General features: G+C 60.5%; 114 protein-coding genes, 1 tRNA gene and 1 pseudogene (1 of these 116 running past the window's edge). 62 read left to right on the forward strand and 54 right to left on the reverse strand.

The window, feature by feature from the left end:
• Positions 1-105 precede the first annotated feature (105 nt).
• Entirely contained in the window at positions 106-1665 is a 1560-nt protein-coding gene (gene dnaA / locus PR017_RS00005; protein ID WP_111216947.1) for a chromosomal replication initiator protein DnaA, read from the forward strand.
• 117 nt (positions 1666-1782) lie between these two features.
• Here dnaA and PR017_RS00010 read toward each other — a convergent pair whose 3' ends face one another.
• From PR017_RS00010 to rph, 5 genes are all read right to left on the reverse strand, one after another.
• Positions 1783-2286 (reverse strand): cysteine hydrolase family protein, encoded by a 504-nt coding sequence (locus PR017_RS00010; protein ID WP_111216393.1) that lies wholly within the window; start codon positions 2284-2286, stop codon positions 1783-1785.
• 162 nt (positions 2287-2448) lie between these two features.
• A complete protein-coding gene (gene hemW / locus PR017_RS00015; RefSeq protein ID WP_111216949.1) occupies positions 2449-3648 on the reverse strand; it encodes a radical SAM family heme chaperone HemW in 1200 nt (399 codons plus the stop codon).
• A gap of 15 nt (positions 3649-3663) precedes the next feature.
• Positions 3664-4308, reverse strand: coding sequence for an RdgB/HAM1 family non-canonical purine NTP pyrophosphatase (gene rdgB, locus PR017_RS00020; RefSeq protein WP_111216395.1), 645 nt, complete (start codon positions 4306-4308; stop codon positions 3664-3666).
• 12 nt (positions 4309-4320) lie between these two features.
• Positions 4321-4734, reverse strand: a complete 414-nt coding sequence (locus PR017_RS00025) for a VOC family protein (RefSeq protein WP_111216397.1) — start codon at positions 4732-4734, stop codon at positions 4321-4323.
• A 16-nt stretch (positions 4735-4750) separates the two neighbouring features.
• A complete protein-coding gene (gene rph, locus PR017_RS00030) occupies positions 4751-5467 on the reverse strand; it encodes a ribonuclease PH (protein ID WP_111216399.1) in 717 nt (238 codons plus the stop codon).
• Between the two features lie 164 nt (positions 5468-5631).
• Between rph and hrcA the strand changes: the two genes are divergently transcribed.
• Both hrcA and grpE read left to right on the forward strand, forming a co-directional pair.
• Positions 5632-6720, forward strand: a complete 1089-nt coding sequence (gene hrcA, locus PR017_RS00035) for a heat-inducible transcriptional repressor HrcA (RefSeq protein WP_111216401.1) — start codon at positions 5632-5634, stop codon at positions 6718-6720.
• Between the two features lie 125 nt (positions 6721-6845).
• Positions 6846-7481, forward strand: a complete 636-nt coding sequence (gene grpE, locus PR017_RS00040) for a nucleotide exchange factor GrpE (RefSeq protein ID WP_111216403.1) — start codon at positions 6846-6848, stop codon at positions 7479-7481.
• 270 nt (positions 7482-7751) lie between these two features.
• On the opposite strand, the gene ptsN is transcribed toward grpE, so the two are convergent.
• The 6 genes from ptsN to PR017_RS00070 all read right to left on the reverse strand — a co-directional run bounded on the left by ptsN (position 7752) and on the right by PR017_RS00070 (position 12976).
• Complete coding sequence (gene ptsN, locus PR017_RS00045) at positions 7752-8216, reverse strand: PTS IIA-like nitrogen regulatory protein PtsN (RefSeq protein WP_111216405.1); 465 nt, start codon at positions 8214-8216, stop codon at positions 7752-7754.
• Positions 8217-8283: 67 nt separating this feature from the next.
• Positions 8284-8859, reverse strand: a complete 576-nt coding sequence (gene hpf, locus PR017_RS00050) for a ribosome hibernation-promoting factor, HPF/YfiA family (RefSeq protein ID WP_111216407.1) — start codon at positions 8857-8859, stop codon at positions 8284-8286.
• A gap of 243 nt (positions 8860-9102) precedes the next feature.
• Complete coding sequence (rpoN, locus tag PR017_RS00055; protein ID WP_111216409.1) at positions 9103-10665, reverse strand: RNA polymerase factor sigma-54; 1563 nt, start codon at positions 10663-10665, stop codon at positions 9103-9105.
• Positions 10666-10822: 157 nt separating this feature from the next.
• Positions 10823-11617, reverse strand: coding sequence for an LPS export ABC transporter ATP-binding protein (gene lptB / locus PR017_RS00060; protein WP_111216411.1), 795 nt, complete (start codon positions 11615-11617; stop codon positions 10823-10825).
• A 28-nt stretch (positions 11618-11645) separates the two neighbouring features.
• A complete protein-coding gene (locus tag PR017_RS00065) occupies positions 11646-12299 on the reverse strand; it encodes an LptA/OstA family protein (RefSeq protein WP_111216413.1) in 654 nt (217 codons plus the stop codon).
• A gap of 14 nt (positions 12300-12313) precedes the next feature.
• Positions 12314-12976 (reverse strand): LPS export ABC transporter periplasmic protein LptC, encoded by a 663-nt coding sequence (locus tag PR017_RS00070; protein ID WP_111216415.1) that lies wholly within the window; start codon positions 12974-12976, stop codon positions 12314-12316.
• 233 nt (positions 12977-13209) lie between these two features.
• Here PR017_RS00070 and sppA point away from each other — a divergent pair, with 233 nt between their 5' ends.
• From sppA to PR017_RS00085, 3 genes are all read left to right on the forward strand, one after another.
• Positions 13210-14166, forward strand: a complete 957-nt coding sequence (sppA, locus tag PR017_RS00075; RefSeq protein ID WP_111216417.1) for a signal peptide peptidase SppA — start codon at positions 13210-13212, stop codon at positions 14164-14166.
• 25 nt (positions 14167-14191) lie between these two features.
• Positions 14192-14497, forward strand: coding sequence for an integration host factor subunit beta (locus PR017_RS00080; RefSeq protein WP_111216419.1), 306 nt, complete (start codon positions 14192-14194; stop codon positions 14495-14497).
• A 141-nt stretch (positions 14498-14638) separates the two neighbouring features.
• Positions 14639-14971, forward strand: a complete 333-nt coding sequence (locus PR017_RS00085) for a LapA family protein (RefSeq protein ID WP_111216421.1) — start codon at positions 14639-14641, stop codon at positions 14969-14971.
• Position 14972: 1 nt separating this feature from the next.
• Here the strand turns inward: PR017_RS00085 and PR017_RS00090 are convergent, their stop codons facing one another.
• On the reverse strand, positions 14973-15380 hold the full coding sequence (locus PR017_RS00090) for a GNAT family N-acetyltransferase (RefSeq protein WP_111216423.1): 408 nt from the start codon (positions 15378-15380) through the stop codon (positions 14973-14975).
• 78 nt (positions 15381-15458) lie between these two features.
• Complete coding sequence (locus PR017_RS00095; protein ID WP_111216425.1) at positions 15459-15911, reverse strand: SRPBCC family protein; 453 nt, start codon at positions 15909-15911, stop codon at positions 15459-15461.
• A gap of 111 nt (positions 15912-16022) precedes the next feature.
• Between PR017_RS00095 and PR017_RS00100 the strand changes: the two genes are divergently transcribed.
• The 10 genes from PR017_RS00100 to murJ all read left to right on the forward strand — a co-directional run bounded on the left by PR017_RS00100 (position 16023) and on the right by murJ (position 30706).
• Positions 16023-17186, forward strand: a complete 1164-nt coding sequence (locus PR017_RS00100) for a class I SAM-dependent methyltransferase (protein ID WP_111216951.1) — start codon at positions 16023-16025, stop codon at positions 17184-17186.
• Positions 17183-18043 (forward strand): TrmH family RNA methyltransferase, encoded by an 861-nt coding sequence (locus PR017_RS00105; protein WP_111216427.1) that lies wholly within the window; start codon positions 17183-17185, stop codon positions 18041-18043. The genes PR017_RS00100 and PR017_RS00105 overlap by 4 nt, the downstream gene beginning before the upstream one ends.
• Complete coding sequence (gene lspA, locus PR017_RS00110; RefSeq protein WP_111216429.1) at positions 18040-18552, forward strand: signal peptidase II; 513 nt, start codon at positions 18040-18042, stop codon at positions 18550-18552. Before PR017_RS00105 ends, lspA begins: the two co-directional genes overlap by 4 nt.
• Positions 18553-18607: 55 nt before the next feature.
• Complete coding sequence (locus PR017_RS00115) at positions 18608-20899, forward strand: hybrid sensor histidine kinase/response regulator (RefSeq protein WP_111216431.1); 2292 nt, start codon at positions 18608-18610, stop codon at positions 20897-20899.
• Positions 20900-21020: 121 nt separating this feature from the next.
• Complete coding sequence (olsB, locus tag PR017_RS00120) at positions 21021-21899, forward strand: l-ornithine N(alpha)-acyltransferase (RefSeq protein WP_111216433.1); 879 nt, start codon at positions 21021-21023, stop codon at positions 21897-21899.
• A gap of 136 nt (positions 21900-22035) precedes the next feature.
• A complete protein-coding gene (locus tag PR017_RS00125) occupies positions 22036-22917 on the forward strand; it encodes an alpha/beta fold hydrolase (protein WP_111216436.1) in 882 nt (293 codons plus the stop codon).
• A 206-nt stretch (positions 22918-23123) separates the two neighbouring features.
• Positions 23124-25781 (forward strand): DNA mismatch repair protein MutS, encoded by a 2658-nt coding sequence (gene mutS / locus PR017_RS00130; protein ID WP_111216953.1) that lies wholly within the window; start codon positions 23124-23126, stop codon positions 25779-25781.
• Positions 25782-25802: 21 nt separating this feature from the next.
• On the forward strand, positions 25803-26105 hold the full coding sequence (locus PR017_RS00135; RefSeq protein ID WP_111216438.1) for a hypothetical protein: 303 nt from the start codon (positions 25803-25805) through the stop codon (positions 26103-26105).
• A 117-nt stretch (positions 26106-26222) separates the two neighbouring features.
• On the forward strand, positions 26223-29120 hold the full coding sequence (locus PR017_RS00140; protein ID WP_111216440.1) for a [protein-PII] uridylyltransferase: 2898 nt from the start codon (positions 26223-26225) through the stop codon (positions 29118-29120).
• Positions 29117-30706: a murein biosynthesis integral membrane protein MurJ gene (murJ, locus tag PR017_RS00145; protein WP_111216442.1), complete on the forward strand. Its 1590-nt coding sequence runs from the start codon at positions 29117-29119 to the stop codon at positions 30704-30706. Before PR017_RS00140 ends, murJ begins: the two co-directional genes overlap by 4 nt.
• On the opposite strand, the gene PR017_RS00150 is transcribed toward murJ, so the two are convergent.
• Positions 30696-31388 (reverse strand): TetR/AcrR family transcriptional regulator, encoded by a 693-nt coding sequence (locus PR017_RS00150; protein WP_111216444.1) that lies wholly within the window; start codon positions 31386-31388, stop codon positions 30696-30698. The genes murJ and PR017_RS00150 overlap by 11 nt on opposite strands.
• Positions 31389-31490: 102 nt before the next feature.
• On the opposite strand from PR017_RS00150, the gene PR017_RS00155 reads away from it, so the two are divergent.
• The gene (locus tag PR017_RS00155) at positions 31491-32876 is read left to right on the forward strand and encodes a cytochrome P450 (protein WP_425070008.1); all 1386 of its coding nucleotides are present in this window, start codon (positions 31491-31493) and stop codon (positions 32874-32876) included.
• Between the two features lie 405 nt (positions 32877-33281).
• The gene (locus tag PR017_RS00160) at positions 33282-34151 is read left to right on the forward strand and encodes an aldo/keto reductase family oxidoreductase (RefSeq protein ID WP_111216447.1); all 870 of its coding nucleotides are present in this window, start codon (positions 33282-33284) and stop codon (positions 34149-34151) included.
• A 38-nt stretch (positions 34152-34189) separates the two neighbouring features.
• Here PR017_RS00160 and PR017_RS00165 read toward each other — a convergent pair whose 3' ends face one another.
• Positions 34190-34690 (reverse strand): GNAT family N-acetyltransferase, encoded by a 501-nt coding sequence (locus tag PR017_RS00165; protein WP_111216449.1) that lies wholly within the window; start codon positions 34688-34690, stop codon positions 34190-34192.
• A gap of 139 nt (positions 34691-34829) precedes the next feature.
• Here PR017_RS00165 and PR017_RS00170 point away from each other — a divergent pair, with 139 nt between their 5' ends.
• The 16 genes from PR017_RS00170 to trmB all read left to right on the forward strand — a co-directional run bounded on the left by PR017_RS00170 (position 34830) and on the right by trmB (position 48856).
• Complete coding sequence (locus PR017_RS00170; protein WP_111216451.1) at positions 34830-35225, forward strand: VOC family protein; 396 nt, start codon at positions 34830-34832, stop codon at positions 35223-35225.
• A 99-nt stretch (positions 35226-35324) separates the two neighbouring features.
• The gene (trpS, locus tag PR017_RS00175; RefSeq protein WP_111216452.1) at positions 35325-36389 is read left to right on the forward strand and encodes a tryptophan--tRNA ligase; all 1065 of its coding nucleotides are present in this window, start codon (positions 35325-35327) and stop codon (positions 36387-36389) included.
• Positions 36390-36477: 88 nt separating this feature from the next.
• Positions 36478-36969 (forward strand): universal stress protein, encoded by a 492-nt coding sequence (locus PR017_RS00180; protein ID WP_111216455.1) that lies wholly within the window; start codon positions 36478-36480, stop codon positions 36967-36969.
• Between the two features lie 115 nt (positions 36970-37084).
• Positions 37085-37651: a NifU family protein gene (locus PR017_RS00185; RefSeq protein WP_111216957.1), complete on the forward strand. Its 567-nt coding sequence runs from the start codon at positions 37085-37087 to the stop codon at positions 37649-37651.
• Between the two features lie 24 nt (positions 37652-37675).
• Positions 37676-38344 carry a tRNA (adenosine(37)-N6)-threonylcarbamoyltransferase complex dimerization subunit type 1 TsaB gene (gene tsaB, locus PR017_RS00190; RefSeq protein ID WP_111216457.1) on the forward strand — a complete coding sequence of 223 codons (669 nt, stop codon included), beginning with the start codon at positions 37676-37678 and terminating at the stop codon, positions 38342-38344.
• Between the two features lie 3 nt (positions 38345-38347).
• On the forward strand, positions 38348-38836 hold the full coding sequence (locus PR017_RS00195) for a GNAT family N-acetyltransferase (protein ID WP_111216458.1): 489 nt from the start codon (positions 38348-38350) through the stop codon (positions 38834-38836).
• Positions 38837-38874: 38 nt separating this feature from the next.
• Positions 38875-39303, forward strand: coding sequence for a Fur family transcriptional regulator (locus PR017_RS00200; protein WP_111216460.1), 429 nt, complete (start codon positions 38875-38877; stop codon positions 39301-39303).
• A 125-nt stretch (positions 39304-39428) separates the two neighbouring features.
• Entirely contained in the window at positions 39429-40226 is a 798-nt protein-coding gene (gene olsA, locus PR017_RS00205; protein WP_111216462.1) for a lyso-ornithine lipid O-acyltransferase, read from the forward strand.
• A 49-nt stretch (positions 40227-40275) separates the two neighbouring features.
• Positions 40276-41667, forward strand: a complete 1392-nt coding sequence (gene miaB / locus PR017_RS00210; RefSeq protein ID WP_111216464.1) for a tRNA (N6-isopentenyl adenosine(37)-C2)-methylthiotransferase MiaB — start codon at positions 40276-40278, stop codon at positions 41665-41667.
• A 29-nt stretch (positions 41668-41696) separates the two neighbouring features.
• Positions 41697-42752: a PhoH family protein gene (locus PR017_RS00215; RefSeq protein WP_111216466.1), complete on the forward strand. Its 1056-nt coding sequence runs from the start codon at positions 41697-41699 to the stop codon at positions 42750-42752.
• 15 nt (positions 42753-42767) lie between these two features.
• The gene (ybeY, locus tag PR017_RS00220) at positions 42768-43274 is read left to right on the forward strand and encodes an rRNA maturation RNase YbeY (RefSeq protein ID WP_111216468.1); all 507 of its coding nucleotides are present in this window, start codon (positions 42768-42770) and stop codon (positions 43272-43274) included.
• A gap of 8 nt (positions 43275-43282) precedes the next feature.
• The gene (locus PR017_RS00225; RefSeq protein ID WP_111216470.1) at positions 43283-44458 is read left to right on the forward strand and encodes a hemolysin family protein; all 1176 of its coding nucleotides are present in this window, start codon (positions 43283-43285) and stop codon (positions 44456-44458) included.
• Positions 44459-44551: 93 nt separating this feature from the next.
• The gene (gene lnt / locus PR017_RS00230; protein ID WP_111216472.1) at positions 44552-46153 is read left to right on the forward strand and encodes an apolipoprotein N-acyltransferase; all 1602 of its coding nucleotides are present in this window, start codon (positions 44552-44554) and stop codon (positions 46151-46153) included.
• Between the two features lie 158 nt (positions 46154-46311).
• Positions 46312-46731 (forward strand): helix-turn-helix domain-containing protein, encoded by a 420-nt coding sequence (locus tag PR017_RS00235; RefSeq protein ID WP_111216473.1) that lies wholly within the window; start codon positions 46312-46314, stop codon positions 46729-46731.
• 179 nt (positions 46732-46910) lie between these two features.
• Positions 46911-48149: a methionine adenosyltransferase gene (gene metK / locus PR017_RS00240; protein ID WP_111216475.1), complete on the forward strand. Its 1239-nt coding sequence runs from the start codon at positions 46911-46913 to the stop codon at positions 48147-48149.
• A gap of 5 nt (positions 48150-48154) precedes the next feature.
• Positions 48155-48856, forward strand: a complete 702-nt coding sequence (trmB, locus tag PR017_RS00245) for a tRNA (guanine(46)-N(7))-methyltransferase TrmB (RefSeq protein ID WP_111216477.1) — start codon at positions 48155-48157, stop codon at positions 48854-48856.
• A 102-nt stretch (positions 48857-48958) separates the two neighbouring features.
• Here the strand turns inward: trmB and PR017_RS00250 are convergent, their stop codons facing one another.
• On the reverse strand, positions 48959-49336 hold the full coding sequence (locus PR017_RS00250) for a VOC family protein (protein ID WP_111216479.1): 378 nt from the start codon (positions 49334-49336) through the stop codon (positions 48959-48961).
• A gap of 182 nt (positions 49337-49518) precedes the next feature.
• On the opposite strand from PR017_RS00250, the gene PR017_RS00255 reads away from it, so the two are divergent.
• Positions 49519-49917: a winged helix-turn-helix transcriptional regulator gene (locus tag PR017_RS00255; protein ID WP_111216481.1), complete on the forward strand. Its 399-nt coding sequence runs from the start codon at positions 49519-49521 to the stop codon at positions 49915-49917.
• 145 nt (positions 49918-50062) lie between these two features.
• Here the strand turns inward: PR017_RS00255 and PR017_RS00260 are convergent, their stop codons facing one another.
• Positions 50063-50320, reverse strand: a complete 258-nt coding sequence (locus PR017_RS00260) for a BQ00720 family protein (protein ID WP_111216483.1) — start codon at positions 50318-50320, stop codon at positions 50063-50065.
• A 49-nt stretch (positions 50321-50369) separates the two neighbouring features.
• A complete protein-coding gene (locus PR017_RS00265; RefSeq protein ID WP_111216485.1) occupies positions 50370-50801 on the reverse strand; it encodes an Hsp20 family protein in 432 nt (143 codons plus the stop codon).
• Between the two features lie 234 nt (positions 50802-51035).
• Here PR017_RS00265 and PR017_RS00270 point away from each other — a divergent pair, with 234 nt between their 5' ends.
• Positions 51036-51980: a nucleoside hydrolase gene (locus tag PR017_RS00270; RefSeq protein WP_111216486.1), complete on the forward strand. Its 945-nt coding sequence runs from the start codon at positions 51036-51038 to the stop codon at positions 51978-51980.
• Between the two features lie 138 nt (positions 51981-52118).
• On the opposite strand, the gene PR017_RS00275 is transcribed toward PR017_RS00270, so the two are convergent.
• Positions 52119-53018 carry a ribokinase gene (locus PR017_RS00275; RefSeq protein ID WP_111216488.1) on the reverse strand — a complete coding sequence of 300 codons (900 nt, stop codon included), beginning with the start codon at positions 53016-53018 and terminating at the stop codon, positions 52119-52121.
• A gap of 47 nt (positions 53019-53065) precedes the next feature.
• Positions 53066-54259: a DNA recombination protein RmuC gene (locus PR017_RS00280; protein WP_111216490.1), complete on the reverse strand. Its 1194-nt coding sequence runs from the start codon at positions 54257-54259 to the stop codon at positions 53066-53068.
• Positions 54260-54466: 207 nt separating this feature from the next.
• Here PR017_RS00280 and PR017_RS00285 point away from each other — a divergent pair, with 207 nt between their 5' ends.
• From PR017_RS00285 to truA, 8 genes and pseudogenes are all read left to right on the forward strand, one after another.
• Positions 54467-55972 carry a globin-coupled sensor protein gene (locus tag PR017_RS00285; protein ID WP_111216492.1) on the forward strand — a complete coding sequence of 502 codons (1506 nt, stop codon included), beginning with the start codon at positions 54467-54469 and terminating at the stop codon, positions 55970-55972.
• 87 nt (positions 55973-56059) lie between these two features.
• Entirely contained in the window at positions 56060-56575 is a 516-nt protein-coding gene (gene def / locus PR017_RS00290) for a peptide deformylase (protein WP_111216494.1), read from the forward strand.
• Between the two features lie 97 nt (positions 56576-56672).
• Positions 56673-56915 carry a plasmid stabilization protein gene (locus PR017_RS00295; RefSeq protein WP_240538826.1) on the forward strand — a complete coding sequence of 81 codons (243 nt, stop codon included), beginning with the start codon at positions 56673-56675 and terminating at the stop codon, positions 56913-56915.
• The gene (locus PR017_RS00300; protein ID WP_111216498.1) at positions 56912-57331 is read left to right on the forward strand and encodes a type II toxin-antitoxin system VapC family toxin; all 420 of its coding nucleotides are present in this window, start codon (positions 56912-56914) and stop codon (positions 57329-57331) included. The genes PR017_RS00295 and PR017_RS00300 overlap by 4 nt, the downstream gene beginning before the upstream one ends.
• A 74-nt stretch (positions 57332-57405) precedes the next feature.
• A complete protein-coding gene (locus tag PR017_RS00305) occupies positions 57406-58176 on the forward strand; it encodes a hypothetical protein (protein ID WP_111216959.1) in 771 nt (256 codons plus the stop codon).
• A 31-nt stretch (positions 58177-58207) separates the two neighbouring features.
• Positions 58208-58336, forward strand: a pseudogene (locus tag PR017_RS28390) (type II toxin-antitoxin system VapC family toxin); the annotation flags it as partial.
• 21 nt (positions 58337-58357) lie between these two features.
• On the forward strand, positions 58358-59296 hold the full coding sequence (gene fmt, locus PR017_RS00310) for a methionyl-tRNA formyltransferase (RefSeq protein WP_111216500.1): 939 nt from the start codon (positions 58358-58360) through the stop codon (positions 59294-59296).
• On the forward strand, positions 59296-60099 hold the full coding sequence (gene truA, locus PR017_RS00315) for a tRNA pseudouridine(38-40) synthase TruA (RefSeq protein ID WP_111216502.1): 804 nt from the start codon (positions 59296-59298) through the stop codon (positions 60097-60099). The genes fmt and truA overlap by 1 nt, the downstream gene beginning before the upstream one ends.
• Positions 60100-60102: 3 nt before the next feature.
• Here truA and PR017_RS00320 read toward each other — a convergent pair whose 3' ends face one another.
• From PR017_RS00320 to dapD, 3 genes are all read right to left on the reverse strand, one after another.
• On the reverse strand, positions 60103-60705 hold the full coding sequence (locus tag PR017_RS00320; protein WP_111216504.1) for a hypothetical protein: 603 nt from the start codon (positions 60703-60705) through the stop codon (positions 60103-60105).
• Complete coding sequence (gene dapE / locus PR017_RS00325; RefSeq protein ID WP_111216506.1) at positions 60692-61885, reverse strand: succinyl-diaminopimelate desuccinylase; 1194 nt, start codon at positions 61883-61885, stop codon at positions 60692-60694. The genes PR017_RS00320 and dapE overlap by 14 nt, the downstream gene beginning before the upstream one ends.
• Before the next feature lie 132 nt (positions 61886-62017).
• Positions 62018-62875 carry a 2,3,4,5-tetrahydropyridine-2,6-dicarboxylate N-succinyltransferase gene (gene dapD, locus PR017_RS00330; protein WP_111216508.1) on the reverse strand — a complete coding sequence of 286 codons (858 nt, stop codon included), beginning with the start codon at positions 62873-62875 and terminating at the stop codon, positions 62018-62020.
• A 220-nt stretch (positions 62876-63095) separates the two neighbouring features.
• On the opposite strand from dapD, the gene PR017_RS00335 reads away from it, so the two are divergent.
• The gene (locus PR017_RS00335) at positions 63096-63956 is read left to right on the forward strand and encodes an LOG family protein (protein WP_111216960.1); all 861 of its coding nucleotides are present in this window, start codon (positions 63096-63098) and stop codon (positions 63954-63956) included.
• Between the two features lie 321 nt (positions 63957-64277).
• On the opposite strand, the gene PR017_RS00340 is transcribed toward PR017_RS00335, so the two are convergent.
• The 4 genes from PR017_RS00340 to argB all read right to left on the reverse strand — a co-directional run bounded on the left by PR017_RS00340 (position 64278) and on the right by argB (position 67694).
• Positions 64278-65120, reverse strand: coding sequence for an aminoglycoside phosphotransferase family protein (locus PR017_RS00340; protein ID WP_161959279.1), 843 nt, complete (start codon positions 65118-65120; stop codon positions 64278-64280).
• Between the two features lie 204 nt (positions 65121-65324).
• The gene (locus PR017_RS00345) at positions 65325-65936 is read right to left on the reverse strand and encodes an EF-hand domain-containing protein (RefSeq protein ID WP_111216512.1); all 612 of its coding nucleotides are present in this window, start codon (positions 65934-65936) and stop codon (positions 65325-65327) included.
• A 114-nt stretch (positions 65937-66050) separates the two neighbouring features.
• The gene (locus tag PR017_RS00350) at positions 66051-66755 is read right to left on the reverse strand and encodes a pyrimidine 5'-nucleotidase (protein ID WP_111216962.1); all 705 of its coding nucleotides are present in this window, start codon (positions 66753-66755) and stop codon (positions 66051-66053) included.
• 51 nt (positions 66756-66806) lie between these two features.
• On the reverse strand, positions 66807-67694 hold the full coding sequence (gene argB, locus PR017_RS00355) for an acetylglutamate kinase (protein WP_111216514.1): 888 nt from the start codon (positions 67692-67694) through the stop codon (positions 66807-66809).
• Positions 67695-67879: 185 nt separating this feature from the next.
• Here argB and PR017_RS00360 point away from each other — a divergent pair, with 185 nt between their 5' ends.
• The 3 genes from PR017_RS00360 to PR017_RS00370 all read left to right on the forward strand — a co-directional run bounded on the left by PR017_RS00360 (position 67880) and on the right by PR017_RS00370 (position 69904).
• The gene (locus PR017_RS00360) at positions 67880-68419 is read left to right on the forward strand and encodes a sigma-70 family RNA polymerase sigma factor (RefSeq protein ID WP_111216516.1); all 540 of its coding nucleotides are present in this window, start codon (positions 67880-67882) and stop codon (positions 68417-68419) included.
• A complete protein-coding gene (locus tag PR017_RS00365) occupies positions 68416-69138 on the forward strand; it encodes an anti-sigma factor (RefSeq protein WP_111216518.1) in 723 nt (240 codons plus the stop codon). The genes PR017_RS00360 and PR017_RS00365 overlap by 4 nt, the downstream gene beginning before the upstream one ends.
• Before the next feature lie 208 nt (positions 69139-69346).
• Positions 69347-69904: a fasciclin domain-containing protein gene (locus tag PR017_RS00370; RefSeq protein WP_111216520.1), complete on the forward strand. Its 558-nt coding sequence runs from the start codon at positions 69347-69349 to the stop codon at positions 69902-69904.
• Between the two features lie 78 nt (positions 69905-69982).
• Here PR017_RS00370 and yihA read toward each other — a convergent pair whose 3' ends face one another.
• From yihA to rpmH, 4 genes are all read right to left on the reverse strand, one after another.
• A complete protein-coding gene (gene yihA, locus PR017_RS00375; RefSeq protein WP_111216522.1) occupies positions 69983-70642 on the reverse strand; it encodes a ribosome biogenesis GTP-binding protein YihA/YsxC in 660 nt (219 codons plus the stop codon).
• Positions 70643-70770: 128 nt separating this feature from the next.
• Positions 70771-72582 (reverse strand): membrane protein insertase YidC, encoded by a 1812-nt coding sequence (gene yidC, locus PR017_RS00380; RefSeq protein WP_111216524.1) that lies wholly within the window; start codon positions 72580-72582, stop codon positions 70771-70773.
• Positions 72582-72974 (reverse strand): ribonuclease P protein component, encoded by a 393-nt coding sequence (gene rnpA / locus PR017_RS00385; RefSeq protein ID WP_111216526.1) that lies wholly within the window; start codon positions 72972-72974, stop codon positions 72582-72584. The genes yidC and rnpA overlap by 1 nt, the downstream gene beginning before the upstream one ends.
• Before the next feature lie 33 nt (positions 72975-73007).
• Positions 73008-73142: a 50S ribosomal protein L34 gene (rpmH, locus tag PR017_RS00390; protein WP_111216528.1), complete on the reverse strand. Its 135-nt coding sequence runs from the start codon at positions 73140-73142 to the stop codon at positions 73008-73010.
• Positions 73143-73588: 446 nt separating this feature from the next.
• Between rpmH and PR017_RS00395 the strand changes: the two genes are divergently transcribed.
• From PR017_RS00395 to PR017_RS00410, 4 genes are all read left to right on the forward strand, one after another.
• On the forward strand, positions 73589-75601 hold the full coding sequence (locus PR017_RS00395) for a methyl-accepting chemotaxis protein (RefSeq protein ID WP_111216530.1): 2013 nt from the start codon (positions 73589-73591) through the stop codon (positions 75599-75601).
• A gap of 208 nt (positions 75602-75809) precedes the next feature.
• A complete protein-coding gene (locus PR017_RS00400) occupies positions 75810-77279 on the forward strand; it encodes a sensor histidine kinase (protein WP_240538848.1) in 1470 nt (489 codons plus the stop codon).
• A 122-nt stretch (positions 77280-77401) separates the two neighbouring features.
• Positions 77402-77478, forward strand: a tRNA-Arg gene (locus PR017_RS00405).
• 255 nt (positions 77479-77733) lie between these two features.
• Positions 77734-78024: a hypothetical protein gene (locus PR017_RS00410; RefSeq protein WP_111216534.1), complete on the forward strand. Its 291-nt coding sequence runs from the start codon at positions 77734-77736 to the stop codon at positions 78022-78024.
• A gap of 140 nt (positions 78025-78164) precedes the next feature.
• On the opposite strand, the gene PR017_RS00415 is transcribed toward PR017_RS00410, so the two are convergent.
• The 4 genes from PR017_RS00415 to PR017_RS00430 form a co-directional block, all read right to left on the reverse strand.
• The gene (locus PR017_RS00415) at positions 78165-78683 is read right to left on the reverse strand and encodes a DUF992 domain-containing protein (RefSeq protein WP_111216535.1); all 519 of its coding nucleotides are present in this window, start codon (positions 78681-78683) and stop codon (positions 78165-78167) included.
• Positions 78684-78989: 306 nt separating this feature from the next.
• Complete coding sequence (locus PR017_RS00420) at positions 78990-79697, reverse strand: hypothetical protein (RefSeq protein WP_111216536.1); 708 nt, start codon at positions 79695-79697, stop codon at positions 78990-78992.
• Positions 79698-79911: 214 nt separating this feature from the next.
• Entirely contained in the window at positions 79912-80244 is a 333-nt protein-coding gene (locus PR017_RS00425) for a chaperone modulator CbpM (RefSeq protein ID WP_111216538.1), read from the reverse strand.
• A gap of 3 nt (positions 80245-80247) precedes the next feature.
• The gene (locus PR017_RS00430) at positions 80248-81162 is read right to left on the reverse strand and encodes a DnaJ C-terminal domain-containing protein (protein ID WP_111216540.1); all 915 of its coding nucleotides are present in this window, start codon (positions 81160-81162) and stop codon (positions 80248-80250) included.
• Between the two features lie 388 nt (positions 81163-81550).
• On the opposite strand from PR017_RS00430, the gene PR017_RS00435 reads away from it, so the two are divergent.
• Positions 81551-82429: an aldo/keto reductase gene (locus PR017_RS00435; protein WP_111216542.1), complete on the forward strand. Its 879-nt coding sequence runs from the start codon at positions 81551-81553 to the stop codon at positions 82427-82429.
• A gap of 412 nt (positions 82430-82841) precedes the next feature.
• Here the strand turns inward: PR017_RS00435 and PR017_RS00440 are convergent, their stop codons facing one another.
• Positions 82842-83225 carry a hypothetical protein gene (locus PR017_RS00440; protein ID WP_111216544.1) on the reverse strand — a complete coding sequence of 128 codons (384 nt, stop codon included), beginning with the start codon at positions 83223-83225 and terminating at the stop codon, positions 82842-82844.
• A 223-nt stretch (positions 83226-83448) separates the two neighbouring features.
• Between PR017_RS00440 and PR017_RS00445 the strand changes: the two genes are divergently transcribed.
• Genes PR017_RS00445 through PR017_RS00455 form a run of 3 tightly spaced genes read left to right on the forward strand, consistent with a single transcriptional unit; the run spans position 83449 to position 86484 of the window.
• Positions 83449-84699, forward strand: coding sequence for an NAD(P)/FAD-dependent oxidoreductase (locus PR017_RS00445; protein WP_111216545.1), 1251 nt, complete (start codon positions 83449-83451; stop codon positions 84697-84699).
• 10 nt (positions 84700-84709) lie between these two features.
• A complete protein-coding gene (locus PR017_RS00450; protein WP_111216547.1) occupies positions 84710-85420 on the forward strand; it encodes an SDR family oxidoreductase in 711 nt (236 codons plus the stop codon).
• Positions 85421-85434: 14 nt separating this feature from the next.
• Positions 85435-86484: a 4-hydroxyproline epimerase gene (locus tag PR017_RS00455; protein ID WP_111216548.1), complete on the forward strand. Its 1050-nt coding sequence runs from the start codon at positions 85435-85437 to the stop codon at positions 86482-86484.
• A 60-nt stretch (positions 86485-86544) separates the two neighbouring features.
• On the opposite strand, the gene PR017_RS00460 is transcribed toward PR017_RS00455, so the two are convergent.
• Positions 86545-87471 (reverse strand): carbohydrate kinase family protein, encoded by a 927-nt coding sequence (locus PR017_RS00460; RefSeq protein ID WP_111216550.1) that lies wholly within the window; start codon positions 87469-87471, stop codon positions 86545-86547.
• A 78-nt stretch (positions 87472-87549) separates the two neighbouring features.
• Positions 87550-88248, reverse strand: a complete 699-nt coding sequence (locus PR017_RS00465; RefSeq protein WP_111216552.1) for an orotate phosphoribosyltransferase — start codon at positions 88246-88248, stop codon at positions 87550-87552.
• 357 nt (positions 88249-88605) lie between these two features.
• Here PR017_RS00465 and PR017_RS00470 point away from each other — a divergent pair, with 357 nt between their 5' ends.
• Positions 88606-89508: a GGDEF domain-containing protein gene (locus tag PR017_RS00470; RefSeq protein ID WP_111216554.1), complete on the forward strand. Its 903-nt coding sequence runs from the start codon at positions 88606-88608 to the stop codon at positions 89506-89508.
• Here the strand turns inward: PR017_RS00470 and PR017_RS00475 are convergent.
• The 6 genes from PR017_RS00475 to PR017_RS00500 form a co-directional block, all read right to left on the reverse strand.
• The gene (locus PR017_RS00475) at positions 89498-90694 is read right to left on the reverse strand and encodes a GGDEF domain-containing protein (RefSeq protein ID WP_111216556.1); all 1197 of its coding nucleotides are present in this window, start codon (positions 90692-90694) and stop codon (positions 89498-89500) included. The genes PR017_RS00470 and PR017_RS00475 overlap by 11 nt on opposite strands.
• Before the next feature lie 133 nt (positions 90695-90827).
• Complete coding sequence (gene pyrC, locus PR017_RS00480; RefSeq protein ID WP_111216557.1) at positions 90828-91877, reverse strand: dihydroorotase; 1050 nt, start codon at positions 91875-91877, stop codon at positions 90828-90830.
• Between the two features lie 97 nt (positions 91878-91974).
• Positions 91975-92601, reverse strand: coding sequence for a nucleoside triphosphate hydrolase (locus PR017_RS00485; protein ID WP_111216559.1), 627 nt, complete (start codon positions 92599-92601; stop codon positions 91975-91977).
• Positions 92598-93380 carry an ATP-binding cassette domain-containing protein gene (locus PR017_RS00490; RefSeq protein ID WP_111216561.1) on the reverse strand — a complete coding sequence of 261 codons (783 nt, stop codon included), beginning with the start codon at positions 93378-93380 and terminating at the stop codon, positions 92598-92600. The genes PR017_RS00485 and PR017_RS00490 overlap by 4 nt, the downstream gene beginning before the upstream one ends.
• A 1-nt stretch (position 93381) precedes the next feature.
• Positions 93382-94446: an ABC transporter permease gene (locus PR017_RS00495; RefSeq protein WP_111216563.1), complete on the reverse strand. Its 1065-nt coding sequence runs from the start codon at positions 94444-94446 to the stop codon at positions 93382-93384.
• Positions 94447-94589: 143 nt separating this feature from the next.
• Positions 94590-95615, reverse strand: coding sequence for a sugar ABC transporter substrate-binding protein (locus PR017_RS00500; protein ID WP_111216565.1), 1026 nt, complete (start codon positions 95613-95615; stop codon positions 94590-94592).
• Positions 95616-95847: 232 nt separating this feature from the next.
• On the opposite strand from PR017_RS00500, the gene PR017_RS00505 reads away from it, so the two are divergent.
• On the forward strand, positions 95848-97095 hold the full coding sequence (locus PR017_RS00505; protein ID WP_111216567.1) for an ROK family transcriptional regulator: 1248 nt from the start codon (positions 95848-95850) through the stop codon (positions 97093-97095).
• Positions 97079-97510, forward strand: a complete 432-nt coding sequence (locus tag PR017_RS00510) for an RbsD/FucU family protein (protein WP_111216568.1) — start codon at positions 97079-97081, stop codon at positions 97508-97510. Before PR017_RS00505 ends, PR017_RS00510 begins: the two co-directional genes overlap by 17 nt.
• A gap of 9 nt (positions 97511-97519) precedes the next feature.
• Here the strand turns inward: PR017_RS00510 and PR017_RS00515 are convergent, their stop codons facing one another.
• The 8 genes from PR017_RS00515 to osmF all read right to left on the reverse strand — a co-directional run bounded on the left by PR017_RS00515 (position 97520) and on the right by osmF (position 106145).
• A complete protein-coding gene (locus PR017_RS00515) occupies positions 97520-97912 on the reverse strand; it encodes a VOC family protein (RefSeq protein ID WP_111216570.1) in 393 nt (130 codons plus the stop codon).
• Positions 97909-99537 carry a glucose-6-phosphate isomerase gene (gene pgi / locus PR017_RS00520; RefSeq protein WP_111216572.1) on the reverse strand — a complete coding sequence of 543 codons (1629 nt, stop codon included), beginning with the start codon at positions 99535-99537 and terminating at the stop codon, positions 97909-97911. The genes PR017_RS00515 and pgi overlap by 4 nt, the downstream gene beginning before the upstream one ends.
• A gap of 420 nt (positions 99538-99957) precedes the next feature.
• Positions 99958-101652 (reverse strand): long-chain-fatty-acid--CoA ligase, encoded by a 1695-nt coding sequence (locus PR017_RS00525; protein ID WP_111216574.1) that lies wholly within the window; start codon positions 101650-101652, stop codon positions 99958-99960.
• A 193-nt stretch (positions 101653-101845) separates the two neighbouring features.
• On the reverse strand, positions 101846-102241 hold the full coding sequence (locus PR017_RS00530; protein ID WP_111216576.1) for a VOC family protein: 396 nt from the start codon (positions 102239-102241) through the stop codon (positions 101846-101848).
• A 45-nt stretch (positions 102242-102286) separates the two neighbouring features.
• Positions 102287-103036, reverse strand: coding sequence for an ABC transporter permease (locus PR017_RS00535; RefSeq protein ID WP_111216578.1), 750 nt, complete (start codon positions 103034-103036; stop codon positions 102287-102289).
• Complete coding sequence (locus PR017_RS00540) at positions 103033-103971, reverse strand: ABC transporter ATP-binding protein (protein ID WP_111216964.1); 939 nt, start codon at positions 103969-103971, stop codon at positions 103033-103035. The genes PR017_RS00535 and PR017_RS00540 overlap by 4 nt, the downstream gene beginning before the upstream one ends.
• Before the next feature lie 26 nt (positions 103972-103997).
• Positions 103998-105164, reverse strand: a complete 1167-nt coding sequence (locus tag PR017_RS00545; protein WP_111216580.1) for an ABC transporter permease — start codon at positions 105162-105164, stop codon at positions 103998-104000.
• Between the two features lie 72 nt (positions 105165-105236).
• Positions 105237-106145 (reverse strand): glycine betaine ABC transporter substrate-binding protein OsmF, encoded by a 909-nt coding sequence (gene osmF / locus PR017_RS00550; protein ID WP_111216582.1) that lies wholly within the window; start codon positions 106143-106145, stop codon positions 105237-105239.
• A gap of 429 nt (positions 106146-106574) precedes the next feature.
• Between osmF and PR017_RS00555 the strand changes: the two genes are divergently transcribed.
• Positions 106575-106934, forward strand: coding sequence for a hypothetical protein (locus PR017_RS00555; protein WP_240538827.1), 360 nt, complete (start codon positions 106575-106577; stop codon positions 106932-106934).
• A gap of 81 nt (positions 106935-107015) precedes the next feature.
• On the opposite strand, the gene ppk2 is transcribed toward PR017_RS00555, so the two are convergent.
• Positions 107016-107927, reverse strand: a complete 912-nt coding sequence (gene ppk2, locus PR017_RS00560; protein WP_111216584.1) for a polyphosphate kinase 2 — start codon at positions 107925-107927, stop codon at positions 107016-107018.
• A 188-nt stretch (positions 107928-108115) separates the two neighbouring features.
• On the opposite strand from ppk2, the gene PR017_RS00565 reads away from it, so the two are divergent.
• Both PR017_RS00565 and PR017_RS00570 read left to right on the forward strand, forming a co-directional pair.
• Positions 108116-109708, forward strand: a complete 1593-nt coding sequence (locus PR017_RS00565) for an inorganic phosphate transporter (protein WP_425070033.1) — start codon at positions 108116-108118, stop codon at positions 109706-109708.
• Positions 109709-110008: 300 nt separating this feature from the next.
• On the forward strand, positions 110009-111205 hold the full coding sequence (locus PR017_RS00570) for a hypothetical protein (RefSeq protein WP_111216588.1): 1197 nt from the start codon (positions 110009-110011) through the stop codon (positions 111203-111205).
• Positions 111206-111248: 43 nt separating this feature from the next.
• Here the strand turns inward: PR017_RS00570 and PR017_RS00575 are convergent, their stop codons facing one another.
• A protein-coding gene (locus PR017_RS00575) for a hypothetical protein (RefSeq protein ID WP_111216590.1) crosses the window boundary here: on the reverse strand, positions 111249-111791 show its 3' portion. It continues 42 nt past the right edge of the window; the window shows 543 of its 585 coding nt (coding positions 43-585); the start codon falls outside the window, past its right edge — the gene reads right to left on this strand; its stop codon occupies positions 111249-111251.

Here is a 111791-nt window from a genome sequence, read left to right on the forward strand (position 1 = left end):
ATGCGCGACGCGATGGCTCAGTGCGAGCCGGACCCCGCCATCATGCGAGATAATATCGGGCGGCGTTCCTTCGCCCGACATGACGAGATTCTGGAAGGCGGCGAAATGCAGATGAATACGATGACTACCGGTGCACTGGCGAAAAGCGGCGACGGTGCGCAGCAGGCGTTGAGCTCGGTTTGCCTTGAAGTGGCGGGAGACAAAGCAGACATGAAGCATAGTGTACTGTTCGAGCGTGTGAGCGCACGTTTGAAGGCGCAGGTCGGTGCCGACGTTTATGCCAGCTGGTTTGCCCGTCTCAAGCTGCATTCGGTGTCGAAGAGCGTCGTTCGACTGACGGTACCGACCACGTTTCTGAAGTCATGGATCAACAACCGCTACCTGGATATGATCACAAGCCTGTTCCAGGCTGAAGATGCCGAAATTCTGAAGGTCGAAATTCTTGTCCGTACCGCCCAGCGGCATGGCACCAAGGCCCCTGCGGCTGACGAGCAGGTCGTCGTGCCCGATATGGGCGCCGTGGCTCCTATGCGCCGCCAGACCGCCCAGGCGGCAGGTCAGGCCGTCGCCCAGGCTGTCAATGCTGCAGGCGCTGCCCGCACGCCGAGCTTCGGCACACCGCTCTTTGGTTCGCCGCTGGATCCTCGCTACACGTTCGACACCTTTGTCGAAGGAGGTTCAAACCGTATCGCGCTGGCCGCAGCCGAAACCATCGCGGAAGCCGGCGCCGGTGCCGTGCGCTTCAACCCGCTGTTCCTGCATTCGAGCGTCGGTCTCGGCAAGACCCACATGCTGCAGGCGATCGCCAACGCTGCGGTGCGCAATCCGCGCGCCCTCCGGGTTGTTTACCTGACGGCGGAATACTTCATGTGGCGCTTTGCCACCGCGATCCGCGACAATGATGCGTTGACCCTCAAGGAGTCGCTGCGCAATATCGACCTTCTGATCATCGACGACATGCAGTTTCTGCAGGGAAAGATGATTCAGCACGAATTCTGCCATCTTCTGAATATGCTTCTCGACAGCGCCAAGCAGGTTGTCGTTGCCGCCGACCGCGCTCCCTGGGAACTGGAATCGCTCGATCCCCGCGTCCGCTCGCGCCTGCAGGGCGGCGTTGCCATCGAATTGGAAGCTCCGGATTACGAGATGCGCCTCGAGATCCTCAATCGGCGTCTTGCTGCCGCCCAGGTCGAAGATCCGTCGCTTGAAATCCCGGCAGAACTTTTGTCGCACGTTGCCCGCAGCGTCACCGCCAGCGGCCGCGAGTTGGAAGGCGCCTTCAACCAGCTGGTTTTCCGCCGCTCCTTCGAGCCGAACCTGACTGTCGAGCGCGTCGATGAACTTCTTGCTCACCTGGTGGGCTCCGGCGAGCCGCGTCGTGTGCGCATCGAAGACATCCAGCGCGTTGTCGCCCGTCATTACAATGTCTCGCGCCAGGAGTTGGTCTCCAACCGTCGCACCCGCGTCATCGTCAAGCCGCGCCAGATCGCCATGTATCTGGCTAAGACCCTGACACCTCGTTCATTCCCGGAAATCGGCCGTCGCTTCGGTGGACGCGATCACACGACCGTGCTGCACGCCGTGCGCAAGATCGAGGAGCTGATCTCCGGCGATACCAAGCTGTCGCACGAGATCGAGCTGCTGAAGCGCCTGATCAACGAATAATCATCTACGCGGTATGAATCGAAACGGCCGGCGAAAGCCGGCCGTTCTGTTGTCAGATAAGCTGTTGCGGCATCTCACGAAGCGGACATCCTGGACATTGCCAAGCGTTCGCTATCATCATTTCCAAACGTCCGCGGCGACCAGCACCGGAAGTTTTGAACCGAGCGCATTGAGCGCGATACGGTGAACGGTTTCGGTGGGCGCCGTGCAGAGATCACCGATCACCTTCACCACTATTCCGTCTGCAGCCCTCGACATCGCAGTGAAGACGACACAGTTCTGCGTCATCATTCCGCAGATCAGTAGCTCATCAGTGCCGTTGAGATGTCCGGCGAGGTCGGTATCCTGAAAGGCGTCTGCACTGCTTTTGATGACGACGGGCGCATTGTCTGCAGCCTTCAGGACATTGTCGCGAATGGCTGTTCCCGCTCCGTCCTTTGCAAAGAGACCGGTGCTCGCCGCCGAAATGTGCTGGACCAGCACCACATTGTCGCCGGCAGCTCTGGCTTTCGCTATCGCCGAGAGGATGTGGCTCTCGGTTTCGTCCGCTTGCCACAGGGGCAGGGCACCTCCCGAAAAATAGTCCTTTTGAATGTCGATGACGAGAAGGGTGCGGTTCATCCTGGAATTCCTTGCAGGTCTGGAGACATTCCTCGGGGATACCAGACGTTTCAGCAGCCCTGATAGCGCAGGCGTGTAGCGTTCGTGTCAAGGAGTGGAGAGGCGGGTATCGACCAATCGGGGCGAAGGGTTTTCTTCTCCCGATTGGTCGTGGTTACCCCCTCAACACGCCAGATCGGCAACCACGGAATCAAGAATCAGCATGCCCGCCGGCGTGCAGCGCAGGCGAGAATTGCCGATGCGCTCGATAAAGCCGTGTTCGAGCAGGAACTCTTCACGCTTCGGATCGGGATCGCGGCCGGAAAAATGCCGCCAGCGAACGAGGTCGATGCCTTCCTTCAGCCTCAGCCCCATCAGCAGCAGTTCATCGGCCTGCTCGTCGTAGCCGAGCATCTCCTGCTCGAGGATGCCGTGGCCGTCGCGCTCGACCATGTCGAGCCAGCTTTCAGGCTTGCGCTCGGTCGCCGTCGCCAGCTTGTCGCGGCCTTGTGTAAGCCGCCCGTGGGCGCCGGGGCCTATGCCCGCATAGTCGCCATAGCGCCAGTAGGTGAGATTATGGCGGCTTTCGGCGCCGGGACGGGCATGGTTGGATACCTCGTAGGCCGGCATCCCCTCACGCTCGGTGATCTCCTGCGTCGCCTCGTAGAGCAGCGCCGACTGGTCACCATCCGGCACTACCAGCTTGCCGGCCTTGTGCAGGCCAAAAAACGGCGTGCCTTCCTCGATCGTCAGCTGGTAGAGTGACAGGTGATCGACGGCGTAGGACATCGCCTGTTTCAGTTCCCGCTCCCATTCCTCAACCGTCTGGTCAGGACGAGCGTAGATGAGGTCGAACGACATGCGTGGAAAGATGTCCCTCGCGAGCCCGATGGCCTTCAGCGCATTCTCGGTGTTGTGCAACCGGCCGAGAAATTTGAGGTCACGGTCGTTCAGCGCCTGTACACCGAGCGACACACGGTTAACACCGGCCGCCCGATAGCCGCGAAACCGTTCTGCCTCGACACTGGACGGATTGGCTTCGAGCGTGATTTCGATCCCATCCGGCACGTGCCAATGGGTGGCGATGCCGTCGAGAATGGCGCCGACCGTTTCCGGCGTCATCAGCGATGGCGTGCCGCCGCCGAGAAAGATGCTGGTGACCGTCTTCGCGCCGCTGAGCTGGCGCATCGATGCCATTTCTTTGAGAAAGGCGGCCGTAAAGCGCGGCTGGTCGACCGCTTGGTGGCGGACATGGCTGTTGAAGTCGCAATAGGGGCATTTGGCGGCACAGAACGGCCAATGCACGTAGACACCAAAACCGGGCTCGCCGGTATCGGGCAGGAGAGGGGCGCCACGCAAATGCGCGCTATGCGAATCGACAATGTTCACCGGACGATCCTACGCTGCCAGCCCGGTTTCGACAAAGCGCTTGAAGGCGCGTGCCCGGTGCGACAGCGCTTCCGGGTCGCCGGGCTTCCAGCCGTGCTTTTCCTGCGCCGTCATTTCGCCGAATGTCGCGTCATAGCCTGATGGCTGGAAGATCGGGTCGTAGCCGAAGCCGGCCTCGCCACGCGGCGGCCAGACGATGGTGCCCTCGACTTCGCCGCGGAAAAGCTCGGTGTGTCCATCCGGCCAGGCGAGGCAAAGGACGCTGACGAAATGCGCGCTGCGCTTGTCCGTCGTCGTTGCGCCAACCTTCTGCAGTGCCGTCTCGACTTTCTGCATTGCCATCGCAAAATCGCGGCTGCCGTCGGCAGTTTCAGCCCAGTTGGCGGTGTAGACGCCGGGATCGCCGCCGAGGGCATCGATCACCAAGCCGCTGTCGTCGGAAAGCGCCGGAAGGCCGGAGGTCTTGGCCGATGCCAGAGCCTTGATGCGGGCATTTTCCTCAAATGTCGTGCCGGTTTCGTCGGGTTCGATGAAGCCAAGTTCGGCAGCGGATTTGGCAACAAACCCCATCGGGCCGATCAGGTCGGCGATTTCGCGGATCTTGCCGGCATTATGGCTGGCAACGACGATGGTCTTTGTTTCGAGCTTGCGCATGCACTATTCCTGTCAGATCGCCCAGAGGCCGGGTTCGGCGCATTCCAGACTGTTGCCCGCGGGGTCGCGGAAGTAAATCGACCGCGCTCCGTTCGGCCAGAGAAAATCGGCTTCGATGGCGACGCCAGCGGATGTCAGGCTTTGCACCATCCCGTCAAGCTGGTCGGCAGCGACGCGAAAGCAGGCATGTCCGCTTCCTGCTGTCCCGTGCGATGGCACCGGCAAGGCCCCCGCCGGCGCAGGCTTTACCGTTTCCGCGCGATTGAAGATCAAAAGCACGCCGGGTCCGCAGCGAAAGAAGACATGCCGATCACCCTGACGCGTAATCCTGGGCAATCCCAGGATCGTCCCGTAAAAGCTATCCGCCTCGTCGAGATCGTCGACGTAGAGCGCCGTTTCGAGAATGCCGTCAATGGCAACGGGCATCTAGTATCTCCGTCGATCAGCCGATTGCCTGCTTTTGCATGGCGACGAGCTCGGTGCAGCCATTCTTGGCGAGGCCGAGCAGCGTCAGGAATTCTTCTTCCGAGAACGGTTTGCCTTCGGCCGTCCCCTGGATCTCGACGATGCCGCCAGAGCCGGTCATGACGAAGTTGGCGTCCGTCTCAGCCGATGAGTCCTCGAGATAGTCGAGGTCGATCACTGGCTGGCTGGCGAAGATGCCGCAGGAAATGGCAGCGACGTGATCCTTGAGGACCCGGTCGAGCTTGATCATGCTGCGGCCTTCCATCCACTTGAGACAGTCGTGCAGCGCGATCCAGGCGCCGGTGATCGACGCGGTGCGGGTCCCGCCATCCGCCTGGATGACATCGCAGTCGAGGCTGATCTGGCGTTCGCCGAGGGCCTGCAGGTCCACCACGGCACGCAGCGAACGGCCGATAAGACGCTGGATTTCCTGCGTGCGACCGCTCTGCTTGCCGCTGGCGGCCTCGCGCTTCATACGTTCGCCGGTGGCGCGGGGCAGCATGCCGTATTCGGCGGTCACCCAGCCCTTACCGCTGTTGCGCAGCCATGGCGGGGTCTTTTCTTCAAGACTTGCCGTCACCAGAACATGGGTATCGCCGAACTTGACCAGGCACGAGCCTTCGGCGTGCTTGGAGAAGTTGCGCTCGAACGAGACCTTGCGCATCTGGTCGGTTTTTCTGCCTGAAGGCCGCATGTCATACTCCTGATGATGTTGCACCGCTTCTACGATTGACGGCCCGCTTTTGCAAAGAAAAAGCGGCCTGTCGCAGGCGGCCGCAGACGATGGCATTTTCCTTTGTCATTGCGGGATGAGCGGCTATACTTGCCAAGGATCAATCGCAGGGGCACCACGGCGAAATGGGATTTTTGACATCGTCGATTTCGGACGCCGTTTCGGCACTCGACGAACGGTCGAAGGAAGTTTTTCGTCGCATCGTCGAAAGCTACCTCGAATATGGCGAACCGCTCGGTTCGCGCAGCCTGTCGAAGCTGCTCCCGATTTCGCTCTCGCCAGCCTCCATCCGCAACGTGATGAGCGATCTCGAAGAGCTCGGCCTTATCTATTCGCCGCATATTAGCGCCGGCAGGCTGCCCACCCAGATCGGCCTGCGCTTCTTCGTCGATGGGTTCATGCAGGTCGGCGATCTCTCGGCCGAAGACCGCGCAACGATCGACCGGCAGATCCGCGGCAGCAACCGCGACCAGCCGATGCAGTCGGTAATGTCGGGAGCCAGCCAAATGCTCTCGGGCATTTCGCGCGGTGCCGGTATCGTCATCACCAACAAGAGCGATCCGGTCCTGAAGCATGTCGAATTCATCCGCCTGGAGCCGACCAAGGCGCTGGCCGTGCTGGTCGGCGACCACGATCAGGTGGAAAACCGGATCATCGAGCTACCCGCCGGCATCACGTCGTCGCAGCTGACTGAGGCGGCCAATTTTCTGAACGCCCATATGACCGGCCAGACGCTGCCGACGTTGCGCAAGCAGCTGCAGACCCTGAAGAACGACGTGCGCCACGAACTCGACGTGCTCTCGCAGGATCTGGTCGAGCGTGGCATTGCTGTCTGGTCCGGCGACGACGACGCCAGCAAGCCTGGACAGCTGATCGTCCGCGGCCGTGCCAATCTGCTGGATGGCCTTGCCGATGCGGCAGATCTCGACCGGCTGCGCATGCTCTTCGATGATCTTGAAAAGAAGGACAGCCTGATCGAACTGCTCGATCTGGCTGAAACCGGCCCCGGCGTGCGCATTTTCATCGGTTCTGAAAACAAGCTGTTTTCCCTGTCAGGCTCGTCGCTGATCGTTGCGCCGTACCGCGACGGCGACGATAAGATCGTTGGTGCCGTCGGCGTCATCGGCCCGACGCGGCTGAACTACGCCAAGATCGTGCCGATGGTCGATTATACCGCCCAGCTGATTTCACGCCTGTCGCGCAACGGATTGTAGCGGCTCCGCATTCAATCGTGGCGATTGCCGGCAAATCGCCGCTTCTTCATCGGCAAGCCTTGATTTTTCGAAGTCAAACCTCGATATCGGGCACATCCTAGAGACCACGTAATTCGGAGACCGTCATGATCGTCGACACGACCAATGATACACACGACGCAACGCCCAACGAGAACCTCGAAGAGTTCGCGCCAGATGTGGACGATGCTGCCGAGGCAGCGCCGTCGGAGCCGGATCCCGTCGAGGTCCTGAAGACCGAAAATGCCGAGCTTCGCGACCGCTATTTGCGGCTTGCTGCGGAGATGGACAACTTGCGTCGTCGCACCGAGCGGGAAGTCAAGGATGCCAAGTCCTATTCCGTCGCCGGCTTTGCGCGCGATATGCTGGCCGTATCGGACAACTTGCGCCGAGCTATCGATGCAATCCCGGCTGACGTCCGCGAAAATGCCGATGCGGGCCTGTCGACGCTGATCGAAGGCGTCGAGATGACCGAACGCTCTATGCTGTCCACCCTGGAGCGCCATGGCGTCCGCAAGCTCGAGCCGGTCGGCCAGAAGTTCGATCCGAATTTCCATCAGGCAATGTTTGAGATCCCCAACACGGAAGTTCCGAACAACACTGTCGTGCAGGTCGTACAGGATGGCTACAGCATCGGCGAACGCATCTTGCGTCCGGCAATGGTAGGCGTCGCCAAGGGCGGCCCTAAGGCCGTAGATGTGGAAGTCGGCGCCAACAGCCCGTTCGACGAAAAAGACGCCTGATTTTTCAGCAGCCGGATTTCAATGAAAATTGGCTGCTGCACCGTCATTCTCATCCTCGCCCTCGCGGCGGGGGTCCACAACGCCGCTTAGACGGCGCGTGATCCCTTGCTCATCGCAGCGCTCTATAACCGCGCAGGTGCACTGTTGCCGATGCCCTGCGGCAAGCGGAGGAGTGAGGTTGGGATGCCTGTACAGAGATGAATTTCAGCCGTAGCGATTGGCGCGAGCCTTTGGTTCAGGCCCGTCCGTTTCTGCGCGGCAACCGAAACTTCACGCCGCGTTAGAGGCCTGTTCCTCGTTGAGGAACGCGTAGATCGCCGAGGCTGATTCGGTGGCCCTGAGCTTGGCGACGAGATCCTGGTCTCGCAGCACGCGGGCGATGCGCGAAAGCGCCTTCAGGTGATCGGCGCCGGCACCCTCGGGTGCAAGCAGCAGGAAGACGAGATCGACCGGCTGGTCGTCCAGCGCTTCGAAGTCGACGGCTGAATCCAGCCGCGCGAAGACGCCGGTGATGGTCTTGACGCTTGGCAGCTTGCCGTGCGGAATGGCAATGCCATTGCCCACGCCCGTTGAACCGAGACGTTCACGCTGCAAGATTACTTCGAAGATATCCCGTTCCGACAGTCCCGTCAGTTTGGCGGCCTTGGCCGCCATTTCCTGAAGCAACTGTTTCTTGGAATTTGCCTTCAAGGCAGGGATGATCGCATCTTGCTGCAGCAAATCTGCCAAAGCCATTCTTTTTTCCTCGTGTGCCGGGATGCTCTCGAAGAGCGGCGGCGGAACCGCCGCTCTTCGTGCTGTCTCAGCCCTTGATGCTGGCTGCGTCTATCCAGCCGATGTTGCCGTCATGACGACGATAGACGATGTTCAGTTCCTTGCCCGTGCTCCGAAACATCAGCACCGGTTCGTCAGTCATGTCGAGCGCCATAACGGCAGACGCAACCGACATCGTCTTCAATTGTTTCGAGCTCTCGGCGATGATTGCAGGCGCAAAATCCTCGGCGACCTCATGGTCTTCATCCGGCATGCCATCCATCACGGTATAAGCGACTTCACCAAAAGCATCGTCCGCCGGATTGGTGGCGTGGTGATCCTTCAAGCGGCGCTTGTAGCGACGCAGGCGCTTCTCGATCCGCTGCTGTGCTGCATCGAAGGCCAATTGCGGATCCATCGCTTCGCCGGCCGCGTGCAGGATGACGCCGCTGTCGAGATGAAGCTTGCAATCCGCCGCGAAGCGCGAGCTGGACTTTTGCACCGTGACCTGCCCCGAATACCCTCCGTCGAAGTATTTGGTGACTGCCATGTCGATCTGGTCTTCAATCCGCTGCCGGAAGGATTCGCCGATTTCCATATGTTTACCGGATACACGCACACTCATGGAGTTTCCCTTTTTGTAGTGGTTGCGCCTGCCAGCTTACGCCAAGCGTCCTTCTCATCCAAGCACTTCGCACGAACTTTGACAAAAAGCCTGGGTCGCCGACATGCGCTGAAAAGCGAGATTCCTGTGTGTGATGATGCCTTGCACCGATTGCGGCGGGCTTCTAGCGCTGCCGCATGGAAGAGTCAACAGGCTCGCCGCGAACCCTGGCAGAAGCACATCTACAGATTGAAATCATCGACTCTAAAAGCCCGCAACCCTGGCCAGTGCACGCTTTTCGCGGCGACGCTGAACGGAGGAGGGGATGTTCATCGCCTCCCGGTATTTTGCCACCGTACGCCGTGCCAGCTCAACGCCATTCTTCTTGAGGTTGTCGACGATGTCGTCGTCCGACAGTACGCTGTCGGGAGCCTCCTGGACAATCAACTGCCGGATGCGATGACGCACGGCCTCCGCAGAATGACTGTCGCCGCCTTCCACGGCGCTGATCGAGACGGTGAAGAAATATTTCAGCTCGAACAGCCCGCGCGGTGTCAGCATGTACTTGTTGGAGGTGACGCGGCTCACCGTCGATTCGTGCATCTTGATGGCGTCTGCAACAGTCTTGAGGTTGAGCGGCCGCAACTGGCTGACACCATTCACCAGAAATGCGTCCTGCTGCCGGACGATTTCTTTCGCGACCTTCATGATCGTCTTGGCGCGCTGGTCGAGGCTGCGCGTCAGCCAGTTTGCCGTCTGCAGGCATTCGGACAGGAAGGAGTAGTCGTCACCGGTCTTCGATATCTTGGCGAAGTAGGACTGGTTGACCAGCACTCGCGGCAGGGTGTCGGGATTGAGCTCGACCTGCCAGCTCCCGTCCTGGGCCCCACGGACGACGATGTCGGGCGTGATGGCTTCAGACATGCCCGTCTCGAAGCTGCTGCCAGGCTTCGGATTAAGCTGGCGGATCTCGCCCATCATGTCGAGAAGATCTTCCTCGTCCACGCCGCAGAGCCGCTTCAGCGTCGCAAAGTCGCGGCGGCCGAGGAGCTCCAGATGCTGCAGGAGCTGAGCCATGGCCGGATCCAGCCGGTCCTTCTGGCGAAGCTGTATCGCCAGGCATTCCGAAAGCGACCGTGCAAAGACGCCGGGCGGGTCGAGGGTCTGCAGGCAGGCAAGCACGCGCTCAACCTCCGCGCATGCGGTTCCCACACGCGCAGCCGTCTCGGCAACTTCACCGCGGAAATAGCCGGCATCGTCCAGTTGATCGACCAGATGCTCGGAAAGCATCCGGTCGGCGCTGGCTGGCAAAGCGAAAGGTATCTGCTGGTTGAGATGGTCGCGGAGCGAAATCTGGCCAGCGACGAAGTCGTCGAGATCGTAGCGTTCGGCGGCCTCGGTGTTGCCGGGCATCGATTTCCACTGGCTGACAAGCTCGGGCGCGTCCAGGCGCTGCGGCTGTCCGTCGTTGGGAAAGACATTGCTGAAATTGCTGTCGAGCTCGTCGTTCAGCCGCTCGGCATGGCCGGTGTTGCTGCTCTCGTACCAGTCGCTTGCAAGCTCGCCAGAGTTCCGCTCGGGGCCATCTTCACTGCGGCCATCTTCAGAAACGCCACGTGCCTCTTCTTCAGGCTCGCGGCTGTTGCCGCTGCCCAATTCGCCGTCATTCGATGAAAATTCGAGCAGCGGATTCTTTTCGACTTCCAGTGCGATGAACTGGTTGAGCTCCAGATGTGTCATCTGGAGCAGCTGAATTGATTGCATCAGCTGCGGCGTCATGACCAGGCTTTGGCTCTGGCGCAGGAAAAGATTGGCGGATAAGGCCATGACGGACGCAAAACTCCCCTTCAATCCCTCCTGGAAAATGCTGAGAGCGCTTAAAAACGGTCAGCCTTTTCCAACTGGCCCAAAAATTGCTTTTTTATTGGGTTTGGTCAAGGGCATGTCGGGGGGCAGAGGTTATTTTCTGTGCCAGAATAATCTATCAGAGGCTGAAATTGTCGCCAAGGTAGAGCCGGCGAACCTCGGGATTATTAACGATATCGTGGGCTCGTCCATGCGTCAGCACTTCTCCCGCGTGGATGATGTAGGCGCGGTCGATAAGTCCCAGCGTTTCGCGGACGTTATGGTCGGTGATCAGGACGCCGATGCCGCGCGCCGTTAGATGGTGCACCAGGTTCTGGATGTCCGAAACGGAGATTGGATCGACGCCTGCGAAAGGCTCGTCGAGCAGCATAAACGTCGGGTCGGTGGCGACAGCGCGGGCAATTTCCAGGCGCCTGCGTTCACCCCCGGAAAGGGCTATGGCCGGCATGGTGCGCAGGTTGCGAATGTGGAATTCCTCGAGCAGGTCGTCGAGCTTGCTTTCGCGCTCATCCTTGCTCTTGATATGGACTTCAAGCACCGCGCGGATGTTTTCCTCGACGCTCAGGCCGCGAAAAATCGAGGCTTCCTGCGGCAGATAGCCGACGCCGAGCCGCGAGCGGCGGTACATCGGCATCGTTGTCACATCGTTGCCGTCGATTTCGATGGTACCTTCATCGACCGGAACCAGTCCGGTGATCATGTAGAAACAGGTTGTCTTGCCGGCCCCGTTCGGGCCGAGCAGGCCAACAGCCTCTCCGCGCCGGACGACGAGCGATACGCCATTGACGACACGCCGCGTCCGGTATGTCTTGGTCAGTCCGCGGGCTATCAGCGTACCCTGATAGCGGACCTTGTCGCCGGCAGGAGGTTGCATCGAAGCGGACGGCTCGGAAGTGCCGAAGTTAGTGGTCATGTCTGGCGCTGTCACTTAAAGGTCGCGATCAGTTCGTCTTGGCAGCGGCTGGCTGCTTTGACTTCGGATCGAGCTGGATCTGCACGCGGCCGCCGCAGCTGTCGAGCTGGGCTTCGCCGGTGTCCATGTGAACTGTCAGCATGCAGCCCGTGAACACATTGGGACCGTCGGTCAGGATAACCTTGTCGCCCTTGAGGACGGCGAGCTGGGCTGCCATGTCGAACGAACCGTTATCGGCAGTAGCCGTCTGGGTGCCTGAGGTCAGGTAAACCTTCTCGGACACCAGGATGTGGTCGATATCGGTGTCTCCGGAAACGACAGAGTTGCCTGCAGCTGGCTTCTTCGTTTCGGCAACGGGTGCTGCCTTGCCGTTGGCATCCGGCTGCGGCTTCTTCTTGTAGAAGACGATCATCTTCCCGGCCTTCATCGTCGTCGTACCCTGGACGACGTTGACCTTGCCTGTGAATACGGCGTTGCTTTCCGAATCATGGATTTCCAGCTTGTCGCTTTCGATCTGGATCGGTTGGTCCTTGTTGAGATTAAGGCCAGTCATCTTGGTAGTGGTCGACTGCTGGGCGCTGGCGCCTACCGCTGTCATCAAAGCGAAAATGCCGATCGCGCCGGCCAGAGCGGCTTGACGGAGACCAGAGTTGGAAAAGTGCATGCGACAATCGTTTGTCATGGTCCGCCCGGCGGTTAGCTGCCCGTATTGTGGATGGTGGAAGCATCGATGTGCATTTTCACCTGTCCGTCGAATTCGATTACATTTCCCTTATCCGTCATCTTGAGCGACTGTGCAACAATTGACGCGAGGCCTTTGAAGATTGCGACGGGCTGTTGCGTAACGAGCGATCCACCTTTGATATCGAGGAAGGCGCCTTTGAATTCCGCACGTAGGCCGTTGTCGAGCGTCACGGTAAAGGGCTCCGTCAGCCTCATGGTATCTGCAGCTCGGTCGAAGTCTCCACTAAGGGCGGTGACATGGGCGACGCCGTCACTAACCGGCATGGCTGCCTTGATGTTCTTCAGCGTTATCATGTTCGGGTTCTTGATGTCCTGCAGCGCTTTTTCGGCAAGCATCGAGTAATTGATACCGTCGGCATTGCGCCCGGCGATTGCCGGTCTCTGCATGACGATCTTGCCGTCCTCGATGGATGCGCCCTGGATCGAGATGTTTTCCGGCAGGTAGGCGCGCACCACCGAGACGGTGACGAAAATCAGCGAGATGATGACGGCTGCGATCGGCAGCAGAATTTTCAAGCGGCGGACGCGTCCGGAGTTCACCACTGCGGCATCGTAAGCGCGCAGTTCGGGTGTCGCTGGGCGGCCCGGGCCGGTTGATTCGGCAGTGTTTGACATCGGCGGTCCGTCTCTCTGGTTCCGGCAGCGCGGTTTGTGCAGCGCACACACGGGCTCGCAATCACATTTCGCACGCTTGCATTAGCTTGCCAATACGCATTTTTTTCGGCAACAAAAGGCGTTGGGTTCAAACGACGACAGACATCTGTCCGTTGACCATATGCTGCTGTAAGTTAACAACGCCGCGTTTTCGGCGGTGATCTGGTTATTGTCATAAAAGGAAATAGGACCTCATGGAGAGTTCTGCAATTGCGGATCGTCGACAATTACGCCGCAAGTTAAGCTTCTGGCGCATTGTTGCAGTCCTCCTGCTGATTGGTGTCGGCTTTGCATTCTATCGTTTCGCCGGTGGCGAACTCGGTGCCGGCCGCAAGCCGCAGATCGCGCGCGTCGCAATTGCCGGTGTGATCCAGGATGACAAGGAACTGCTGGAGCGCCTGAAGACGATCGAGGACGACAACCAGGTCAAGGCGCTGATCGTATCGATTTCATCGCCGGGTGGGACCACTTATGGCGGTGAGCGCATCTTCAAGGCTATCCGCGCGGTGGCTGCCAAGAAGCCGGTCGTGTCCGATATCCGGACGATGGCCGCCTCGGCCGGCTACCTCGTCGCCGCTGCCGGAGATACCATCGTTGCCGGCGATACCTCGATCACCGGCTCGATCGGCGTGCTCCTCCAGTATCCGCAGGTCAAGGATCTGCTCGACAAACTCGGCGTCTCCATGGAGGCGATCAAGTCGTCACCGATGAAGGCCGAGCCTTCGCCATTTCATCCGCCGAGCGACGAAGCCAAGGCCATGATCAACAATATGGTGATGGACAGCTATGGCTGGTTCGTCGATCTCGTTGCGGATCGCCGTAAATTGCCGCGCGATCAGGTCCTGAAACTGGCCGATGGCAGCATCTTTACCGGCCGCCAGGCCTTGGCAAACAAGCTGGTAGACAGTCTCGGCGGCGACGATGACATCCGAGCCTACCTCGAAACGCGAAAGGTCGGCAAGGACCTGCCTGTCTTCGATTGGGATGCGCCACGTCGCACATCGCCATTCTTCCTGCCCGGCGCTGCGGCCGATATCATCACATTGCTCGGTTATGGCGATTTTGTTAAGGGTGATGGCGCGCAGAAGCTGTTGTCCGAGAAGTTGTTTCTTGACGGCCTGCTTTCTGTTTGGCAGGGTGATGCGCATTGATAAATCAATGATTTAGGGGGCCACCGTGATCAAATCGGAATTGGTGCAGATCGTTGCGGCGCGAAATCCGCATCTTTATCACCGTGACGTCGAGAATATCGTCAATGCGGTCCTCGACGAGATCACGGATGCCCTGGCTGGCGGTAACCGGGTCGAGCTGCGCGGTTTCGGTGCTTTTTCGGTTAAAAACCGCCCTTCGCGCTCCGGTCGCAACCCGCGCACCGGCGATACTGTCTTCGTCGAGGAGAAATGGGTACCGTTCTTCAAGACAGGTAAAGAGCTCCGCGAGCGCCTCAATCCTGACAGCCATGACGAAGACGACGACAGCTGAGACCGCTATCCAAGCCGTTGCCTCTTGAAGTTGCCCCAATCGTTCTTATCCTGTCGCCGGGAAGAAGATCAACGTTCGAGGGCAATGTGGTGCCCGCCTGCGGTAGCGCTTGATTGCCTGACTTCGACAAGGAGACTGTGAATGGCAAAGAAGATCGTCAACCTGCTTGTGCTGCTGCCCATCGGCATCATCCTCATCATCTTCTGCGTCGCCAACCGGGAGCTTGTGACGATGGCGTTCAATCCGTTCCGCCCCGAAGATCAAGTCCTGTCTCTCAGCGCACCGTTGTTCGTGTTCCTTTTCGTGACGCTGATCCTCGGCATGGTTATTGGGTCGGCTGCGACTTGGTTCACGCAGGGGCGGTACCGTAAGCGTGCCCGCACGGAAGCCCGCGAGGCTGTCCGCTGGCAGGCCGAGGCCGACCGTCATCGCAATCGCGCCGAACAGATCGCCGGCCATCTGCCGGCAAAGTGAATTACAAATTCCAGTCTGTAACCGGCCTGAACACCATGTCGTTGTAGTCGCCCTCGGCGGATGTCCCGAGGCCGGTCACGACAAACCCTCTTTGCTCGTAGAATCTCCGCGCAGCCTTGTTCTTCACCAGGCATTTCAGGCGGTAACGTCGCCGTGGCCATCCGGGCAATGCCTGCAGCAAGGCCGTTCCCGCTCCGGCGCCCTGCCATCCCGCGCTGATGTAGAGCATGTGGATGAACGCGTCCGCATTTAGAATAGCGATAAACCCTGCAATCGTCCCACCGGCATCCTCGCAGACGAAAATGCTTTCGCCCTTCGAGTGAGTGGCAAAGTCTTCGAGGAGGAAGCGGGCGGGATCGACCCAGGTAAATGTCGCGCGCCGAGCCTTCAGGTAGATGTCTGAAAGCATCGGCTGATCGCCATCGACCGCCGGTCGGATATTCCATTGTCCTGTCGTCAAGCGGGTGCCTTGGGATAGAGCCTGTCTTTAAGCTTCGATCTTGCCATTGATTGCAGCGTTGAAGTCATCGAAGAACTGCTGGGCCAGCTTCTTGGCGCTGGAATCGATCAGTCGCGAGCCCATATTGGCGATCCGCCCGCCGATCTCGCCGCGCGCTGTATAGTGCAGGATCGTCTCTGCGCCGTCTGCCTCGAGCACCACGTCAGCGCCACCCTTGGCAAAGCCGGCGATACCGCCCCTGCCTTCGCCCTCGATGGTGTAGCTGTCAGGTGCATTGATGTTGGAGAGCTTAACATCCCCATGAAACGAGGCGGACAGCGGGCCGATGCGGAATTTGATCAGGGCGACAAACTCCGTCGGCGACACCCGCTCGAAGCTTTCACAGCGTGGAATGCATTGCTTGATGATCTCTGGGTCGTTGAGCGCGGCCCACACGGCATCTCGTGATGCGGTAATTCGCACTTCGCCGGTCATGTCCATCGTTCATCTCCCTGTATGCCTGCACTTCGGCCGACAATTGCAGATCGGAAAGCGCTTTGCCAAGAGCCGCCCAGATGCTATTTGCACGCCGACGTCAATATCGAGACAACAATGGTGAAACAAAAGGAACGCCGGCCGGGACAAAGGTCGAGCGCTGGCCCGGGTGGCAAAGCCCCGCGCGCGGACGCCCCGAGCGGCCGCGCCAAGCCCTATGCCAAACCTGCGCGCGACACGAGGCCGGTGCGCGACGAGCGTCCCCGCGAGGCGACACCCCGTGCGGAAGCCGCGCGCAGTGAGCGCATTGCCGAAACCCAAGGTGGACCCGCCGCTGCCGAGCGTCCCTTGCTGGTGCGCAGCGGCGAGCGACCGCCAGAACGCGTGCCGATCATCCTCGAATCCTCTGGCGCTGGAGATTTTCATCTCATCGACATGGGCAATGGGCTGAAGCTCGAGCAATACGGCCCCTACCGGATTGTTCGCCCCGAAGCTCAGGCCCTATGGCCGCCGACTTTGCCTGCTTCGGTCTGGGAGAATGCCGATGCCATCTTTACCGGTGATACGGAAGAAGACGGCATGGGACGCTGGCGCTTTCCCCGCGCAGCGCTCGGCGAAACATGGCCGCTGCAACTGCTCGACGTCGATTTCCATGGCCGCTTCACATCGTTCCGCCATGTCGGAGTCTTCCCCGAGCAGATCGTTCACTGGGAATGGATGAAACAGAAGATCGAGGCTTCGAAACGGCCGCTGAAGGTGCTGAACCTTTTCGGCTACACCGGCGTTGCCTCGCTGGTGGCAGCCCGGGCCGGTGCCGAGGTCACCCATGTCGATGCCTCCAAGAAGGCGATCGGCTGGGGTCGCGATAACCAGGCTCTTGGTCATATGGAGAAGCTGCCGATCCGGTGGATCTGCGAGGATGCCATGAAGTTCATCCTGCGCGAGGAACGGCGCGGCAATACCTACGATATCATCCTGACCGATCCACCAAAATTTGGCCGCGGCCCGAACGGCGAAGTCTGGCACCTGTTCGAGCATCTGCCGATGATGCTGGATATCTGCCGGCAAATCCTGTCGCCCGACGCCCTCGGCCTCGTGCTGACCGCCTACTCGATCCGCGCCAGCTTCTACTCGATTCATGAACTGATGCGCGAAACCATGCGCGGTGCCACTGGTGTCGTCGAATCCGGCGAACTAGTCATCCGCGAGACCGGCCTCGACGGCAAGCAGCCGGGCAGGGCACTGTCCACTTCTCTTTTCAGCCGCTGGGTGCCGCAATGAACGACGATTTTCGCGACGCAGGCGCGCGCCGGGTCGGTCAGGTCAAGGAAGTGACCTCCCTTGCCAATCCCATCATCAAGGACATTAAGGCGCTGACCGACAAGAAGGCGCGCCAGGAAACCGGCACCTTCATGGCCGAAGGCCTGAAGCTGGTAATTGACGCCATCGAACTCGGCTGGACCATCCGCACGCTGGTCTACGCGAAGGCTGCCAAGGGCAAGCCGCTTGTCGACAAGATGGCAGCCCGCACGGTGGCCTCCGGCGGGCTCGTGCTTGAGGTCAACGAGAAGGTGCTGTCCAGCATCACCCGACGCGACAATCCGCAAATGGTCGTTGGCATCTTCGATCAGCGCTGGCGGGCACTGAAGGACATCCGGCCTAAGGCGGGCGAGACCTATGTGGCGCTCGACCGCGTCCGCGATCCCGGCAACCTCGGCACTATCATCAGGACAGCCGATGCTGCCGGCGCCGCCGGCGTTATCCTTGTCGGCGAGACCACCGACCCGTTCTCGCTGGAAACTGTCCGCGCGACCATGGGATCGGTGTTCGCCGTGCCCGTCACCCATTCGACGGTCGACGAGTTTCTCGCCTGGAAGAAGAATGCAGGCGTTTCCGTCGTCGCCACCCATCTGGCCGGCGCCGTCGACTACCGCACCATCGATTACAAGAAGAAGCCGGTCGTGTTGCTGATGGGCAACGAGCAGTCCGGCCTGCCGGAAGCTCTTGCCACCCAGGCGGACGCCTTGGCGCGGATTCCTCAACAGGGACGTGCCGATTCTCTCAACCTTGCGGTGGCGACAGCCGTGATGCTGTTTGAGGCCCGCCGACATGTCCTGACGCTCAGCGAGGCAAGATGACCGAAGTCACCTCCACCGCACCGCAGCGGCACGCACTGTTCTCTAGGCCGCTGCCGATCCTGATCTTCATCGTCATCGCCGTCGTACTCGACCAGGCGATCAAGATCGCCGTCGACCATTACCTGCCGCTGCAGCAGGCGGTCCCCGTCATTCCGATGCTGGATCTCTATCGCACCTACAATCTCGGCGTCGCCTTCTCCATGCTTTCGGGCCTGGACGGCTGGCTGATCGTCGGCATGCGGTTGATCATCGTGGTCTTCGTGCTCTATCTTTGGCGCCATGCCGCCAAAGATCGCTGGCTTGCCCATCTCGGTTTCGCACTGATCATCTCGGGCGCGCTTGGTAATCTGGTCGACCGTTTTCTCTATGGCCACGTCATCGACTACATCCTGTTCCACACCGAAACGTGGTCCTTCGCCGTCTTCAACCTGGCCGACAGTTTTATTACGGTTGGCGCCGGGGCAGTAATTCTCGATGAACTGCTGCTTCCGAAAAAGCCCAAAACCTAAAATTTGAAAGGTTTCCGGAAGGCGTTGAGAACGGTGGTCATGGTAATTCGATACCATGAACACACCGGCAGATCTCCAGAAACGTCTGTCTTCGGCCTTCGGGCAAGCCCTGGGCGAACCGCCGGGTAACCCTGACGTGACGCCGGCGGACGACACCGGATCCACTGTTCCCGACCCATCACTCTCCTCAAGCCGTTTCGGGCGCCTATGGCTCGGCGGCGCCGGGATTGTCGCCGGCGGTCTGTTGCTTGCTGCAGGCTATGTGGCAGGCGCGACAGCCCTGGCAGGTGTCGTCGTTATCTTTGGTGTCGCCGTCCTGTCCGCCGCCGTCATCAGCCGGTCTAACCGGTCGACCGCCAAGTCAACACCGCTGGCGTCAGCTGAACCGCACGCAAGCTCAACGGCTCCTCTCGACCCGCCTGCACCGGGCCTGAATTTCTCGTCGGATATCCACGACGCCCTCGGTGATATCGCCGTCACGCGCGGTTTGAACCGGCGCATTCTCCACGCCAATGCGACGTTCCGGCTGGTGACGGGCAAGGCGCGGCCCGAAGGCATGACCTGCGACGAGATCGGTATCGCCTTCCGACCGGACGACCGACCCGACCACTACGATGTGGAGATCGCCACGCCGCAGGGGCAGCGCATCTATTCCTGGCGCGATGTGATGATGCGCGATCCCGCCTCCGGCCAGTTGCGCATCGAGAGCGTTGCCCGCGACATTACCGACCAGCGCCTTGCCACCCGCGAACGCGAACAGGCCCGCCTGAAGGCTGAGCATGAGAGCGCGGCAAAATCCCAGCTCCTCGCCACCGTCAGCCATGAAATCCGCACGCCACTGTCGGGAATCATGGGCATGAGCCACCTGATCGGCCAGACGGGATTGACCCCTGCGCAGGAAAGCTACCTGGATGGAATACGTCAATCCGGCCAGGCGCTGGTCCAGCTGGTTGAGGACCTGCTGGATTTTTCCACGCTCGAGAGTGGCCGTTTCCAGATTCATCCGCGCGCCGAATCACTGCGCCGGCTGATCGAGAGTGTCGTCGAGATGCTGGCCCACCGTGCCCACGAGAAGGGCATCGAGATCGGCGCGACCGTTCATTCTGACATTCCCGAGTTGATGAGCTTTGACCCCGCGCGGTTGCGCCAGGTTTTGTTCAACGTCATCGGCAATGCGGTCAAATTTACCCAGAGAGGCGGCGTATTGGTGCGCGCGGCCTACGACGACGGAGACTTGGTCATTACAGTTCAAGACAGCGGCCCGGGCATGACGCCCGAAGAACAAGCCCGCGTTTTCGGCGCCTTCGAGCAGGCCGGCGACGCTTCGGAAAAGAGCGGCGGCACGGGCCTCGGCTTGACTATTTCCGCCCGCATCGTCGAGGAATTCGGCGGCAGGATGTCGGTCGTCAGCGAAAGAGGCGTCGGTAGCCAGTTCATCGTGCGGTTCCCGGTCGAGCTGCCCGCCGACCAGCGCAGTCGGAACCATCGTGCCACGATGCTGAAATCCTCCCGCGTGCTGCTGATTGCGCCGGACGGTCCCGCCGCCACGGCCACAGCAGAGACCATCCGCATGCTTGGCGGCACCTGCCGGCTGATCGAGGCCGGCGATGCCGGGAATTTCGCGCTGGATACGCTGATGGAGGCTGAGGGCCCGCCAACAGATGTCATCGTCGACAATCGCATGGCGCCGCATTTTCTCTCGCAGTTTGCCGATCGTCTCGGCGTCATTGCGCCCGGCCTGCGCCGCATTTTCCTGGTGACGCCGGAGCAGCGCAACGCAGAGGAATTCGACATGTTTGATGCTTGGCTTATCAGGCCGTTGCGCGAGCAGTCGCTTATCGACGTCCTGCGCGGCCGGATGCGCGGTATGGAACGACGCGATGCCATCAATGACAACCAGCCCGGTTTCATGACCTTGCCCGAGCTGCCGGAGGGTACCGGAATTTCCATCGTGCTGGCGGAGGACGATCCGGTCAACGCCATGCTTGTGCGCGCCGTACTCACCAAGGCGGGGCACGCCGTCGATGTCGTGCAGGATGTCGAGAGCCTGCTTGACCGAGCTTGGCATGCCGGCCACAGTCGCCCCGACATCATCGTCACAGACCTGTCCATGCCCGGTGGCGACGGAGTAGAGATGCTGGGACGGCTGCGAGCCCACGAGCGCCGGCAGGGGTTGCCGCCAGTGCCCGTCATCGTCCTCACAGCCGATAGCCGCGATGAAACCCGCCGCGCCGCGCTTTTGAACGGTGCCAGCATCGTGCTTGCCAAGCCCGCCGATCCGCAGCGGCTGATCCAGGAGGTCGAGACGCTGGCGGCAATGACGGTCGACTTCGCACGACAGTCGTAAAGCTGCCAATTAGCGCTTCCGATGGTGCTTCGTCGCCTTGCATTTGGCGACGCAGCATGTCACTTTCTTGTCGCAAGAATTTGCTTTATGGCGATCAAACAACCCAAAGTCGGGAAACGCCATGTCCATCGAAATGTTAAATCGCGAAGTTCAGGGCGACACTGTTCAAAATATCAAAAAAACGAGCGCCCCAGTGACTGGGGACGTGTTCGGCCGAATCGGCAATCTGGAAACGCGCCTTGCCCGTAACGAGCGCGAAATCGACGCTGCCCAAGCGGTGCGCTATCGCGTATTCGTCGAGGAGATGCACGCCCAGTTGCCAGCCGAGGCGATGCGCATGAAGCGCGACATCGATAGCTGGGATACAATCTGCGATCATCTGCTGGTTCTCGATCATTCCATCGAAGGCGATACCGAGGACCAGATCGTCGGCACGTACCGGCTGTTGCGCCAGGAAGTCGCCATGGCCCACGGTGGTTTCTACTCCGCTTCGGAATTTGCCACCGATGCCCTGATTGCCCGTCATCCGGACAAGCAGTTCATGGAACTCGGTCGCTCCTGCGTGCTGCCGGCCTATCGCACCAAGCGGATCGTCGAGCTTTTGTGGCAGGGCAACTGGGCCTATGCGCTTAAACACGGTATGGGCGCCATGTTCGGCTGCGCTTCCTTCCCCGGCATCCGGCCGGAAGAGCATGCGCTGGCTTTGTCTTTCCTCTACCACAACGTGCGTGCCCAAGGTGAATGGGCGGCAGACGCGCTTCCCTCGCTCGCCCGCACAATGGACCTGATGCCGGCCGAGGCGATCAATGCCCGCAAAGCGCTGATGGCGATGCCGCCGCTGATCAAGGGATATCTTCGCCTCGGTGCGATGGTGGGCACGCAGGCCGTGGTCGATCATGCCTTCAATACCACCGATGTACTGATCGTGCTGCCGATCGCCAGCATTTCCGATCGCTATGTAAACCACTACGGCGCGCAGGCGGATCGCTTCCTGAGCTAGGCGGCCGCCCGGCGCTTCTGTCCGTCTTCAGGAAATCATCACCTTGATAGGTGCTACATCTTGCCTTGGTGGCCAGGGATCCTAAACTCAACGCAATCGTGAATTGTCGCGGTGAAGGGGAGGGGTCGCAAGCGCCATGAGAACTGTAGTTGCCGGCGTTTTGGACATCGCCTACTACGAAACCGGCCGCGTCGACGGAGCGCCCGTCATACTTCTCCACGGATTTCCCTACGACGCCCATGCATATGAGGCTGTCGCCGAGCGGCTGGCGGCAGCCGGAAAGCGCTGTATCGTACCTTTTTTGCGCGGCTATGGCGCTACCCGCTTTCTCGATCCGGACACGCCGCGCTCAGGCGAACAGGCAGCGCTCGGCGCCGATCTGCTTGCCTTGATGGATGCGCTGTCGATCCCTTCGGCAGTTCTCGCGGGCTATGACTGGGGCGGTCGCGCAGCTTGCGTCGTCGCAGCGCTCTGGCCGGACCGGGTGCGGGGACTGGTCAGCGGCGGTGCCGGATACAACATCCAGAACATCGCCAGATCCGTGGAACCGAACACGCCCGAGGCAGAATACCGTTTCTGGTATCAGTATTACTTTCACAGCGAACGCGGCAGGATTGGACTGGCAGCCGACCGGCGAGGTCTCTGCCGGCTGCTTTGGCGCCTGTGGTCGCCGACATGGTCCTTCGACGAGGAGACGTTCGCCCGCAGCGCTTCCGCCTTCGACAATCCCGATTTTGTCGCCACCGTGATCCATTCCTATCGACACCGTTTCGGCCTCGTTGCGGGCGATCCCGCCTATGCGGAGATCGAGCGGTATCTGGCGGCCCAACCGACCATCGCGACGCCCACCATCGTCCTGCAAGGCGGCGACGATGGGGTAGACCCTCCGAGCCCGGCAGACGCGGCCCATCTTCATTTCACCGGGCCTTACGAGCGATTGGTCGTGCCCGGCGCCGGCCACAACCTCCCGCAGGAGGCGCCTGAGGCTTTCGCGGACGCAGTGCTGGCGGTCGGCTGAGTGCTCTGGGCTGCAAACCGGAAACGTCCTGTGGGCGATCCTTGGTGGCGTCCCGATTGCTGTTGTCTTGTCCGCCTCTGCGCGGATAGGGTGCCGGCTTGTTTTGGGACAGAAAAATTACAGTGAACGAACGCATCGCACCCAGGATCGAGCCTTACTCGGCAACCGAGCTTGCCACTGACGCAAGCCGCGCGTCGGCAACGCCGATGATGGAGCAGTACATAGAGATTAAGGCGAACAATCCCGGTTCGCTGCTGTTCTATCGCATGGGCGATTTCTATGAGTTGTTCTTCGAGGATGCCGTCGAGGCATCGCGCGCGCTGGGCATCACGCTCACGAAACGCGGCCAGCATATGGGGCAGGATATCCCGATGTGCGGCGTCCCGGTTCACGCCTCGGACGATTACCTGCAGAAGCTGATCTCGTTGGGCTTCCGCGTCGCCGTCTGCGAGCAGATAGAAGACCCGGCCGAAGCAAAGAAGCGCGGTGGCAAATCCGTCGTCAGGCGCGATGTCGTGCGGTTGGTGACGCCAGGCACGATCACCGAGGAAAAGCTGCTTTCGCCGTCCGAATCCAATTATCTGATGGCACTCACCCGCATCCGTGGCGGCAGCGAGCCGCAGCTGGCGCTCGCCTGGATCGACATCTCGACCGGCATTTTCCGGCTGGCCGAAACCGATCAGTCGCGGCTGCTCTCCGACATCATCCGTATCGAGCCGCGTGAACTCATCCTGCCAGACACGATGTTTCACGATCCGGAGCTCAAGCCCGTGTTCGATGTGCTTGGGCGCGTGGCGGTGCCACAGCCATCGGTGCTGTTCGACAGCGCCAGTGCTGAAGGACGTATTACCCGCTATTTCGGCGTCGCGACGCTCGACGGGTTTGGCAGCTTCACCCGCGCCGAGCTTGCCGCTGCTGCTGCAGCCGTTGCATATGTCGAAAAAACCCAGATCGCCGAGCGTCCGCCTCTCGGCCGGCCGGAGCGCGAAAGCGGCGCCTCGACGCTGTTCATCGATCCCGCCACCCGCGCCAATCTGGAGCTGGTGCGGACCCAGTCGGGAGACCGCAACGGCACGCTGCTGAAAGCCGTCGATCGCACCGTGACCGGCGGCGGTGCGCGATTGCTGGCCGAACGGCTGATGTCGCCGCTGACAGATCCGGCGCGTATCAATGCCCGGCTCGATTCGATAGGCTTCCTGCTCGAGGAGCCCTCCCTCTGCAGCGATCTGCGGTCAGCCTTGAAGCACGTGCCGGATATGCCCCGCGCCCTCTCGCGACTGGCGCTCGACCGCGGCGGACCACGCGACCTGTTTGCGATTGCCAGGGGGCTGGGCTCGGCTTTCGCGATTGCCGAGATGCTGGGCGCAGCGCTGCTGCCGGGCGAACTCGACGATGCCGTTGCCGGACTGAAGACGCTGCCGAGAGAGCTCGAAGCGCTGCTCACCGGCACGCTCGCCGATGAGCTGCCGCTGCTGAAGCGTGATGGCGGCTTTCTGCGACAGGGTGCCGATGCCGATCTCGATGCGGTCCGGGCCCTGCGCGATCAGTCGCGCCGGGTGATCGCCGGGCTGCAGCTGCAATATGCCGAGGAAACCGGCATCAAGTCACTGAAGATCAAGCACAACAATGTGCTCGGCTATTTCATCGAAGTCACAGCCGGGAGTGCCGGCCCGATGATCGATACGCCAGAGGCCAAGGGTCGCTTCATCCATCGCCAGTCGATGGCGAATGCCATGCGATTCACGACGCCGGAACTGGCCGATCTAGAAAGTCGCATCGCCAATGCCGGCGGCCAGGCGCTGGCGATCGAACTGAAAGCTTTCGACGAAATGGTGGCAGCCGTCGTTCGCAAGGCCGAGGCGATCAAGGCAGGTGCCCGGGCGCTCGCTGTCATCGATGTCGCCGCCGGCCTGGCGTTGCTGGCCGAAGAGCAGGCATACTGCCGGCCAACAGTGGACGATTCGAAAATGTTTGCCATTGGCGGCGGTCGCCATCCGGTGGTCGAGCAAGCCCTGCGTCGCCAGTCGGCTGGCCCCTTCGTTGCCAATAACTGTGATCTTTCACCCCGCGACGGAGGGCGGGACGGCGCCATCTGGCTGCTGACCGGCCCGAACATGGGCGGTAAGTCGACCTTCCTGCGCCAGAATGCGTTGATTGCCATCCTCGCCCAGATGGGCTGTTTCGTGCCGGCCTCGTCGGCCCATATCGGCATCGTCGACCGCTTGTTTTCGCGCGTCGGTGCATCTGACGATCTTGCCCGCGGGCGCTCGACCTTCATGGTCGAAATGGTCGAGACAGCGGCCATCCTCAACCAGGCCAGCGACCGTTCGCTGGTCATCCTGGACGAAATCGGCCGTGGAACTGCGACCTTCGACGGCCTGTCGATCGCCTGGGCGGCTGTCGAGCACCTGCATGAAGCGAATCGTTGCCGGGGCCTGTTTGCCACGCATTTCCACGAATTGACCGCACTGTCGGAAAAACTCGGGCGTCTGGCCAACGCCACGATGCGGGTCAGGGAGTGGGATGGCGAGGTTATCTTCCTCCACGAGGTCGGGCCGGGTGCCGCCGATCGCTCCTACGGAATCCAGGTGGCGCGATTGGCCGGCCTTCCGGCTTCCGTCGTTGAACGCGCCCGCGATGTCCTGACGAGGCTGGAGGACGCCGACCGCAAGAACCCGGCATCTTCGCTGATCGACGACCTGCCGCTGTTCCAGGTGGCTGTTCGCCGCGACGAGGCGGCCCGGGCACGGGGAACGTCCAAGGTCGAAGAGGCATTGAAGGCCATCGACCTTGATGACCTGACGCCGCGCGCGGCGCTTGACGCGCTCTACGAATTGAAGAAGAAGCTCAGTGAGGCCGGCTGAAGTCGGAAACGGGATCGCGTCATGCATATCGAAAAACTGCTCACCGAAGTTCGAAATCTATCCGACCGTTTCGTCATGCCCGAAGCGCGACCGAAGCCGGAAGCGCCCATCGAGTGGCATTCCGCCCGTGGCCTGCTCGACATCGTGCTTGCCTGCGGCCGCATCTCGGATATTTCCACGCGCATCTCGGCTGCCGGTTATTGGGAGTGCGACCGCGAACTTCTCGCACAGATCGGTGCGCAGTCTCGGCAGATCCTCTATCATATCAATGACATGAAGGCGATCGAGGCGAAGAATATCGCCGAAGGCCGCGGTGAAGCCTAGACGGGACATCAGGTGTGCACGGATTCTACCCGCGACCGGCTTCGTCAACCTTCGTCAAATATAAACACTCTGGTTTTTATGATGCCTGTCATCGGCGGGTCAGAAGGGCTATAGCGCATGGCGACGAAGAGTGAGGCGCTCCAGCAGAGGATGGCCGACAACGAGAAGCATCTCGGCCGGCGCAGGATGGCTGTCATCGATTATCCCGGCATTCTGGACGTGACCGCTGTCAGAGCCGAATGCGACGCCGTCATTGCCGCCCACAAGGGCACCCGGATAGACTTGCGCAACGCGCTGCTGCCGCCTCTGAAAAAGGCAAGCCAAGAGGCACGCGAGCGCGCCCGGTTACGGCTGTTCGCCCATGGCAGCGGACTTGATTGCGCACACGAGATTTCCTGGCTGCAGGACCAGCTGATCACAATCCTCTATGATGTCGCGGTCACGCAGGTCTACCCCGGCCAGAAGGACAAGTTTGCCGTCGCAGCGGTTGGTGGCTATGGTCGCGACACGCTGGCGCCGGGATCCGATATCGACCTGCTGTTCCTGTTTCAGCCAAAGCCGGAGGACGACACCCACAAGGCAGTCGAGTTCGTACTTTACGTTCTCTGGGACATGGGCTTCAAGGTCGGTCACGCCACTCGCACTATCGAAGAGTGCATCCGCCTGTCGAAGTCGGACATGACGATCCGCACCGCCATTCTCGAAACCCGCTTCATCTGCGGTTATCGGCCTCTGGCGACCGAGCTCGAGGGGCGCTTCGACAAGGAAATCGTCATCGGCACCGGGCCGGAATTCGTTGCCGCCAAATTGGCGGAGCGCGACGAGCGTCATCGCAAGGCCGGCGATACCCGCTATCTGGTCGAACCCAACGTCAAGGAAGGCAAAGGCGGTCTGCGCGACCTGCACACGCTGTTCTGGATTTCGAAGTACTATTATCACGTCCGCAACACGATCGAACTCGTCAAGCTTGGCGTACTCTCGAAGAGCGAATACCGGCTGTTCGAAAAGGCCGACGATTTTCTCTGGGCGGTGCGCTGCCACATGCATTTCCTCACCAACAAGGCTGAGGAGCGGCTGTCATTCGACATCCAGCGCGAAATCGCCGAGGCGCTCGGCTACCACGCCCGTCCCGGTCTTTCGGCCGTCGAACGTTTCATGAAGCACTATTTCCTGGTGACCAAGGATGTCGGCGACCTCACGCGTATCCTCTGCGCCGCTCTGGAGGACGAGCAGGCAAAGGCGACCCCGGGGCTGTCCGGCGTGCTCAGCCGCTTCACCCACCGCTCGCGCAAGATCGCCGGCTCTATCGAGTTCGTCGAGGATCGGGGCCGCATCGCGCTTGCCAATCCCGATGTTTTCAAGCGTGATCCTGTCAGCCTGATCCGACTGTTCCATGTCGCTGACATCAACAACCTGGAATTCCACCCCGATGCGCTGAAGCTGGTGACGCGCTCGCTGTCGCTGATCGATATCCGGCTGCGCGAGGACGAAGAAGCCAACCGGCTGTTCCTGTCGATCCTGACCTCGCCCCGTGATCCGGCGCTGATCCTGCGCCGGATGAACGAGGCCGGCGTGCTCGGCCGCTTCATTCCCGAGTTCGGCAAGATCGTCGCGATGATGCAGTTCAGCATGTATCACCACTACACGGTCGACGAGCACCTGATCCGCGCCGTCGCCATCCTGTCGGAGATCGACAAGGGCAAGGCCGAGGAAATTCATCCGCTGGTCAACAAGCTGATGCCCCACGTGGAGGATCGCGAGGCCCTCTATGTCGCCGTGCTGCTGCACGATGTCGCCAAGGGTCGGCTCGAGGATCACTCGATCGCCGGCGCAAGGGTCGCCCGCAAACTGGCGGCGCGCTTCGGCCTGTCGCCAAAGCAGACCGAACTTGTCGTCTGGCTTATCGAGGAACATCTGACGATGTCGATGGTCGCCCAGACCCGCGACCTCAACGACCGCAAGACGATCATCGATTTTGCCGACCGTGTGCAATCGCTCGAGCGGTTGAAGATGCTGGTCATCCTGACCGTCTGCGACATCCGCGCCGTTGGCCCCGGGGTCTGGAACGGCTGGAAGGGCCAGCTGCTACGTACGCTCTACTACGAGACAGAGCTGCTCCTGGCTGGCGGCTTTTCGGAAGTGTCGCGAAACGAACGCGCCAAATACGCTGCCGAGGCCTTGTTCAATGCGCTGTCCGACTGGAGCGAGCACGACCGTGAAGCCTATGTCAAGCTGCACTACCAGCCCTATCTGCTGTCCGTCTCGCTGGAAGACCAGATCCGCCATACCGGGTTCATTCGCCAGACAGACAAGGCCGGACAGGTGCTGGCGACCATGGTCCGGACCGATAGTTTCCACGCCATTACTGAGATCACGGTCCTGTCGCCCGACCATCCGCGCCTGCTGGCGGTGATTGCCGGTGCCTGTGCGGCGTCCGGTGCCAACATCGTCAACGCGCAGATTTTCACCACAGCTGACGGCCGCGCGCTCGACACGATCCATGTCAGTCGCGAGTTTCCGGACGATGCCGACGAGCTGCGTCGTGCTGCCACCATCGGCAAGATGATCGAGGACGTTTTGTCCGGTCGCAAGCTTCTTCCCGAGGTGATCGCCAATCGCACCAAGCTCAAGCGCAAGAGCAAGGCGTTTGTCGTCTCTCCGTCGGCAACGATCTCCAACAGCCTGTCGAACAAGTTCACCGTCGTCGAGGTCGAGGGTCTCGACCGGACCGGACTTTTGTCGGAGGTGACGGCGGTCCTCTCCGATCTGTCGCTGGACATCCAGTCGGCCCGCATCACGACCTTCGGTGAAAAGGTCATCGATACGTTCTACGTTACCGATCTCGTCGGCCAGAAGATTTCCAACGAGAACAAGCGCGGCAACATCATCGCCCGGCTGAAGGCGGTGATGGCTGGCGAGGAAGACGAGCTGCGCCAACGCATGCCGTCGGGCATTATCGCCCCCTCGGAGACGCCCCTCGACGATCATGAAGAAAAGGCCGGTTCCGCAGCATGAGTCTCGTACGTAAATTTGCGACCGTCGGTGGCGCGACGCTCGGTAGCCGCATGTTCGGTTTTGCTCGCGAAACGCTGATGGCGGCAGCGCTAGGTACCGGGCCGATGGCCGACGTCTTCTACGCCGCCTTCCGCTTTCCCAATCTGTTTCGCCGGCTTTTTGCCGAGGGCGCTTTCAATGCTGCCTTCGTGCCACTGTTTGCCAAGGAGATCGAGGCGAACGGCATCGACGGTGCAAAGCGCTTTTCCGAGGAAGTCTTCGGCGTGCTGTTTTCCGTGCTGTTCCTGATCACGGTGGTGATGGAACTCTGCATGCCGCTGCTGGTACGATTTGTAATCGCGCCGGGCTTTGCCGACGACGCCGACAAGATGTCGATCACGGTGCGCATGGCGGCGGTGATGTTTCCCTATCTGATGTGCATGTCGCTGACGGCGATGATGAGCGGCATGCTGAATTCGCTCCATCATTTCTTCGCCGCCGCCATCGCGCCGGTTTTCCTCAACGTGGTGATGATCGGCGCGCTGCTCTACGCGCTCTATGTCGGCGCGCCACCACTTTCGACTGCCTGGTATATGTCCTGGGGTGTGCTGGTCGCCGGCATCCTGCAGCTGGCTGTCGTCTATTTCGGCGTGCTGCATGCCGGCATCTCGATCGGCATCCGCTTTCCGAAAATCACGCCCAACGTCAAGCGGTTGCTTATTCTGGCAGTTCCTGCCGCGATTACCGGCGGCATCACCCAGATCAACCAGATGATCGGCCAGGCCATCGCCTCCAGCCAGGAAGGCGCCATCGCGGCCCTGCAATATGCCGACCGGATCTACCAGCTGCCGCTCGGTGTCGTTGGCGTCGCAGTTGGCGTCGTGCTGCTGCCGGAACTGGCCCGTTCGCTGAAGGGCGGCAACCTGCGCGAGGCCGGCAACCTGCAGAACCGCTCGATCGAATTCGTGCTGTTCATGACCATTCCCGCCGCCTTCGCGTTGTGGATCCTCTCCGACGAGATCATCCGGCTGCTCTACGAGCGCGGCGCTTTCCACGCGCAGAACACCGCCGTCGTCGGCGCTATCCTTGCCATCTACGGCATCGGCCTGCCTGCCTTCGTCATGATCAAGGCGCTGCAGCCGGGCTTTTACGCCCGCGAGGATACGAAAACGCCGATGCGCTTTTCCGCTGTCGCCGTCGCTGTGAACTGCGCCACTGCGCTGACCCTATTCCCGCATATGGGCGCTCCCGGCATTGCAGTGGCCGAGGCGACGGCAGGCTGGATCAGCACGGTACTGCTGTTCGGCACGCTCCTGCGTCGCGGCCACCTGGTCTGGGAATGGGCGCTGGCCCGCCGTGCCGCTTTGCTGGTGGTCGCCGCCTGCGTCATGGGCGGCGTCATCTTCTATCTGAAGCAGCGCTGGGCACCCGAACTGGCGTCCAGCGCATCGCTGCCGACCAAGCTCGGCACTCTCGGCTTGTTGATCGCCATTTCGATGGTCGTCTATTTCGCCACCGCCTTCCTCATAGGTGGAGCCAATCTTGGCATGATTCGTCGAAACCTCAATCGCAAGCCGGTGGCAAAGGATGAGGGGCCTACGGCGTGACGACTGCCTGGCGCGACAGGGTTGTCTCGCGGATTTCTTCGAATGCCTGCCTTGCGGTTGGGCTGAGATAAGGACGGAAAAGCGAGGATACCTGGTTGATACCCCAGTCCAGGTGCTCCTCTCCGAGCGCCGATACCCGCTGCTGCAGGTTGAGATACACGGCCCAATAGGTGGCGACGATCCACACATTTGCCAGCAGAGGCGCCCTGTCGTCGGCTGGTACGCTGATCAGCGTCTCGCTTTCCATGCGCTTCAGGATTTCGTCCAATGCGTGGCCCATCAGCGTGCTGACGCTCCGGATCGCATCGGCGAGCGATGGAGCAACCGCAAGCAGGTCGACGAGGTCGCGAAACAGGAAGCGATAGTCCCAGACGAGCGAAAACCACTGGCGCAGAAGGCCAGGATAGCTCGCCGGATCGTTGGCAGGAGCGAAGTGCGCGCTTGCGACAAAGCCGGCTGCCGCCGTCTCGAACCCTGAAAACAGGCTGATGATCAGCGATTCCTTGGTGCGGAAGTGGTAATAGAGGTTCCCCTCGTTGATCCCGACCATGCCGGCAATCTCGGCTGTAGTCACACGACCGGGGCTCTTTTCGTTGAACAGCGAAAGCGCTGCGACCAGGATCCTGTCGCGCGTGGGCATGCGTTTCTTCGACTTTCCTGCCGGCAAATTATAGTCGACCATATCCGCCCCTTGCAAATATAAGGTGTTCACCTTATTCTTAATTAAGGTAATCACCTTAGGCAGACGCTATCGCAGTTTCTGCGTTCGAACAAGGAGTCAGACATGCAAGCCGCAACCGCAATGCCCTCATCGGCCAGCTTGCCGTTTATTCCCCGCCGGTCCACGGCCGCAGCGATTGTCGCGGTGATCAGAAATCCGCTGCAGGCCTTGCCCCCCCAAGTGTTCACGGAACGCGTGGTCTTCGCCAGGCGCGCCGGCAAGACCCATGTCTATCTCTCCGATCCCGTCCTTATTCACGAAGCTCTCGTTGGCAATGCGAATGCGCTGAGCAAGGGCGAGAATGTGCGCAGGGCGCTGGGTCCGGCCCTCGGCGAAGGACTTCTCACCGCCGACGGGTCGCACTGGAAATGGCAGCGACAGGCAGTCGCCGGCGCATTTCGCCACGATCGGCTTGTCGAACTGCAACCCGCCATGATCGCAGCGGCGGAGACCACCCGGGACCGGCTTCTGGCAGCCGAGGGCAGCACCGTCGATATCGGCCACGAAATGATGCGCACCACCTTCGACATCATCGTAGAGACCATGATGTCGGGCGGCCATGGAATCGATGTGGCCAGGGTCGAGCGGGGGATCACGGACTACCTGAAACCGAGCGGTTGGACATTCGCACTCGCCATGCTCGGCGCTCCGGAATGGGTTCCCTTTCCCGGTCGCGGCAAGGCGCGGGATGCAGTGGCGTTTTTGCGCTCGAGCCTCGCCAGGGTCATAGCCGAGCGCCGGGACGCGCCCGATGGCCGTTGCGACCTCGTGTCGATGCTGCTCTCTGCCTCCGATCCGGAGAGCGGCCGCAGTATGAGCGACGGCGAAATCGTCGATAACCTCATGACCTTCATCACGGCCGGACACGAGACGACGGCGCTGGGCCTTGCCTGGACACTCCATCTCCTGGCAAAGCACCCCGAACATGAGGCCGCTGTCGTTGCGGAAATTGCAACGGTGACCGGGGGAGGCCCGCTGCGCCCGGAGCACGTCGCGAGGCTCTGCTACACCAGGCAAGTCTTCTCGGAGGCCATGCGGCTCTATCCGCCGGCCCCCATTATCACCCGGACGGCCTTGCGCGAGTTCGCACTGGGCGAATTCAGGATCCCGGCAGGTGCGGATATCTACGTGCCGATCTACGCACTCCATCGTCATCCGTCGCTCTGGTCAGATCCGGAGACCTTCGATCCCGCCCGGTTTGCCCCGGATGCCGCCAAGGCCCGCCACCGATACGCCTACATGCCGTTCGGGGCAGGGCCACGGGTCTGTATCGGCAATGCTTTCGCCGTCATGGAGGCCGTCGCTATCCTCGCTGTGCTCTTGCCGGCGCTCAGGCTCGGCAATCATGGCGCGGCAGAAAAGAAGGCCATCATGAAAGTCACGCTGCGTCCCAAGGAAGACCTGCTGATGGATGTTCGCAAGCGATCCGTCCCGTCTCGGTCCTCGTAGGTGTTGCACGAAACTCAGAGCGGTACAAATGCTATACGCAAGTTTCGTAATATACGAAGGTGAGGCGAGGATGCGGCTCGCTGCTGTTGCGCTCCATGGCAATGATTGCCGAGGAGGCGATAAGGCGAGGGCTGCTCGATGCAGTACGATTGGACGGGTGTCCGCACGAAGAGGGTAAGACGTTTTAAACAGGCCTCTCTGACACTGCTTAGCATGCTGATGCTCTATTGGGTGAGCCTGCATATACGCTGATGTTTTCCGCTCTCGTGCAGCGCTCGGTAGTCCATCAGGCCATGGAGGAGGGCGCTGTCATTGTGCACGATACCGCACAGCCTGTGCGGACTGCGGTCATTTCCAGATCGAGCCTTGGGCCCTATTCTACCTCCTGCTTCACAGGAGAAAGCCATGCACGCTACCCATCAGCCAGACACATTCACCCTCGGCAGTCGCAGCGTCAAACGCATGGGATACGGTGCCATGCAGCTTGCCGGACCTGGCGTGTTCGGGCCACCCAAGGACCGCGACGCCGCCATCGCCGTACTGCGCGCCGCTGTCGAGGCCGGGGTCGATCACATCGACACCAGCGACTTCTACGGTCCGCATATCACCAACCAATTGATCCGCGAGGCGCTTCACCCCTATGCCGACGATCTGGTCATTGTCACCAAGATCGGTGCCAAGCGTGGTCCGGACGCATCGTGGAACCCGGCCTTCTCTGCCGCCGAGTTGACTGAGGCCGTGCACGACAATCTGCGCAACCTCGGCCTCGATGTGCTCGATGTCGTCAACCTGCGTCTGATGTTCAGTGCCCACGGGCCGGCCGAAGGCTCGCTCGAGGCGCCCATGACCGTTCTGGCCGATCTGCAGCGTCAGGGTCTTGTACGCCATATCGGGCTCAGCAATGCCACCCCGACGCAGATTGCCGAAGGCCGGCGTATCGCAGACATTGTCTGCATCCAGAACATGTACAATCTCGCCCACCGCAGCGACGATGCGCTGATCGACGATCTCGCCCGCGACGGCATCGCTTATGTGCCGTTCTTTCCGCTTGGCGGTTTCAGCCCGCTGCAATCCTCGGCTCTCGATAGCGTCGCTGCCAGCCTTGGCGCCACGCCGATGCAGGTTGCTCTTGCCTGGCTCCTCCGCCGCTCTCCCAACATCCTGCTCATTCCAGGCACGTCGTCCGTCGGCCATCTCAAGGAAAATCTGGCTGCCGCCGACCTTCAGCTTACCGAAGATGTCTTGAAGGCCCTCGACGGCGTGTCTGCTGGTTAAGGCAAACTCGGGGCGCCGCACTGCATGGTGCGGCGCCTCTAGCTGGATAGCCTCGCCCACCGCTCATGGTCGCGCCATTCGCCGGCGATCTTGAGGTATTTTTCGGAAAAGCCTTCGCGCTGAAATCCGGCTCGCCGCACCAGGGCCAGTGACGCAACATTATCCGGCTGGATGTTTGCTTCCAGCCGATGCAAACCAATTTCCGCGAAAGCGTGTTTGCAGACGCTATCGACCGCCTCGGTCATAAAGCCCTTCCGCGATAGTCCAGAAACGCCGTAGTAGCTGAGGTATCCGCTTCGGAACGCGCCCCAGACCATCTCGCTGATATTCACCACGCCGACAATGGAACCGCTTGCTCGCTCGCGTGCGACGAAGCCGAGGTTGGGTCCGATTACCGTTCTGGCGTACCACGCGTCGAAGCCATCCATATCCGTGAATGGAGCAATCCAGGGCGCATGAAAAGCTCTGCTCTTCCTGTTTGCATCGATGAGGTCTTCAGCATCCGAAATATGGACGCGATCGATTTGAATGTTCGGCATATGCTTCCTTTAGTTCCGTCGATAAGGCCCGTAAAGTGTGGTGGCCGTCGATATGCCGACGACCCCCTGCCTAACTCGACGATGGACGTTCGCCCTAAGTGACCCGCGACACCATCGTCCAGACAATAAGGAGCCCGACATGTCCGACCGATCCGTCTTTCTCGTCACCCTCGTCGTCAACGACTACGATGCAGCCAAGGTTTTCTATTGCGGGACGCTTGGCTTTGATTGCCTTCAGGATGACGTCCAGGCCGATGGCAAGCGCTGGGTCGTGGTGCAGCCTCCCGGGACGGATGGGGCGGCGTTGTTGCTGGCGAGGGCGGAGGGCGAAAATCAGCGTGCGGCAATCGGCAACCAAACCGGCGGCCGTGTCGGCTTTTTCCTGAAGACCGATGATTTCGACCGCGATCACGCCACCATGCTGGACAAGGGCGTCACCTTCCTGGAGGCGCCGCGTCGGGAAATCTACGGCACGGTCGCGGTGTTTGCCGATCCCTATGGCAATCGCTGGGATCTGATCGAGCATTCTGCCTGAGATCCCTCTTGCTCGGCAGGTTATCGCCGTGCATAAGCCGCGATGTTGCAACATGGGCGGAAAAGCCCTGGGGCCTTCCACAAGCCTATTGAGGACGACATGACCGAATTCAAGAAACTCGTATTTTCCGGCGTCCAGCCGACCGGCAACCTGCATCTCGGTAATTATCTCGGCGCCATCAAGAAATTCGTAGCGCTGCAGGACAATAACGACTGCATCTACTGCGTCGTCGACATGCATGCATTGACTGCGCAACTCGTCCACGACGACATGCCCGGCCAGATCCGCTCGATTACCGCAGCTTTTCTCGCTGCCGGCATCGACCCCGAAAAGCATATCGTCTTCGCCCAGTCGTCCGTGCCGCAGCATGCCGAACTCGCCTGGATCTTCAATTGCGTTGCCCGCATCGGCTGGATGAACCGCATGACGCAGTTCAAGGACAAGGCCGGCAAGGATCGTGAAAACGCGTCGCTCGGGCTCTACGCCTATCCGAGCCTGATGGCGGCCGACATTCTTGTCTATCGAGGAACGCATGTGCCCGTCGGCGATGACCAGAAGCAGCATCTGGAGCTTGCCCGCGACATCGCCATGAAGTTCAACATCGACTATGCCGAGCACATCAGGCGCGCTGGCACCGGGCTTGATATCGTTGTTGGCGAACAGCCGGTGCATGCCTTCTTCCCGCTCGTGGAACCGCTGATCGACGGCCCTGCGCCGCGTGTCATGTCGCTGAAGGATGGCTCCAAGAAGATGTCGAAGTCGGATCCGTCGGACCTGTCGCGTATCAACCTGATGGACGACGAGGAAACGATCTCCAAGAAGATCCGCAAGGCGAAGACCGATCCGGATGGCTTGCCGAGCGAGATCGCCGGTCTTGCCGGCCGCCCGGAAGCCGACAATCTCGTCGGCATCTACGCAGCACTTGCCGACAAGACCAAGGCGGAGGTCCTCGCCGAATTCGGCGGCCAGCAGTTCTCGGTTTTCAAGCCGGCGCTGGTCGATGTCGCGGTTGCTACCCTGGCGCCTATCACCGGGGAAATGCGCCGGCTGATGGCCGACCCCGGTCATATCGATGCCGTGCTGCGCAATGGCGGAGCAAGGGCCCGGGCCCGGGCCGAAGTCACCATGCAGCAGGTCCGCGATATCGTCGGCTTCATCTCCTAGGTCACGTGTCCAATCTCCTTCTCCCTGCTGGGGAGAAGGAGAAGACAGGGGCTTGCAAAAATCGGCCATCACGTGTCAGAGTCAGGGCATGGTATCACAGCGACTTTCACGGCTAGAAGGCCATCGCCGCAAGTTCATGGCGGTGATCGACGGCACTCCGGAATGCCAGCGTGCCGTGCACTATGCCGGCCGGCGAGCGAAGAATTCCAATGGCGGTCTGCTGCTGCTTTACGTCATTCCCGATGGTGATTTCCAGCAATGGCTGGGGGTCGAGGAGATCATGCGCGCAGAAGCGCGTGAGGAGGCCGAGGCCGTTGTCGCCAAAGCTGCCCAGCTTGTGCGGGAGACCATCGGCATCGAGCCCGAAACGGTCATCCGCGAGGGCGATGTTGCGGAACAGCTGAATGCAGTGATCGACGAGGACCGCGACGTCGCCATTCTTGTTCTGGCAGCGGGATCGAACAAGGAAGGTCCGGGACCGCTGGTATCGTCCGTTGCCGGTCGCTCCGCAGCCTTCCCGATCCCGGTCACGGTGCTGCCGGATTCTCTGACAAACGAGGAAATCGACGCTCTCTGCTGATCCAGTTGCCGATTTGTTGAGTGTGGCGGTCTTGATTGGTTCGCCGAAAAGGCCTATTTTCTTTTGAAGAGTTCTAAACGACGGACAGGCTTATGCCGCCGTCATGGAGATGACGATGTTCATTCAGACCGAGTCCACGCCGAACCCCTCAACGCTGAAATTCCTGCCTGGCAAGGTTGTCATGGAAAATGGCACGGCCGAGTTCCGCAGCGCCGCCGACGCGCAGGTTTCGCCACTTGCTGCCCGCCTGTTCACCGTGCCCGGAGTCACCGGCGTCTATTTCGGCTATGATTTCATCAGCGTCTCCAAGGACGATCAGGAATGGCAGCATCTGAAGCCAGCCATCCTCGGGTCGATCATGGAGCATTTCATGTCCGGCAAGCCTGTTATGGGCACGTCCTCGGCACTGTCGGAAGTCACGGATGCCGATGGCGAATTCTTCGCCGAGGGCGATGAGTCCATCGTTTTGACGATCAAGGAACTGCTGGAGACCCGTGTCCGTCCGGCCGTCGCCCAGGATGGCGGCGACATTACTTTCCGCGGCTTCCGGGATGGCACTGTCTTTCTCAACATGAAAGGCTCCTGCGCAGGCTGCCCTTCGTCCACCGCCACGCTGAAGCACGGCGTCCAGAACCTCCTCCGCCATTTTGTGCCCGAAGTGCTGGAAGTCGAAGCGGTCTGATCGGGATTTCCGGAAACGTCTAAAATGATCGTACTGGCGCTGGATACCGCAGGCATCGATTGCGCCGCCGCCGTCTATGACAGCGACGGCGACCGCGTGCTCTCCGAAATTACCGAAACCATCGGCAAGGGACATGCCGAGCATCTCATCGCGCTGGTCGATCGTGTGCTCGACAAGGCTGGCTTGGAGCTCGATGCAGTCGAGCGGATCGCCGTGACTGTCGGTCCCGGCTCCTTCACCGGCATTCGGGTCGGCGTCGCTGCCGCCCGTGGCTTTGCCCTTGCGCTCGGCATCCCGGCTGTCGGCGTCACGACACTCGAGGTGATCGCGGCTGCCCATCGCCCGAAGGCTGCGGGCCGGCCGATGCTGGTGGCAATGGACGCCAAGCGGGGGGAAGTCTACCTGCAGACATTCGGCGGCGACGGAATGCCTCTCGGGGAGCCTGCGGCGGTGCTCGTGGAGGATGCTCGAGCGCTGGCCGTCGAGTTCGATGGCCTGCTGGCCGGCTCGGCCGAGCCGCTTTTGAGCTCCAAGGCGGAGGATACGCTGGCAGACGCGGCTGGCAATGTCTTTCCGATCTCGGATGTTGCAAGGCTCGGTGCTAAAATGCTTGTCGGTGAGAAGCCGAAGCCGCTTTATCTGCGTGGTCCAGATGCCAAGCCGCAGCTCGGCTTTGCCGTCGCGAGGCAATAGCCGATGCTGCCGTCTTTCCTCAGAAGCAAGCCGGACTACGAAGTCGTCGCCATGGTCTCGCGCGATTGCGCCGACGTATCCGCCCTGCACAGCGCCCGCTTTCCGAAAGCCTGGGGTACAGGCGAATTCCACAGCCTGCTGTCGCAGGAGCCGGTGTTCGGCTTTGTCGCTCGCCAGACCAATGGCAAGCCGGCACTTTGCGGTTTCGTGCTGGCTCGCCATGTCGCCGACGAGGCGGAGATCCTCACGGTTGCGGTGCAACCGAAGCTCGGTCGCGCCGGTCTCGGCTGGCGATTGATGCAGGCAGCGATGCGCGAGGCGCACCGGCGCGGCGGTGAAAGCATGTTTCTGGAGGTCGATGCCGGCAATGTTGCGGCAGTCGGGCTCTACCGCAAGCTGGGCTTCGCCACGGTTGGCGAGCGCAAGGCCTATTACACGGATGCATCCGGTACAAAATCGACGGCGCTTGTCATGCGCCGCGATCTTCGCTAGTCCCTAGGGTCGGATCCACGGGCCAGAAGACGACATCGATGACAGATATTGCCAAATCGCTCGAGGAGCTCTGTGCCGAACGCGGCATGCGCATGACCGAGCAGCGGCGCGTCATCGCTCGAATCATTGCAGATGCCGAGGATCATCCCGATGTCGAGGAACTGCATCGCCGCTCGGTGAAGATCGATTCGAAAATCTCCATCTCTACGGTTTACCGCACGGTGAAGCTGTTCGAGGACGCCGGCATTATCACCCGCCACGATTTTCGAGACGGCCGTTCGCGCTATGAGACGGTTCCGGAAGAGCACCACGATCACCTGATCGACCTGAAGACCGGCGACGTCGTCGAATTCCATTCGCCGGAAATCGAGGCTTTGCAGGAACGTATCGCCCGCGAGCACGGCTTCCGCCTTGTCGGCCACCGGCTGGAGCTCTATGGCGTGCCGATCAAGAAGGACGAGCACTGAGTGCCTGATGTCTACGACAGGGCCGGACGAAGCTTATGCATTCGGAAACCGCAGCTTTGCGGTGAGGGTGTTATTGGGCAGGCGGTGGTAGGTACGCACTCCAATACACTTGATGAGGCACGGCCTTGATCCACCGGCTTCGCCTTGCCTTCGGTCTGCTGCTTGTGGTGGTCGCCAGCGTTTTCCTGCTGCCGCTGCAATGTATCTGCCTCTATTTTGACTGGAAGCTGCGTCGCTACCTGCCGCGCCTCTGGCACCGCCTAGTCTGCTATGCCTTCGGGCTGCATATCCGCGTTCACGGCGCGCCGGATCGTCGAAGGCCGTTGATGCTGGCATCTAACCACTCGTCCTGGCTGGATATCCTGGTGCTGTCGGCGGTTGCCGATGTTGCCTTCATCGCGAAGATCGAGGTGCGCGACTGGCCGATCTTCGGACTGTTCGCGCGGTTGCAGAAGACGGTCTTCGTCGTCCGAGAGCAGAAGCGCAAGACGGGCGAGCAGGTGAACGAGATTGCCGAGCGCATGGCCGGCGGCGAGATCGTCGTGCTGTTTCCGGAAGGCACAACATCGGACGGCAACCGCCTGCTGGAGGTGAAGTCCTCGCTGTTCGGGGCGGCGGCGGCGGCTCTTCCGGCCGCACCCGAAGGCGTGGTGCACGTCCAGCCGGTCGCGGTCGCCTATACAGGCATCCACGGCATGCCGATGGGGCGCTATCACCGGCCCGTTGCCACATGGCCGGGAGACATCGAGATGATGCCGTCGCTGAAGGGCGTGCTTGCCTGCGGCGCAATCGATGTCGACGTGCATTTCGGTGAGACGGTCGATTATCGCGCCGACAGCAACCGTAAGCAGGTCGCAGCCGAAGTCACGGAGCGTATTCGCGCCCTGCTTTCGGGCCTGCTACTCGGTCGCCACAAGACCTGACACTCAAGATTGTCTTTTCACACCGTCAAAAAACCACTAGATAGCCGCCATGACCCAGGACAGCGCCCTTCTGATCGCCCCGGAAACCCGTGATGGCAGCAACAGCCGCAAGGTCTTCATCAAGACCTACGGCTGCCAGATGAACGTCTACGACTCCACCCGGATGAGCGACGCGCTGGCGAAGGACGGCTACGAGCCGACCGACGACATGGAAGAGGCCGACCTCGTCCTCCTCAACACCTGCCATATCCGCGAGAAGGCGGCCGAAAAGGTCTATTCTGCCCTTGGCCGGCTTCGCGACATGAAAAAGCGCAAGGCCGCAGATGGTCGCGAGATGATGATCGGCGTCACCGGCTGCGTCGCCCAGGCCGAAGGCGAAGAAATCCTGCGCCGGGCGCCGGCCGTCGATGTCGTCATCGGTCCGCAGACCTACCACCGCCTGCCGGACGCGTTGCGCCGCGCCAAGGGCGGAGAGCGCGTCGTCGATACGGAATATGCCATCGAGGACAAATTCCTGCATCTGCCTATGGCCGAAAGCGCGAAAATCCGCGCCCGCGGCGTCACGGCGTTCCTCACGGTGCAGGAAGGCTGCGACAAGTTCTGCACATTCTGTGTCGTGCCTTACACACGCGGTTCAGAGGTTTCCCGGCCAGTGTCGCAGATCGTCGACGAGGCGGAGAAGCTGGTCGCCGGCGGCGTGCGCGAAGTGACGCTGCTCGGCCAGAACGTCAACGCCTGGCACGGCAAGGGACCGGATGGCGAGGAGTGGAGCCTTGGCGACCTGCTGTATCGGCTTGCCGACATTCCGGGTCTGGCGCGGCTGCGCTATACCACAAGCCATCCGCGCGACATGGACGACAGGCTGATCAATGCCCACCGCGACCTGCGTATGCTGATGCCCTATCTGCATCTGCCGGTGCAGGCCGGTTCCAACCGCATCCTAAAAGCGATGAACCGCCGCCACACTGCGGCCGACTATCTGGCGCTGGTCGAGCGCATCCGGGCCGTGCGCCCGGATATCGCGCTGTCCGGAGATTTCATCGTCGGCTTTCCGGGGGAGACAGATGAGGATTTTGAGGATACGCTCACCCTCGTCAAGGCCGTGCGCTATGCACAGGCTTACTCATTCAAATATTCGACGCGTCCCGGTACCCCCGGCGCGGACTTGAAGGATCAGGTGCCCGAAGAGATCAAGGCTGAACGGCTGGAACGGTTGCAGGCGCTTCTCACGCGCCAGCAGCAGGAATTTGCCGAAGCCTGCGTCGGCCGCGTGGTCGATGTGTTGCTCGAAAAGCCCGGTCGCATGCCTGGACAGTTGATAGGTCGCTCTCCGTGGCTGCAATCCGTGAATGTTGATGCAAAGGCATCGCAAATCGGTGACATTATCAATGTACGAATCACCGGGACAAGCACCAACAGTCTCTTTGCAGAGCAGGTGTAGGTCCGAGATTGGCAAAGGAGCTTGACCGCTTGAACGCACAAGAATTGGTTTCCTCTACTCCGCGCCAGTCCCCTGCCGCGACCGACGCCAATCACTTCGTTCTGACTTTCGAAAACAACAGGTTCGCCAGCGAGCTGTTCGGTCAGTTCGAACAGAACCTGAAGCTGCTCGAGGAGCGGCTGAAGATCAACGTCCGTGCTCGCGGCAACTCCGTCGTCATCACCGGCGATGTGCTGGCCACCAACCAGGCCCGGCGCACCCTGGATTACCTCTACGAAAAATTGCAGAAAGGCGGCAGTGTCGAGCCATCCGACGTCGAGGGCGCCATCCGCATGGCGCTGGCGGCCGATGACCAGCTGATCCTGCCGACCATGGAGCGCAAGGCCAAGCTGACCATGGCCCAGGTTTCGACCCGCAAGAAGACCATCGTCGCGCGCACGCCGACGCAGGATGCCTATCTCCGTGCACTCGAGCGCTCGGAACTGGTCTTCGGCTGCGGCCCGGCCGGTACCGGCAAGACCTATCTTGCCGTGGCGCAGGCCTGCCAACTGCTGGAACGCGGCGCGGTCGAAAAGATCATCCTGTCGCGCCCGGCTGTGGAAGCTGGCGAACGGCTGGGCTTCCTGCCTGGCGATATGAAAGAGAAGGTCGATCCCTATCTGCGGCCGCTCTATGACGCGCTTTACGACATGATGCCGGGCGACAAGGTCGAGCGGGCCATTATCGCCGGCGTCATCGAAATCGCGCCGCTCGCCTTCATGCGCGGCCGTACGCTGGCCAACTCCGCCGTCATCCTCGACGAGGCGCAGAATACGACCTCAATGCAGATGAAGATGTTCCTCACCCGTCTTGGCGAAAACTCGCGGATGATCGTCACCGGCGATCCGAGCCAGATCGATCTGCCGCGCGGCGTCAAATCCGGGCTGGTCGAAGCGTTGCAGTTGTTGACCGGTGTCGAGGGCATTTCGGTCATCCGCTTCAAGGATACCGACATCGTCCGACATCCGCTCGTTGGCCGCATCGTACGCGCCTACGATACGATGTACGCGACGCCCGAGACCGAAGAGGCCGATCGGCAGAGCTGATGCCGGCATGAAGCCATGACCAGACTGGATATACAGATCAGCATCGAGGAGGGCCGCTGGCCCTCCGAGGAAACCCTTCAGGCAATGGCCGAGCGCGTGCTTGGCGATGCCGCAGACTTTCTGCAGACGGAGGTTCATCAGCCTTTTCCATCGATGGACCCCGAACTTTCGCTGGTTTTCACCGACGATGCCTCGATACGCGCCATCAACTACGAATGGAGACAGCAGGACAAGCCCACCAATGTCCTGTCGTTTCCGGCTTTTCCCCTTGCTCCCGGCGGCATGCCTGGTCCCATGCTGGGCGATATCATCATCGCCCGCGAGACGGTGGAGCGCGAGGCGGTCGATCTCGACAAGGGCGTGGACGAGCATCTCACTCATCTGATGGTGCATGGATTGTTGCATCTGTTCGGCTACGACCATATGAATGATGAAGACGCCGAACTGATGGAAGGTCTTGAGACTCGCATTTTGGCGAGACTTGGCCTAGCAGATCCCTATGCGGGTCAAGACCCGATCTGATTGGAACCATGAGCGACTTTACAGCAAAACCGGCCACTGACGCCAAAGAGCAGGACGCATCCTCCGACGAGGCGGCGAGTAGCAACGGCAGGGCGGGACACAAATCCCAATCCACCTTCTGGAGCCGTGCGGCGCGTGTGCTGCGTCCGGCACAGGGCTCGCGCCTGCGCGAGGATCTCACCGACGCCCTGATGGTGAACGGCACCGACGATGACGGTTTTTCGGCCGACGAACGGGCGATGCTGCACAATATCCTGCGCTTCCGGGAGGTGCGTGTGGCCGACGTCATGGTGCCACGCGCCGATATCGAGGCGGTCGATCAGAGCCTGACCATCGGTGAACTGATGATCCTGTTCGAGGAAAGCGGACGTTCGCGTATGCCCGTCTATTGCGATACGCTCGACGATCCGCGTGGCATGGTGCATATCCGCGACCTGCTTTCCTATGTTGCCAAGCAGGCGCGCAACAAGCGCCGGGTCGGCGCCAAGGCTGCGGCAATCGATCCGCAGGTCGCCGCTGTTGCTGCTGAGAAGGCCGAAAAGGCACCGCGTTCCGCCAAGCCAAACTTCGATCTCGCCCGCGTCGATCTTCGCAAGACCGTTGCCGAAGCCGGTATCATCAGGAAGATCCTGTTCGTGCCGCCGTCGATGCTGGCTTCCGACCTGCTTCGGCGCATGCAGGTCAACCGCACCCAGATGGCATTGGTCATCGACGAATATGGTGGAACAGACGGTCTCGCCTCGCATGAGGATATCGTCGAGATGGTCGTTGGCGATATCGACGACGAGCACGACGACGAAGAGGTCATGTTCAAGCAGGTCTCGGAAGACGTTTTCGTCGCCGATGCCCGCGTTGAACTCGAGGACATCGCCCGGGCTATCGGCTCAGACTTCGATGTCAGCGAGGAAGTGGACGACGTCGATACGCTGGGTGGCCTTATCTTCTCGGCGCTCGGTCGCATTCCGGTGCGTGGTGAGCTTGTCCAGGGGCTTCCCGGGTTCGAGTTCCAGATCCTCGAAGCTGATCCGCGTCGCATCAAGCGCGTCCGCATCACCCGGAAGCGCCATCCGGTCCGCCGTCGCCCCGTCAAGGGTGAAGTGGAGGCATCCGGTAATGACAAGGACCATCCGGCTGTCGACGGGCCGTCCGATGGCGGTGCCGTCAATCGCAACGCAGCAGGCTAGGGCTGCTGCTCCAAGCCTTTAAGGGACAAACCGCGCCTTTTTTGAAACACTGCGCAACGGGTTTGATTCGTGGTGTTTCAAGGGAGAGCGTGCATGGAATGGCTTGCGGACAGGGTCATCCTGGTCTGGGGTTTCAGGCGTGCCCTGCTTGCCATCGGTGCCGGCGCTATCGGCGTTTTGGCGCTCCCACCCTTCGGCTTCTTTGCCGCAATGTTCGTCTCTTTCACGCTGCTTGTCTGGCTGCTTGACGGCGCGGCTGCCTCTCCAGGCAGCGGTATCCTCCGCCGTCTGTGGCCAGCTTTCGTTACCGGCTGGCTGTTCGGTTTCGGCTATTTTGTCGCCGGCCTTTGGTGGCTCGGCCATGCGCTGATGATCGACGCCGAGCAGTTCGCCTGGGCCTTGCCCTTGGCAATTCTCGGGCTGCCGGCGTTTCTCGCGATATTCTACGGGCTCGCTTCCGCGCTGGCGAGGCTTGTCTGGTCCGACGGTCTGGGACGAATCGCGGCACTGGCTTTTGCATTCGGCCTTATCGAATGGCTACGCAGTTTCGTCTTTACCGGCTTTCCCTGGAATGCCATCGGCTATGGCATGATGCCGACGCCGCTGATGATGCAGTCGGCCCACCTGATCGGCATGCTGGGGGTGACGGTGCTGTCCGTTTTCGTCTTTGCCGCACCGGCGCTGTTGGGCACCCGCAACGGCGCCATCCCAGGCATCACGCTCGCCGTCATCCTGTTTGCTGCCCATCTCGGCTACGGCTACTACGCACTACACCTGCCGGAGCCTGCCTTCCGGGCCGATGCCAAGGCGCCGGTCGTGCGCGTCATCCAGCCCGATATCGACCAGGAGGCAAAGCAGGACAGTGACGGCGATCGCAACGCGATATTTGAGAAGCATCTGGCGTTGTCAGCGGCGGCACCGAAGGATGGTGGCAAGCGGCCGGACATCATCGTCTGGCCGGAAACGGCACTTCCCTTTCTCCTGACCGACAACCGGGACGCCCTGACCCGCATTGCGGACGTGCTCTCCGACGACCAGATCCTCATCACCGGCGCCGTGCGGGCCGAGGACATGGGGCCGGGGACGCCGCCGCGCTACTACAATTCGATCTACGTAATCGATGGCCGCGGGCAGATCATCGGCGCTGCGGACAAGGTGCACCTGGTGCCGTTCGGCGAATATGTGCCTTTCGAGAGCATCCTCCAGAATTTCGGCATCGCCAACATCGTCCAAATGCCGGGTGGTTTTTCAGCTGCCGCTCGCCGCCCGCTGCTGAGCCTGCCATCAAGCATCCGGCTCTACCCGCTGCTCTGCTACGAAATCATCTTTCCTGAAGAGATGACGCCCGATATCGCCAAGGCCGACGCCATCGTCAATGTCACCAATGACGGCTGGTTCGGTGACACACCCGGACCCTATCAGCATTTTCAGCAGGCCCGTGTCCGCGCCGTAGAGTATGGCCTGCCGCTCATCCGCAGCGCCAACAGCGGAATTTCTGCCCTGGTCGATTCTCATGGACGGCTCGTCGCGGGTCTTGATCTCGGCCAGCAGGGATTCGTCGACGCCACCTTGGGTAGCGTAGACCAAACCAAAATAGGCGAAAAACTGCGGGTTCTGTACTTCTGGTTGGCACTTGCGTGCATGGGTCTGATTGCGGTGATTTCACGCATGGGTTTTATTTCAGCCCTGAATTGACCTAAAACCCCTAAAAAGGCATAGTGGTCCACGACGCCAGTCTTTACGTAAGATGGCGATCAAGCGAATATGGCTCTGCAACGTGGCGTTATATAAGCATGGTCGGGGGAAGTGGGGGCGAAGAAGCCGATTCAACCAGAGCTAGTTAGGGCATTATAATGATCGAAAATAAAAAGAAGCCGAATCCAATCGACATCCACGTCGGTAGCCGGATCCGTCTACGTCGTACCATGCTGGGCATGAGCCAGGAAAAACTTGGTGAAAGCCTTGGCATCACGTTCCAGCAAATCCAGAAATACGAAAAGGGCACCAACCGCGTTGGCGCCAGTCGTCTTCAGAACATTTCCAGCATCCTCAACGTGCCGGTCTCGTTCTTCTTCGAAGACGCACCCGGAGATCACTCGACGTCGGCTAGCGGCATGGCTGAAGCCTCGAGCTCCAACTACGTGGTCGACTTCCTGTCATCCTCGGAAGGCCTTCAGCTCAATCGTGCTTTCGTCAAGATTTCGGATGCAAAGGTCCGCCGCAAGGTCGTCGAACTGGTTAAGGCACTGGCTGCCGAAGCCGACGCCGAGTAACCACCGGCTACATATGAAGACGCAAAGGCGGTCATTTTGGCCGCCTTTTGCATGTTTGGCGCAAAAATCTTAACCGGAAAGTGGGATATAAAGATATATCCATGTCCTTCTGTGCCTTGTCATTCGGCTTTGAACTGACTAACACAGACCCAGCTTTATTCTTTGAGGGGAATTCCCGCATGCGTGCCAACTACCTCTTCACCAGTGAATCTGTTGCCGAAGGTCACCCGGACAAGGTCTGTGATCGCATCTCCGACGAAATCGTCGATCTGGTCTACCGTGAAGCGGCTAAGACCGGCATCGATCCCTGGAGCGTTCGCATTGCCTGCGAAACCCTGGCGACCACCAACCGGGTCGTTATCGCCGGCGAGGTCCGCCTGCCGCCGAGCCTGATGAAGAAGGACAAGGACGGCAAGGACGTTATCAATCCGGCCAAGTTCAAGACAGCCGCCCGCAAGGCGATCAAGGACATTGGCTACGAGCAGGAAGGCTTTCACTGGAAGACGGCGAAGATCGACGTGCTGCTGCACTCGCAGTCGGCCGACATCGCGCAAGGCGTCGACAACGCATCCGACAAGCAGGGCGACGAAGGCGCTGGCGACCAGGGCATCATGTTCGGTTACGCCTGCCGCGAAACGCCGGACCTGATGCCGGCACCGATCTACTATTCGCACTTGATCCTGCAGTTGCTTGCCACAGCCCGCAAGAAGCATGAAGGCGAAGCCGGCAAGCTCGGCCCGGATGCCAAGAGCCAGGTCACCGTCCGCTACGTCGACGGCAAGCCGGCCGAAGTCACCTCGATCGTTCTGTCGACCCAGCATCTCGACGAAAGCTGGGATTCCGCGAAGGTCCGCTCGGTCGTCGAGCCCTACATCATGGAAGCATTCGGCGACCTGCCCGTTGCTGCCGACTGTGCCTGGTACATCAATCCGACCGGCAAGTTCGTCATCGGCGGTCCCGACGGCGACGCCGGCCTAACAGGCCGCAAGATCATTGTCGACACCTACGGCGGTGCTGCTCCGCACGGCGGCGGCGCCTTCTCCGGCAAGGACACCACCAAGGTCGACCGCTCGGCTGCCTATGCGGCCCGTTATCTCGCCAAGAACGTCGTTGCGGCCGGTCTCTCCGACCGTTGCACCATCCAGATCGCCTACGCGATCGGCATTGCCCAGCCGCTGTCGATCTATGTCGATCTGCACCAGACCGGCAAGTACACCGAGGACCAGGTCGAAGCTGCCATCCGCAAGGTGATGGACCTGTCGCCGACCGGCATCCGCCGCCATCTGGACCTCAACAAGCCGATCTATGCCAAGACCTCTGCCTATGGCCACTTTGGCCGCAAGGCCGGTCGCGACGGCTCCTTCTCCTGGGAAAAGCTCGACCTCGTCAAGCCACTCAAGGAAGCCATCAAGGCCTGAATGTCATGAACGATACCGAGCGCCGATCGCGGGCAACGGAAGCCTTCTACGGTCGGCGCAAGGGCAAGCCTCTGCGCGGCCAGCAGGCCGGGCGGCTGGAAACCCTGCTGCCCGCCTTCATGGTCGACCTCGACACGCCTGCGCCTGCTTCTCTCCAGACGCTGTTTCCGGTTCCGGTCGACAGACTGAGGCTGGAGATCGGCTTTGGCGGCGGCGAGCACCTGATTCACCGGGCAAAGGAAAACCCGACGACCGGTTTCATCGGTGTCGAGCCCTTCGTCAATTCCATGCAGAAGCTGCTTGCCCATGTCGAGGAAGCCGGTGTGCAGAACATCCGCGTCTACAACGACGATGCCACGCAGTTGCTCGATTGGCTGCCGGACGCCTGTCTCGACCACATCGACCTGCTCTATCCGGATCCGTGGCCGAAAACGCGCCACTGGAAGCGCCGCTTCGTCTCGGCGGTCAATCTCGCCCGCTTCCACCTCGTCCTGAAGCCCGGCGCAACATTCTGCTTCGCCTCCGACATCGACACCTACATCAACTGGACGCTTCAGCACTGCCACGCCCATGGCGGCTTCGAATGGACAGCGAAAAACGCCGCCGACTGGCTCACCCCCTATGACGGTTGGCCCGGCACGCGCTACGAAGCCAAAGCCAAACGCGAAGGCCGATCCTCGGCCTATCTGACGTTCATGCGGGTTTGATTACCTCCTGAAACTTTCATGCCGACAATCTGCAACTCCCAGCAGCGCAAGCAAATTCGGCACCTGGGACCGGACGCACAACCGCATGCCGCAGTGGCGGGATCAACTCTTGTGGACAACTTCGAACGAATAGCCATCAGGATCGATGACATCGGCGGCGTAATAACCGGGATAATACTCAAGCCGCGCCCGTGGAGAGATATTGTCGCGCGCGCCGGCGGCGATGGCCACTTCATAAAATCTATCCACGAGGGCGTTGCTGACCGCTTTGAAACCCCAGTGAATAGCGTCAGGATTGGGTGTCCCTTGCTTCAGCCAGAAAATAGCGCTTTGACCGTCGCCAAAACCCCAGAGATCAGGGTGGCCGTTTTCACCTTTGTAGGGCACGAAAAATCTGATGTTCAGCGGCTCCAATACGGCTTCATAAAACGCCAGCGAAGTCTTGATGTCTCTGACGGTCAGGATGATGTGGTCGAGCATGATGACGTCCTGTCTTCTGGATTTATACGTTCGAAAAAGCTGTACTACCTCTGATCCAGACGACCACAGATTGGTTGTCTTCCCTTCGGTGCTAAGCTAACTTTTCGTAAGTAAATTGTACGTCGATAGCTGTTTCTCCACAAGAACGCACGTTCACCGCTGCTACGAACAGGAAAGTAAGTATGGGAAAGATCATCGCGAAAAAGCAGCTGGCGCCCGGGCTCCTGTGCGGCCACGAAGACCCGATCGCCTTCCGTGAGCTGCTAACAAAGGTCGGAGACAAGTGGAGTATTTTCGTGATGCTTGCGCTCTCCATGCTGCCGGGTGAGCGGGCCCGGTTCTCGGAGCTTAATAGATCGATACCCACTATTTCCGAGAGAATGTTGGCACTCACGCTCCGCAACTTGGAGCGGGACGGTCTGGCTATCCGGGAGATTTTCGCGGAAGTGCCGCCACGGGTGGAATATGAGCTGACCCCCATGGGCCAGAGCTTGCTGCCAGCCCTCCAAGGCTTGGTCGACTGGGTCGGGCACAACGCGAATAACGTCAAGGCGGCACGAGCGGTGTTTGACTCCCGGTAGCAGAATACCTGCAGCAGGAGATCCGCCGGTCCCGCTATGACCGCCGCGCCGCTTTAAGAGCACGTCGGATTTGGCGAACGACATTCAAATTTTGCGTTGAGGGGAAGAGGCCCGTTGGCACTTGCCGCCTGGGCCTGCTGCAAAGTCAGTGCAGGCTGACCGTCTTCAACTCGTCTTCTGCAGCCTTGTAAAACGTGCTGGAACGGTTGTCGGTCAACAGGATGGGGGTGCCGTCGGCGCCGAAAAGGGCCCATAGATCAACTGTAGGATCAATGTCCGGAGCTTCCGGGAAGCAGCGGGATACGTCCTCCTGGCGGATCTTGCGGACATAGGCGACTTCGCCGCTGCCGAGCGATACGAGTTCGTTTTCGGTGAGGCGTGCGGTGGCTTCTTTGAGTAACATTTCCCGTTCCTCCAGCGTGGGGGACCAACGGCTCGGATTCGCCGTTGCCTTACTCTGGGACCGAAATGTTAATTTTCTTCACCCCACGCGGCGGTTCCGGTCTGATAAGATCGACCGAAAGCAGACCGTTTTTCAATGCCGCACCAAGGACATGCATTCCTTCGGCCAATACAAAGACGCGCTGAAACTGCCGGGCAGCGATGCCCCGGTAGAGATAGTCACGTGCCTCTTGCTCGATCTGCCGGCCGCGAATGATCAGCTGGTTTTCTTCTGTCGTCACTTCGAGTTCGTCCTCGGTGAAGCCGGCAACCGCAAGCGTGATGCGCAATCGCTCCGGCTCGCCGGTAGCCGGTTCGGCCCGCATTCGCTCGATATTATAGGGCGGGTATCCATCGCTGATCTTGGAAATCCGCTCGAGCGTCTTCTCCATGGTGTCGAAGCCCAACAGGAGAGGGCTGGCAAAAGGCGTCATACGGCTCATCTCTACAAGTCCTTGGTTGTCAAGCGACCCTGCCGGACCTGCATCTCAGCATCCGGATGGCCGCAATATGGGCATTGCCTGCTTTCGGCGCAAGCGCGCCGCAGGATGCAATCGAATCCGCCAGGATATTCGCTGCCACGACGGTTGCAGCACTTGCTTGACAAAAGCAGTTCGAATGGCGTCAAAAAGGGGCGGAACAGGCGCAGGGACGCCGCAGTCAGCAGGGAAGAGGACGTGCGTTTGGCAAGGAAGATCATCATCGATACGGATCCGGGACAGGACGACGCAGCAGCTATCATGCTGGCGTTCGGCAGCCCGGACGAGCTTGAAATTCTCGGTATCACCACCGTCGCCGGCAACGTGCCGCTGCCCATGACCAGCCGCAATGCGCGGATCGTCTGCGAGCTTTGCGATCGCCGCGACATCAAGGTCTTTGCCGGTTGCGACCGGCCGATTGCCCGGGCGCTGGTGACTGCGGAGCATGTGCACGGCAAGACGGGGCTCGATGGACCGGAGCTTGGAGAGCCCACTATGGCGCTGCAGCCGCAACACAGCGTCGACTTCATCATCGAAACACTGTTGCGCGAGCCCGCTGGCACGGTGACGCTTTGCACCCTCGGCCCGCTCACCAATATCGCCACCGCCTTCCGCAAGGCGCCGGAAATCGTCGGTCGCGTCCAGGAACTGGTGATGATGGGCGGCGGCTTCTTCGAGGGCGGCAACATTACGCCGGCCGCCGAGTTCAATATCTTCGTCGATCCCGAGGCGGCCGACATCGTCATGCGATCCGGCGTACCGGTGGTCATCATGCCGCTCGATGTCACCCATCAACTGCTGACCCGCAAGGACAGGGTCCGCAAAATCGCCGACATCGGCACCGCGCCGGCCAAGGCCATGGCCGAGATGCTGGAATTCTTCGAGCGCTTCGATATCGAGAAATACGGCTCAGACGGCGGCCCGCTGCACGACCCGACCGTCATTGCCTACCTGCTGAAGCCAGAGCTTTTCGACGGACGCACCTGCAATGTCGAGATCGAGGTCAACTCGGAGCTGACCATCGGCATGATGGTCGTCGACTGGTGGTACGTGACAGACCGCAAGCGAAACGCCCGGTTCATGCGATCGGTCGACGCCGACGGATTTTTCGCGCTGCTCACGGAGCGCTTTGCGCGGATCTGAGAGTTCGGAACAGAGTTTAAGGCCGCCGGATTGTTCCGGTGGCCTTTGTCATTTCGGTCAATTCCCGCCTTTTATAGCACTGCTAAGTTTGCCGTACATTCCGGGCGGAACCACACCAGATTATCCGTGAAACACCGATCAGAGCCTTGCGGCGACCGCTTCGGCCAGAGGTATCGATGGCTGTGCTCCGGCTGAAAGGCATGCGAGGGAGCCGGCGACGGCGGCGCGACGGAGTGCGGCCTCGAAATCCAGGCCCTGGTCGAGGCTCGCGGCGAAATATCCGCAGAATGTGTCGCCGGCACCGACCGTGTCGATGGGCTCGATAACGAGGCCCATGGCGCGCGACAGTACGCCATCTCTTATGGCAACCACACCGTCGCCGCCGAGCGTAACGATGAGCGTCTGCCCGGTTTCCCCATGCAGTCGGGTCATTGCCGCTTCACGGTCGGCAGCCGTCATTCCGTCCTGGCCTGCCAGAAGCTCGAATTCGGTTTCGTTGGCGATGACCATGTCTGCCATCCGGCCGAGCCGTTTGGCATCTGATGTCAGCGGCGCGAGATTGAGGATGGTCTGGACGCCGGCGGCCTTGGCAGCGCCAAGCGCCGTCTCCACCGCATTACCGGGCACCTCAAGCTGCAACATGAGAATATCGCCGGCCTTCAGTCCGGCCACCGCAGCAGTGGCGTCTTCGGCGGTGACGGCACCATTCGCAGCGGGCACCACAACAATCACGTTTTCACCGTCGCCGCCGACAAGGATGAGTGCCGTCCCGGTTGGGCCCTCGACATGCTTTACCGCGCCGAGATCGGTGCCGGTTTCTGCCAGCAGCGCCAACGCAGGCTCGGCAAAACCATCGGTGCCGACAGCGCCGGCCATGCGCACCGTTGCGCCAGCGCGTCGGGCGGCCAGCGCCTGGTTTGCACCCTTGCCGCCGGCAGCCGTTGCAAAGCCGTTGCCGGCGACGGTTTCCCCCGGCTTCGGCAGCCGGTCCGTGGTGGCAACGAGGTCCATGTTGATGGAGCCGAATACTGTGATCATGGGAATGCCTGCTCTGCTGGAATATCGGCGCGACACTGCCGAAGCGCTTAGTCCTCGTCAACCACCCTCAGCTTCAGAAGTCCAGTACGGCTTTCGACGCTGCGTGATGGTTCTGCCGGCTCGCGTACCGCCTCGGAGTGCTCTGTCAGGTCCAGTGCCTCGATCTTCTGACCGCGCCTCGCAAGCTTCGAGGAGGACGTGGCGATCATCTCGACATCCTTCTGGGCAGCGGAGAAATGTCCCTGGAGTTTGGTGACCCGCTCATCGAGACGACCGAGATCGGCCATCAGCAGCGCCACTTCTCCTTGGATGAGATGTGCCTGCTCGCGCATCCGCTGGTCCTTCAGGACAGACTGGATCACCTGGATCGACAGCATCAGCAGGGACGGGGAGACGATGACGATCTGCGCGCGGTGCGCCTTCTGGATGATAGTCTCGAACTTTTCGTGAATTTCGGCAAAGATCGACTCCGATGGTACGAACAGAAAGGCAGTGTCCTGGGTCTCACCCTTGATCAGATATTTCTCGGAGATATCGCGGATGTGGACTTCCATGTCGCGGCGAAACTGTTGGCCGGCGATGCGTACCATTTCCGGGCTGGAGGCCGCGCGGATGGCGTTCCAGGCTTCCAGCGGGAATTTTGCATCGACCACCAGGGGCGGCAGTCCGTTTGGCATATGGATGATGCAATCGGGCCGCGACCCGTTCGACAGCGTGTGCTGGAAGGCATAGGCGCCGAACGGCAGGCCGTCGGCAACGATGGTCTCCATCCGTGCCTGGCCGAAGGCGCCGCGCGTCTGCTTGTTGGACAGGATCGCCTGCAGCCCGACGACATCCTTTGCAAGCGACTGGATATTGGTCTGTGCGGCATCGATGACCCCGAGCCGTTCCTGCAGTTTCTGCAAGTTTTCATGCGTCGATTTCGTCTGTTCGTTGAGCGTGCTGGTCACCCGGTGCGACATCCCGTCGAGACGCTGGTTGACGGCGTGGTTGAACTCCGCCTGGCGACTGCCGAACACCTCGGTCATCGTCGCCAGACGGCCCCGCATCTCGGCCTGAAGCCGCAGCATCTCCGCCATCCGCTGCTCCGCCTCAGCTGCGCGAAAATCCATCTCGTCGTCGCTCTGCCTTCTCCCGGCACTGCGGACCAGCAGGATGACGATGACAAGAACGAGCAGGCCGACCGCGCCGTACAGCAACTGCACCGTCTGGAAGTCGGAACCAAAAAGGGAGATCGTCATGGCATCCTGGCGATAGTTGAAGATCGCCGGACTATAACGCCAGTGCGGCTAAAAGCCAGATCAAAACGTGAACAATTTAAACTGTCTATACCGGGCGAAATCTGGGTAACAAAGTTAACGGATGGTCAATGCAAATCGGTCAAGTCTGGCAGATTGCCTTTACCTGCACGCTTGGCGTGCGGAAGCCTCATTCAGACCGAGATCAAGATGAAAGCTGCGCCCGACACATCCACCCTCAGACAACGCCTGGACTTCATCGAGATTGACGACGCCACCCGCGAGACCCTGCGCGAAATGCGCCCGACGCTTTCGGAGCTCCTCGGCGGCGCGCTCGACAAGCTCTATGCGAAGATGGGCCGGACACCCGCAATTTCCCATTTCTTCCGAGACAAAGCCCACATGGACGGCGCCAAGGCGCGCCAGGAAAGCCACTGGGGACATCTGTCGAATGGACAATTCGATGCCAACTACGTGGCCGGCGTGACTGCTGTCGGCAAGACCCATGCGCGCATCGGCCTCGAGCCAAGCTGGTACATCGGCGGCTACGCCCTGGTGCTGACGGAACTGATGCATGGCATCATGGAGAAGCATTGGCCATCGCGCTTCGGCAAACGCCACGCCCCAGGCCTGTCGAACAAGCTGGCGGCCGTCGTCAAGGCGACTTTCCTCGATATCGACTACGCGATCTCCGTTTACCTCGCCGAACTGGACGAGAAACGCCAGGTCCTGGAGCAGGATCGAACCCGAGCGGAGGCCGATCAGCGCATGGCCATGGAGCATTTGAGCCGTGGCCTCGAATCTCTGTCCAAGGGCGACTTCGAGGCGGTATTGCCGGAGAACCTTCCGGGTGCCTTTCAGAAGATGGCCAGCGACTACAACAACGCGGTAGCGGCGCTCCGCCATTCCATCGGTGGTGTTCGCGCCACGTCCGAAGGGGTGTTGAGCGGTACGGACCTTATGTCGAAGGCGACGGATGACCTTTCCATGCGCACGGCGCAGCAGGCCGCCGGCGTCGAGCAGAGTTCTGCCGCGCTGCAGCAGCTGGCTGTCAGCGTCGGCCAGACGGCATCCAATGCGGCCAGGGCCTCCGTTGCCGTAGGCGAAACCCAGCAGCAGGCGAAAAGCTCTGGCGATCTCGTCAACAGCGCCGTTGCCGCCATGGCTGAGATCGAGAAATCCTCCACCGAAATCTCGAAGATCATCGGCGTCATCGACGAGATCGCCTTCCAGACCAACCTTCTGGCGCTCAACGCCGGCGTTGAGGCAGCCCGGGCCGGCGATGCCGGAAAGGGCTTTGCCGTTGTGGCGCAGGAGGTACGGCAGCTGGCGCAGCGCTCGGCCAGTGCCGCCAAGGAGATCAAGGACCTGATCTCGCAGAGCTCGACCCAGGTCCACGCCGGCGTCACCATCGTGTCCAGCACCGGCCTCGCCCTTGCGGACATGATCAGCCGGATCGACGGCGTCAACAAGTTTGTCGGTGACATTGCCGCTGCTGCCAAGGATCAGGCAATCGGCGTCGCCGAGGTCAGTGCGGCCGTGCGCAACATGGATACGATAACCCAGCAGAACGCAGCGATGGTCGAACGCACCTCCGCCGAGACACGGCACCTGCGCAATGAGGCGAATACTCTGGTCGCCCTTCTCAGCGGCTTCAAGACGCAAGCCGATATCCGCAATGGCAACATCCAGGGCGAGAAACGTCGCGCGGCCTGAGCGGCCATCAAATATGGCCGCAAAAAACCCGTTTTGCGGCCATGTTCATAATTCCCTCCCAAACAAAGATGGGCTATGGGAGACTTTATGACGATCAAGCCTCTTATCATTCTCCCCGATCCGCTGCTGCGCGTAGTCTCGAAGCCTTTCGAACGCTTCGACGCCGAGACCAAGCGGCTGGCAACCGATATGCTGGACACGATGTACGACGCGCCGGGCATTGGCCTCGCTGCCGTGCAAATGGGTGTCGACCGGCGCATGCTGGTCATCGACCTTTCGCGCGAGGGAGAGGAGAAGACGCCGCTGGTGTTCATTAACCCCGAGATTGTCGCGTTGTCGGAAGAGCGGTCGGTCTATGAGGAGGGCTGTCTCTCCATCCCCGACTACTACGCCGAAGTCGAGCGCCCGGCAGAGGTGACGGTCGCGTATTTCGATGTCGAAGGCGTCAAGCAGACCGTTAAGGCCGACGGCCTACTTGCCACCTGCCTGCAACATGAGATCGACCACCTGAACGGCGTCCTCTTCATCGACCACATCTCGCGGCTGAAGCGCGAAATGGTCATCAAGAAGTTCACCAAGGCCGCCAAGACCAAGGCCGGCTGAAGCCCAGATTGAAAGTCTTGGCAGCGTCACCTATGATACAGGAGATATCAGGGAGGCGCCTATGGGTAATCTATTGATACGCAATATTTCGGAGACTATGGAACGCGATATTGCCGCTCGCGCTGAAAGAAATGGCACAAGCGTATCCGACGAGGCCAAGGGTCTATTGGGAAAGGCAATGCTGTCGTCGGTGCAGCCATCCGATAAGCCCGCTCGTTCCGCGTGGGATGTCCTGCGGCCAATCCTTGTCGATGAGACCGACGAATTTGCTGATATGATGGAAGAGATAGAGGCGGAGCGCAAAAAGGACTTCGGCCTTCCTGCCGAGAACGAGGAGTGATCGTTCTAGACACTAATGTCATCTCGGAAATTCGAAAACCGGCGCCAAGCGAGGCAGTCACAATTTGGATGATGCGCCAGCCCGATGACGAGCTGCGGCTCTGCGACATCGTGTTGATGGAGCAGGCTTACGGTGCAGAACGCTATCGGTTGAAGAACGGCTCCGACCGCTACAGCCAGAGACTCAATAACTTGATAGTGGCGTATAATGGCCGGGTTCTTCCGTTCGATCACACCGCCGCTGTTTTAGCAGGTCATCTCCGTGCAAAGCGCGAAGCTGCTGGTAGACCTGTATCGGTCCAGGACGCCATGATCGCTGCGATCTGCCTCTCGCATGCCGCGATGCTGGCGACGCGCAACACAAAAGATTTCGAGGGGCTTGATCTCGTTCTGATAAACCCGTTTGAAGGTGGCTAAATCGTAACGACGGACAATCTCATTTCGTGAGATGTTCAGAACAGGTTTTGGACGTATCGAGCAGAGACTTCGTCATGGTGAGCATTTCGTCTCTGAACAACTACCTGATGGATACGACACGCTCGGACTTGGAAAAAGCCCGTATCTGCGCCGCCAACAATGCCGACCTCTATCAGGCAATGTTCCGTTCCCACGGACTGGCCGACCAGCGAACCACGGCATTCTGGTCCAGCGATGCGGTCGCGCCGCCGTATTATTCCAACATGACAACACTTGAGCCTAATCTAACCGAGGAGCAGCTGTCTGAAATCGCTCGGCTGACGGAAAAGCTGGGAAGACGACCCGGCTTGAAAGATGGCTTTTCCAGGCTCGATCTGGTGAGCAGCGGGTTCAAGATGTTGTTTTCCGCGTCATGGATTTGGGCTGAACCCCACGACATGCCGACGGATACACCTCATGGCTGGGGACGTATACACGACCGCGCAGCGCTGGCTCGCTGGGAGCAATCCTGGAAAGAGTCCGGTAGCCCGACTGATGCCAATGTCTTCACACCCGCACTGCTTCTGGATCCCGACATCCACATCTATGGCCGATTGGCCGGCGATGGCTTTGATGCCGGATGCATCGTGAACCAATCTCGGAAGGCTGTCGGCGTCTCCAACATCTTCAGCCTGAATGGTACGCCAGATGCATTCCGGGACGCAATTTCACTGGCAGCGACAGCTTTTTCACGCAATGCGCCGCTGGTTGGATATGACAGCGGCGATGCGCTGGATGAAATGATGAAGCTTGGCTTTAGGGCGGTCGGCGAACTCAGAGTTTGGTTGCCCGACGAGAACTCCTAAGCGGCGTCGATCGGAGGGTAAAGTGCCGGTCCCTCCATCGAGCCAGAACGCGATGATCACGGGATGATGCCTCTCGCACGGTGCGACATCGGCGACGCGCAATACAAAAGACTTCGAGGGGCTTGATCTCGCGCCGATAAAGCCGTTTGAAGGCGGTTAAATCGCAACGACGGACGATCGCATGTCTCTCAGCATCATCTTCATGGGAACACCGGCCTTTTCGGTGCCAACGCTCCGCACCCTGGTCGACGCCGGCCATCGCATCGTCGCGGTCTACACGCAGCCGCCGCGCGCCGGCGGCAGGCGCGGGCTGGAACTGCAGAAGTCGCCCGTTCACCAAGCCGCCGAACTTCTGGGCCTGCCCGTCTACACGCCGGTCAATTTCAAGGACCCCGAAGAGCGCAAGCGCTTCATCGACCTCAAGGCAGATGTCGCCGTTGTCGTTGCCTATGGGCTGCTGCTTCCGCAGGCCATCCTCGATGGTACGGCGCTCGGCTGCTACAACGGCCATGCCTCGCTGCTGCCGCGCTGGCGCGGGGCGGCGCCGATCCAGCGGGCGATCATGGCAGGCGACACCAAGACCGGCATGATGGTGATGAAGATGGACAAGGGCCTCGATACCGGCCCGGTGGCGCTCACCCGCGAGGTCGAGATTTCAGAGACGATGACCGCGGGCGAACTGCACGACAGGCTGAGCCAGGTCGGAGCCAAGGCGATGGGCGAGGCCATGGTCCGGCTGGAAATGAACGATCTGCCGCTGGCGCCGCAGCCAGCCGAGGGCGCGATCTATGCCGCCAAGATCGACAAGGCCGAGACACGGATCGACTTCGGCAAATCCGCGGCCGATGTGCACAACCACATTCGCGCCCTGTCGCCGACGCCCGGCGCCTGGTTCGAGATGGAGATCTCGGGCAAGCCGGAGCGCATCAAGGTGCTGACATCCGAGATGGTGGCAGGCGGCGAGGGCGTTGCCGGCACGGTGATGTCCGACGATCTCACCATCGCCTGCGAGACCGGCGCGGTGCGGCTGACGCGGTTGCAGAAGGCTGGCGGCAAGCCGCTGGCCGCCGTCGATTTCCTGCGCGGCACGCCGCTCCCTCATGGCACGAGGCTTGCCTGATGCCGCGATACCGCATGACTGTCGAATATGACGGCACGCCCTATGTCGGCTGGCAGAAGCAGGACAACGGCCATTCCGTGCAGTCGGCCATCGAGAACGCGATCCTGGCGCTGACAGGCGAGGCTGTTCTGGTGCGCGGCGCAGGCCGCACCGATTCCGGCGTGCATGCGATGGGGCAGGTGGTCCACGCCGACCTGTCGAAGACATGGCCGCCGCATACTCTGCGCAATGCCCTGAACGCCTATCTCGGCAAGGCCCGCGAGCGTGTCTCGATCATCGATGCCGCCGAGGTCGATGAACGCTTCGACGCGCGCTTTTCCGCCCATCGCCGCCATTATCTCTATCGCATCATTAGCCGCAAGGCGCCGCTGGCGCTGGAGGCGAAGCGCGCCTGGTGGGTATCTAAGGATCTCGACCATGTTCCGATGCATGCGGCAGCCCAGACGCTGATCGGCTATCACGACTTCACCACCTTCCGCTCGATCCATTGCCAGGCCAACAGCCCGCTGCGCACGCTTGACCGGCTGGATGTCACCCGCAACGGCGATCTGATCGAAATCCGCGCCACGGCGCAGAGCTTTCTGCACAATCAGATCCGCTCCTTTGCGGGGACGTTGAAGATGGTTGGCGAGGGAAAATGGTCGGTCGAGGATGTCCGCGCTGCACTCGAGGCGCGCGACCGCAAGGCCTGTGGCCCGGTGGCGCCGCCTGAGGGGCTATATTTCGTGCAGGTGGACTATCCCGCAGATCCCGATGCCCGCCGCATTCGTCAGAGCGAGCAGCCGCGCCCGGCACGGGAATAGGCGTCAGGAACCGGGCGGATAGATGCCGAGGAAATGCTGCAGGAAATCTGTCAGCAGCATCGGTGGAACCATCATCATCAGCGTCATCGCCGCGACGAACAGCGGATGCGGACCGCAGATCATCCGAAGGATACGGGCAAGCGCGAAGATCAGCGCCATCATCAGCACCAGCCAGAGGATGGCAGTGAGGCCGGCCGATCCTGGCACGAAGGCGATGAGCGCGATCAGCAGCGCGTTCAGGTAGGCGAGCGGCAGGCCCAGCCAGTTCATGGCAACGACGACAGGCTGGAATTTTTCGCCACTCCTGAAAAGCAGCAGCAGCAAGCCCGCCATGACCGGCGGTACCAGCCAGTTTGCGGCCTCCACTAACCCGAGGCGAAAGAAGAAGGCAGGCCCGGTGGCGCTGCCCGGCGGCATGGCCGACAGATAGGTCTGCTGCCACCAAAGCCAGGAAATTCCGATCGGCGGCAGGCACCAGAGGACGGCCCAGAAAGACCGTGTCAGGCCCCGATCCGAGATGTCGAGGTAGTTGAAACCGCGCGCGTCGTTGCGCACCAGCAGCCAGAGCCCGGCCAGATAGTACTGGACTTCCCTATACGTCGGCATTCTGGAACCAGCGTTCGAGGAATGTCTCGTAGATTGCCGTCAGCGTTTCGAGATCGGCTACCGCAACGCGCTCGTCGACCATGTGCATGGTTTGGCCGACGAGGCCGAATTCTACGACCGGACAATAGTCCTTGATGAAACGCGCATCCGACGTGCCGCCGGTCGTGGACAGTCTGGGCGCCTGCCCGGTCACCGTCTCCACAGCTGACGAAAGCGAGGCGATCAACTCGTTGTTGCGGGTGAGGAACACATGGCTCGGCCGCTCTGCCCAGGTGATCTCGTAGGATGCCGGCGGACGACCCGGGCGCAGCGTCTGGTCGGCTGACGCGCGGTCGAGCCGTGCGACGATCTCGGCCTTCAGCGTGTCTGCCGTCCATGTGTCGTTGAAGCGAATATTGAAGCTCGCCGTCGCCTTCGCCGGAATGACGTTGGTTGCCCCGTTGCCGACGTCGAGCGTCGTCACTTCGAGGTTGGATGGCTGGAAATTGTCAGTGCCCGCGTCGAATTGCGGATGCATCAGCGCCTGCGTCAGGGCGAGAATGCTGCGTACCGGATTGTCGGCAAGGTCAGGATAGGCCGCGTGGCCCTGGACGCCGTTGACTGTGATCCTGCCCGACAGCGAACCGCGCCGGCCGATCTTGATCATGTCGCCGAGCCTGTCGGGATTGGTCGGTTCGCCCACCAGGCAGGCGTCCCATGTCTCGCCCCTGTCGGCAGCCCATTTGAGCAGCTTGGTGGTACCGTTGATCGCCGGCCCTTCCTCGTCGCCGGTAATCAGAAACGAGATCGAGCCCTTTGGCGCGCCGTGCCGGGCGATATAGCGGGCAACCGCAGCAGCAAAGCAGGCGATACCCCCTTTCATATCGACGGCGCCGCGCCCGAACATCTGGCCATCGGCGATTTCGGCGGCGAAGGGCGGATGGCTCCAGCTTGCTTCGTCGCCAACAGGCACGACGTCGGTATGGCCGGCAAACATCAAATGCGGCCCTTCATGGCCGAGCCGGGCATAGAGATTGTCGATGTCGGGCGCGCCCGGTTCGCTGGCGGTCATCCGCTCGACGACGAAGCCGAGCGGCAGCAGCATGTCGGTCAGTGCCGAAAGGGCACCGGCGTCGGCGGGTGTTACCGACGGGCAGCGGATCAGGGTCTGGAGATTGGCGACGGGATCGGTGGTGTTCATGACAACGATGTATCCGGCGGGAAATGGCAAAGCGATGGCAAAGGGCGGGGCAGCGAGAAATAGTCAGGCTCAAAATGGAGCTTTTGCTGTCCAGGACGCTCCCGTTGCCGGGAGCGCCTATTCAATTGACGATCAATCGCGCAAAAGTTCGTTGATACCGGTCTTCGAGCGCGTCTGCGCATCGACGCGCTTGACGATGACGGCGCAGTAGAGGCCGGGACCGGGCTGGCCGTTTGCCATCGGCTTGGCTGCCGGCAGCGATCCGGCCACGACGACGGAGTAGGGGGGCACTTCGCCATAGGTGATATCGCCGGTGGCGCGATCGACAATCTTCGTCGACTTGCCGATGAATACGCCCATGCCGAGCACGGATCCCTCGCGGACGATGCAGCCCTCGACCACTTCAGAGCGGGCGCCGATGAAGCAGTTGTCCTCGATGATCGTCGGACCGGCCTGCATGGGCTCCAGCACGCCGCCAATGCCGACGCCGCCGGAAAGATGGACATGTTTGCCGATCTGGGCGCAGGAGCCGACCGTCGCCCAGGCGTCAACCATGGTGCCTTCGCCGACATAGGCGCCGAGATTGACAAAGGACGGCATCAGGATGGCATTTGGGGCGATATAGGCCGAACGCCGTACGACGCAGTTCGGTACGGCGCGGATGCCTGCTTCGCGGAAGCGGTTTTCTCCCCAGCCTTCGAACTTCGAGGGGACCTTGTCCCACCAGGTCGCACCGCCGGCACCGCCCTCTATGAGCGTCATGTCGTTGAGGCGGAAGGATAGCAGCACCGCCTTCTTCAGCCACTGGTTGACTGTCCAGACGCCATCGGCACCGCGTTCCGCAACACGCACCTTGCCACCGTCGAGCAGGGTCAGCGCCGTGTCGACCGCATCGCGGATTTCGCCTGACGTCGAGAGGTTGACGCTGTCGCGCGCGTCGAACGCCGCTTCGATGGTCTTTTCAAGCGAGGCAAGATCGGTGGCGCTCATGACAATTCCTTGAACATCTGTGGATTTCGTCCCGGCCGGTGGATCATTCGCAGATGTGATCGCTCGGCCGGTGATCTGCTCTACAACAGCCGTCCCGGAAATGGAATGATCTTTCCTGCCGCATTGCATCTGGATCGGGCGCCCGATCGCGGCCTATCTGGAGATGCGGAGGCTGCGCCGATTCGGGCTGTGGTCCCATCGGCTTATGGAAGGCAAGACAATGGCTAAAGGCAGGAACGGCAAGCTGCGGCGCAAGGACGGCGTCTGGGATCCGCTGAAGACCAGCGGCGCCGACAAGACCCGCGCCGAAGCCATTCCGAAGACCCCGCAGTCGCTGTCGCCATCCTACAGGCTTGCCTATGCCGACGAGGATTTCCTCTGCCGCGAGGAATTACGGCCGGTCCGGCTGCAACTGGAGCTGATGAAGACAGAAATGGAGCTCACCGAGCGCGGCATCAAGTCGACTGTGGTGATGTTCGGAGGCGCCCGCATCCCGGCGCCCGGCCAGAGCGCCTGGGCCGCGCGCAACGATGTCCAGCGCGCCAATTTAGAGGCTGCGTCTGTCTACTACGAGGAGGCCCGCAAGTTCGCCAGGCTATGCGCCCGGTATTCGGCAGTCTCAGGTTTTCACGAATATGTCGTCGTCACCGGCGGCGGCCCGGGTGTCATGGAAGCGGGAAACCGCGGCGCGTCGGAGGAGGGCGCGCCATCGATCGGCCTCAACATCGTCCTGCCGCACGAACAGGCACCGAACCCCTATGTCACCCCGGAGCTCAGCTTCAATTTTCACTACTTTGCGATCCGGAAGATGCATTTCATGCTGCGTGCCAAGGCCATCGCCGTCTTTCCCGGCGGTTTCGGCACGCTCGACGAATTTTTCGAATGCCTGACCCTGATCCAGACCGGCCGCATGGCCCGCCTGCCGCTGATCCTGTTCGGTGAAGCCTTCTGGCGCAAGATCATCAATTTCGACGCACTTGCCGAGTTTGGCACGATTGCCCCCGACGACGTCAACCTGATCAGCTTCGTCGATACAGCCGAAGCCGCATGGAAGATTGTCAGCGATTTTTATGAGCATTGAGGAAGGTAAGGGAGACATCGCAATGAATTCAATTTGTCCGCCGATCACCGCATAGGCTTCAAGGGGCAGGAGGTTGGCAAACGGGGGTGGAAAAAAGACAGGTAAAGTTCTTTGACGCATAACGACATGAGCATCTAACAGGGACGGTATGTGTGGACTGCTTGACTTAAAGTTATGCGGCTCTGAAGGCTTTAATGGCGTATCGCGTCATCTGCTTCGGTAGTGGATTTTCTCTCTGGCAATGGGGGCCCCATCAAAGAACACGTCTTTCGAGCAGGCGGGCTTTTGGAGGCTACGGAGTGGCATGCAATCGTTGCCCTACTAGAGCAAAAGCCCTAGCCTTGCGAGTGTATGTCGTGACTGCTGGCACAGAGGCTTATTATCGCGATCGCGATAGTAGCTGAGAGCGATCACCGCTCCATAGAGAGCCCAGCCTTTGGCGCGACGCCATTCACTGTCATCGAGCTCCAGCACCTCTCGGAATAGTTGGCAAGCCGAGGGATCCACCCAGGACCAGGCTGACGCGTAGTCCGCCGCAGGATCGCCAATTGCTGACAAACCCCAGTCGATAACGGCGGACAGCCTACCCTCCTTCGTAAGCAGATTGTCGGCCTTGAGATCGCCGTGCAGCCATAGGGGAGAAGGGTGGCACCTTTCGGCGGTTGCGGAAGTCCACATGTCCAATGCCGCCACCGTATCGATTTCGTCGGACAGCATCTCGATGGCCGGAGCCGTGATGCCAGTCATCTCCGCAAGAGGGACGCCGCGCCTGTTGTTCAGCGTTCCCGCGCGGGGAGCGCCTTCGGTTGCTTTCAGTTGGAGCGCTCTGAGGAAGCCTGCCAGAGCCATGGCGGCCTCACGGGTATCGCTGACATTCTCAGGCGTTGCGGCCTTGCCGTCGATCCAGTCGTAGATGCCAAATTCATAGCCGGCTCCAACGCCTCGGTAACGTACCGTCGGGATCTCAAGGGGGAGGTTGGCAAGGTGCGGTAGCCAGTCCAGTTCCTGGCAAAGCAGCGCTACAGCGGCTTGCCTGATCGGGATCCTGAGAACGAGTTCGTCACCAAGGCGAAAAAGTGCGTTGTCCGTGCCGGATGAGTGAACGCGGGTAATGGGCAAGTCGGCCCACTGTGGCACCTGATCCGACAGCAGTTTACGGATCACGGTCTGGTCGATCGCAAAATCTGGAATATCAAAGAACACATTATACGACGGTTTCTGTGAAACCGGAATGACGCGGGAGAACGACGACGAACGTACGGCGGCCGATCGTTGCACGGTTGTCGTAGCTCAAACCTCTACAAAAAAGCCCGCCATCGCAAGACTGCGAGGCGGGCTTTCGTTTGTCCTGGGAGGACGTTTCGTTCCTTACAGGAGCGGCATCTTCGGCATGTCGTCGAGCGCGATGAAGCCGTCGTGGTTGCGGTCCATGCGGTCGAAGAGCTTCGCCATGGCGGCTTCGGCTTCAGCCTTGCTGATCTGGCCGTTCTGGTCGGTGTCGATGCGTTTGAACAACATCTCGCCCATCATGCCGCCGCGCATGCCCTTGCCATGGCGACCTTCGCCGCGTGGGCCGTCCTTGCTGTCACGCGGAGGCTTGCCGCCTTCGTCATCGTTCATCGCCTCGTCGGGCTTTGCCTTGTCCTTGTTGTCTTCCATCATCTTCTTGCGCTCTTCCCACATCGCCTTCATCTGGGTCTCGCGGTACTCGCGGTATTCACCGGGGGTGATGGAGCCATCCTTGTTGGTGTCGATGGCATCGAACAGCTTGTCGGCGCCGGCTGTCGCTTCGTCCTTGGAGATCTTCATGTCGCCGTTGGTGTCGAACTGCTGCAACATGCGCACGAAGATGACTTCAGGGGGAACACGCGCGCCGTGGCGTCCACCCATGTGATGGCCGTTGGCTGCAAAAGTTGCCGCCGCGCCGCCAAGGAGGAGGGTCGCGGACATTGCCGTAATGAGAATTTTCTTCCCGATCATTGGGTGTTTCCTTTGGTTGCCGTGGTAACAATTCAAAGGTAGGGCGGCGAACCCGAAACACCCAATTAAACATCGGTAAGATGGATGAAACTTTTGTAATTAAAGCAGTTTTCGTCAGACGAGTGCCGACAGGAATGCTGTCAGATCGTCCGTGATGTAGTCGATATGCTGGTCGTCGTCGCTGTGGCGCTCCCACCACTCGGTGAAACTGCCTTCGACATTCTGCGGCACCAACAGCACGGTCTTCATGCCCAGTGCCTTCGGCACAGTCAGGTTGCGCGGCAGGTCTTCGAACATGGCAGCGTTCTGCGTGTCGATCTTGTGCAGGCTGGCAAATTTGTCATAGGTGCCGGCAGCCGGTTTCGGCAGATAGTCGGCCGCGACGATATCGAAGATGTCGTCGAAATGGTCGAGGATGCCAAGCGCTCCGGCGGTATCCTGCGCATGCTTGACGCTGCCGTTCGTGAAGATGAACTTTCTACCAGGCAGCGCCTTGATGGCGGCGGCAAGCGCCGGCTGCGGCGTAAGCCCGGTGTAGTCGATCGCGTGCGCCTTTTCGAGAAAGTCGTCGGGATTGACGCCGTGATGCAGCATCAGCCCCTGCAGCGTCGTGCCGTGCTCAAGGTAATACTGCTTCTGCAGCTTGCGGGCCGAAGTCCTGTCCGTCTGCAGGAGATCCGCGACATAGCTCGTCATGTTGACATCGACCTGAGAAAACAGGTCGACATTGTGCGGGTAGAGCGTGTTGTCGAGATCGAATACCCAATCACGGATATCAGCGAAATCGGCGGCAGCGGGCATGTTTCTTGGCTGTGTCATGGCCGTCCTTATGCCACGCACAAGCCTGCCGGCAAACCGCATTTATCGTGATCAGGGAATGATCAGCGTGCCGGCGCCATGTTCCGTGAAGATTTCGAGCAGCACCGAATGGGCGGTCTTGCCATTGAGGATGACGACACCCTGGACGCCGGCCTGGATCGCCTCGATGCAGGTCTCCACCTTGGGGATCATGCCGCCGGAAATCGTACCGTCCTTGATCAAAGCCTGGGCCTGGGCCACCGTCAGTTCCTTGATCAGTTCCTTGTTCTTGTCCAGCACGCCTGGAACGTCGGTCAGGAACAGCAGGCGCGTCGCATTCAGCGCGCCGGCGATAGCGCCGGCAAATGTATCCGCGTTGATGTTATACGTGGCGCCATCGCGACCGGGGGCGACCGGGGCGATGACCGGGATCATCTCCGACTTGGCGAGCAGGTCGAGCAGCGTCCGGTCAACCTCTACGACCTCGCCGACGAAGCCCAGATCCAGCACCCGCTCGATATGGGAGTCCGGATCGATAATGGTCTTTTTGGCCTTTTCGGCAAACACCATGTTGCCGTCCTTGCCGCAAAGGCCGATTGCCCATTCGCCGGTCTGGTTGATGAGAGCGACGATTTCCTTGTTGATCGAGCCGGCGAGCACCATTTCGACGATCTCGACCGTTTTCCGGTCGGTCACGCGCAGCCCGCCTTCGAATTTCGATTCGATGCCCATCTTCGTCAGCATCGCACCGATCTGCGGGCCGCCGCCGTGCACGACGATCGGGTTGACGCCGGACTGCTTGAGAAGGGCGATATCAGCGGCAAACGCCTTGCCGAGTTCCGCATCGCCCATGGCATGGCCGCCATATTTCACCACGATCGTCTTGTTTTCGTAGCGCTGCATGAACGGCAGGGCTTTAGCCAGCAGGCGTGCCTGCAGTTCGTTTTCGGATTCGGCCATGACATACCCCGCTGAAATTGTTCGCGGGGTTTTATCTCAAGTTTTTGACAGAGGGAATAACGTCGCGGCGATAAGTTTTGATCGCGAAATCCATCGTAAGGACGATGCCTGAAGTGTTATTCGTCTTGCCCGGCCGCTCAAAGATCCTAATATGACGGTATTCGGAACGGGAGCGGGGATCATGGATGGCCACTGACGATATAGCCACCCTCGTCAGCCGCGTTGCAATGCGTGACCAGAGTGCGTTTTCCGAACTTTATAAGAAGACAAGCCCGAAACTATTTGCCGTATGTTTGCGTATCCTGAAGAACAGGACAGATGCGGAGGAAGTTCTTCAGGAAGTCTTCGTCCGGATATGGCAACGTGCAGATCGTTTCGTCGCGTCGGAGAACCCGGCAATGGGATGGTTGACGTCGATTGCCCGCAACCGATCAATCGACGCCATCCGGGCTCGCAAGCCCGTGGCGGACGAGATCGACGCGGTGTATGATCTGGCTGACAACGAGCCCGATCCAGAGACGCAGGCTGTCATCAAGGGCGAGGGCAGGCGCATCGATCTCTGCATGGAAACCCTGGAGGACGGCCGTGCTCAGGCAGTTCGAAGTGCCTACGTCGAGGGACTGAGCTATCAGGAACTCGCCGATCAATATGCAGTGCCTTTGAATACCATGCGCACATGGCTGCGCCGAAGCCTGATCAAACTGAGAGAGTGCATGGACCGATGAGTTCACCCGATCAAAGCAAGGGAGGCCGCTCCCGCGACGAGGTACTGGCCGGCGAATACGTGCTGGGTGTTCTGTCGCTGGAAGACCGGCAGAAGGTCGAGACGCGCATGCGCAGCGATCGCCCCTTCGCGGCGATCGTCAACCGCTGGGAGCAGAACCTTTCGTCCTTCAACGACGAATACGAGGCGATCCTGCCTCCGGCATCGGTGTTTCCAAAGGTTGAAAAACGGATTTTCGGCGAACGCTCCAAGCGCCGCGGCGGCGTCTGGAACTCGCTCCCGGTCTGGCGCGGGCTGACGCTCGCCTCGCTCGTGCTGGCTGCCGGTGCGATTTTCTACGATGCAAACGGTGGTCTGAAGGTCGGGTCCGGCTCCAGACCGATGGTGGCCGACCTCGCGGTCCCCGCCAGCGTCAACGGTGCTCTCAATCTGGTTGCCAGCTACGACACATCGAACGGACGATTGAAGATAACGCCGGTCGCAGCTGCGCAGGCCGAAAAGAAATCGTTGGAGCTGTGGCTGATAGTTGGAAGCGACCCCGCCAAGGCGCTGGGCGTTTTGCCGCAAAGCGGCGAGGGCGAAATCGCTGTTCCGGCCAACATGCGCGGCCAGTTTGGCGAAGGCGCCACCATCGCCATCAGCGTCGAGCCCTTCGGCGGTTCGCCATCCGGCGCGCCGACCGGACCTGTTATCGCTGCGGGTAAAACCCGAAGCCTTTAGCTATCTTGCAGATTGCCGACACCATCCGCCGCGAACCCCCACATTCGCGGCGTTTTCATGGTTTTAGGTTTTGTTGGCATTCGTTAAAAATCCGCAATCGGCTTGAAACTGTTTCCAGGAGCGCTCCGTACTACCAGTGTCCCCGGCAGATAGGGCACAAGCCCAGGTGAGTTGGATCGGGGATATAAGAGGAAGAGGAATCAGGACCATGATGAAGACAACGCTTCGCATCGCCGCTCTGGCTGTCGCACTGTCCGCTGCCACTGGCGCAGCTTACGCCAAGGACCCTATGGTCGGCGGCGCAAAGATGTACGCCTCGAAGAACATCATCGAAAACGCCGTCAACTCGAAAGACCACACGACGCTTGTTGCCGCTGTAAAGGCTGCAGGCCTCGTAGAAACGCTGGAAGGCAAAGGCCCTTTCACCGTATTTGCCCCGACCAATGAAGCATTTGCAAAACTCCCGGCCGGCACGGTCGAAACCCTGCTGAAGCCTGAAAACAAGGCCAAGCTCGTCAAGATCCTCACCTGCCACGTCGTCTCCGGCGACATCATGGCATCCGCTGTCAAGAAGATGGTCAAGGACGCCGGTGGCGAATACGACATCAAGACTGTCGGCGGCTGCGTGATCAAGGCCATGACAAAGGGCAGCAAGGTTACGCTGACCGACGAAGCCGGCGGCACCGCCCATGTCACCATCGCCGACGTCAAGCAGTCCAACGGCGAAATCCACGTCATCGACGCAGTTCTGCTGCCGAAGATGTAATCAACACCGACTTCGAAGGGCCGTCGCTCCGGTAATTCACCGCGCGGCGGCCTTTTTGCGTTCAGTCACATCAGATGATCAGGCGCCGTAGCCGACGGTCTCGATGATCGCCTGGCGTAGGTCGTCCATGCCCTCGTTCTCTTCGGAAGAGGTCGGTATGATGCCTGGGAAGCAGGCCGGGCGCTTGCGGGTCATCTCGGCGGCCTCCGCAACCACCCGCGGCACGCCGGCGTCCTTGATCTTGTCCGTCTTGGTAAGGACGATCTGGTAGGAAACGGCAGCCTTGTCGAGCAGAGCCATGACGTCTTCGTCGTTCTTCTTGATGCCATGGCGGGAATCGATCAGCACGTAGACGCGCTTCAGCGTCGCCCGGCCGCGCAGGTAGTCGAACACCAGCCTCGTCCAGGCATCGACATTGTCCTTGGGTGCCTTCGCATAGCCGTAGCCAGGCATGTCCACAAGCGCCATTGGCGGCAGGTCGCCGGCTTCCCCGGAATAGCCGTCGGGCACGAAATAATTGAGTTCCTGGGTCCGCCCCGGCGTGTTCGATGTCCGGGCTAGCCCGTGGTGGCCGACGAGTGCATTGATCAGCGACGACTTGCCGACATTCGAGCGTCCGGCAAAGGCAATCTCCGGCGGCCCTTCCGGCGGCAGGAACTTCATCGACGGCACGCCGCGAATGAAGATCCAGGGGCGGCCGAACAACGGCTTTTCGGTGGGTACGGGTTCTTCGGCCATGGCTCGCAATCGTTTGTTGATGGTTTGGCTTCACGGTTTTGGCAGCCGATGTCAAGACTTGCCGCTCTTGGGAAAAAGGCCCCCGCGTTGAAAAAGAAAACCCCGGACAGAGCCGGGGTTTTTCAAGGCTATTTGGTTTCCGCCGGTTTCTTCCGCTTGAACAATCCGCGCATATTGTCGAACAGTTCCACCTTGGCGCCATGGCGGCGCATGATGATCGCCTGCTGGATGACCGACAGGGTGTTGTTCCAGGCCCAGTAGATCACCAGGCCGGCCGGGAAGCTCGACAGCATGAACATGAATACCAGCGGCATCCAGTTGAAGATCATCGCCTGCGTCGGATCGGGCGGCGTCGGGTTCATGCGCATCTGCAGGAACATGGTGACGCCCATGATCATCGGCCAGACGCCGAGATGCAAGATGGTCGGGGCCTCGAACGGCAGCAGGCCGAACAGGTTGACGATAGACGTCGGATCGGGTGCCGAAAGGTCGCGGATCCAGCCGAAGAACGGCGCATGCCGCATCTCGATGGTGATGTAGATGACCTTGTAGAGCGAGAAGAAGATCGGAATCTGCAGGGCAATCGGCCAGCAGCCGGCGACCGGGTTGATCTTCTCTTCCTTGTAGAGCTTCATCGTGGCCTGCTGCAGGCCCATCTTGTCGTCGCCGAATTTCTCCTTCAGTTCAGCCATGCGGGGCTGCATCTTCTTCATGTTGGCCATCGACGCATATTGCTTGCTGGCCAGCGGGAAGAACAGGAGCTTTACGACGATGGTCGTGCAGAGGATGGCGACGCCGAAGTTGCCGAAGTAGCGGAAGAAGAAGTCCATCAGCTTGAACATTGGCTTGGTCAGGAAGTAGAACCAGCCCCAGTCGATCAGGCGGTCGAAGCGCGGGATCGAATAGCTCTCCTCGTAGCGGTCGATGACCGGAACTTCCTTGGCGCCGGCAAAGACGAGGTTCTTGAGGTCGACGGACTGTCCGGCAGCGATGCTGATGGCGTCCTGCTTGTAGTCAGCCTGGTAGCGCGGCTGGCCATCGGTAAAATGCGAGAAGCGGGCATCGTAAGGGGTCGTCTGCGGCGGCACGATGGTGGCTGCCCAGTACTTGTCGGTAAAGCCGAGCCAGCCGGTTGTTGCCTTTGCCGGGGTCGTCGGTTCCTTGTCGACAGCCGTGTACTTGGTTTCCAGCAGGCCGTCGTCGCCGATGACGCCGATGAAGCCTTCGTGCAGCACGTAGGCAGACGGCGTTGTAGGCAGGCTGTAGCGGATGACGCGACCGTAGCTGGCGACCGAAACCGGCTCCTGGCTGGCATTGGTGATCTTGTCGGCAACCGTGAACATGTAGTGGTCGTCGACGGAGATCGTCCGCGCGAAAGTCAGGCCCTTGTCATTGGTGTAGGTGAGAGTCACCGGGGTCTTGTCGGTGAGCTTTGCACCCTCGGGGGCCGTCCAGACGGTCGAAGGGCCGGGAACGGCGCCGGTCTTGTCGTCACCGATGTAGCCGAGTTCGGCGAAGTAGCCGTCCTTTGTTTCGGCCGGGCTGAACAGCGTGATGATCGGGCTCATGTTGTCGACCGTCTCATGGTACGACTTTAGACGAAGGTCATCCAGGCGACCGCCGGCCAGATTGATCGAGCCGAGCAGCGATGTGGTCTCGATGGCGACACGCGGTGTTTTACCCAGCGCCTGCTGCAGCGTCATGGTGCCGACGGCGGCCTGGCCGGAAACGGGGGCGCCAGCGGTGGTGTTGGTGCCGGGGGTCGGTGCGGCTGTGGTGCCGTTCGGCTGAACCTGCTGCGTCGTCTGCTGCTGCGCCTTCAGGGCCGCATCGGCCTTGCGCTGCGCTTCGATGCGCGGGTTCATATAGAAGAACTGCCACCCGAGGACGATCACCACCGACAGGGCGATCGCGATGAAGTAATTGCGGTTCTTTTCCATCATTCTTTCCTGGAGCGGTCCGGTTGCGACCGGCGGTGTTTCGGCATGGCTTCAAAGCGGGCTGACAACTCCCGGGCCAGCGCTTCGAAGGGCGCAGTCAATACATCGCGGCGCGCGACAACCACATAGTCGTGTCCCGGCTGCATTGCAAACCCGGCCTTCAGCCGTACCGCTTCTTTCAGGCGGCGGCGCATGCGGTTGCGTTCGACGGCATTGCCATGTTTTTTGGTGACGGTGAAACCGACGCGTGGCGGCTCATCGGGCAAGGCGCGATCGAGCGCCTCGACCAGAAAGAAATTGCCTCGCCGTTTCTCTCCCACGCGCACGGCAAGAAACTGCGGCCGGCTTTTCAGCCGCCCGACAGTTTTGGTATTGGGTCGTTTATTCGTCATTCGCCCGCCATCGCGACAGGGCCTATTCGGCGATTAAGCCGAAAGACGCTTGCGACCGCGGCCACGCCGGGCGATGATGACCTTACGGCCGCCCTTTGTTGCCATACGAGCACGAAAACCGTGGCGACGAGCGCGAACGAGCTTCGATGGTTGGTAGGTACGCTTCATTTATTTTAACACCGCGGAGTGCGGCCCTTCTTGGGTTTGCATAGTGCAAGGAGCGTTGTTGGACGCACGGAAGTAGCCCGCTAGGCAGGCTCCGAAACCGGACGTGCGGCGGCTTATAGGGATGAAGGCCGGAAAAGTCAATTATCGGGCTCGGGATTCGCAAGTTGCAGCAACGCATGCCGCCAGTGTCGATTTCGCGCGCACTCCATACTTTGGAGGCGCCCCGGATTTTCCGCCAATGCTGCACACGCGAAGAGCTGACATAATCAGTTCGGCGTGAAGCTGATGTATAATGCCTTCACTTACCAATTGACGCCAATAGAAGAGAGTTTATCCCCTATTTTATATTTCAATATAGGAAAGGCAACCTTAACGATTGGCCTCGATAATACAAAATGAATGGGCTCTCCTGTTTTTGAAGCCCATATATTTGGGGGGGTATTTAGTTGAAAATCCGTGGCAAGATCAATTTGCTCGTTGCTGTCATGGCAGGCGCAGCAATGCTTATAGGCGCGACCGCGCTGTTTGCCATAAACCAGTATGACAGCCAATTGCAGATATATGAACGCGCATCCACCCGCGCTTATCTCGGTGAACGCCTCAACCGTTATGTCACCGCGGTCGTCATGGAAAGTCGCGGCATCTACGGCGCCCCCGATATCAAATCCGCCAAGGGCTTTGCCGACGGACTGACTGCCGATCTCGTCGAAATCGACAAGATCATCGCCAAGTGGGCGCCGCTGGTGCCCGAAGGCCAGAAGGCCGATTTCGCCAAGCTGCTCGACAAGTCCAAGGAGTTCAATGGGTTCCGCACCGAGACCGTTCGGTTGCTTTTAACGGAGGGGCCGCCTGCAGCCAACAAGCAAGGCAATAACGAAGACAATCGCGCCAATCGCAAGGCCTTTCAGGCCGACATCGACGCCGTCGTGAAGGCCGACACGCAGGAACTGACGGCTGTCCGTGCGGACATCGATTCGTTCGGCGACATGATTTTCTGGGTGGTGCTCGCAGCCACCGGCCTTGGTATCGTAAGCGGCATCGGCTTTGGGCTCTATATCGGCACAAACCATCTGACCCGCCCGATCAACAAGGTCACCGATACCATCAAGCAGGTTGCAGGTGGCGATTTCAACGTCGACGTTCCCTATGTCGGTCGCGGCGATGAGATCGGCGACATGGCAGCCGCCGTGGAGGTGTTCAAGCAGAGCGGCCTTGCGGTCCAGCGTATGCATTCCGACGAGGCAGTGCTGCGCGCCAAGAGCGACGATCTGCAGTCGGGCATGTCGCATGTGGTGGCCTCGGCTGCTGCCGGGGATTTCAGCCGCCGGATCGAAAAGACCTACAACGACGAAAATCTCGATCGCTTCGCCGGCAATGTCAACGAGCTTGTCGCCAGCGTCGATGCCGGGATCACGGAGACCCGACGCGTCATCGCCGAACTCGCTGCCGGCGACCTGACGCAGACCATGCGCGGTACCTATCAGGGTGCATTTGCCGAACTGCAGCAAAACGTCAACGCGACCCTGTCGACACTGCAGGACACCATGCGCGAGGTTCGCGACACGACGGGTTCGATCCATGGCAATGCCAACGAACTGCGCGTTGCCGGCGACGATCTTGCCAAGCGCACCGAGCAACAGGCCGCAGCCCTCGAGGAAACTTCGGCTGCGCTCGACGAGATCACTGCCGTGGTGCAGAACTCGACCACCCGCGCCCAGGAGGCCAGCGTCATGGCTACCGAAGCCAAGGACAACACCGCCAGGTCCGGCATTGTCGTGCGCAATGCAGTCGATGCGATGGGCCGCATCGAGCAGGCATCGCGCGAAATCAGCCAGATCATCAATGTCATCGATGAGATTGCCTTCCAGACCAACCTGCTGGCGCTCAATGCAGGGGTGGAAGCTGCTCGGGCAGGCGAGGCTGGCAAAGGCTTTGCCGTCGTCGCCCAGGAAGTGCGCGAACTGGCCCAGCGCTCTGCAAAGGCAGCCAAGGATATCAAGGGGCTGATCACCAAATCGGGCAGCGAGGTCCAGGCTGGCGTCAAATTGGTTCAGGAGACCGGTGAGGCGCTCGGTGATATCGAAACCCGCGTGCTTGCAATCAACGACCATATCCATTCGATCGCCACCTCGGCGCGCGAACAGGCAACCGGTCTTGCCGAGGTCAACACTGCCGTCAACCAGATGGACCAGGTGACGCAGCAGAATGCCGCCATGGTCGAGGAGACGTCGGCGGCCACTCACAAGCTCACCGCCGAAGCCGATAGCCTCGTGCGGCTCGTTGCTGGCTTCAAGGTCACCGGCGCTCGCAATATTGCTCCGGCCGTTGCGCGTCGGGACACGCGCCGCCCGGCAGCCTCGCCGCCTCGCCAGATGGCTGTATCAGGTTCCCGCATCATGTCCGGAGGACGCGGCGGTGCGGCGGCCCAGCCCGCTTCTCAGGAATGGGAAGAATTCTGATCGCACGCAGGCTTTGACCTTCCAGGCGTGGCACCCCGTGCCGCGCCTTTTTTCGTAGGTTCGCCAGCATCATAAGGGCGGCACTACGATGGCGCATTGAAGACACCGGCAAAAACTCTTATCGTAGGATCTAATTGACCAAGGCAATCTGCATTGCCGCTGAATGGGATGGCCGGAAATGAAATTTCCGCTGGGTACCAAAGCCGGCATGGGTACCAGGATGTGTGCGTCGAGGCCGACCGGACTTTTCGGCGGCCTGTCCGGCAAGCTTCTATCGCTGACAGTCGTTTTCGTCATGGTCGCGGAAATTCTGATCTTCGTGCCTTCCGTCGCCTACATGCGGCTGCGCTGGCTGCAGGACCGCCTGAGCACGGCTGCGGCGGCTGCCATAGTCATCGACGGCCTGCAGCCGGTCGAGCTGCCGCGTTCGCTGCAGAAGGAAACCCTGATGGCGACCGGCACCCGGGCCATCATCTTGCGCAAGGACGGCACCTCGCGATTGCTTGCCACCGCCGATATGCCGACATCGGTCGACGACCAGTTCGACCTGACCGACGTCTCGCTGCCGACGGCTGTCCACGATGCGCTGAATACGCTGCTGTTCGGCGGCGAGCAGATCATGCGCGTCTACGGCCCGGTCGGGGAAACGAAAATGGGCGTCGAGGTCGTGCTCAAGGACGCCAGCCTCCGCAAGGCCATGCTGCGTTATTCGACAAACGTCCTGTTGATTTCGCTGCTGCTTTCTTTTTTCACCGCAACCCTGATCTTCTTTGCCATCAACCGGATCATGATCAAGCCGATCCGCAAGCTGACTGACAGCATGCAGTCCTACTCCGACGATCCTGAAGATCCGGCGCGGGTTCTGGTGCCGGACGACGGGCGCGACGAACTCGCCGTTGCCGGCCGCCATCTGGCAACGATGCAGGCGCAGCTGCAGAAGACCCTGAAGCAGCAGAAGAACCTTGCGGCTCTCGGCCTTGCTGTCTCCAAGATCAACCACGACATGCGCAATATCCTCGCCTCCGCCCAGCTCATGTCCGACCGGCTTGCTGATATCGACGATCCCATGGTCAAGCGGTTCGCGCCGAAGCTGCTGCGCACGATCGACCGCGCCGTCGGCTATACCAACGAGGTGCTGTCTTATGGCCAGGCATCCGAATCGGCGCCCCGCCGCCGTCGCCTGAAGCTCCACGACCTCACGGCCGAGGTAAGGGACATCATGGCGATCGATCCCGAAAGCGGCATTGAATTCGTCGAGGTGGTGTCCCACGAGCTGGAGGTGGATGCCGACAGCGAGCAACTCTTCCGCGTTATCCACAATCTCTGCCGCAATGCCCACCAGGCACTCATCGCCTATGGCGAGCAGCAGCCGCAGAGCGTTCGCCGTATCACTGTCGCGGCCCACAGGATCGGCAGCGTCGTCGGCATCACCATCGACGACACCGGTCCGGGCATGGCTCCGAAGGCGCGGGAAAACCTGTTCACGGCGTTCCGTGGCTCGGCCCGCTCCGGTGGCACCGGCCTCGGCCTGACCATCGCCCGCGAACTGGTGCTTGCCCATGGCGGCACCATCGCGCTTGTCGAAAAGCCGTCCGCCGGGACCCAATTCCGCATCGAGATCCCGGACCGTCCGATCTCGCTCGACGCCTATCGCGGCCGCAGCGCCACCGAAACCTGAAGAGGTCCGGCGCTTTCCACAGTCGCCAACCGAAAAACAGCAGATTTTCGAGAAATCCGCTTGCTTTCACTCTGCGGACGTTTTAGAGGATCGCCACGCAAGCGGCTCAGCCACTTGCTTCCGCACCCGTAGCTCAGCTGGATAGAGCACCAGACTACGAATCTGGGGGTCGGGCGTTCGAATCGCTCCGGGTGCGCCATTTTTTCCTAATTTTTGTGTATGCAAGTGTCGTGACAGAAGCAACGTAAGATCAATATTTGATCGCCAGGCTCGTGAAGCTCCGTTGTCCCTTGCACCTCTACGCAGGCGACACAACCGAAAATGAATTGCCTCTATCTTCCGAACCATCGTGAAAGCTAGCTCCGGTTGAGCTACTTTCAGGGCTGTAATGCACTTGATCCCGGAGGACGAGAATATTTTTCGTAAGCTGATGACTTGCTGAAAGTTTCTTGCGATGCCTGCACTCGCGCTCGCCGATCCCTCGGAAACGTTCGACGTGACGGGCAGCTGCGATGGGAGCGCTTACTCCGGGACCGTAAAGGTCAGCCGCACCGGCAGTACCTATGATGTTCAATGCACCATCGCCGGTGAGAAATTCGTCGGCGCCGGGATCGGCGCGAAGTTTACCGGCGCCCGGTTTGAGATGGGGCCGGCATCGTCGGACGACACGGCAATTTCGGTCGGATATGCATCGAAGAACAACTTCGGCATCGCCAGGTATTTCGAGCAGCCCGATGGAACCTGACAGGGCGTCTGGACCTTGGTGGCGCTAAAAAGGTCAACATGGAGACCTGGACACGTCGGTAGCGCTAACGATTGCTACGGCGACCATAAAAAAACGCCCGTGCTGCGACTGCAGCACGGGCGTTTTTCGGCATTGAGGAATTAGCTGGCGGAAGCGAGCGTCATCGATGTGCCGGTGGCAGCGATGTTGAGGCCAAGCTGGCCGGTCACGCTGATTGTCTGCAGGTGAATTGCCCCTGTCGTACCGCCGAACAGCACGTTGGCGCCGACGCCAGCACCGACCGTTGCTTCAGCAGTGGCACCCTGGTAGAGGCCGGCAAGTGCGCCGTGGTGATAGCCTGCGGTCGGTGCAAAAACAGCCCAGACAAGACGGCTGCGTGTGGTGAAGCCGAGGTCGACACCGAACTTGCGGATGGCGCCGGTGTAGTGATCGACGCGGCCGCTGCCGTTCGCAGATGTGTAGGTGCAATCGACGCTCTTGGCCGAACCTAAAACGTAGCCGACGCCGCCAGCGATATCGCAGGTCAGGTAGCCGATCTTGACGCCATTGCTGTTGTCCTGGTCTTCATAGTTGGTGACCATGTCGGCAGCAGACGCAGCTGGAGCCACGGCGAAGGTCAGCGATGCGGCGGCGAGCGCCATTGCAATTGTCTTTTTCATTTTTCTCTCCTGTTTATCGTCGTATCGGCGCCAAACGCCGGGTAGTCCTTAATGAATATCGCGACTGCTAACGGATGAGCCGCACGCAGGTTCCCGATCATAACGATGAAGCCGGTGTGTTCGCCAAAAATTGATTAACGGTCCCATAAGCCCAGGATCAGCGTTCATCCTTCATTAGGACATTTCGAAGGCGGACGTGTTGTCGGCTCGAAATATTGCTGCCAGCAATTTTACCAAGCAAGCGACGCCCTGGAATTTGATGTCCCGCCGGGTCTGCGTCAGGCGGGCGGCCGGAAAGAGCGGCCGTCAGGCGGTAGCAGCGTCTGTCGCGGGAGTGCTTAGGCTGGAAGTGCTGTTGGCGCCTGGCCAGCTCAGATAGTAAAACTGCGTGCCGACCTGGCCGAAATAGGCGGCGTTGCCGGTGGTTTTGTCAATGAAGCTGTTGTCGGCGGCGCGGCTGAGCGTGCCGTCGCCGTTGCGCTGCAGATGCGCCTTAAGATAGTCGTTCCAGTCGCTGGTCGGGATGGCTTTGGCGCTATTGGCTGTCCCGGTCGTGTCAGAGCTATTGCTGGTTTTCGATGTTGGATCCCAGGCAGCGATCGATACTCCGTGTGTCGGATCGGAAACGCTGAGGGTGCCGGCGCTGAGCGCATCCAGCATCGCCTTTGCCTGTTTTGCGCCGTCGCTGGTGCCGGCTGCGGTCGCCGTCAGGTTCTGCTTCAGCAGTGCCATGAACGAGGTCGTGGTGATGTCGGTGCTCGCCGTGTTCGAGTTGTCTGTCGAGGATGTCGTCGCAGTTTCGTCGGACTGGCTGTTCGACAGGCTGTTGAGCATGCTGGCAAGCGATGCCTGAGCCGATGACGGCAAGCTCGAGACATTTTTTCCGACGCTCGATCCGTCGAGCAGCGAACTGTCGGACGTGCCGCTGCTGTCGCTGCTGGTATCTCCGGAGGTCAAAACCTTGAGGGCCAGTTGGGCGGCGATCAGTCGCGTGGAGGAGAGGGCGGTAACCATTTGACGGGGCCTTCCTGGGCGATGCCAGCCCGACCGTTTGCGTGCTCGGCCTGGCGTGTGAACGCTACCGCTTGCAAGGAGGTCGTTGCGAAAGAGCCACTGTGTGGCACCCCCGGATGACCGTCGCAGCGCCGGCAGCGCGACTGTCCCAAGGCTAGGCGAAAGGGCTTGCCCGGAGCTTGCCCGTCAACCGGCACCGGTTTTGGGCCTCAACTCAGCTGTTGTGAAAATCTCTCTTCTGCTCGATCTCGGCGATGAGGCGCTGCTGCACCTCGTCGCCTTGCGCCTTGATGCCGTCGACCAGGTCGCGAAGCGTGCCGCGCAGGCCATGTACCTGGTCGACGAGTTCCATCACCACATCGACACCGGCCTCGTTGAGGCCCATCGTCTCGATCAGGTCGAGTATCAGCCTGCCGCGCGCGACATCGGCGTCGCGGAAGGCTCTTCCCCGTTCGGTGGCATCGGGCACCAACCACCCCTGCTCGATCCACACTTCAAGAACCGAGACTTCGATACGCAACGACTGGCGGAATTCACGATCGTCCATGGTTCAGCCTCCCATGCTGGCTCTGGGTTCGTGTTTCTCCCCGGCTGCCCAGTCATTCACGAAGGCCGTAAGTTCGGCATCCGGTGTCTCGGGCAGCACGATCTTCAATGTGACATAGGCGTCGCCATGTTCGCCGCCACGCTTGGGAACGCCTTTTCCTTTCAGGCGCATCACTTTGCCCGTATTCGAGTTCGGGGCGAGCGTGATGGCGACGGCGCCCGATGGCGTCGGTACGCGTACCTTGCCGCCCAGCACCGCCTCACGCAGGCTGATCGGCATGTCGAAGCGGATGTCGTCTCCGTCCCGCACATAAAATTTATGCGGCCGGACCTTGATGTCGATCATGGCGTCGCCGGCCGGCGCACCGTTCACGCCCGGATCGCCCTTGCCGCGCAATCGCAGCGTCTGGCCATCGGCGGTGCCCGGCGGGATCTGCACGTCAAGCGAGGGGCCGTTCGGCAATTTGACCTGAGTCTTGGTGCCGTTGACGGCGTCGAGAAAGTCGACCTCCATCGAAAAGCGTCTATCCTGGCCCTTCATTTGCTGGGCTCCCTGCCCACGGCGCGAAAAGAAACTGGAGAAGATATCGTCGGCACCGCCAAAGTCGGCGAAACCGCCGCTGTTCTGGTAAGGCCCGCCGCGTCCCTCGTTCGAGGCATAGTCGCGGTAATATTGACGCTGCTGGGCTTTTTCGCCGCCGCCGGCATCTATTTCTCCGCGATCGAAGCGCGCCCGCTGTTCCTCGTCGCCGAGGATCGCATAGGCGGCCGAAACCTCCTTGAATTTTTCTTCTGCCTGCTTGTTGCCCGGATTGAGGTCCGGATGAAGCTTCTTGGCGAGCTTGCGGTAGGCGCTCTGGATGTCCTTCTGCGCTGCGTCCCGCTTGACGCCGAGAAGCTGGTAGGGATCACCACTCATGGATTTCTCCGTCTCGTAAAGAATTTAGCCCGGCAGAAACTGCCTCGTCGGCGCGTTTCCCCGGTCTATCGAATCACAGATAGGCATTGATGCCGCCGTTCACACCATTTGAAGCCTTTTTTCCGCAGAAGACCAGCGGCTTGGCATGGAAGCGCTCGGCCAAATTCACACGGTCGCTGCCGGTCCGACAAGGGGCGACGGTACTGAATCCAAGGAGAGGTCAGGGGCGACGATCACGGACGGCCCGAACCATCCGTTTCGGCGTCGCTTGTTGTATCTTCGGTCCCGCTTGCCCATCTCCCTCTACGCCGGGCAGTGATTGGCCTTGCGCAGGAAACGCCTCCGGCCTCGAAGAATTTCCGAAAGATAGATTGAGAAAGAGACGATCATGACCGAGTTGAATGCATCCAAATCCGGGACCTTCAAGATTGGCGGCGATCTCACCGTCAACCGTCTTGGTTTCGGCGCCATGCGCATCACAGGCAAGGGCATATGGGGAGACCCCGCCGATCGCGAGGAAAGCATCCGCACCCTCAAGCGACTGCCCGAGCTCGGCGTCAACTTCATCGACACCGCCGATTCCTACGGCCCTGATGTCTCAGAGCAGCTGATCAAGGAGGCATTGCACCCCTACGGAAAGATGGTGATCGCCACCAAGGGCGGTCTGACGCGAACCGGTCCTGAAGTCTGGATACCCGTCGGTCGCCCGGAATATCTCATCCAGCAGGCCCACAAGAGCCTGCGCAATCTCGGCGTCGAACAGATCGACCTCTGGCAATTGCACCGCATCGATCCCAAGGTTCCGGCGAAGGAACAGTTCGATGCTATCAAGTCGTTGCTGGACGACAAGATCATCCGCCACGCCGGCCTGAGCGAGGTGTCCGTGGCAGAGATCGAAGCCGCCTCGAAGGTCTTCAAGGTGTCGACGGTGCAGAACCGCTATAACCTCGTCGACCGCACCAGCGAAGACGTGCTCGATTACTGCGAGAAGCACGGAATCGGCTTCATTCCGTGGTACCCGCTGGCCGCCGGCGATCTCGCCAAGCCCGGTTCGCTGCTGGATACCATCGCCAAGCGCCACAACGCTGCCCCAAGCCAGATCGCGCTTGACTGGGTGTTGAAGCGTAGCCCCGTAATGCTGCCGATCCCAGGCACGTCAAAGGTCAAGCATCTCGAAGAGAACGTGGCCGCGGTGAATTTCACTCTGTCCGAGGATGAGTTCAAGGCACTCGATGCGGAAGGCAAGAAGGTTTTCAAGACTGCCTGAGCCACACGATAGGCCGAAAGTGACGACGGCATCGCCGTCACTTTCGGCCTGATTTAAAAGAACACATCGACATCAAATTGCGCGGGCATTTGCTCGCCGCCAAGTCAATATCCCAAATACCTGCTTTCACGGCTTCTAATTAGGCGAATTGTCGCAGAGGCATGCTTTTATGCAGGCGCTAACTCAATAAGGCTAACTTACTCATGCGCGACGCGCATTGCTGCAATGCAATGTCAGCCATTTCAAAAACCGGGCGGTGACTGTATCTATTGTTTCGAAGGCAGCGCACTCCTCCTCCCAGCGCTTCCTTCTTCGATCGGCAGCACTCCTCCTCCCAGTTGCCGATCTCTATTAAGAGCCCGACGCATCCTCCTCCCGCGTCGGGCTCTTTAAGTTTTTGGTTCAGCCAATATCAGTCTCCGATACGCGCAACGCCTGTCTGGCCGTTGTCGCGCGTCCATTTGACCTTGCCGGCGCCGTCCCGCTCGAGCACGAAGCACATCGGTGCACCGTCGTACCAAGTCTTGAACTGCTGGCAGAGCCGGTCAGATTTGATCCACCATTTGCCGACATCGTTCGGCTTGATGAACTTGCCAAGCCCGACCGCCTGTCCGTTGCCGTCCACGGTTCCGGACTTATGGTAGGTAAGCGGCATCTCGCCACCGAGCGGGGCTGCGAGATAGATCGTGCGGCCAATGATATCGCTGCGGATATCGTTGTCCGTCATCGCTTCGGCCCGGGCGGTGACTGGAAGGAGCGCTGCGAGCGCAAGGAGTGCAGGGAGCAACGGCTTCATCTTTGACCTCTGGTCGGTTGATACAAAGCCACGTACGTCGCGACCGCCAATTTGGTTTCACCGTTCCCCGACAAAGCCATCGTTTCTATCGGCATTCGCTCCATCGGACGTCGGGGATGGTGAGGTCCAGTCTTTCAAAAATCTATAGGCGCCAGGGCAGCGCCTGATATATCTCTGCGACTGATTTGCTGCGCAGCGCAGCCTTGTTGGGATACGCACGCCCATGACGGAAGACACAAGCAAGACCACCATAGTCATCGGCGCCGGCATTGTCGGCACCGCGATCGCTTTCGAGTTGCAGAAGCGCGGCCACCAGGTGACGCTTGTCGACAAGGGCGAGCCTGGGAAGGGCACGTCGTTTGGCAACATGGCCAGCATCGCGCTTGATTTTGCCGCCGGCTCCGGCCCCTCGACATGGCGCAAGATGCCGGGCTGGCTGCTCGATCCGGAAGGGCCAGTCTGGCTAAGGCCTTCTTATGCACCGAAGATATTGCCGTGGTTCCTGCGTTTCCTCGCCGCCGGCCGTCCATCGCGTCTACGCCAGATCGAAGATGCCGGCATGGCCCTGTCGGGTCCCGCACTTGCCGATTTTCGCGCCATGCTGGATGCCATCGGCGCACCCGAGTTGATGACTGAGGACGGATGCCTCGCCATCTACGAAACCGAGGCTGAATTTGCGGGCGATCGCGGCCATCTGGAGATGATGCAACGCTATGGTTTCGAGCATTCGGTCGTCAGCGGTGCCGACCTCCGCGCTCTCGAACCGGCCCTCTCTCCTCACATTGCGAAGGCGGTGCTGCTGCCGAACAACAAGTCCATCCGCAATCCCTATCATCTGGTTCTGAAGCTGGTCGATGCTGCGAAAGCCGCCGGTACAGGCTTCGTCTCTGGCGAAGCCACCATGATCGAGCGCCGGGCGGGCGGCGGCGTCACGGTCATGCTCGCCAATGGCCGCAGGCTCGATGCCGACGATGCGGTGGTTGCTGCCGGCGTGCCCACGCGAGTGATCGCCAAGGCTTTGGGCGAGCCTATCCCGCTCGAGACCGAGCGGGGCTATCACACGCAGATCATGGCCCCCGGCATTTTCATGCGCCACTCGATCATCTGGCCGGCCCGCGCCTTCATGGTGACCCCGACTGCCGGCGGCATCCGCGTCGGCGGTAATGTCGAGCTTGCAGGCCTCGATGCGCCGCCGGATTATCGCCGTCCCCGCGTCCTCGTCCGTCATGCGCAGAGGGCGCTGCCTGGCCTTGAGGTAGAGGAGGCCACCGACTGGATGGGCCATCGTCCCTCGTTGCCGGATACCATCCCCATCATCTCCGCGTCTTCCCGGCTGCCGGGCGTCTGGTATGCGACCGGCCACGGTCATCTCGGTCTTACATATTCCGCCACGACAGCTCGCCTGATGGCGGATATGATCGGTGGCATGACGCCGTCAATCGATATGACGCCGTTCCGCATCAACCGATACTAGGAGGAAGCCGATGTCCGACACCGAAAAGCCAGTCGCTCTCATTACCGGCGGTGGCCGGGGCATGGGCGAGGCCATCGCCCGTGAACTGGTTGCCACCGGCTATCGCGTCGCGCTGATGTCGCCCTCCGAAAGCTGCGAGAAGCTGGCTGCCGAACTCGGCGGCGTCGCCTCACGCGGCGTGGCGGAAAAGGCGGAAGACATCCAGGCTATCTTCGACCTGACCATGAAGACCTATGGCCGCATCGATGCGGTGGTCAACCATACCGGCCATCCGCCGAAGGGCGATCTGCTCGACATCTCCGACGAAAACTGGACACTCGGCTCCGACATGATGGTGCTCAGCGTCGTGCGCATGGCGCGGTTGGTCACCCCGGTCATGCTGCGCCAGGGCAAGGGTGCCTTCGTCAACATCACCACCTTTGCGGCCTATGAGCCATCGCTGGTATTCCCGGTCTCCTGCGCCTACCGCGCCGCAGCCGGTGCCTTCACGAAGCTCTATGCCGATCGCTACGCCGCCGACAATATCCGCATGAATTGCCTGTTGCCGGGCTATATCGATAGCCTCGCCCACAAGCCTGAGACGGCCGAAAAGATCCCGATGAAGCGCATCGGCCAGATGCAGGAGGTCGCCAAGACCGCAGCCTTCCTGCTGTCCGATGGCGCCGGCTACATCACCGGCCAGAATATCCGCGTCGACGGCGGCGTTACCCGGCACGTCTGATTGGAGAAGATGATATGAGATGGAAGCGGACGATCCAGCTGCTGGATGTTCATTGCGAGGGTGAGATCGGCAGGGTCGCGATCGGCGGCGTGCCGAAGATCCCCGGCGATACCATAGCCGAGCAATTGCACTGGATGAATACGGACCCGAAAGGTGAGGAACTCCGGCGCTTCCTGGTGCTCGAACCGCGGGGCGCGCCGATCGGCTCCGTCAACCTGCTGCTGCCGGCCAAGCACCCGGATGCAGATGCCGGCTTCATCATCCTGCAGCCCGACCAGGCCCATGCGAGCTCTGGCTCGAACTCGATCTGCGTCACCACTGCGCTGCTGGAATCCGGTATCGTCGAGATGCAGGAGCCGGAAACCACAGTCACGCTCGACACCGCCGCAGGCCTGGTGCGGGCAGTTGCCACCTGCCGCGATGGCCGCTGCGAGAAAGTGCGGCTGACCATGGTGCCGTCTTTCGTCCACGAGCTCGACGTGGTGCTAGACACGCCGGAATGGGGCGCGATCAGCCTGGACATCTGCTATGGCGGCATTTTCTACGCGCTGGTCGATGTCGGACAGGTAGGCCTCACCATCGAGGCATCGAGGGCGGCGGACCTGGTGAAAGCCGGCATGGTCCTGCGTGAGCGCATCAACCGGACGATGTCTGTGGTTCATCCGGAAATCCCGGCGATCTCGGGCGTCGCCTACGTGATGTTCCGCGATATCGATGCCGACGGTGCCATTCGCACTTGCACAACGATGTGGCCCGGCCGGGTCGACCGCTCGCCCTGCGGCACCGGCAACTCCGCCAATCTCGCGACGCTGTACGCGCGCGGCAAGGCGAAGGTCGGCGACGTCTTCAAGTCGCGCTCCATCATCGGTTCGGAATTCGAGGTCGGTCTCTCCGCCCTCACAGAAGTAGCCGGCAAGCCCGCCATCATTCCGACGATCACCGGCCGCGGCTTCACCTTCGGTCTGTCGCAGGTGTCGCTGGACCCCTTCGATCCCCTCGCAGCCGGCTTCGCGCTGACGGATGTCTGGGGCCCCTCCGCCGGCGAGATCGGCGCAGGTAAATAACCTTCCCCTTCTCCCCTCGGGGAGAAGGTGCCCTAGGGGCGGATGAGGGTATCTAGCCTTCTAAAGCCCGATTTCCCGTGCCCACGGTGGATTGGCGCCAGCGCGCGATACGGTGATCGCGGCGGCCTTGGCGCCGAGCGCCAGCGCATCGCGCAATGCCTTCTCGTCGAGCGAGGCAACCTGCGCCTTCGTCAGCAGATTGTTCATCTTCAGCGAGGCGAGAATGCCGGCATCGAAGGTGTCGCCGGCGCCAACTGTGTCGACCACCGTGACGCGTTCGCTCGGCACGGAAACCTTCTGCGACTTGGTGTATCCCGTAGCGCCCTCGGCACCCTTCGTGATGACAACCAGCTTGGCCCCGTGGTCCAGCCAATGGGAGGCGAGTTGGTCATGGTCGCCGGACATGCCGAACCATTCCAGATCTTCGTCCGAGAATTTGAGGATGTCCGACATCGCCGCCATGCGCTTGATGCGCGCCATATGGGCCGGCTTGTCCTTGATGAAGCCCGGTCGGATGTTCGGATCGAGCGAGATGACGCGCCGGGCCTGCTCGCGCGCCATCAATGCCTCGTAGGTCTCGCCGCAGGGGCTGGGGATGAGGCTGATGGCGCCGAAATGCAGCGCCTCGCAGCTGTCGCCGAGGTCCGGCAGATCGGCTTCCGTGATCATCCGGCCGGCGGTGCCTTCGTCGTAGAAGGCATAGGTCGCCTGGCCGTTGACCAGCTTCACGAAGGCGATGGTGCTAGGCCGCGATACGATGGCGCAGGGGCTGGAATCGACGTTGCTCGCCTTCAGCGTCTCGATCAGGATTTCGCCCAGCATATCGTCGGCAAGGCCGGTGAAGAAGGCAGTCTCGACGCCGAGGCGACCGAGCGCGATAGCGGTGTTGAAGATCGCACCGCCGGCATAGGGCGCAAAGGCCTTTTCACCCAGCGTCGTTTCTCGGGGCAGCATGTCGATCAAAGCTTCGCCGCAGCACAATATCATTCCGGCCTCCCAGAGAGCGTGTCTCTATCTTTTAAACTGTCAAAAACGGTTAGAGCGATTTCGAAGAAATGCAAAGCGTCACGGCGCCGAAAGCTGAGTGATGCCGCCGTGCGCACCCGACCAGGCGAGCGGTGCATCGAGAAACGCCTCGACGGCGGACAGCGTCTTGTCGTCAAAAAGCTTCTGCGCCTTGGCGACGGCAAGCACGTTGCGCCATGTGGCGATATGATGGAAGCGCACCTTGCCGTCGGCAAACCGCAACGCCCCTTCGTCAAAAATGCCGTAGTAAAAAAGAGCAATCGCGTGGTCGACGATGCCGCCGGCAGCGCGGATCGCGTCGATGAACGTGAACATGCTGCCGCCGGCCGTCGTCAGGTCCTCGATGACCAGCACGCGCGCGCCGGCCGGCATGTCGCCCTCTATCTGGGCGTTGCGGCCATGGCCCTTGGGCTTCTTGCGGACATAGATCATCGGCAGGCCGAGGCGGTCGGCGAGCAGCGCTGCAAATGGGATCCCGGCCGTCTCGCCGCCGGCAATGCAGTCGAACTGCTCGAAGCCGGCATCGCGTAGCAGCACACTGGCCGCAAAGTCCATGACCGTCGAGCGGACGCGCGGATAGGAAAGCAGTTTGCGGCAATCGATATAGACGGGGCTGGCCATGCCCGAGGCAAATTTGTAGGGCGTCTCAGCGTTGAAATGCACCGCCTTGATTTCCCAGAGCATCTTTGCCAGAAGTTCCGCCATCACGGAGCGGTCGGGAAATGTCGTCTGCATGATGCGGCTCTCCTCAGGCTTTAAAACTTTGCCTGCGGCATAGCAGCAAGGCGCGGCGGTTTCCAGAAGGCGACCACATTTAGGGGCTTAAATTACGCGGGACGCCTGTTAAAAAAGAGGCCATCAGGGGAGTCTCAGACATGGTCAAGCCGTGATGAAGCGCCATATCCACTGCTTATTCTCATCCACAGCGAAGTTTATTATTAAGTAATATCTAATAAAATATATATCCCAGTCGTTTCCCTGCCATTGTGATTTGCGGTCGGAAAATTCATTAAAATTCTTGGTATTTGTTTAGGATTCAGGTTTCTAAATTACCCTTAGTTTCCACCCGCCAATGGGGCATGCAAGGAGACCGGAATGCGCCTGCCACGATCTGCGGCACTGAAGAAATTTGGTTCGTCGCTCACGCTGAAGATCTTCTCGATCTGCTTCCTGGCAACGCATCTGCCGCTGCTGGCGCTGATTGCCTATCTGCTGACGGGCTATGAAGCCGCAGCGATGCCGATCCTTGCCACTGCACTGCTGGCGACGTTGCTGGGCACGGGGCTCTGTTTTCTCTCCGTCTGGCTATTGCTGCGCCCGCTGGAGACTGTGACCAAAACCGTGCAGGCCTACCGCGAAACCGGTGCGGTATCGATGATCCGAAGCCAGCGCCACGATGAGATCGGCGTCGTCGTCAACGCCGTGTCGACCCTGATTGCAGAACTGCATGCGACGCTATCCCAGCTGCGCCGCCAGGCGACGACCGACGTGCTGACCGGCCTCGGCAATCGCCGCTGGCTGCGCGATATCGGCACTTCGGAACTCCAGCGCGCGGAGCGCGAAAATGAGCCGGTTTGCGTCATTGTCTTCGATCTCGATCACTTCAAGACCATCAATGACGAGCATGGTCATGAGGTCGGCGACCAGGTGCTGACCGTGACTGGCGCGATCATCCAGCACAACATGCGGCCTTACGATATCGCAGCGCGTATCGGCGGCGAAGAGTTCTGCATCCTCTTGCCGCGCACAGACACCGCGCAGGCGATTGCCATCGCAGAACGTTTGCGACGGGAACTGGCAACCCGGGCGGTCGGCCCTGTACCCGCCGGGCGGATTACCGCTAGCTTCGGTGTCTATTGCGGCGATCCAACCACCGAGACGCTGAAAACCATGATGATGGCAGCCGACCGCAAATTATATGCGGCCAAAAACAGCGGACGTAACGCCGTTCACTGGGATGCCGCCAAGCCTGTGGTGGAGTCTGCGGTCAGGCACTAGCGGATTCTGTTTCCGGCGGGGGTTCCGTGTCGCTGGCAACTACATGCAGATACTCTGCGGTCTCCACGCGGTTTCGGCCGTTGCGTTTCGCAGCGTAAAGCGCGCGGTCGGCAGCCTGGAGGACGCCTTCGAAATCGGCTCCCCCATTCGAACCGAAGGCGATGCCGGCACTGACGGTACATTTGACGGTCTTGCCTTCGAAGGAAAAGGAGCGTGCCGCAAAACACTCGCGTATGCGGTCGGCGATCTGTTCGGCGCGGCCGGGCATGACATTGTCGAGCACCAGCGTGAATTCCTCGCCGCCGAGACGGGCCACCACGTCGTAGGCCCTGAGATTGGTGACGAGTTCTTCGGCGAACAACTTGAGAACGGCATCTCCAGCCGCATGGCCAAATTCGTCATTGACCGCCTTGAACCGATCGATGTCGAAGATAACAGCGGCCATCACCGTCGAAAAGCTCCGGTTTCCGCAGCGATCGAACAGCGCCCTGCGGTTCATCAGACCCGTCAGCTGGTCCGTCATGGCATCCGACCGGTGCCGGGTCGCCTGGCGCCACTGATGCAGGGCCAGCGACAGGGCGCCGATCCCCGTCATAGCAGCGATGGCAACCGCGATGCTGAGGTTTTCCGCCCAGTTTTGAGGCGCTTTGCCAATCACCATCTTTCCGTCGGAGATGAGGACGGCAGAGCAGAGGACGAAGGTGAACGCGGTCAGAAGGTAGAGGGTCGTGATACCGTAGATCGGGGCGGGTGCCTCGGCGCGGCCCAGCCAATATTCATAAGCTGTGGCTGACAGCATCGCGGCGATGACGAGATTGTAGACGATGAAGGCCAGCCCGTCATAACCGAGCAACATCGGCGGCACGCTTATGGCCAGGCCCAAGACAGCACCGGCGACGATCCTGACGCGAGACAGGCGATCCTTCCTGAATTGGTAACCTGCCGCCCAGATGACGGAGAAACCGGAGAGAGCGATGGTGAAGGAGACGACCGCAAGGCTCTTCATCGGTTTGACGATATAGAAGCTATAACAGGAGATCGCGGCAACGACCAGCAGCAACCCGATGGCGCAGGTCAGCAGGAATGTTTCGGGGCGGCGGTTGAGCCAGCTACCCAGCAACGTCACCGCAAGGCAAAATGTCGATGCACCCAGCGCAATCAGCAGAGAATTATAGTCGAGCATCATGCCGTCTCTCTACGGTTCATTCCGCGATGCATGGTATCAGCGCGACACTATTCTGGCATAGGTATCCAATTGGTTACCACAATGCGCAAAAAGCCTGGTTTTGTCGCATGACAGCATGTCCGATGACTGGACATCATAGCCGCCTCGGTTCGACGGCCCAGTGTAGCGGGAACATCGGGTCGAAAACGGTCACCGGCCCGGCTCCCGTTTCTATTTTCTCCGGAAACGCGATCGATTCGATCCGGCGGACCAGCGTCATCGTCTCGGTATTCGGTTGCAGTCCATACCAGGCCGGACCGTTCAGCGACACGAAGGCTTCGAGCTTGTCGAGTGCGCCTTCCTGTTCGAAGACATGCGCAAGGCAGCTCATCGTGTTGATCGAGGTGTAGATGCCGGCGCAGCCGCAGGCGCATTCCTTGAGCGGGTCGACATGGGGCGCAGAGTCGGTGCCAAGGAAAAACCGATGGTCGCCGCTTGTTGCTGCCGCCCGCAAAGCCAGCCGATGGCTCTCCCGCTTGGCAACCGGCAGGCAATAATAGTGCGGCCGGATGCCGCCGACGAGGATGGCATTGCGATTGATGATCAGGTGGTGGGTGGTGATCGTCCCGGCCAGGTTGGTGGTTGCCGACTTGATATAGTCGATCCCGTCGGAGGTGGTGACATGCTCCATCGTCACTTTCAGCTCGGGCAGGCGCTGGCGCAGCGGATCGAGAACTGTCTCGATGAACACCGCCTCACGATCGAAGATATCGACGTCGGCAGTCGTTACCTCTCCGTGGACGCAGAGCGGCAGGCCAATCTTCGCCATACGCTCCAGCACCGGCATCGCCTTGTTGAAATCGCGCACTCCACCATGCGAGTTTGTCGTGGCGCCTGCCGGGTAAAGTTTGACGGCGGTGATGATGCCGCTGTTCTTGCCCTCCTCGACATCGTCGGGGCTGGTGTGTTCGGTGAGATAAAGCGTCATCAGCGGCTGGAATCCGTTGCCTTCGGGCAAGGCCGCCATGATCCGCTCGCGGTAGGCTATCGCATCGGCAGTGGTCACCACCGGCGGTACCAGATTGGGCATGATGATGGCGCGGGCGAAGTGGCGGCTGCTGTCGCCGATCACGCCCTCCATCATTGCACCATCGCGAAGGTGCAGATGCCAGTCGTCGGGGCGGCGGATGGTAAGCTTTTGCATCGATGTCTCCCGGCGGCGGGCTTATGGCGTCGCGCCGGGATAACATTCATGCACCGCCGATGACAACTGTCTTCGTCAAGGCGCTGCCAAGTAGGGATCAGGCGATTTCCAGCGTCACGTCTGCCGGGCGCCTGTTGCCGAGGATGAGCCGGCCGTTTGGCAGGTCATTTTCGTAGACCTTCGCGTGGGCTTCCTCTTCGCTCAGCTTGTAACCGCGCCAGCGCGCCCAGAGGCGTTCCTCCAGTACCTCAATTGGCGGTGCCATCAGGATCGAAAAATCGAACATTCCCTCCAGTGCAGCCCATTTTCCCTGGCTGAACAGGAGATAGTTGCCCTCGACGATGATGAAGCGATGATCGGGCGAGACGACGCGCGCCGACGCAATCGCCAGCTCGCGCGACCGGTCGAAAACCGGCACGAGAACTTCCTGGTCGCCAGGCCGTACGGCCTTGACGATGTCGAGGAAGGCGCGGACGTCGAAAGTTTCCGGCGTGCCTTTGCGGGCAAGCTGGCCCCGCGCGATCAGGATGGCGTTGTCCATGTGGAAGCCGTCCATCGGAAGCACTTCGGCGCTTTCGCCATGTGCCTTGAGCGCATCGGCCAGATTATCGGCCAGCGTCGATTTGCCGGCCCCTGGAGGACCGGCAATCGCCACCATGAACCGCTTGACCGATCCAGCCTTGGCGATGATCTGGCCGGCCATCTCCTCGATGGTCGGGCTCATGCAGCGACGGTCTCGGCGGGCACGCCCTTGGCGCCAGTCATGAAGGCAACGGCGTCGGACATCGAGTAATCCTTCGGGTCGATGACCGTCAGGCGCTTGCCGAGCCGATGGATGTGGATGCGATCGGCGACTTCGAAGACATGCGGCATGTTGTGCGAGATCAGAACGATCGGAATGCCGCGCGAGCGCACGTCGAGGATCAGTTCGAGAACGCGACGGCTTTCCTTGACGCCGAGCGCTGCCGTCGGCTCGTCAAGGATGATGACCTTGGACCCGAAAGCTGCGGCGCGCGCAACGGCCACACCCTGGCGCTGGCCGCCGGAGAGCGTTTCGACGGTCTGGTTGATGTTCTGGATGGTCATCAGCCCGAGTTCGGAAAGCTTGTCGCGAGCCTTCGTTTCCATCGCCGGCCGGTCGAGCATGCGGAAGACACTGCCAAGAACGCCTGGCTTGCGGATCTCCCGGCCGAGGAACATGTTGTCGGCGATCGACAGGGCAGGCGACAGCGCAAGGTTCTGGTAGACCGTTTCGATGCCGGCTTCGCGGGCCTCGAGCGGCGACTTGAACTGCACCTTTTGGCCTTCGAGATGAATCTCGCCTTCGTCGACGATGACGGCGCCGGAAATGGCCTTGATCAGCGATGACTTGCCGGCCCCGTTGTCGCCTATGACGGCGAGAATTTCGCCTGGATAGAGGTCGAAATCAGCATGGTCGAGGGCGGTGACGCGTCCGTAGCGCTTGACGAGGCCGCGGGCGGTGAGAATGGGTTGAACGGCCATGTTACACCGAAACCTTTCTGATCCACTGATCGATGGCGACAGCGGCGATGATGAGAACGCCGGTGAGAAGGACTTTCCACTGCGGGTCTGCGCCGAGCATGTTGAGACCCATCGACACGACACCGACGATCATGGCGCCGAACAGCGTTCCGAGGATCGAGCCGCGTCCGCCGAATAGCGAGATACCGCCGATAACCGTCGCCGTGATGGCCTGCAGATTGAAATCCGTGACGGCCGAAGACGGGGAAACCGAACCATTGCGGCCGATCGATACCCATGCCGCCAGCCCTGCGATGACGCCGGAGATTGCGTAGACTGTGAGGAGAACCTTCTTGGTCTGGATGCCGGCAAGCTTCGCAGCCTCGGGATCGTCGCCCACCGCATAGACATGGCGGCCCCAGGCCGTGTGGTTCAGCACATACCAGAGCAGGATCACCAGCAGCACCATGGCGACAACGCCGAGCGTCAGGACCGCGCTGCCGAGCTTGAAGCTGACGGCAAACAGATGCAACAGGGGCGCCTTGTCCTGGACATCGGTGTCGCGAATGGTCTCGTTGGCCGAATAGATGAAATTCGTGGCCATCACGATATTCCAGGTGCCCAGTGTCACGATAAAGGGCGGAAGCTTCATGTAGGCGACGAGGAAGCCGTTGAGCAGCCCGCAGACGCCACCGGCAAGCATGCCGGCCGCAACCGCAATTGGTGTGGGCAAGCCATAGGTAATGGCGAAATTTCCCATGATGACCGAAGAGATGACCATGATGACGCCGATGGACAGGTCGATACCCGCCGTCAGGATCACCAGCGTCTGGGCGGCACCGAGAATGCCGACGATGGCAATCTGCTGCAGGATGAGCGTCAGCGTGTAGGACGAGAAGAACCGTCCGCCGATCGCCAGTCCGAAGACCACGATGGCAAGCACCAGAACGATCAGCGGCACGGCCGCAGGCGTCGAATGCAGGAAGTGCTGGGCGCGCTTCAAAAGGGAAAGTTTTTCGTTCTCGAAGGAGACGACATTCTTGTCGCTGTCGTCGAGAACACGTTCGAATTCCTGTGCTCCGGTCATATTTCCTCCTCTGCGCGCCAAACGGCGCAGAAAGCCTCACCAATGTCTCCGGGCGTGATGCCGGCAGGCGGCGAACGTTCGTTGGCTAATTACGAAATTCCGGCCGGGGCTGACCCCGGCCGGATGAAGATGTCAGACGAGTATCAGCCCCAGCACTTCGCAGTGCCTTCCTTGACGTCGATCGACGGTACGCCGGCAACCGGCTTGTCCGTAACGAGCGAGACGCCAGTGTCGAAGAATGCCTTGCCAGGTGTCGGCTTCGGCTTTTCGCCCGTGTCGGCGAACTTCTTGATGGCTTCGACGCCCATGGCTGCCATCATCAGCGGGTACTGCTGCGATGTTGCGCCGATGACGCCTTCCTTGACGGACTTGACGCCTGGGCAACCGCCGTCGACGGAAACGATCAGGACGTCTTTTTCCATGCCGACAGCCTTCAGTGCCTGGTAGGCGCCGACTGCAGCAGGCTCGTTGATCGTGTGGATGACGTTGATGCCTGGATCCTTCTGGAGAAGGTTTTCCATGGCTTTGCGGCCGCCTTCTTCATTGCCGTTGGTCACGTCGTGACCGACGATGCGTGGATCGGTTTCGTCGCCGATCTTGTTCGGGTCCTTGGGGTCGATGCCGAAGCCGATCATGAAGCCCTGGTCGCGCAGGACATCGACCGAAGGCTGCGATGGCGTCAGGTCGAGGAAGCCGACCTTTGCGGTCTTGGCCTTGTCGCCCATGGTGCCCTTGGCCCATTCGCCGACGAGCTTGCCGGCAAGCAGGTTGTCGGTGGCAAAAGTTGCATCGGCAGCATCGGCTGGCTCAAGCGGAGTGTCGAGCGCGATGACAACGAGCCCGGCGTCGCGAGCCTTCTTGACGGAGGAAACGATGCCCTTGGTGTCCGATGCAGTGATCAGGATGCCCTTTGCGCCGCTGGCAATGCAGCTCTCGATGGCAGCAACCTGGCTTTCGCTGTCGCCGTCGATCTTGCCCGCATAAGCCTTCAGGGTAACGCCGAGTTCCTTGGCCTTGGCCGTAGCGCCTTCCTTCATCTTGACGAAGAACGGATTGGTGTCTGTCTTGGTGATGAGGCAGACAGTCGTGTCGGCGGCATTTGCCGGCATGGCGAAAACGACGCCAAGAGCAAGTCCGGCGAGCGCTGCAGTGATAACGGATTTCTTCATGCGATCCTCCCAGGATGTGAACAGGCCGGCCCAAACAGGGTCCGGGATGCAGTTGCGGCAAATGCTTTAAATTTGATCTGCACGCTTCCTCCAAAGCCGTGCCGCGCCTCCATATCGGCGATTTAAAGCGGAAAGGTTGCGCCCTGTCAATAAATAAATCCAATTGAATTATTAATCGACTGTGGCATGATGCCGAAAAATAAGGCATGGCCATTACGGGAGGAGTCGGCCGTTGTCATCCGTGGAAGATCCGGCAAGCACATTGCCGTCGTCATACAATCTGGAAGCCAGCGGCGGAGCCAATCAGGTTCGCGTCCGCGCCTACAATGAGCGGCTGGTGCTGTCGCTCGTGCGCCGCCACGGAGCACTTTCGAAGGCCGACATCGCCCGTCGGACAGGTTTGTCGGCCCAGACCGTATCGGTGATCATGCGGGTGCTGGAAAAGGAAGGCCTGCTCTTGCGCGACGAGCCGGTACGCGGCCGTGTCGGCCAGCCTTCGACGCCGATGCGTCTCAACGCCGATGCCGTCCTCTCCTTCGGCGTCAAGATCGGCCGGCGCAGCGCCGATCTCGTGTTGATGGATTTCGTCGGCACCATCCGCAAACAACTCCACCAGACCTATGCCTATCCGCTGCCGCACGAGATCATCGAGTTCGTCACGCGCGGTATCCGCCAGATCGAAGGCGAGATGAGCGCCAAGGAACGCGGCAATATCGCCGGGATCGGCATAGCCGCACCCTTTGAACTCTGGAGCTGGGCCGAAGAAGTCGGGGCTCCCGATGGTGCGATGGAGGTCTGGCGCGGCTTCGACCTGCAGATCGAGGTCGGCGCGCGCGTGTCGCATCCGGTCTATCTGCAGAACGATGCCACCAGTGCCTGTGGAGCGGAACTGGTTTTCGGCGCCGGCGCCCGCTATCCGGATTTCGTCTACATGTTCATCGGCTCGTTCATCGGCGGCGGTATCGTCCTCAATTCTTCGATTTTCGTCGGTCGTACCGGCACAGCCGGCGCCATCGGACCGCTGCCCGTGCGCGATCGCCACGGGGAGACACGCCAACTGCTGAAGATTGCTTCGATCTTCGTGCTCGAAAATCTCCTGCGCGAGCATGGCATAGATCCGCAGCCGCTGTGGTATTCCGCCAACGACTGGATCGATTTCGGGCCGCCGCTCGAGATATGGATCCAGGATACGGCTGCAGCCCTGGCGCAGGCCATCGTCGCGGCGGCATCGATTATCGATTTCAGTGCTGCGGTGATCGACGGCGGGTTCCCCGATTGGGTCCGCCAGCGCGTTGTACAGGCCACCATCAAGGCTGCTGCCGAACTCGACCTGCAGGGCGTCGTGATGCCCGAAATCGTCGAGGGGTCGGTCGGCACCCAGGCACGCGCCATCGGTGGCGCCAGTCTGCCGATCTTCGCCCGCTATCTCATAGACCAGAACATTCTCTTCAAGGAAATTGACAATGCTGAAGCACATTGACCCGCTGCTGAGCCCGGAACTTCTCTTCGCCCTCAGGGCCATGGGACATGGCGACGAAATCGCGCTGGTGGATGGTAACTATCCCGGCCTGACCGACGCCCGCCGCCTTATACGCCTCGATGGTCATGGCGTGATTGCCGTGCTGAATGCTGTTCTGAGCGTCCTGCCGATAGACGAATTCGTCGACGAAGCCATCTTCCGCGCCACCGTCAAGCAGGACCGCGACACCCTCGATCCAGTCCACCGGGAGATGGTCGAATGCTGCGCCCGGCACGTCCCGGACATCAAGGTCGTGCCATTGCTGCCCGCCGATTTCTACGCCCGCGTCAAAGGCGCCCACGCCCTTATTCAGACGAGCGAACCCCGGCTCTACGGCAATATCATCCTGCGCAAAGGCGTTATTTACCCGGCTTAAGAAATCTCGTCATCGGCTCCAGGCGGCCTGCTGCAGCACGACGCGGTAGCCATCCGGATCCTCGAAGGTCTTTCCCTGCACGTCCCAATAGTCGTTGTACGACATAACCGCCACGCATCCTGCGGCTTCCATGCGATCCACGGCAGCCCGCCACTCCGCCTCATCCGGCAGGTATAACACCAGCAGGTTATCCTCCGTCGGAGCCCGGCCGACAGTGTGGCCGCGGTGATGCGTGAATTCCAGGTGATAGGGCCAGTGCGGGTGACCTAGGACCAGCCCGTCGAAGCCGTTGTGACCCTCGAAGGCAACGAGAACCTCAAATCCCAGCCCCGCCTCGTAGAAGGGGCGGAGCCGGGCGATGTCGTCCGTCGGTCTTGCGACACGCAGGACAGGGAGGGTCATGACTTGGCGCGGGCTTTCAGCGCGGCAACGAGACCGATGGTCGAGGAATCGTGGCCCTCGGCACTTTCCTTGCCTTCGACGACAGGCAGCAGGCCGGTCGCCAGTTCCTTGCCGAGCTCGACGCCCCACTGGTCGAAGGAGTTGATGCGGAACAGCACGCCTTCGACGAAGACGCGGTGTTCGTAGAGCGCGATCAGCCGGCCGAGCGCAAACGGCGTCAGCTGGTCGTAGACGAAGGTGATCGACGGACGATTGCCGGTAAAGACGCGGTGCGGCGCGATGAAGTCGGCCTTCTTGTCCTCCATGCCCTTGTCGGTCAGCTGCTTCTTGGCTTCCTCGAACGTGCGGCCCTTCATCAGCGCTTCCGACTGGGCAAGAACGTTGGCGATCAGCAGCTGGTGCTGGTGGCGCAGTTCCGGCTCGAAGGAGTTGGCGGCAATCATGAACTCCGCCGGGATGACGCTCGTGCCCTGATGGATCAGCTGGTAGAAAGCGTGCTGGCCGTTGGTCCCAGGCTCGCCCCAGACGACCGGGCCGGAATTGCCCTCGACCGGGGTGCCGTCGATGGTGACGCCCTTGCCGTTCGATTCCATGTCAAGCTGCTGCAAGTAGGCCGGAAAACGCGACAGGCGCTGGTCATAGGGAAGGATGGCGCGCGTCGCATAGCCGAGCACATTGCGGTCGTAGTATCCAATGAGGCCCAGCAGCACCGGCAGGTTCTTCTCGATCGGTGCCGTGCGGAAATGGTTGTCCATCGCATGCGCGCCATCGAGAAACTTGCCGAAATTTTCAGGACCGACGGCAATCATCAGCGGCAGGCCGATGGCCGACCAGATCGAGTAGCGTCCGCCAACCCAGTCCCAGAAGCCGAAGACGCGGGCGCTGTCGATGCCAAAGGTCGCGACCTTGTCGAGCGCTGTCGAGACTGCGCAGAAGTGATGCTCCACGGCCGCTTCGCCGAGTGCCTTGGAAATGAAGTCGCGCGCGGTCTGCGCATTGGTCATCGTCTCGATGGTCGTGAAGGTCTTCGAGGCGACGATGAACAGCGTGGTTTCCGGCTGAACCAGTTTCAGGATGTCGGCGATATGGGCGCTGTCGATGTTGGAGACGAAATGCGATTTCGGGCCATCGTGGAAAGGCGCCAGCGCCAGCGTCGCCATGACCGGGCCGAGGTCCGAGCCGCCGATGCCGATGTTGATGACGTCGGTGATCGCCTTGCCGGTAGCGCCCTTGATGGTGCCGGAGCGGATACCGTCGGCAAACTTGCCCATCGCTGCCAGCACGCCGTTGACGTCAGGCATGACATCCTTGCCGTCGACCATCACCGGCGTGTTCGAGCGGTTACGGAGCGCGGTGTGCAGCACGGCGCGTCCCTCGGTGAAATTGATCGGCGCGCCCGAAAACATCTCGTCGCGCTTTTTCTCGACGCCACCCTCTGCGGCAAGCTTCAGCAGCAGCGCCATAATCTCGTCGTTGACCGCCGTCTTGGAGTAATCCATCAGCAGGTCGTCCAGCGAAGCGGTGTAGCGGGAGAAACGGCCGCTATCGGCGGCGAATGCCGCGCGAATGTCGGTGGCATTGGTGGCCGCAGCCGTGCTCTTCAATTGTTCGACGATCGCTTGCATGGGAAGCTCCTTAGGGGTTCGGAGAAGGTCGCGGAAACTATTCGCTTTGTGATGCCTAAATCAAGTTGGGTCACAAACTATTCGTAAAAAAGCGGAGAGGGGCCGGACTTGAAGAGCAAGCTCTTCCGGGATATATTGATGGAGTGACAGGCGGAGTTAGCGCTCCGCCTGCCTTCGCTAAGTTTTAATGAATGCGACCCGGACGGTCACTGACCAGCTCGTCCGGGTCTTTCTCACAACAAGCGTAATGCTAAGCGGCAAGAACCACATCGCATCACCTCCGTTTCAAAAGCAAGGCTCTCGCCAAAGTCGGTGCGGCCCATCCTCACCGATGGGCCGGCTGGTCGCGGCCCCTACTACTTCTGCCTTGAAACAGGGTGATACAACCACTCTTTCTGGTTGCTTTCAATTGAAGTATTTCTACCCCCGCAATTCCTTCCGCAAGATCTTGCCGACATTCGATTTCGGCAGTTCGTTGCGGAATTCGATGAAGCGTGGGCGTTTGTAATTGGTGAGGTACTGGGCGCAGTGGGCCCTGATGTCAGCCTCGGTGAGTGCGGGATCGCGGCGGACCACGAAGAGCTTGACGGCCTCGCCGGAATGTTCGTCTGCTACGCCGACTGCAGCCGCCTCGACGATCCCTGCATGCATCGCGGCGACTTCCTCGATCTCGTTGGGATAGACGTTGAAGCCCGAAACGAGGATCATGTCCTTCTTGCGATCGACGATCTTGGTATAGCCGCTAGGATCCATGAAACCCATGTCGCCGGAACGAAAATAGCCATCCGGCGTCATCGCCCGCGCAGTCTCTTCCGGCTGCATCCAGTAGCCGGCCATCACCTGCGGTCCGCGGATGCAGATTTCGCCGACGGTGCCGAGCGGCAGCGAGTGGCCTTCGTCGTCGCGGATATCGATATCGGTCGATGACAGCGGCAGGCCTATGGTGCCTGAAAATTGTGTGCTGTCGAAACGGTTGGCGCTGGCCACCGGAGAGGTCTCGGAGAGCCCGTAGCCCTCGGTGATCCAGGCGCTAGTCAGCGTATGCCAGCGCTCCGCGATCGGCCGCTGCACCGCCATGCCGCCGGCAAGCGTGCTCACCTGCGACAGGTCCAGCTTGCCGAAATCCGGATTGTTCATCAGCGCATTCAGAAGCGTGTTCAAAGCCGGGAAGATGTCGACGCGATGCTTGCCCAGTTCCTTGATGAAGCCCGGGATGTCCCTTGGATTGGCGATCAGCACGTTGTGTGCGCCAAGCGATACACCCATCAGGCAATTCACCGTCAGCGCGAAGATATGGTACAGGGGCAGGGCGCAGACGAAGGTCAGGATCTCCGGCCGTGGCTTGGAAATATACGCCGAGTTTAGCCACAGCTGCAGCTGAAGCTGGTTCGCGAGTAGATTGGCGTGGGTGAGCGTCGCAGCCTTTGCAGTACCAGTCGTCCCGCCGGTGTATTGCAGGAACGCAGTGTCGCCTTGCGTCAGTGCCGCCGGTTCCAGCTTCAAACCTTCGCCTTCGGCCAACACCTTCGAAAACGCTATGTGGGAAGGGATGGACCAGGCCGGCACCAGCTTCTTGACATGTCGGACGATGAAATTGACGATGTGACCCTTGAGGCCGATCATCTCTCCGAACGAGCTGACGACCACATGGCGAAGCGCGGTGCGATCCAGCACTTGCTCCACAGTATGGGCAAAATTTTCCAGCACAAAAATGGCCTTGGCGCCGCAGTCGCGCAGCTGATGCTCAAGTTCGCGAGGTGTGTAGAGTGGGTTGACGTTGACGACGATAAGCCCCGCCCGCAGGATACCGAAGGTCGCGACCGGGTTCTGCAGCACGTTCGGCATCATCACGGCGACGCGGTCGCCTTTGACAAACCCACGGCTCTGAAGCCATGCGGCGATCTTGCGTGTCTGCCGCTCCATCTCGCCATAGGTCATCGCCCGTCCCATGCTGGTGAAGGCGGGACGGGTGGCGTATCGGGCGCAGCTGTCCTCGAAAAGTTCGCTCAGCGACTGATGCTCAAGTGGCGGCAGGTCTGCCGGCACGCAATCAGGATAGGACGCTAGCCAGATCCGATCCTGTGCCGGTCCGGTGTACGTGGGCGCCTCGCTCATGCCACTCTCCTCCCGCAGCCCAACCGCTGCAGTGATTTCGCCGGTGGTTGTGGTGGAAGCCTCCCGCTGTCCACCACGCCGACGCCTGTCTCGCATGAAACTAGGCCGACTGTACGCCGGGGGTCAATCGCTGCCGTTGCATTGGCCGTGAAACTACAGCAGACCGGATAGGTCGGCTGAGGGGCACTTCATTTTACTGATACCGGCCATGACGCTGCAGCACCTCGATCTTGTACCCGTCCGGATCGGTCACGAAGAAAAACAGAGCGAGCAAGGTTCCGTCGCGATTGAGCTCGGTGATCTTGCCGGGGTTGAGGCCCAGTGCCGTGAAGCGTGCATGCTCCTCCTGGATGTCGTTGACCGACATCGCCAGGTGACCGTAGGCTTCGCCGATGGCATAGGGCTCGACACGCTGGAGGTTGATTGTCAGCTCCAGCTCGAAACCGGTCTCGCGATTGCTGAGATAGACCAGCGTGAACGTCTCGAACGCAATCCGATCGGCCACGTCTAGGCCGAAGGCTTTCTTGTAGAATTCGACCGACCTCGCTTCGTCGAGCACGCGGATCATCGAATGAATCATTTTCGCCATGGCGGTCTCCTCGATGTGCTGAAATCGGCGAGCGGCCGGCAGGTTTTACGCCGTACGCAGGCCAGTTCGTCGGGCGAGCAGCCGTTCCAACTGCGCCATCGCATCATAGATCAATACGGCCATCAACCCGACGATCAGCCCACCCTGCAGGATAAAGGCGGTGTTGTCGGAAATCAGCCCGGCAATGATCACCTCGCCCAGCCCCTTGGCGGCGACAGTCGAGCCAATTGTTGCCGTACCGATGTTGATGACGGTCGCGACCTTCAATCCTTCCAGTATGAGAGGCATGGCCAACGGCAGCTCGACCGAAAAAAGCCGTTGGCGCGGGCTCATGCCCATCCCGTCTGCGGCCTCAAGCAGGGATGCCGGTACTTGCTGCAGCCCGGCTACGGTATTCTCGAAGATCGGCAGCAGGCCATAGAGGAAGAGCGCGATCAGTGTCGGCGCCATCCCGAAGCCGGTCGCCGGCACCGCCAGAGCCAGCACGGCGACGGGCGGAAAGGTCTGGCCGGCATTAGCGATGGCCCGCGTCAGCGGCAGGAAGTCGGCGCCGCTCGCCCGCGTCACGAATATGCCGCCTAGAACGGCCAGTAGCGCGCTGCCGGCAATGGAGATCGCCACAAGCTCGAGGTGGTTGGCTGCCAGCAGTGCCAGACTGTTCTGCGTATAGACCGGCGGCGCGCCGTAGTTGGTGAGCGGCACCAGCAGGAAGGTCAACCACTCCGTCCTGAACAGCAGGATGAGAAGAAGCGCCAGCGCGGCAAGCCTGAAGAGGTTGGCGACGAAGAGCCTCATGCGCGCTTGCCCAATTGTAGCAGTCGCTGCATCGAGATCGAGCCTACCGGGTTCTCGTTCTCGTCGCGGATGGAAGCCTCGTCTATCCCCTGCCAGATCATTTCCGACAGCGCGTCGCGCAAGTTCAGGGTCTCCGGAAGGTCAAAGCCAAGACCTGCCTTTGCCGGCTCCATGCCGGCTTTCAACGGCAGCATGGCCATCAGCTTCAATGCCTTGTCGGAAGTCCCGGTGAGTTGCTCCACGAAGCTGTCGGCTGGCTCGGTCAGAATAGTCTCGGGCGAGGCGCACTGCAGCAGCTTGCCTTCGCTCATCACTGCGATGCGGTCGCCAAGGTGGAAGGCTTCGTCCATATCGTGGGTGACAAGAATGATGGTCGTGCCAAATTGTTTCTGGATCGCCAGCAGATCGTCCTGGGCCTTGCCGCGGATGACGGGGTCGAGAGCTCCGAACGGCTCGTCCATCAGCAGCACCTCCGGTTCTGCCGCAAGAGCGCGGGCGACGCCGACGCGCTGCTGCTGGCCGCCCGACAGCTGATGCGGATATTTGCCGGCGAAGATCGCTGCGTCCAGGCGGAACAGCGACAGCAGTTCCTCTACCCGGCGATCGATGCGCGGCTTGTCCCAGCCAAGCAACTGCGGCACGGTCGCGATGTTCTGAGCCACCGTGCGATGGGGAAACAGACCGTGGCCTTGAATGGCGTAACCGATCCGCCGCCTAAGTTCGGTCACCGGCACGGTAACGATATCCCTGCCGCCAACCAGGATCTGGCCGCTTGTCATCGGCACCAGCCGGTTCACCATCCGCAGCAGTGTCGATTTGCCTGAGCCGGAGGTGCCGACGACGACGGTCACCGAGCCCTTGGTGACCGTCATGCTGACATCGTCGACAACAGTGGCGTCGCCATATTGCTTCGTCACGTCGCGAAATTCGATCATCGTTTCCTGCTGTATCCCGGTCGAATTCATGCGCGGCGTCCCCGGATGGTGTCGATGACGGCGTCGAGAACGACAGCCGATGAAAATGCCAGAAATACGGTCGGTACGGCGCCGAGCAGCACCAGATCCATCGCGGTCTGGCCCAGTCCCTGGAAGATGAACAGTCCGAAACCGCCGCCGCCGATAAGCGCTGCCACGGTCACCAGTCCGATTGCCTGGACCAGAACGATGCGGATGCCGGTGAGGATGACGGGAAAGGCAAGCGGCAGGTCGATGCGGAACAGGATCTGCAGCCGCGTTAGTCCCATGCCTGCTGCCGCATCGCGCACGGCTGGATCGACTCCCTCGAGGCCAACGACCGTATTGGCGACAACCGGCAGCAACGAATAGAGGATCAGCGCGATCAGCGCCGGCGCGGCACCGATACCGCGGATGCCGAGATCAGCGGCGCCAGGCACGTGGGTTGCGATGTAGCCGAGCGGCAGCATCAGCAACCCGAACAGGGCGAGGCTGGGGATGGTCTGTACCATGCTCAGCACCTGAAGCACGATTGCCCTCAGCCTCGGCACCCAGAAGCAGAGGATGCCGAGCGGCAAGGCGAGGAGGATGGCGATGATGACCGAACCGAAGGCGAGAAAAACATGGATTACTGCCTCGCCCCAGAACTGTTCGGAGCGAATAGCAAATTCCTTCATGATCGACAGGCTGTCGAGACTGCCGGAAAAGAGAAACGCCGCGAGGAGCGCCGCGTAGAACAGCAGCGATGCCACCCGCATCCAGGGCGTGAGCTGCAGCTTCACCAGCGCGTCCGAAATAACCAGCCCCACCACGGCGAGAAGCACCCAGAACGTGCCGCCAGGCGTGATGCGAGCAGACGCGCTGCCAATAGGCGTGGAAGCAGTCGATACAAGGCCGATGGCAAGCAGCAGGGTGGCAAGGCAGAATGTCGCGATTACAAGGCGCAGGGGTGCATTTCGGACAAACACGGCGGCAAGTCCGGTGCCCAGCAGCAATACCAGCAGCGCCAGCACGACGGGCTGACCAAGAAGCTGAGTTAGGGCCAGCGGCTTGCCCGCGGCAATCCGGTTGGCTTTGGCAATGATAAGCGGCATCGTTGCCGTTGCCAGAAGGCCGACGGTTACAAGTACAATGCCGAGACGATCCGCTCCACGGACCCTGTACCCATCATCCATCCACCGGCTCCAGACGTCGAAAACGAACTATGGCCCCGCACAATGGGCGGGGCCATAGGAAAATGTCGATTGTTATTTCAGGAAGCCCTTGTCTTTCAGGTAGGACTGGGCAACCGCCTTGGCCGGCTCGCCGTCTACCTGGATGCGGCCGTTGAGGGTCCGCAGTTCCTCGGCAGTCAGGCTCTTGAAGATCGGGGCTAGCACTTCTTCGATCTTCGGGTTGGCCTTCAAGACTGCCTCGCGGACAATGGGCGTCGGTGCATAGACCGGTTGCACCCCCTTGTCGTCTTCCATGACGGTGAGTTCTGCAGCCTCGATAGCACCGTCCGTGCCGTAGACCATGGCGGTGTTGACGCCATTGGTCTGGTCGGCGGCGGCCTTGATAGTGGCCGCTGTATCGCCGCCGGAGAGAACGATCGTCTGGTCAGGGCTGATCTTGAAGCCGTAGGTCGTCTGGAAGGCCGGAAGCGCTGCCGCTGAATTGACGAACTCTGAAGATGCCGCCAGCTTGACCTTGCCGCCACCCGAGATCCACTTGCCGAAATCCGACATGGTCTTCAGCTTGTTGGGGCTCGCCACGTCGTTGCGCACGGCCACCGCCCAGGTGTTGTTGGCAGGCGATGGTGTCAGCCAGACGATCTTGTTGGCGTCGTAGTCGAGCTTCTTGGCAAGAGCGTAGCCAGCGTCGCTGCTCTTCCAGGCCGCGTCATCCGCTTTGTTGAAGAAAAAGCCTGCATTGCCAGTGTATTCGGCATAGATGTCGATTTCGCCTGAGGTGATCGCCTTGCGCAGAACCGGCGTGGTGCCGAGCGCGATGCGGTCCTGCGCCTTGATTCCGGCAGCGTTCAGCGACAGCAGGATGATGTTGCCGAGCAGCGTGCCCTCGGTGTCGATCTTCGACGAGACGACGACATCTGCGGCACTGGCGCCGGTGGCGATGAAGGCCGCAAGCGAGGCGGCGACGGTAAGTGTTTTCAGCATGATGTTCCCTTTACCCCAATGATCTCTGTCACGCCGCCAACGCTGACCGGATGGCGCATGCGTTACTGGCCGTCATTTCGTCCGATAGTCAGTTGCGATGAATTAGCGCTTGTCTACGAAATATCGATAGGACCCGCCTGCCAATTGCGACCAGCCAGACATTATCGCCGATGCCGCGGTAAAGGCGTGGAAATTCATGCTGAATTTTAGTCTGTGCGGCATTGTTTTTGCCAAACGTGCAAGCAACGTCGCTTCTTGGTTCCAGCAACCGCCAAAGTTGCAAGCTCGTCGGCTGCGCGGGGACCAATGATCGCAGCCGATATTTCTCCCGCGAAATGGGTTGTTTGTGACAGTAGAATGACGAAGATAACTCAGAAGTAATTTTTTATTGGTTCTGCACCTTAAAACGCGCAGTCGGAGAGTTGAAAATTGGGCGAGAAGAAAAAAATTTATCATGCGTTGGTTGATGGCGCGACCGCTGGTCTCAGCGACAAGGCACTCTATGAATTCGTGCAGAAGGAATGTGGCAAGACCAGCAGCAAGAAAATCGTGCGTGCTTCTTTGCTTGCCCTGAGCGATCCCGATCTGCGCGATGGCAACGTGTTGAATACGATCTACGCGCTGGCCATCAAGCATCGCCTGGACCAGGTGACGCCTGAGGATTCCGAAGAAACACATGAAGTGACCGTCGCTCCCTTGATCGCAACCAAGGATAAGGTAGAGCCTGCGCCAAAGCGCGTGCGTGCGAAGCGAAAGCCTGCCGCGGCTGAAGCCAGCCCCGAAGCCTGAACTAATTTCTTATCCGCTTCTCCAGATAGCGCCCGCAGAAGGGCGCTATCTGCAATTTTAAGTCGCTGCCGTCACGCTTCGTCAGTAGATTTCCGGCACGTGCATTTCCGGCGGCACCGGCGAACGGCTGTAGTCCTCATGGCGGATGCGGCCGGGCAACTCAACTTCTGGTTTCGGAACATCCTCATAGGGGATCTGGTTCAGTAGGTGGGCGATGCAGTTGAGGCGAGCCCTCTTCTTGTCCACGGCCTGCACAACCCACCAAGGCGCCGTATCGCTGTGGGTGCGGTTCAGCATGTCTTCCTTGGCCTTGGTGTACTCTTCCCAGTGGATGCGACTTTCCATGTCCATCGGTGAAAGCTTCCATTGCTTCAGCGGATCGTGGATGCGCATCTTGAACCGGAATTCCTGTTCCTCGTCGGTGATCGAGAACCAGTATTTGATCAGGATAATGCCCGAGCGGACGAGCATACGCTCGAATTCGGGTACAGACCGGAAAAATTCTTCCAGCTCGTCCGCAGTGCAAAAGCCCATGACGCGTTCGACACCCGCGCGGTTGTACCAGCTGCGGTCGAAGAGCACCATTTCCCCGGCAGTAGGAAGATGCGCGACGTAGCGCTGGAAATACCATTGATTGCGCTCGCGCTCTGTCGGGGCGGGCAGGGCGACCGTACGGCAGACACGTGGGTTGAGGCGCTGCGTGACGCGCTTGATGGCGCCACCCTTGCCTGCCGAATCACGTCCTTCGAAAATCACTGCGACCTTCAGCTTCTTATATTGGACCCAGTCCTGCAGGCGGACCAGTTCATGCTGCAGCCGGAATAGCTCCCGGAAATAGACCTTGCGCTCCAGCGTCACTTCCGCCGGCTCGACCATGCCTTCGGCAACCAGCTCGTCGAGCCGGTCTTCCTCCATCTGCAACTCCAGCTCTTCGTCGAAGCTGTCGGCAATTTCATCCTTGATGCGGCGAAGCTGGTCTTCCTGATCGGACATTGGTGCGTTCCTTCGTTTTGCACACAGACAGGAGCAGGAGTTGGCGACAGGAATGTGACAAACCGGCATCCCGCAGCCATCGTTTCCCGTCCCGGCGCCTGCAAATGGCCTTCATGTCACCAGACCTTCACAGAGCCATTTTATTAACAATTGATAAGTGTGGATGAGGGAGCGATAAAATGGTCGATATGAGCGCTGAGCGGAGCAACGCCGGGATCGGTCACCCGCTCGATAAAACCGGCGGATCCGGCAAGTGGTTCGTACCGCTTCTCGTTCTCGTGCTTCTCGGAGGCCTCGGCTATATCGCCTATGCGCTAGACCGTGATCTCACCTCCGCATCCGCTGTTCCGTGGATACTGCTTGGCCTCGCGCTTCTGATCGCTCTCGGATTTGAATTCGTCAACGGCTTCCACGATACCGCAAATGCTGTGGCAACGGTCATCTATACGCGCTCGATGCCCGCCGAATTCGCCGTCATCTGGTCCGGCTTCTTCAATTTCCTGGGCGTTCTCACCTCGTCGGGTGCCGTGGCTTTTGGCATCCTGGCGCTGCTGCCGGTAGAACTGATCCTGCAGGTGGGCTCCGGGTCGGGTCTCGCCATGGTCTTCGCGCTTTTGATCGCCGCTATCGTCTGGAACCTAGGGACCTGGTATCTGGGCCTCCCGTCGTCGAGCTCCCATACGCTGGTCGGCTCGATCATCGGTGTTGGCCTCGCCAACCAGTTCCTCGCCCCTGCCGGCAGCGCAACCAGTGGCGTCGACTGGTCGCAGGCAACCAATATCGGCCTTTCGCTGCTGATATCGCCACTGATCGGCTTCGGCTTCTCCGCCATCCTGCTTCTGGCCATGAAGGTCTTCATCAAGAACAAGGCGCTCTACGAGGAGCCGAAGACCAACGGCCCTCCGCCACTGTGGATCCGCGGCCTGCTGATCTTTACGTGCACAGGGGTCAGCTTTGCCCACGGATCCAACGATGGCCAGAAAGGCATGGGCCTGATCATGCTCATCCTGATCGGTCTCGTGCCGACCGCATTTGCTCTCAACCGGACACCCGACGTCAATTATCTTGAAGCGTACAAATCCGCTTCTGCGCAAGTCGAGACCGCGCTCGGCAAGTACGTCAAGCCGGGCATCGTTGTCGCCGATGCCAAGGCCGCCGTCTCGGATGCCGTCAAGACAAAGACCTGGAACGACGCGACGACACCGGCGCTGCAACAGTATATCCATACCACCAGCCAGGAAGTCGCTGCCTTTCCGACCCTCGAAGCCGTGCCTCCTAACATGGTCGGCAACGTTCGCAACGACATCTACCTGATCGGCGAAGCGCTGAAGCTCATCGACAAGCAGAAGCTTCTGGCGATGGATGCAAAAGATCTTGCCGCTGTCACCGGCTATCACAAGGCCGTCGACAACGCGACGAAGTTCATCCCGACCTGGGTCAAGGTGGCCGTTGCGCTGGCACTTGGGCTCGGCACTATGATCGGCTGGAAACGCATCGTTATCACCGTCGGCGAAAAGATCGGCAAGACACACCTGACCTACGGCCAGGGTGGCGCTGCCGAAGTGGTGGCGATGATCACCATCGGTGCCGCCGACCATTTCGGCCTGCCGGTTTCTACCACCCACGTGCTCTCGTCCGGCGTTGCCGGAACTATGGCGGCCAACGGCTCCGGCCTGCAATGGTCGACCATCCGCAACATGCTGACCGCCTGGGTTCTCACCCTGCCAGCCTCGATCGCCATCGCCTTCGTGCTCTACGTGATCCTGCGCCAAGTGTTCTGATCGGCAAGCGGATGCGGGCCCGCAGACTGTGCCCGCATCCGCTCGCCGGCTTCGTATTTCGACCGTAGCTGCAACCTCGTCGTCTCGCACCCAGCCGCGCGACAGGCACCACCACCCCGAACCATCAGGCCCGGACAAGGTCGCATCTCTATTCCTGCGGGTATTACGGGGGAGGCGGAGAGGTATTGGACGTTGCGCGTCCATCGCCAAAAGTTTTCGCTGCAGACGGCTTCCGCCAGATGGGTGTCCTACCCACCTTTCGTCGGTGCCGGAGATTTCCGTCAAATGCAGGAATAAACCATGGCGCATGAGTTCGACGATTTTTCCCTCGAAATTCTGATGAAGAACAGGGCTTGGAGTTTTGGCAACGTAGATACGAAAGCGGTGGTATCGCCAAGGCTTACCCTGCGATCCGGCGGCCATCTGCAGGACTACTCGCACCCAAACGAGAACGCCTGGAGAGTGAAGGCGGGCGCTGTCGAGTTTCTCAATCAGGACGGTGCCGTCTCTACTCGGTTCGATCGCATAACCGAGAACGACGGTCGCTATGAGATGGAAGGCCGGTTTCGCCTCGGTGGTGCAGAGGAGACCCACTATCTTCAGGAGTGCGGCGAGATCGCACGGCCTGTGAATCGGACAGCACTCGTCGTTCCCATCCACGACGCCTATTTCATGTATGGCATCAACCTTCTCTACCAGAGCGTCGGTTCCGACTACGACATCGTCTTTGTGTTCTCGACCGATGCTGACCGTCGGGCTTTTGCAACGATGCACCAGCCATCGGCGTCCCTTTATTACCATGCGATCGTCCTCGACGATCATTTTACCGGCGGCGCAATCTCTGTCGTCGCCGATCGCAAGACGTGGCCGACGGTCAAGAAGTTTCTCGCTCTCTCGCTGGTTCACAAGTCCTACGACTACATCCTCTGCGTCGACGCCGAGACCTTCATTCTCCGGCCGACCGGATGGACGGCGGCGGCGGAGCAGGTCGTTTCGCAGGCCCGTTGGTACGCCGGATTGCTCACGCAAAAACACGCGGCGGAACGCACGATCATGCACGCATCGTCGACGGCGCTATCGCCGCACGCCGAGCACGCCGATATCCAGGCGATATCGCGCAACTGGGGATTCTATAGCTGGTGGTGGGATATTCCGGTCTACGCAGCTGGAAGCGTTCCCGGATTTCTGAACTGGATGGAGTGGGACACGAGCCTGCAATTCGTCGAAAGGTTTGCCCATAACCTCTACGATCACATCACCTACCAGTTCTACATGGGGCTGCACGGCGGCTTCTCGTTCGTCCCGGTGGACGGAGTCGCTCACTCGCTCGAATTCAAGCCGGCCGCCATGGTCGGCAGGGTTCACCGCGAAATCAATCCTTTGCGGTGGGCAAATGCCTTTGCCTACGCGCAGGACCCGAATTTCTTCAGGGAAAACGATTATCTCGCGATCTACCACATTGATCGCAAATCCTTCCCGCAGTTCGCGCTGGCCTGAACGGCGGCTGGCGATCATGCCTGATCGGAGCAGGACTACTTGTTCACCCCATCCCGGGAGCGGTCCTGAGTGCCATCAACCGTGACCTGAGGCTGCCGTATTGGTAGACAGCCCGCAACAGCTGCCTTGCCAGATAGATGGCGAGCTCGCTTTCTTCCGAGCTGACGGTATAGGGCTCCCGCGTTTGTATATCCGCGTCATCGTTGAAAACGATGCGAGCGCCGCCCGCGACGCCCGGGCGCTCTCCGGTCATGGGCGTAAATGTGTTGAGGGCAGCGATGCGGCTTTGCAGGCCTTCTCCGTCGGCGCCGATGTCGTTGCAGAGATGCTCGAGCATGTGGCGGACCAGCACCGCCGAGGCCACGTAAAGCCCCACCGCATGACACTGGACTGCCTCCTCGATGGTGCCCATGAGACCGGGCGGAAGGTTGCTCCCGGAGAACACGAGGACTTCCGGCCGGTGAACGGAGCGGCCTCCCTCGCTGTCCGAAAACGCCGAGATGACGGCGTGGCACTCCGGGTTGGGACACTGTCGAAGTCCGGCGTAATATTTGATGGCCTCCGGCTGCGAACCGCTGTTTTCGCC

The sequence above is a fragment of the Rhizobium tumorigenes genome, from assembly GCF_003240565.2.
In the GTDB taxonomy this organism is placed as follows: Bacteria; Pseudomonadota; Alphaproteobacteria; order Rhizobiales; family Rhizobiaceae; genus Rhizobium; species Rhizobium tumorigenes.

What these genes read in the sequence shown, in the direction of transcription:
- dnaA (WP_111216947.1), top strand. Translation starts at nt 106, where the DNA reads ATGCAGATGAATACGATGACTACCGGTGCACTGGCGAAAAGCGGCGAC.
- PR017_RS00010 (WP_111216393.1), bottom strand. Translation starts at nt 2,286, where the DNA reads ATGAACCGCACCCTTCTCGTCATCGACATTCAAAAGGACTATTTTTCG.
- rdgB (WP_111216395.1), bottom strand. Translation starts at nt 4,308, where the DNA reads ATGCGCAAGCTCGAAACAAAGACCATCGTCGTTGCCAGCCATAATGCC.
- PR017_RS00025 (WP_111216397.1), bottom strand. Translation starts at nt 4,734, where the DNA reads ATGCCCGTTGCCATTGACGGCATTCTCGAAACGGCGCTCTACGTCGAC.
- rph (WP_111216399.1), bottom strand. Translation starts at nt 5,467, where the DNA reads ATGCGGCCTTCAGGCAGAAAAACCGACCAGATGCGCAAGGTCTCGTTC.
- hrcA (WP_111216401.1), top strand. Translation starts at nt 5,632, where the DNA reads ATGGGATTTTTGACATCGTCGATTTCGGACGCCGTTTCGGCACTCGAC.
- grpE (WP_111216403.1), top strand. Translation starts at nt 6,846, where the DNA reads ATGATCGTCGACACGACCAATGATACACACGACGCAACGCCCAACGAG.
- ptsN (WP_111216405.1), bottom strand. Translation starts at nt 8,216, where the DNA reads ATGGCTTTGGCAGATTTGCTGCAGCAAGATGCGATCATCCCTGCCTTG.
- hpf (WP_111216407.1), bottom strand. Translation starts at nt 8,859, where the DNA reads ATGAGTGTGCGTGTATCCGGTAAACATATGGAAATCGGCGAATCCTTC.
- rpoN (WP_111216409.1), bottom strand. Translation starts at nt 10,665, where the DNA reads ATGGCCTTATCCGCCAATCTTTTCCTGCGCCAGAGCCAAAGCCTGGTC.
- lptB (WP_111216411.1), bottom strand. Translation starts at nt 11,617, where the DNA reads ATGACCACTAACTTCGGCACTTCCGAGCCGTCCGCTTCGATGCAACCT.
- PR017_RS00065 (WP_111216413.1), bottom strand. Translation starts at nt 12,299, where the DNA reads ATGACAAACGATTGTCGCATGCACTTTTCCAACTCTGGTCTCCGTCAA.
- PR017_RS00070 (WP_111216415.1), bottom strand. Translation starts at nt 12,976, where the DNA reads ATGTCAAACACTGCCGAATCAACCGGCCCGGGCCGCCCAGCGACACCC.
- sppA (WP_111216417.1), top strand. Translation starts at nt 13,210, where the DNA reads ATGGAGAGTTCTGCAATTGCGGATCGTCGACAATTACGCCGCAAGTTA.
- PR017_RS00085 (WP_111216421.1), top strand. Translation starts at nt 14,639, where the DNA reads ATGGCAAAGAAGATCGTCAACCTGCTTGTGCTGCTGCCCATCGGCATC.
- PR017_RS00090 (WP_111216423.1), bottom strand. Translation starts at nt 15,380, where the DNA reads ATGCTTTCAGACATCTACCTGAAGGCTCGGCGCGCGACATTTACCTGG.
- PR017_RS00095 (WP_111216425.1), bottom strand. Translation starts at nt 15,911, where the DNA reads ATGGACATGACCGGCGAAGTGCGAATTACCGCATCACGAGATGCCGTG.
- PR017_RS00100 (WP_111216951.1), top strand. Translation starts at nt 16,023, where the DNA reads ATGGTGAAACAAAAGGAACGCCGGCCGGGACAAAGGTCGAGCGCTGGC.
- PR017_RS00105 (WP_111216427.1), top strand. Translation starts at nt 17,183, where the DNA reads ATGAACGACGATTTTCGCGACGCAGGCGCGCGCCGGGTCGGTCAGGTC.
- lspA (WP_111216429.1), top strand. Translation starts at nt 18,040, where the DNA reads ATGACCGAAGTCACCTCCACCGCACCGCAGCGGCACGCACTGTTCTCT.
- PR017_RS00115 (WP_111216431.1), top strand. Translation starts at nt 18,608, where the DNA reads ATGAACACACCGGCAGATCTCCAGAAACGTCTGTCTTCGGCCTTCGGG.
- olsB (WP_111216433.1), top strand. Translation starts at nt 21,021, where the DNA reads ATGTCCATCGAAATGTTAAATCGCGAAGTTCAGGGCGACACTGTTCAA.
- PR017_RS00125 (WP_111216436.1), top strand. Translation starts at nt 22,036, where the DNA reads ATGAGAACTGTAGTTGCCGGCGTTTTGGACATCGCCTACTACGAAACC.
- mutS (WP_111216953.1), top strand. Translation starts at nt 23,124, where the DNA reads ATGATGGAGCAGTACATAGAGATTAAGGCGAACAATCCCGGTTCGCTG.
- PR017_RS00135 (WP_111216438.1), top strand. Translation starts at nt 25,803, where the DNA reads ATGCATATCGAAAAACTGCTCACCGAAGTTCGAAATCTATCCGACCGT.
- PR017_RS00140 (WP_111216440.1), top strand. Translation starts at nt 26,223, where the DNA reads ATGGCGACGAAGAGTGAGGCGCTCCAGCAGAGGATGGCCGACAACGAG.
- murJ (WP_111216442.1), top strand. Translation starts at nt 29,117, where the DNA reads ATGAGTCTCGTACGTAAATTTGCGACCGTCGGTGGCGCGACGCTCGGT.
- PR017_RS00150 (WP_111216444.1), bottom strand. Translation starts at nt 31,388, where the DNA reads ATGGTCGACTATAATTTGCCGGCAGGAAAGTCGAAGAAACGCATGCCC.
- PR017_RS00155 (WP_425070008.1), top strand. Translation starts at nt 31,491, where the DNA reads ATGCAAGCCGCAACCGCAATGCCCTCATCGGCCAGCTTGCCGTTTATT.
- PR017_RS00160 (WP_111216447.1), top strand. Translation starts at nt 33,282, where the DNA reads ATGCACGCTACCCATCAGCCAGACACATTCACCCTCGGCAGTCGCAGC.
- PR017_RS00165 (WP_111216449.1), bottom strand. Translation starts at nt 34,690, where the DNA reads ATGCCGAACATTCAAATCGATCGCGTCCATATTTCGGATGCTGAAGAC.
- PR017_RS00170 (WP_111216451.1), top strand. Translation starts at nt 34,830, where the DNA reads ATGTCCGACCGATCCGTCTTTCTCGTCACCCTCGTCGTCAACGACTAC.
- trpS (WP_111216452.1), top strand. Translation starts at nt 35,325, where the DNA reads ATGACCGAATTCAAGAAACTCGTATTTTCCGGCGTCCAGCCGACCGGC.
- PR017_RS00180 (WP_111216455.1), top strand. Translation starts at nt 36,478, where the DNA reads ATGGTATCACAGCGACTTTCACGGCTAGAAGGCCATCGCCGCAAGTTC.
- PR017_RS00185 (WP_111216957.1), top strand. Translation starts at nt 37,085, where the DNA reads ATGTTCATTCAGACCGAGTCCACGCCGAACCCCTCAACGCTGAAATTC.
- tsaB (WP_111216457.1), top strand. Translation starts at nt 37,676, where the DNA reads ATGATCGTACTGGCGCTGGATACCGCAGGCATCGATTGCGCCGCCGCC.
- PR017_RS00195 (WP_111216458.1), top strand. Translation starts at nt 38,348, where the DNA reads ATGCTGCCGTCTTTCCTCAGAAGCAAGCCGGACTACGAAGTCGTCGCC.
- PR017_RS00200 (WP_111216460.1), top strand. Translation starts at nt 38,875, where the DNA reads ATGACAGATATTGCCAAATCGCTCGAGGAGCTCTGTGCCGAACGCGGC.
- miaB (WP_111216464.1), top strand. Translation starts at nt 40,276, where the DNA reads ATGACCCAGGACAGCGCCCTTCTGATCGCCCCGGAAACCCGTGATGGC.
- ybeY (WP_111216468.1), top strand. Translation starts at nt 42,768, where the DNA reads ATGACCAGACTGGATATACAGATCAGCATCGAGGAGGGCCGCTGGCCC.
- PR017_RS00225 (WP_111216470.1), top strand. Translation starts at nt 43,283, where the DNA reads ATGAGCGACTTTACAGCAAAACCGGCCACTGACGCCAAAGAGCAGGAC.
- lnt (WP_111216472.1), top strand. Translation starts at nt 44,552, where the DNA reads ATGGAATGGCTTGCGGACAGGGTCATCCTGGTCTGGGGTTTCAGGCGT.
- PR017_RS00235 (WP_111216473.1), top strand. Translation starts at nt 46,312, where the DNA reads ATGATCGAAAATAAAAAGAAGCCGAATCCAATCGACATCCACGTCGGT.
- metK (WP_111216475.1), top strand. Translation starts at nt 46,911, where the DNA reads ATGCGTGCCAACTACCTCTTCACCAGTGAATCTGTTGCCGAAGGTCAC.
- trmB (WP_111216477.1), top strand. Translation starts at nt 48,155, where the DNA reads ATGAACGATACCGAGCGCCGATCGCGGGCAACGGAAGCCTTCTACGGT.
- PR017_RS00250 (WP_111216479.1), bottom strand. Translation starts at nt 49,336, where the DNA reads ATGCTCGACCACATCATCCTGACCGTCAGAGACATCAAGACTTCGCTG.
- PR017_RS00255 (WP_111216481.1), top strand. Translation starts at nt 49,519, where the DNA reads ATGGGAAAGATCATCGCGAAAAAGCAGCTGGCGCCCGGGCTCCTGTGC.
- PR017_RS00260 (WP_111216483.1), bottom strand. Translation starts at nt 50,320, where the DNA reads ATGTTACTCAAAGAAGCCACCGCACGCCTCACCGAAAACGAACTCGTA.
- PR017_RS00265 (WP_111216485.1), bottom strand. Translation starts at nt 50,801, where the DNA reads ATGAGCCGTATGACGCCTTTTGCCAGCCCTCTCCTGTTGGGCTTCGAC.
- PR017_RS00275 (WP_111216488.1), bottom strand. Translation starts at nt 53,018, where the DNA reads ATGATCACAGTATTCGGCTCCATCAACATGGACCTCGTTGCCACCACG.
- PR017_RS00280 (WP_111216490.1), bottom strand. Translation starts at nt 54,259, where the DNA reads ATGACGATCTCCCTTTTTGGTTCCGACTTCCAGACGGTGCAGTTGCTG.
- PR017_RS00285 (WP_111216492.1), top strand. Translation starts at nt 54,467, where the DNA reads ATGAAAGCTGCGCCCGACACATCCACCCTCAGACAACGCCTGGACTTC.
- def (WP_111216494.1), top strand. Translation starts at nt 56,060, where the DNA reads ATGACGATCAAGCCTCTTATCATTCTCCCCGATCCGCTGCTGCGCGTA.
- PR017_RS00295 (WP_240538826.1), top strand. Translation starts at nt 56,673, where the DNA reads ATGGAACGCGATATTGCCGCTCGCGCTGAAAGAAATGGCACAAGCGTA.
- PR017_RS00305 (WP_111216959.1), top strand. Translation starts at nt 57,406, where the DNA reads ATGGTGAGCATTTCGTCTCTGAACAACTACCTGATGGATACGACACGC.
- fmt (WP_111216500.1), top strand. Translation starts at nt 58,358, where the DNA reads ATGTCTCTCAGCATCATCTTCATGGGAACACCGGCCTTTTCGGTGCCA.
- truA (WP_111216502.1), top strand. Translation starts at nt 59,296, where the DNA reads ATGCCGCGATACCGCATGACTGTCGAATATGACGGCACGCCCTATGTC.
- PR017_RS00320 (WP_111216504.1), bottom strand. Translation starts at nt 60,705, where the DNA reads ATGCCGACGTATAGGGAAGTCCAGTACTATCTGGCCGGGCTCTGGCTG.
- dapE (WP_111216506.1), bottom strand. Translation starts at nt 61,885, where the DNA reads ATGAACACCACCGATCCCGTCGCCAATCTCCAGACCCTGATCCGCTGC.
- dapD (WP_111216508.1), bottom strand. Translation starts at nt 62,875, where the DNA reads ATGAGCGCCACCGATCTTGCCTCGCTTGAAAAGACCATCGAAGCGGCG.
- PR017_RS00335 (WP_111216960.1), top strand. Translation starts at nt 63,096, where the DNA reads ATGGCTAAAGGCAGGAACGGCAAGCTGCGGCGCAAGGACGGCGTCTGG.
- PR017_RS00345 (WP_111216512.1), bottom strand. Translation starts at nt 65,936, where the DNA reads ATGATCGGGAAGAAAATTCTCATTACGGCAATGTCCGCGACCCTCCTC.
- PR017_RS00350 (WP_111216962.1), bottom strand. Translation starts at nt 66,755, where the DNA reads ATGACACAGCCAAGAAACATGCCCGCTGCCGCCGATTTCGCTGATATC.
- argB (WP_111216514.1), bottom strand. Translation starts at nt 67,694, where the DNA reads ATGGCCGAATCCGAAAACGAACTGCAGGCACGCCTGCTGGCTAAAGCC.
- PR017_RS00360 (WP_111216516.1), top strand. Translation starts at nt 67,880, where the DNA reads ATGGCCACTGACGATATAGCCACCCTCGTCAGCCGCGTTGCAATGCGT.
- PR017_RS00365 (WP_111216518.1), top strand. Translation starts at nt 68,416, where the DNA reads ATGAGTTCACCCGATCAAAGCAAGGGAGGCCGCTCCCGCGACGAGGTA.
- PR017_RS00370 (WP_111216520.1), top strand. Translation starts at nt 69,347, where the DNA reads ATGATGAAGACAACGCTTCGCATCGCCGCTCTGGCTGTCGCACTGTCC.
- yihA (WP_111216522.1), bottom strand. Translation starts at nt 70,642, where the DNA reads ATGGCCGAAGAACCCGTACCCACCGAAAAGCCGTTGTTCGGCCGCCCC.
- yidC (WP_111216524.1), bottom strand. Translation starts at nt 72,582, where the DNA reads ATGGAAAAGAACCGCAATTACTTCATCGCGATCGCCCTGTCGGTGGTG.
- rnpA (WP_111216526.1), bottom strand. Translation starts at nt 72,974, where the DNA reads ATGACGAATAAACGACCCAATACCAAAACTGTCGGGCGGCTGAAAAGC.
- rpmH (WP_111216528.1), bottom strand. Translation starts at nt 73,142, where the DNA reads ATGAAGCGTACCTACCAACCATCGAAGCTCGTTCGCGCTCGTCGCCAC.
- PR017_RS00400 (WP_240538848.1), top strand. Translation starts at nt 75,810, where the DNA reads ATGGGTACCAGGATGTGTGCGTCGAGGCCGACCGGACTTTTCGGCGGC.
- PR017_RS00410 (WP_111216534.1), top strand. Translation starts at nt 77,734, where the DNA reads ATGCCTGCACTCGCGCTCGCCGATCCCTCGGAAACGTTCGACGTGACG.
- PR017_RS00415 (WP_111216535.1), bottom strand. Translation starts at nt 78,683, where the DNA reads ATGAAAAAGACAATTGCAATGGCGCTCGCCGCCGCATCGCTGACCTTC.
- PR017_RS00420 (WP_111216536.1), bottom strand. Translation starts at nt 79,697, where the DNA reads ATGGTTACCGCCCTCTCCTCCACGCGACTGATCGCCGCCCAACTGGCC.
- PR017_RS00425 (WP_111216538.1), bottom strand. Translation starts at nt 80,244, where the DNA reads ATGGACGATCGTGAATTCCGCCAGTCGTTGCGTATCGAAGTCTCGGTT.
- PR017_RS00430 (WP_111216540.1), bottom strand. Translation starts at nt 81,162, where the DNA reads ATGAGTGGTGATCCCTACCAGCTTCTCGGCGTCAAGCGGGACGCAGCG.
- PR017_RS00435 (WP_111216542.1), top strand. Translation starts at nt 81,551, where the DNA reads ATGACCGAGTTGAATGCATCCAAATCCGGGACCTTCAAGATTGGCGGC.
- PR017_RS00440 (WP_111216544.1), bottom strand. Translation starts at nt 83,225, where the DNA reads ATGAAGCCGTTGCTCCCTGCACTCCTTGCGCTCGCAGCGCTCCTTCCA.
- PR017_RS00445 (WP_111216545.1), top strand. Translation starts at nt 83,449, where the DNA reads ATGACGGAAGACACAAGCAAGACCACCATAGTCATCGGCGCCGGCATT.
- PR017_RS00450 (WP_111216547.1), top strand. Translation starts at nt 84,710, where the DNA reads ATGTCCGACACCGAAAAGCCAGTCGCTCTCATTACCGGCGGTGGCCGG.
- PR017_RS00455 (WP_111216548.1), top strand. Translation starts at nt 85,435, where the DNA reads ATGAGATGGAAGCGGACGATCCAGCTGCTGGATGTTCATTGCGAGGGT.
- PR017_RS00460 (WP_111216550.1), bottom strand. Translation starts at nt 87,471, where the DNA reads ATGATATTGTGCTGCGGCGAAGCTTTGATCGACATGCTGCCCCGAGAA.
- PR017_RS00470 (WP_111216554.1), top strand. Translation starts at nt 88,606, where the DNA reads ATGCGCCTGCCACGATCTGCGGCACTGAAGAAATTTGGTTCGTCGCTC.
- PR017_RS00475 (WP_111216556.1), bottom strand. Translation starts at nt 90,694, where the DNA reads ATGATGCTCGACTATAATTCTCTGCTGATTGCGCTGGGTGCATCGACA.
- pyrC (WP_111216557.1), bottom strand. Translation starts at nt 91,877, where the DNA reads ATGCAAAAGCTTACCATCCGCCGCCCCGACGACTGGCATCTGCACCTT.
- PR017_RS00485 (WP_111216559.1), bottom strand. Translation starts at nt 92,601, where the DNA reads ATGAGCCCGACCATCGAGGAGATGGCCGGCCAGATCATCGCCAAGGCT.
- PR017_RS00490 (WP_111216561.1), bottom strand. Translation starts at nt 93,380, where the DNA reads ATGGCCGTTCAACCCATTCTCACCGCCCGCGGCCTCGTCAAGCGCTAC.
- PR017_RS00495 (WP_111216563.1), bottom strand. Translation starts at nt 94,446, where the DNA reads ATGACCGGAGCACAGGAATTCGAACGTGTTCTCGACGACAGCGACAAG.
- PR017_RS00500 (WP_111216565.1), bottom strand. Translation starts at nt 95,615, where the DNA reads ATGAAGAAATCCGTTATCACTGCAGCGCTCGCCGGACTTGCTCTTGGC.
- PR017_RS00510 (WP_111216568.1), top strand. Translation starts at nt 97,079, where the DNA reads ATGCTGAAGCACATTGACCCGCTGCTGAGCCCGGAACTTCTCTTCGCC.
- PR017_RS00515 (WP_111216570.1), bottom strand. Translation starts at nt 97,912, where the DNA reads ATGACCCTCCCTGTCCTGCGTGTCGCAAGACCGACGGACGACATCGCC.
- pgi (WP_111216572.1), bottom strand. Translation starts at nt 99,537, where the DNA reads ATGCAAGCGATCGTCGAACAATTGAAGAGCACGGCTGCGGCCACCAAT.
- PR017_RS00525 (WP_111216574.1), bottom strand. Translation starts at nt 101,652, where the DNA reads ATGAGCGAGGCGCCCACGTACACCGGACCGGCACAGGATCGGATCTGG.
- PR017_RS00530 (WP_111216576.1), bottom strand. Translation starts at nt 102,241, where the DNA reads ATGGCGAAAATGATTCATTCGATGATCCGCGTGCTCGACGAAGCGAGG.
- PR017_RS00535 (WP_111216578.1), bottom strand. Translation starts at nt 103,036, where the DNA reads ATGAGGCTCTTCGTCGCCAACCTCTTCAGGCTTGCCGCGCTGGCGCTT.
- PR017_RS00540 (WP_111216964.1), bottom strand. Translation starts at nt 103,971, where the DNA reads ATGATCGAATTTCGCGACGTGACGAAGCAATATGGCGACGCCACTGTT.
- PR017_RS00545 (WP_111216580.1), bottom strand. Translation starts at nt 105,164, where the DNA reads ATGGATGATGGGTACAGGGTCCGTGGAGCGGATCGTCTCGGCATTGTA.
- osmF (WP_111216582.1), bottom strand. Translation starts at nt 106,145, where the DNA reads ATGCTGAAAACACTTACCGTCGCCGCCTCGCTTGCGGCCTTCATCGCC.
- ppk2 (WP_111216584.1), bottom strand. Translation starts at nt 107,927, where the DNA reads ATGTCCGATCAGGAAGACCAGCTTCGCCGCATCAAGGATGAAATTGCC.
- PR017_RS00565 (WP_425070033.1), top strand. Translation starts at nt 108,116, where the DNA reads ATGAGCGCTGAGCGGAGCAACGCCGGGATCGGTCACCCGCTCGATAAA.
- PR017_RS00570 (WP_111216588.1), top strand. Translation starts at nt 110,009, where the DNA reads ATGGCGCATGAGTTCGACGATTTTTCCCTCGAAATTCTGATGAAGAAC.